Origin of the sequence: Bacillus cereus group sp. N12 (assembly GCF_016483575.1) — a bacterium.
GTDB classification, from domain to species: Bacteria; Bacillota; Bacilli; order Bacillales; family Bacillaceae_G; genus Bacillus_A; species Bacillus_A toyonensis.
In genome coordinates this window covers 1-95,246 of sequence record NZ_JAEHBO010000014.1, presented here as the reverse complement: position 1 = coordinate 95,246, position 95,246 = coordinate 1, and the positions used below count along the sequence as shown (strand labels likewise).

The window sequence follows — 95,246 nt, the reverse complement described above, 5'->3', positions numbered from 1 at the left end:
TAACTAAGTCCTGCTTCTAAAACAGATAATCTTGCAATATTACCCCCTGGTCCAACAACATTCCCTAATATAACATCGTCTATTTCCCTCTCAATTCCTTTACCTAGAAATGAAAGAAGTGGTGCTACTAATTGCTGAACTTCATAGTCTTTCAATATCCCATTCTTCTTACCAATGGGCGTTCTTTTCGCCTCTACAATAACTGCTCTATTCATGTATCTTCTCCTGATTTCTAACTATACTTTCGGCTGCAATGCGGGCTACTTTCCCGCTATTTGTATAAGGTATTTCATCTACAAAATACCATTCTTTCGGTATTTTAAAAGAGGATAATCTCTGTAAGCAAAAGCTCTTTAATTGTTGCTTCGTAGCACTTCCTTTTACGATAGCGACAGGCTTTTCACCCCAATAACTATCTTTTACACCAACAACAACAATTTCTTCAACAGCTTGATGCGTATATAACACACTTTCTATCTCTTCTGGATAAATATTAATTCCACCAAATAGAATCATATTTTTCTCTCTACCAACTATATATATAAACCCTTCCTCATCTTGATAGCCTACATCATGTACTGTCATCCAGCCCTCTTCAGTTAGCTCTGGAACTAAAACACCATCTAATATGTATCCCATAAAAAACTGATCACTTTTCACATAAACTGTTCCTATCTCACCTAGCTGTACTTCTTCTCCTGCTTCATTACATATTCGAACTTGCACATTATGACAGGGTTTCCCTACTGAATTTGGCTTTTTTTCACTCTCATCATCGACTAATGCTGTTACAAAACTTAGTTCCGATGCACCGTAAAATTCGTATTTTTTTGCATAAGGAAATATACTCTTTATTTTTTCTTTCGCTTCAGCTTCCCATTTTGCTCCTGACGAAATAATTTTCATCTTATTTTCTATTATTCTATTTTCTTTATATAAAGACTCCAGCATTGTTGGTACTGTATACATGACCGAAATATTTTCAGTCTCTAACTTATCCAACACTTGATCTGGAATAAACTTTCTCATAACGTGCACCGTTTGTCCTTCATATAATGCACTTATTGCGCCGTATAAGAAAAGAGAGTGAACGAGCGTTCCAGCTATTAAAATAGAATCCTCCTTTCTCATATGAAAGTCATGTACATTACAATCAAAACTATGAACCCACGATTGTTGTGCACGCAAAAATGCTTTTGCCTTTCCAGTCGATCCTGATGTAAACCCCATATAAAAAGGGGCATTTTGTACATTTTCTCCGAGATAATCTCTAGGAAGGTAGTTCTCTATTATTTGTTTCCATTCATCAATTGCAAATACTCTTCTTTCTTCATCTAAAATATCATTTAACTTATACCCTTCCGTCACAACCATATCCGAATTACTAATTGCTAGTCTTTCTTTTAGCTCATCCTTTTTCCATTTCACATCTAATGGTACACAAACCCACCCAGCCATAGCAGCACCCGCAAATAGTTGTAAAAACTCCATACGATTTTCTAATACAATTGCTATTGTTTTATTCTTCGATTCTGTTACGCGCAACCAGTTTGCTACTTTACAAACTGATTCAAACCACTCTTTATATGTTAAAGCTCTATCATTTTCCTTTATCGCTATTTTATTCGGTTGTAAAGAGGCATGCTTTTTATATTCTTTTATAATCCCCATTTGAGATGTCCTTTCTTTACAAAATAACAAAAAGAAACACGTAATGAACGTGTTTCTTCTCTTTATCATCCCGCATTTGTATATTTTTCATTCTTTAAAGCGGGCGTAATAATGTGTTTCAATGAACGATGTAATTTTGTCACGAGAATTGCTGCAATAATTGCTTTTATGCAATCCCCTGGTAAAAACACAGCACTCACTTTCATTGTCTCCCATACAGAAACATCCATTAAGAAAGCTTGTACAGTAATGCCAAATACGTAAACTACGAAAATACCACCAATTATATTAATACATAATACTTTTATAATAGAAACTTCACGTAAACGCTCAATTAAATATCCAATTACAAACGCTCCAACGATATAACCAAGTAAATATCCTGCACTTGGTCCAACAAATACACCTGGACCCCCACGTCCACCCGCAAGTAATGGTGCTCCAACTCCAACTATAAGTAAGAAAACGAGCTGACTTAATGCCCCAAGACGTGATCCTAACAGGCCACCTGCAAGCATAACACCAAGTGATTGTAATGTAATCGGAACTGGTGTGATAGAAAGAGCAATTGGAGGTATTAACCCTAACACTCCCATAATAGAACTAAATAAAGCGACGAAAACTAAATTTTTTGTATTCATATTTGCTTCTCCTATTTGTAAACTTAAAATCGTTTTTAGATAACATATTATAGGAGTTATATTATCTTCCTACTTTTCTTTTGTCAACCATAAATTAATGTAAGTTTACAAATGACAATTCTGTTATTTCTCTTTATGCAAATGCTCAAGTTCTTTTCGAAGTGCCTGTTTTAAAAACTTTCCAACAGATGTTTTCGGTATTTCTTCCATAAATACAATATCATCTGGTAACCACCACTTCGCAAACTGCGGTTTTAAAAACTCATATATTTCTTCTTTTGTAACCGTACTATTTTTCTTTTGAACAACGCAGGCAACTGGGCGTTCTTGCCACTGCGGATGAGGAATTGCAACGACAGCCGCTTCAAATATAGCATCATGTGCCATTAAAGCATTTTCAAGATCGACTGAAGAAATCCACTCGCCCCCGCTTTTAATAACATCCTTCGTACGATCAACAATTTTCACGCAGCCTTCCTCATCAACTGTAACGACATCGCCAGTATATAACCAACCGTCACGGAATCCTTCGGCAGTACGATCATCGTTATAATAGCTTTCAGCGATCCAAGGTGCTCGTAAACATAATTCTCCCATCTCCGTACCATCCCACTTCACTTCACCATTTGTACCGACTACTTTCATCTCTACACCAGGTACAAGATATCCTTGTTTGGAGCGGATTTCTAATTGCTCTTCATATGATAATTCTGTTTCATAACTTTTTAAACGTGCAAGCGTTACGAGTGGACTCGTTTCAGTCATACCATATGCATGTACGAAAGGAACATTATATTTTTGCTCAAATGCTTTAATAACGCTTTTCGGTGCAGCTGCACCACCGCATAATATTCTCGTTATACTAGATAAATCGTAACTATTATTTTCTAACTCTTGTAATACACCGAGCCAAATTGTCGGCACACCTGCTGCTATCGTTACTTTTTCAGCTTGAATCATTTCTAATAAAATTTTTGGCGTAAACATCGGTCCTGGAAGAACTTGTTTTGTTCCAAACCAAGTAGCAGCGAAAGGAAGCCCCCAAGCGTTCACATGGAACATCGGTACAATTGCCATCGCCGCATCACTTTCCGATAAAGCAGCTGTATCCGCTAAACCAAGTGCCATACAATGCAATACAGTACTACGATGCGTATATACAACACCTTTTGGGTTTCCTGTAGTCGCTGACGTATAACACATACCAGCAGGTGTATTTTCATCAATATCTTTTACAAATTGGAAATTTGGATCGCCTTCTTCTAATAACTTTTCATAATGATATACAGGTTCTAGCGTAGTATTTGGAAGTTCATCTTTATCAGTCATAATAATGTAGGCTTGTACAGTTGATAATTGTGATTGAATATTTTCAACGAGTGGTACGAGATCTTCATCTATAAGTAGAATGCGATCTTCTGCGTGCTGAATAATGTATGAAATATGTTGAGGAGATAAACGAATATTAATTGTGTGTAAAACGGAAGCAATACCTGGAATAGCAAAATACGCCTCCACATGTCGATGATGATTCCACGCTAACGTTCCTATACGCTCGCCTTCTTTTATTCCTAATTTTTTTAGCGCACTTGAAAGTCTTCTCGTCCTTTCCCCTAACTGCTTATACGTTAACGTTGTAACTGTATCATGTGTCCGTGAAACAATTTCTTTCTTCGAAAACAGTCTCTCTGCTCTTTCCATCATAGAACTAATTGTTAGCGGTACATTCATCATCATATTGTTTACAGCCTCCCTTTAAAGCGTTTTCATTTTCGTATATTATAACAGACTTCTACAAATAATTACGATATTTTTCTGTATTTTCTGAATTATTTCTTTGGAAATAATTCAGAACAATAAAAAACATGTTTTGAATACAATGATCCAAAACACGTTTTTCTCTTGCTTATAAACTATCTACCTTTTTTCTTACTTTCTTTTTGAGTTTAAAGATAAAACGATTACTATATTCTTTATTTTCTACTAAAATTCGATACGTCTCTAACACGCCTAACACACGAACAAAAAGATAAACTCCAATAGCAATAAGTACAACACAATAAGGGTAATACTGCACGAGCTCTCCTGACGTGATTCGTTTTTTCTCAAATAAAAATGGTATTGCTCCTGCTGCGATAAAACAAAATCCAACGATCACTACTGCTGCATACTTCTTCTTAATAGTCGCATATCTTTTTGTCAATTCTTTTAGAAAGTTTTGATCAAACAGTAATTCTTCCTTTTTTAATACATTGTATCGACTCTCTTCTAGTGTTACAGGTACCATCATTGCTCCAATTCCAAGGACCGCAATGATAATGACAAGGAATGTAGACAGTGTTGCATTTTCTTTAAATAATAAATACGGTATTGTAGATAAAATAAGCAAGCTAAATCCTAATGCGATATATTTAGAAATTTTTTGTCCATACACTACATACCCTTCCGCCATTTCCTTACTTACATAATAACCATTTTCCTTTTCATTACTTTGCTCGGCAGTTTCTTTTAATAAGTAATCAAGAGAGACTTCAAATACATTTCCAATCATTATTAACTTTTCAGTTTCAGGAAAACCTTGACCGTTTTCCCATTTACTAACTGCTTGCCTTGTCGTGTTTAGTTTCTCAGCTAACGCTTCTTGAGAAAGACCCTTTTCCTTTCTTAATTTAAAAAGCTTTTCACCAAATCCCATATGTGTGTCCCCCTTTATTTTCTTAACTAAATTGTATGTAAACATTGTCTTTATCTCTATCTTCCTGCGGTTGCACTTTGTCAACTTACGGTTGCGATCATGTTATATAGAGGTTTTCTATACGATTTAGCTAGTTTTCTTCTATAATTGTGATATTAAGAAACACAATACCTTTCAATAACCAATTATAACAATTAAAGGTAATTATTGTTATAAAAAAATAAAAACCCCCTTATTAAATTAAAGGAGTTTTCAATATAAAATATTTCATTGATTCATATATCTTTCCCTAGATATACAATATCTTTTCGTATCACGATACTTACCTTTAATGAACAAATCCTTTTGAATTGTACATTCGTATTCCATATTCAAACGTTTCATTAATTTTTCAGATGCTTCATTTTCTGAATTACATCCTGCTTCAATACTATTAAGACGTAACTCATTAAAACCATAGCTAAAAAAAGCTGACGCCGCCTCAGTAGCTAATCCTCTACCCCCATATTTTCGTGATAAGGCGTATGCAATTTCCGCTTTATGTTCAATTACATCATATTTTATAAATCCACAAGTCCCTATGAGTTTTTGTTCCTCTCTTAATACAATTCCAAGGGGGGCTACTTTTTCTTTTTCATATTGACTCACAATTTCTTCTATATATTTTTGTGTGTCATGTAACGATTGATGAGCATCCCATACAGTATACGTTGACATTTCTTTATCTGAGGCATACTCATATATATGTAAAATATCACTCATATTAATTCTCCGTAATATAAGATGTTTCGTATACAACGCTGGATATGACCACCTCTCAACAATCATAACGGCTTCTGCTTAAACTTTTCATAATTCCGTACCTTCAATGAAAGGATATTCCCGCAATCTGTACAAATATAAGCATCTACTGGTGAAGATGTGAACATCGTTTCCTTTTTCCGTATTTGTGCATAACCGATAAACTCACCTTCTCCTATGTTTTGAGAGCCGCAATTAGGGCATGTCTGCACGTCTTTCTGTTTCATGAGAGCACCACCTTTAATCTGTTTCCACTTCCCTTCGACAGTTCACTTCCATTTCCCTTCCAAAAAACCTCTTATTCTCTTACATTTCAACAGGAATCTCAGAATAAAAATCGTATATGTACTATGAACTATATTAATTGACGGAGGAATCTTATGAGTATGATTATGACATTCAATGTAGCACAAGAAATTGAAAACGCAGAAATAGATATGCTCTCTTCTAGATTAGCGCTACTACAAGCAATAAGCGGAAATCCAATGCAAATACAAATGAAAAATTTCGGGAGTGCCACTGCCTTTTCATCAAAAGTAATTACTGGTCCTGCTTTTAATACAGTAAAAGGCATTACATATACAAATACAGATGCGATAGATGAAATCATCTCTTATTATGAATCACTACAAATCCCTTGCCGTTTTGAAATTACACCAGCGCAAGGTACAGCTGAACTATTTCAATACTTATCAAAAAAAGGTTTTTATCAATCTAGCTTCCATACCGCTTTATATAGTATACCGAAAGAAGATCCATCCCTTATTCCTTCTAACATTTCAGTGCGCCAACTAAAAAAAAATGAATTTGATATTTTTGCAGACATATATGTACGCGGATTTAATATGCCTTCCTTTACAAAGGATGGTGTACGTCAAAATAACGAAATTCTTTACAATGAACCAGGCTGGTATTTTTTCATAGCAGAAGTTCAAAATATTCCTGCGGGCATTGGTGTCCTATATATAAATAAGGGAATTGCATCATTAGCTGCTTCTGCTACTTTGCCAGAATTTCAGCGTATAGGCTGTCACACTACATTAATTCAAAAAAGAATTGAGGCAGCTATTAAATCCGATTGTAATTTAATAATTGGACAAGCAAGGTTCGGTAGTAGTAGTCAAAATAATATGGAACGCGCTCATTTGAAAATCGCTTATACAAAATCAATATGGACTGCAAAAGACATGTAATTAACATTCTTTCTCTTTCCATTACAATTTTATACATTGTTTGACAATTCCTTTTCTATCCTATTAATCATTTGAATATTCAAACTAGATTTCTTACGCTATTATTAGATACATCATTCAACTTGCAATATGAAAAGAGAATTCTAATCAAACTACAAGGAGGAGAAATGTATGACAAAGCATGATCATGGTTTAAAAGAAAAAGTAGAAGGTGCCATTGATAAGGTAAAAGGTGAAGTAAAAGAAGTTGTCGGGAAAGTAACGGATAACAAAAAATTACAAGCCGAAGGAAAATGGGATAAAATAAAAGGCAATGCAAAAAGCACTGTCGGTAATGTAAAAGAAAAAGCACACGAGTATAAAGAACATAAAGAAGACAAATAAAAAAAGAGCCATTCGGCTCTTTTTTTATTTCCCTTCATTCTTCTCTAACACATACAAATCTTCTTCAATATTCGTTAATTTCTCGCTTACAAGCTTTCTTGCATCTCCAATTGCTTGATTATAGGCAAATGGACCAACTAATTTTATCATTTCTTCTATTAAACGTTCTGCTTGGAAACGTCCAATTTCATCTAAATCTTCTTCCATGAAGAATTGCTGAATTTGTGCTACAAGCTCTTCTTTTTTATCATTTGGTATTTTTATATTCATCATCATTTGTTACTCCTCTATATTTAAGATACTATTTTTCTTAACTCTACCATAGAAAAACGATTTCCAGGACAACTTTTTGTTACTCCTACTAGCTCCCTATGACCTAGTATATTTTCCTTCTTTATAGCAAACTGTTTCATAAACATTTTACATAAAGAATATAATGCATTCATTTGTGCAGTAGTTGGATCATACTTATCAAAATTACCCGTCATACATATTCCAATTGTATCTCGATTATTGTCTTTCGCATGTGCTCCAATATGTAACCCTCTTCCTTCAATTACCGTTCCGTCCTCTTCAATAAAATAATTGTAACCAATCCCGCTCCACCCTCTTACAGTTTGATGAAATTCATGTGTTTTATACACATCCCATCCATCTTCTGACGTATGGTGAATAATAAGTTTATTTACTTTCCCTAAAGGAACTAACTCATCTTGAAATATTAAATTTACACATTTAATTTCCATATGAACTTCCTCCTCTTAAAAATCGATCATAATAATTGTCTTATCATCTGGCCTTATTCTCTTTTTCCCTTCTAACTCTTCAATGATTGCTACGTATTCGTTTATACTATTCTTTCTTATATATGCAACAGTTTGTTCGAGTGACCAATCTGGATGAAATAACCCATCTGAACAAATAAAAATCCCACTCACTTCATCTATATGTAATTCACCGTGTTGTAAATAATGGATGGCTTCTTTCATTCCGTTTGCAACGGAATACCCGCCCTCCATATTTGCAAGATAACGGTTGTATTTTAACTGTTCTCGAACATCTTGAAAAACATGTTCTTCTGGCACAAATAAACCTTTTTTACGATCTTCTTCTCTCTTCTTTTTAGCTCGTTTACTAATTCCTTTAACTGTGTCTTTCGTTACTACTTGCATCGTTCCATTTTGAAGAATTGCAACGATCATACAGTCCCCTAACTGCGCATATTCAATTTTCTCACCATTTATTTGAACTGCTGCAATACATGTACACCACAAATGCTCTTTTTTTCTCGTATCAACCTTATATTCTAGCATCTTGTTCTGCAATAACTCATTTGCTCTTGCAACTGCGACTTGTAAACTAAGATTTTCCCGTAATGAAGTAAAATGTCTTGCAAATAAATGTGAAGCGATGTATGCTCCATTATGTTCCTTTTCGTCACGAAACGGAACGAGCGGTGTTGCACCATCACATACACCATAAATATTTTTGTCTTCATTACAAAAATAAGAATCCTCACACTCTTGCTTCAACGGGCTTTTTTGTTGATAAGTCGTTATCCTCATTTCTGTATCCCCTTTCAAATTACAAAACAATCAAATTGTTTCGATTAATCTAATTTTCCGAAATAAACTGTTTTTACCCAAAACTTTCAATATCATATATAATCTTGAAATAATATGAATTTTTTAGTGAAGGACGGGAAAAAGATGATCAGATTTCTCGGTGTTATTATTGGTTCTTTTATTATTGCGATTGCCTTTAATCTTTTCCTTATCCCCCACAAAATTTTAAGTAGTGGAATTGGCGGAATTGCTATTATTTTAGGGATTGTAACTCCTGTAAACACAGGTATTATTAACTTCGTATTAAACTTACCTATCCTTATTTTAGGATACATAGGTCTTGGAAAAAAAGTAATTTTTAACACAGTTATCTCTGTAATTGTATTATCTGTTGCATTATACTACGTTCCAGTAAAAATCGTAGCAACAGATCCACTTTTATCATCTATCTTCGGAGGTGTTATTGCCGGAGCTGGTATTGGTCTTGTTTTTAATTGTAATGGATCCACTGGTGGATTTGATATTATCGGTATGTTGTTATCTCGTAAACGTGACATTAAACTTGGTGGATTCCTTATTGTTTTAAATGCAGTCGTTGTAGTAATTGCAGGATTCTTCTTCACTTGGGATGTTGCACTTACAAGTTTACTTTCAATTTATGTAACTGGTAAAGTAATTGATGCTGTTCATACGAAACATCGTAAAGTTACACTTATGATTGTAACAAATGAAGCGGAAAAAATGAAAAAACAGCTTCTTTCAACTGTTGTACGTGGTATTACATTACTTGATGGAGAAGGTGCTTATTCAAGCGAGAAAAAACGTGTACTTATGACAGTCGTTTCTCGTGAAGAATTAGCAAGTATGAAACTAACAATTTCTGAAATTGATCCGCATGCGTTCGTTAATATTACAGAAACTGTAGAAGTATTAGGGCTTTTCAGAAGAGGTTAAAGACTAGGTGGGAAGCCACCTAGTCTTTATTTTGCATAAATTCAATTCTATTTCCAAATGGATCAGACACATAAAATCTAATCACATCTGGCCGGGCATGATCATCAATCACTTCAATCCCTTGTTCTATAAGCATTTGCTTAAATTCATTAATTTGAGTCACATAAAAAGCTGGATGTGCCTTTTTAGCTGGTGTAAAATTCTGTTCCACACCAATATGGATTTCTTGATTCCCACACTTAAACCAACATCCACCTCGTTTTTTTAACTCTTCTGGCTTTGGAATTTCTTCCATACCAATTTTTTTACCATAGAATGCACGTGCCTCTTCTTCACACCCTACAGGTGCAGCTACTTGTACATGATCGATTCCTTGAATATAACTTTTCATTTTCTCTCCCCCTCTTCTATTCTAATATTATAAAGAAAACACACCCCTGTAACTTACAAAAACTTTATAAAACAATATAAGCTTCCCTTATTACCACCTTATATTCCTTTTGCAAAAAATAAAGAAAACAAATTTTTTTCTGTAACTTCCATTTTTTATAGAAATACACATTACATCTATATTATAGTTATTATTAGACAAATCTTTTAGATGCTAGTTGTACGGAGGAAATATTATGAGTCGTAAAAAATATTCATCAACTCTAAGAAAACGTCATCCGAACATTTCTGGACGTTTGCGAAACCATATACAAGATCGTTCTTTAGCAGAAATGTACGCATCTCTGTTCGAACATAATCCTGATAGTATTATTTCATTGAATTTAGAGGGAATTATTCTACATATCAATCCTTCTGCAGAAAGAATACTAGGCTACACTTCTTTAGAATTAGAACGGAAAAACATTATCTCTATTTTAGAAGCTCATATTTCTGAGCAAGTATTACAATATATAAAGAATACCGAAGCAGACAATCAGCAAGAGTATATCCTATCTATTTATCATAAAGATGGCTACTTATTAGACGTCGTAACAAAACTAGTTCCTATTTTTGTCCAACATCGTCTAACAGGTGTCTATGCGATTATGAAACCTCTTGAAAAATCAGAAAGAATCGAAAAAATGTTACAAGAAAGCGAGAAAAGATTACGTACATTAATGAATGCAATGCCTGCGTTTGTTATATTTAAAGATCATGAAGGTCGCTGGCTTGAAGCAAATGACTATGCACTTTCCTGCTTTAATTTCCATCATGTACCTTATCACGGGAAAAAGGACAGTGAACTCATCCAATATAATGCAGCGTACCGAGAAGCTTTTTTACACTGTGAAGAAGTAGATGAACTAGCATGGCAGCAAAGACAAATTCTTCACGGGGAGGAATTTATTATACACAGAGATGATTTCGACCTCATCTTAAGTATATCAAAAGTCCCTCTTTATCATCCTGACGGTTCCCGTAAAGGCCTTATCGTGATGGGAAGGGACGTTACCGAGCTAAAAGAGACTGAAAAATTATTACGGAAATCAGAAAAGCTCGCCGTAGTTGGACAACTGACAGCTGGAATTGCCCATGAAATTCGAAATCCACTCACTTCTCTAAAAGGTTTTTTAACATTGCTACTTCCTGAAATAAATGAGGAGAATAAATGGTATGTAGATGTTATGCTAAGTGAAATATCACAAATGGAATCCATTACGAGTCAATTTATGGCGATGTCTAAACCTCAAGTTTTATCCGTTCAAACTTACAACATACAAACTTTAATTGAAGAGGTAGTCACATTTCTTTTACCGACTGCCATCATGCATAGCGTCCATATTATTATGGATCATTTTAACCATAAACATGACATCCAATGCGATGGTAATCAATTAAAACAAGTTTTTATTAACATATTAAAAAACGCAATAGAAGCGATGCCAAATGGCGGTAATATTTTCATTCAAATCAAATCGTTAGACAATAATTTCATCGTAATTCGTATAATTGACGAAGGCTGTGGCATTCCAGAAGATCGTATATCACGTTTAGGTGAACCATTTTATAGTTTAAAAGAAAAAGGTACCGGCCTAGGACTCATGATGTGTTACAAAATAATTGAAGAGCACCATGGTAAATTACACATTTCAAGTGAACTAAACAAAGGTACCATCGTTGATATTCAATTACCACTTTCTTCATCCCATCTTGCAATCCAGTCTTAAATAAAAAAGAAGCATCTGCTAACGATTAGCAAATGCTTCTTTTTTATTTCCTTCTATAATACTGTATTGTCATACCATTCTTTTGCTTTTTCTACTTCACCCATTGTTAATTGATGCCCTCTATTTTCCCAATGCATTGTTACATTAGCGTTTGCATTTTCTAATAACGTCTTCAATTCTTCTGACTCAGAAGGCGCACAAATTGGATCATTTGTCCCAGCTGCGATAAATACCGCTGTTTCTGCTAAATTAGGCAATTGGATTCCTCTTCTAGGCACCATTGGATGATGAAGAACAGCAGCTTTTAACGCATCTTCATAATGGAATAATAAGCTCGCTGCAATGTTAGCTCCATTTGAATAACCGATAGCTATAATGTTATTTCTATCAAATTCATATGTTTTTGCCGCTTCGTTTAAAAATTCATTTAACTCCTTCGTACGGAAAATTAAATCTTCTTCATCAAAAATACCTTCTGCTAATCTACGGAAGAAACGTGGCATCCCATTCTCTAATACATTTCCACGAACACTTAATACCGAAGCTCCCGGATCAATTATTTCTGCAAGTGGTAATAAATCTAGTTCATTACCGCCCGTACCATGAAGTAATAACAACACTGGTTTTGAAGTATCTTTTCCTTTTTGAAAAACATGTTTCATCATAATCCTTTTCCCCTTTCAATTACTTTAATCTAAATTTCTCACTTCAAATGGTAAAAGTGTTTGTTCAATCTGTTTTCTATTTGGTTCATATCGCTCCGGTAACTTTAATTCCTCACCCATCGTCTCTAACGATTCGTCATGAGCAAAACCAGGAGGATCTGTTGCAATTTCAAATAAAATTTCACCGTGTTCTCTAAAATAAATTGCATTAAAATAATTTCGATCTTGTACAGGAGTTACACCGTACCCAAAGCGAGATACATGTTCTCTCCAATCTAGTTGATCAGCATCGTCGCTCGCTCTCCAAGCAATATGATGAACTGTACCAACGCCCATCTGACCGCGTCCAATTGTTGATAATTTTAAATCAATAATATTTCCAATATCAGCAGAAGAACGGAATCGGACAAATTCACCCTCTTCTCCAATTTTCTCAAGACCCATAACGTGTTCTAACAATTCAGCTGTTTTTTGAGGTTGTGCAGATAAAAGAACAGCACCGCCAAATCCTTTAATTGCTACTTCTGGCGTAACTTCTCCAAAAGTCCAATTATTTAATTCGCCTTCTTCTCTTTCAACTAATTCTATATGCAAACCATGTGGATCATCAAATTCTAAATATTGCTCCCCAAATCGAGTCATTTTTGTATATGAAACATCAAACTTTTCTAGTCTACTTTCCCAAAACTCCATTGCACCTTTTGGTACGACATATGAAGTAATGCCTACTTGACCGTCTCCAATAATTCCTTGGCGAGCACCTGCCCATGGGAAAAACGTAATAATTGTTCCAGGTTTTCCTCCTTCATTACCAAAATAAAGATGGTATGTACCTGGATCATCAAAATTCACTGTTTGTTTCACTAAACGTAATCCTAATACACCAGCATAAAAGTCTACATTTTCTTGTGGATGCCCTACAATTGCTGTAATATGATGAATCCCCATTGTTTTCTTTTCCATTTCTGCCACTCCTTTTTTATTTCATTATAAAAATTTGTTTTACATTCAAATTCATTATTCATTTTGTCCATACTGCAAAGTAAAATCCGCTATTATAATTTTACCTCGAATTCGAGATAAACACTTTAAAATTACACAATAACATTCGATCCACTGGAATTATCTCGAATTCGAGATAATTCACAAAAATATATTTGTTCGATTTATAATCATAATAAGTCTTTATTTAGAATACGATTTATCTCGAACTCAAGATTTATTATAAGTTACTTACTTTTCATTGTCAATCAGTTCCTTATTTAAATTATTGTTCTCTTGATTAACTTTATTATCGAATAAAAAAGTCATACAAATGTATGACTTTTAACACATATATTTTATCTCCTATTTACTATAGGGAACAATTCTGACAGCGGTACAATTCCTCCTCTTTCATCCTTAAATATAATATGCTCCCTCGTTAAATGGCGCGGGCTTTTCACCCCCGCTGCTGCCGCTAATGAAAACAGACTATATCTCATACTAATAATGTAATTCATCACTCGCCATTTCTTCTCATACGGATCTAACGCTTTTTGGTAGTGCGGATTCGTCGTTGCAACCCCAGATGGACACTGTCCGGAATTACATTGAAGCGCCATAATACAGCCGCTCGCCATCATAAATCCGCGGGCTGAATTTACAGCATCCGCTCCAATTGCTAAAGCAATTGCCACCTTATCCGGTGTTATTAACTTCCCAGAAGCAAACACTTTGAATTTATCACGGACACTATAATGATTCGCTGTATCAATAAATGTAAGTAATGCTGGAATAAGCGGCAGTCCCATACTATCTGCCATCGATTTATACGTTGCCCCTGATCCGCCTTCTGAACCGTCTATTGTAATAAAATCTGGATAAATGTTTAATTCTTTCATTGTTTTTATTAAATCTTCCAAAGGCTCCTGCTGACCAATTACAATTTTCATCCCGACTGGTTTACCACCACTTTCTTGCAACTGCTGAATAAAAGAAAGTGTATCCACTGCATTATTTAAAAATGAAAATCGATTCGGCGAATTAATTGTCTCTCCTTCTCGTACATTCCTAACAGAGGCAATTTTCTCATTTACTTTTTGTCCCTCTAGATGACCACCACGTATTTTCGCACCTTGCGCAAATTTTAATTCGAATGCCTTGATATTATTTTCTTTCGCTTTCTCCATAAATTTCTCCATTGAAAAATTGGCATTCTCATCACGGTATCCAAATAATCCAGGGCCAATTTGTGCAACGATATTCGCACCTGTATGTAAATGTTCTGGAATTACGCCACCTTCTCCAGTATTAATCCACGATCCGCCTGCCATTTCCGCACCAAAACCGCTCGCTAAAATATAATTCTCTCCAATCGCACCGTAAGATGTCGCTGATGCTCCAAACATTCCATGTAATTCCCATTGGTATTTGCGATTTTCACCGACTATAATTGCATCGTCATCTTCATATAACCAAAGATTTGTTGTATCCGCTGTCAATTTCTCTCTTCTTGAAAATAACCCTTCTTTATGAATCACATATTTTTTCCCCTCACGTTCTTGCCTAAGATTCACACTTAATTCATCTGTTAAAATTGGAAACAATGTATTCGCAATATAATAGCCCGATGCATCAAAATCTCGTTTCGATCCAAAACCAAGTATTTCAGAACGATATTTCGCTAAAAACATAACACTTTGAAAATCGTAACGTGAAAAAGGTTTTCCATCCGTATCATGATCAAACCAATATTGCCGAAATTCCGGCCCTATCTTTTCAAGTAAATAGCGCATTCTCCCTAAGTATGGATGAAGTTTTAATATAGAGTGATGCGTTCTTTTTTTTATAAAAAATGTAATAATAAAAAATACGATTAAAAGCAACATCAAAAAAAGCAATATACTAATAATAACGAGTAGCGTTTCACTCATCCCGCTTCCCCCTATGAAATTCCATAATAAAAGGAGAACACTTTATATGTTCTCCTTTTATCTTTATTCACACTAATGTAGCAAGATGCTCTTTCGCGTCATATTCAACTAAACTTTCAGCATGTTTAATTCGATGAACAAAATCTGGATTAGCGATTAATGGTCTTCCGAATGCCGCTACATCAATCGTTCCTTCTTGCAACGCTTCTTCAGCCTCTTTCGGATTTAAATTACCAACCCCAACAATCGTACCATCCCAATATTTTCTTACTAATTGATGAAAATTTTTGCCATCAGCAATCACTTGCGTATAATTCATCGTTGAAGGGTGAATCATCGTTAATCCAACTTCTTTGAACATATTTACAAACGTTTCAATTGCAAGTTCTGGATTTTCCCACATATAAGTAGGATTATCACCTTTGAAAGCAGAGAAGCGCAGAAGTGTTTTATCAGCTCCAACTGCTTCTATTACAGCCTCAGTTACTTCTTTCATAAATGTTAACCTTTTCTTTAAATCGCCGCCATATTTATCTGTTCGCTTATTCGCAAATTCATAAGTAAATTGATCTATTAAATATCCGTGCGCACCGTGAATCTCTACACCATCGAATCCTGCTTCAATCGCATTTTTCGCTGCTTGTGCGTATTGACCAATAACCTCTTTTATTTCTTCTATTGTCATTGCTTCTGGTGTATCAAACGGTTTACGGAAACGCGGAACATTTCCCTCTGCAGCGATTGCTGACGGTGCTTGTGGTAATTGACCGCCAATTATTTCGTGATGGCTCATACGTCCAACATGCCATATTTGAGCAATAATAGTCCCGCCTTCTTTATGTACTGCTTCCGTAACAGGTTTCCAAGAATCTATTTGTGCTTGTGTATACATACCTGGTACCCCTGGGTTCCCTTTTGCTCTTGGGCTAATGACAATTCCTTCTGTAATAATTAACCCAATGCTATCAGCAGCACGCTTGCGATAATACTCAACTACGTCAGCACCAACTACACCCGTTTCACTGTCTGCAAAGCATCTCGTCATCGGTGCCATCGCTATGCGATTACGAAGAGACCAAGACCCAATTTGTATCGGATTAAATAACTTCGTTTCTTCAACGTTTTCAAAAGTTCCACCAGCGTTTATATTCGTTCCTTCATAAATACTTGCGGTTTTATTATTTGAACTTGTCATTTTTCTTCCCCCTAAAAAATTCTTACTATAATTGCATCATACTTACTTTTAAATAGTAGCGTCAATTTATACGACTTTGCCATGAAACATTCGAATATCAAAAAAAATAGAATACTCTAAATAAAATGAAAAAGGTTTCCTTAGTAGGAAACCTTTTTAGTTGACCATATATGGCTATCAATTCGTCTATCTCCTTAACATAAAGAATCCCTTATCAATAGAAGTGAAAATGGTTCCGTATTCTTCTAAAAATAATAACTCATATACCTAAAACAATGAAAGCCCTACCTCTCTTTCATCCTTACGGCTCCTCGTCCGTGCCAGTGTGAATCAGGATTGCAAAAATCAAGTAACTATTTTATCGAAGTATTGAATTAAACTTCGAACATTCGTAAAAGAAATTTAAAATAAAAATGGATTTGATTGTAGTAATAACAAAAGAGGTTAATGCTTTAAAAGTGGTTTGAAAGAGTTGAATGTCTTTGAAATGATTAATTGCCTATAATTATGTTCCCAAAAAATTCAAGATCTTTTTTGGGATGCAATACATTATTTGTAATGAACCTTAACAAAAGCTTTTTATTTGATTCTCTGTGATACCTTCAATTAATCCAAGTTCACTAATCAAAAATTCATGTGCGTTATCTAACATTTTCTTTTCGCTTGCATTAAGTGCTTTTTCTTTCTGTATACGCATTAAATCACGCACAACTTCAGCACCTTCTTGCATTTTACCCGTTTTTATTTTATCAGTGTTCACTTTATACCTTTGTTTCCACGTAAGTAATCTATCTGATTCCCCATGCTGAAAAATATCTATTATGTGTATTAATGCCGTGATATCCGTAACTGGTCGTATATTTGAATTCAATATTTTCCCTTCAGGAATCATTATTTCCATATTATTAGCCGACATTTTTATAACATAATATTGTTGTTTTTTTCCTGCGATTTCTTTCTCTTCTATGGCTTTAATTATACCTGCTCCCTGCATTGGATACACAATGTTATCGCCAATTTGAAACAAATAATCCACCTCCATATATGGTAACCTTCTCAAGTTTAACATATATTCATTTTTTTAGCAAAATTTTTATTTTATCATAAAATTATTTCCTGTGTCAATTCATTCAAAACAATTTAATTAATCCACATAATAACACTGCAAAACCGCAATTCCTCCAACTTTTTCATATACACCCATTTTAATTTTACAAACCTCTTACAATACAAAAACACATTACTACAATATAAGTAGTAATGTGTTTTTATAAGACATAGCTAAAAATTCACTTTTAATTTCCAACCTATATACTAACTTGCTTACGAATCGTTTCTCGCGCTAAAAGAAAACTCATAATTACTTGCGCAGCTACTCTGCTCGTCATATCCCTGAAATCAAGAGTTGGATCAATTTCTACTATATCCATCCCTTGCACGAGGGGTTCTTTGCCAAGAAATTCAATCGCATCAAGTAAAGTTGAGCTATCCATTCCTCCAGGGCCAATTGCTGGACAACCTGGCGCGAATGCTTGATCTAGTACATCCATATCAAGAGAAATGTAAATAGAAGTCACACCTTGTTTTCTTAATACTTCAATGCTTTCTGTCATAATATCTTTTATTTCTCTCTCTCGTACATCTTTCATTGTATACACTGTCACACCGTGCTCTTTTGCATATTCATGGTACGCACGTGCATTAGAAAAATTACGAATTCCAATTTGAACGAGTTGTTTTCCTGTAATGACACCATTTTCTAGTAAACTACGGAACGGTGTACCATTTGATGGACCACCATCATCTAAATTACGCAAATCATGATGAGCATCAAATTGAATAATACCGACCTTTCCTTTACTATTTGCAAATCCTGTTATACTCGGAAAACTAATCGAATGGTCCCCGCCAAGAACGATTGGTATCATGTTCGGATTTACTTTCGTTAGATGCCCAACTGTTTTCGCAATTCGGTTATGACTTTCTTTTATATCTGTCACATGCATTGTAATATCACCGCAATCATATAAGACACTTTCTTTCATATCGTGTTCTTCTGTAATTGCATACGTGCTATATGCATCTAACATCGCACGAATTGTTTTTGGAGCAAAACTTGCTCCTGAATGACTAATAGATGGTTTAGAGAGGGGTGCTCCAATTAAGGCAGCACTGAATATTTCCACGCCTTCCTCCCAATCTTTAATCATCTCACTCCATTTCGTCACTTCACGATCAATAAACTTTGCATTTTTCTTTAAATAGTGGCCGTGCTCCACGATTGTTCACCTCTTGTATATGCGATATTACCATTCTTCCATACTGTATTCACATGACTTACGCCGTAATGATACGGTACGTAAGCATAATTGTAAGCATCCCATAAAACTAAATCTGCCTTGCGACCAACTCTAATTTTCCCAGCTACATGGCCTCGATTAATGGCATAAGAAGAGTTAACGGTTACGGCATTCCAAACTTCTTCTGGTGTCATTTTCAGCTTCAGCATTGCGATGCTCATAATAAGCTGAATGTTTTCAGTTGGACAGCTACCTGGGTTAAAGTCTGTAGCTAACGCAACTGCAACACCTTCATCAATCATTTTACGACCGCGAGCAAAGCTTTCTTTATTTAAATAGAAAGTTGTTCCTGGTAATAGCGTTGCTACTGTATTAGAGTTTGCAAGCATTTCAATTCCTTTATCAGAAGCGCCAACTAAATGGTCCGCTGATGCTGCACCAATTTCAGCTGCTGCTTCCGCACCACCAAGAGGGTCGATTTCATCTGCATGAATTTTCACGTCAAAGCCAAGTTCTTTCGCTTTTAATAAAAACTCTTTTGATTCTTCTACAGAGAACACACCTGTTTCGCAGAAAATATCAACGAATTCCGCTAATTGCTTCTCTTTCATTTCTGGCAGTAGGTCTAGCATCCATTGTAAAAATTCTTTTGATCTTCCTTTATACTCTTTCGGAACTGCATGGGCACCTAAAAATGTTGAAACTAAATCGATTGGATGCTCTTTTTGTAATTGTGCAGTTGCCTCTAATTGTTTCCATTCCGTCTCATCATCTAATCCGTAACCACTCTTCGCTTCTACAGTTGTCACACCGAAAGATAGCATACGGTCTAAATGGAATTTCGCTTTTTGAACAAGTTCTTCTTTCGATGCTTGTTTCGTTGCATTTACAGTCGAAAGAATGCCTCCACCTTGTTCTAAAATTTCTAAGTACGGAACTCCTTGTAATTTTAGCGCGATTTCATTTTCACGAGATCCACCAAATACAAGATGAGTATGCGGGTCAACAAGACCAGGAGAAACCATTTTACCGCCGCAATCAATAACTTCTTTCGCTTGTATTCCTTTTGCTTCTTCCGCTGTTCCAACGAAAGTGATTACGCCATTTTCAATTCCAACCACACCGTTTTCAATAACAGGAAGCGTGTTCATCGCTTCCCGTCTTAACAAGCCATCTTCTTGATCCATTGTTAGTAATTGACCGATATTTATTAGTAAAGTGTCCAGCATGTTTTCTCCTCCTTATTTCATCATTGGAATGTTAACGCCTTTTTCTTTCGCTGTTTCAACAGCTAAGTCATATCCAGCATCTACGTGACGAACAACACCCATTCCAGGGTCAGAAGTTAATACGCGCTCAATACGTTTTGCTGCCGCTTCTGTTCCATCTGCAACGATAACCATTCCAGCGTGAAGTGAATACCCCATGCCAACGCCACCACCGTGGTGAACAGATACCCAGCTTGCACCGTTTACACTGTTAATTAATGCATTTAAAATTGGCCAATCTGCTACTGCATCACTACCGTCTTTCATCGATTCCGTTTCACGGTTTGGAGATGCTACTGATCCGCAATCTAAATGGTCACGGCCGATAACGATCGGTGCTGATAATTCACCATTCGCCACCATTTCATTAATAATGCGGCCAAACTTCGCACGCTCACCGTAACCTAACCAACAAATACGTGATGGAAGACCTTGGAACTCAACTTGCTGACGAGCCATACGAATCCAGTTACATAAATGTTCATTATCAGCGAACTCACGTAAAATTACTTCGTCTGTTTTATAAATATCTTCTGGATCACCAGAAAGTGCTACCCAGCGGAATGGTCCTTTTCCTTCACAGAATAATGGACGAATAAATGCTGGAACGAATCCCGGGAAATCAAAAGCATTTTTCAAACCTTCATCGAAAGCAACTTGGCGAATGTTATTTCCATAATCAAATGTAATTGCGCCTTTTTCTTGCATCGCAAGCATTGCTTCCACATGTTTTGTCATGCTTTCTTTTGATAATTGTACGTAACGTTCTGGATCTTCTTCACGAAGTTTCGCTGCTTCTTCTAATGTGTAACCTACTGGAATATAACCGTTTAATGGATCATGAGCAGATGTTTGATCCGTAACTAAATCTGGCGTAATATTACGCTTCACTAGTTCTGGTAAAATTTCTGCCGCATTTCCTAATAAACCAATAGAAATCGGTTCTTTCTTCTCTTTATACTCGTTCGCAACAGTTAACGCTTCTTCTAATGATTCTGTATACATATCACAGTATCTCTTTTCAATACGACGATCAATGCTGCGCTTATCAACATCAATAGCAATGACAACACCGCCGTTCATCGTTACAGCAAGAGGCTGTGCACCACCCATCCCACCTAAACCAGCAGTAAGTGTTAATGTACCTTTTAATGAACCACCGAAATGTTGACGAGCCGCTTCACCAAACGTTTCATATGTTCCTTGTAAAATCCCTTGAGTTCCAATGTAAATCCAACTACCCGCTGTCATTTGTCCGTACATCATAAGACCTTTTTTCTCTAATTCACGGAAGTGATCCCAGTTCGCCCATTTTGGTACTAAGTTTGAGTTCGCTAACAGAACGCGAGGTGCATCTTCATGTGATTTGAAGATTGCTACTGGTTTCCCTGATTGAACAAGTAACGTTTCATCGCTTTCTAACGTTTTTAATGAATCTACAATTGCCTGATAGCTTTCCCAGTTACGAGCTGCACGGCCAATTCCGCCATATACAACTAATTCTTCTGGTTTTTCAGCAACTTCAGGATCTAAATTGTTCATTAACATACGAAGTGCAGCTTCTTGAACCCACCCTTTCGTTTGTAACTCCGTACCTCTTGGCGCGCGAATTGTTTGTTTTACTTTTTCCATTTCAATCTCTCCCTTTTCTCATTTTATAGTGCTGCGTTTACATCTAATCTTTCTTTTATCAAATCATTCGTTTTTAACCAATGTGTAATATTTTCAATATCTGTTGAGAATATACGGTCATTTGTAATAGAAGGTACTTGCTGACGGCCTTGATGGTAGAAGCTCTTCGTCACTGTACTCATGTTTTCAATTCCGCGATATTCCGCTGCTTGCATCGCACAAATCATCTCAATTGAAAGAACACGTCTTACATTTTGAATAATTTGATGTGCATGGCGTGAAGCGATTGTTCCCATACTTACGTGATCTTCTTGGTTAGCTGATGACGGGATTGAATCAACACTCGCCGGATGTGCTAACGTTTTATTTTCAGAAACAAGTGACGCAGCTGCGTATTGCATAATCATTGCACCAGACTGCAATCCTGGTTCTGGACTTAAAAATGGAGGTAAATCATTTAATTGCGGATTTACTAAACGCTCAATACGACGTTCTGAAATATTTGCAAGTTCCGCCATTCCTACTTTTAAGAAGTCCATCGCAAACGCAATCGGTTGACCATGGAAATTACCACCCGAAATTACTTTTTCTCCGCCATCAAAGATAAGCGGATTATCTGTTGCTGCATTCATTTCAATTTCTAATTTTTCTTTCACATAATTTAAAACTTGCCAAGAAGCACCGTGTACTTGCGGGATACAGCGAAGTGAATACGCATCCTGTACACGTAGTTCTCCTTGTTTTGTTGTTAACTTACTATCTTGAAGGATGTCACGAATTCTGCTCGCGACTTCCACTTGCTCTTTATAACCACGTGCTTTATGAACATTTTCATCAAATGCATCAATAATGCCTTGTAATCCTTCAATTGTCATCGAAGCAATTAATTCCGCTTGATATGCAGTTGCTTCTGCTTCTATATAAGAAAGAACTCCTTGCGCTGTCATCGCCTGTGTACCATTGATTAATGCAAGCCCTTCTTTCGCTTCAAGTTCAATCGGTTCAAGACCTTCTTCTGTAAGAGCAACCATTGCATGGACTCTTTTCCCTTTATAGAACACTTCACCTTCGCCTAATAATACGAGCGCAAGATGAGATAAAGGTGCTAAGTCTCCACTCGCACCAAGTGAACCTTGTTGCGGAACGACTGGGTGAATTTTGCGATTTACAAACTCAAGAAGCATATTTACAACAAGCGGTCTAACGCCAGATACTCCTTTAAGCATCGTGTTCGCTCGTAAAATTAACATACCGCGAGATACTTCTTCCGGGAATGGATCACCTATCCCGCATGCATGTGACTGAATTAAATTATGTTGAAGTGCCTTTACATCCTCTTTTTGAATAAGCACATCACTAAACTTTCCAAATCCAGTTGTAATACCGTAAACAACTTTTCCGTCTTCTACGATTTTCTCAACTACTTCGCGGCACTCCGCCACCTTTTGCATACTAGTTGGGCAAGCTGTTACACCTTCCCCTTCAAGTAATAACTTCTTCATTTCTTCAACTGTCAATGTATGTCCTGTTAACGTAATCATTCTTTTTTCCTCCTTAAAAAGGCAAAAGGGGACCTTATCTTTTTAAGACAGACTTCTGTCCTAAAAAGTAAGGCCCCCTTCTAACTAATAGACTATGGGCAAATCATATGTGATTAATTCCTAAACCAATCGCCTCATGCTCAGATCCTTTTACAGGTGCACCAATCGTTCCATAAAGTGCAACAGCAACCCATTCGCCTTCTTTTTTTCCGTCGTATGGTGTACCGCGCACAATTGCAAAACGAAGTCCTACTGTACGAAGAACGTCTGCTAACTGAATTTGACCTCTCGTCACTCCGTACAAAGCTTCCATTATTGCATGATAAAGTGCATGTGTTTCTCTGTAAACATCCGTTTCAATAACTCGGTTGCTTTTAGCCGCTGTTTCCATTGCCGCTACGACCTTTTGCGAATTCATCGAACCCACTTTCCCTGTACAATATTTCCAACCTTTTGGAATAGATAATACAGGGCTTTCATTCTCATCCGCAAGTGCCAACAGCATGGCCATACGACCAATTCGATGTGTTCCTTGAAGAAGCATGTGACTCTCTCATTTCTTTTAATTATTTGAATATTTCTTAATTTAAGAATAAATGAAAACGGTTAAATCGTCAATAGTTTAAACTCATATTCAAACATTTTTTCACCTCCCCTAATTTTGTGTACACAAATTATTTACACAAAATTTCCAGGCATGCTATATTCTCCCTAACAAATGAAAAGAGGCGAGTTTTCAGTGGCGAAACGAAAAAATATTCATTTTCGAATTGAAGAAAATTTACTTGAAAGGTTTGAAGCAGCACTCCATTACGAAGGCTTAAAGAAGACAGATGTATTAACACATGCGATTCAGCAATTTTGTACGAAGGTGGAACCCGAAAAAATGAATGATGTAAAACGCCAATACAGCGTCAGCAACCATTTACAAACACGTATCCATACGCATAAACGTTTCGAAGAGAAACAAGTGAATTTAGATGAAATCGTCATTGAACATTTACAACTTCAAGGAAAAGAAAACATATTAGAAGTTGGGTGCGCGAGCGGAAAATTCCTTTCCCTTTTACAAACTAACGGTCATAAAGGCCCATTAACTGGATTTGATCAATCGAAAGCCATGCTTTCTGAGGCCGCTAAAAAAAGTACTAGAATTGAATGGAAACAGGGTGATGCTAGTAAACTTCCATTCGAAGATAATTGTTATGACTGGATAATCGCAAGACATATGTTATACCACGTGAAAGATGTAAAAAGAACAATTCAAGATTTTTATAAAGTCATTCGTCCTGACGGTACACTTTTAGCTACAACAAATTCTAACGTTTCATTACCTCGTATAGTTGAAATGTGTAACAACATGTTAGTCGCATTTGATTTACCGCAAACATCAGCAGCGGTTGCTCCATTTTGTTTAGAAAATGGTAAGGAGATATTACAATCTGTTTTTCCAACTGTTGTAGAAACAGTTATTCATAATGCGCTCGTTTTTCATCACGCTACTCCGATCGTAAACTATATTTCTAGCATGTTCCCATCACTGAATATACCAGACAATATGTATCTTCACGCTGAAATGAAGGAATGGATACAAAAAGAAATAGAAAATGAATTATCACTTCATAATGGTATATGGCATGATCCGAAAACGATAGCGATTTATCGATGTAAAAAAGAAAAAAATCAGCAAATAGTAGCTTTTACACATTTTCTCATAAAAGTTTCTCCATCACTACATTGCCTTTACCACAATAAAAATTTGTATTATGTTCGTCTGCTACTCCAAAATAAGAAGCAATCGCTATTCCGAATGGTACAAACGCATGCCCTTGTGCTGTAATGATACTTGAATGCTGCACAACTTCTTTATACACGAAATTTTCTACTGGAAAACAATCGAATCTTTTATAATCTATGGTCGCTGTATAAGATCCCCCTTTCAATAAGCCTGCCTTTGCCAACGCATACGGTCCAGCACAAATTGCTGCCACTAATTTTTCTTGTTCATAAAATTGATGAATGATTGAAAAAAGAGGTTTTGCATCTTTCAACTGTACTTCTTCTCCACCTGGAATAAGTATCCCCTCATACTCATCTACACGCACTTCACTTAATTCTATATGCGGCTGCACTTGCAACCCCGTTTCACTTATAACCAGTTCCTTAGTTAAACCTGCTGTAATGATTTCATATTTATTTTTCAGCAATGCCGTTGCTACCGTTATTTCAAACTCGGCAAATGTTGGGTACACAAATAAAAGTATTTTTTTCATAACCCTCTCTCCTTCAACCATTTCATAAAATATGCCTCTAATTCGTCCACTGTTAATCTATTCGTGTCCACATAAGTTACAGGAAATTGTTTATACCATTCTTTTTCAGTTTCTACTAATTTAAGTTGTTCTTCAAATGTACTTCGGTTTCTTACCCTATCATTATTTTTTCTATCATATACATTCTCTTTCGAAACGTCTAAATAAAAAATTGCATCCGAACGGCATTTTCTTAGTTCACATAAATCATCTTGCAATTCTGTTTCTATATCCCACTCTTTCCCTATTAATTTCGGATAAAAAAGTGTATAGAACTCAATATCTTCTGGCCCACGATCAAAAATCACCGTTGATTCCTGGATATTTTGAAACTCTTTTATTTTTGCTCCAATGAACATTTTTTGATTTGTTATAAAACCCTCTTTTGAATTCATATCTAAATTTAATTCTTTTCGCTTTTCTACAATTCGATATGGATTTTCATATATCACTGATAACCCATGTTGCTCTAGCCTTTTAGCTACTGTTGTTTTCCCACTTGCCATTGGTCCTTGTAGTGAAATTACATATGCCATCCCACTCATTCCCTTTCCATATAATACATTGATAATATACAGAATTTTGAAAACTATCAACAAAATATATATCATCTTGTTTCTTATTCTTATGTAACTTATAATAAAAGTTAGAGATTATGACGAACGCAAAAATAATGTAAGCTTGGAAATCCAAGCTTACATTATTTTTTGCTTTCCCTTTTCTAATAAAAAGAGTATACTAGATTAGAACGTATGTTCTTAACGATTACATACAGTAAGGAGATAGAACAATGGTATACGACACAAAAGCAATTTCTTGGAATGAATCCTTAAAACAACTTCAACGCCGCTATACAAACAAACAAGTTGACCGAAAAGAATTTGAAGATATTGAACTAATGGAATTCTTCCGCGATAACGACTACATTTCTTTACCTACACATATAAGCGGCCTATCAACAGCACGTTTTACTTCTTACTCTATTTTCACAACTGAAGATAAAGATCGTAAAGTTGGCACACTTATTATTGAGTATGTTGAAGACGATAATAATAATTTATGTGTTGAACAACTATACTTTGTTTAAATGATTACGCTTGGTCAAAATGACCAAGCGTTCTTGCTTTCTATGAATCTCAATGTTTATAATATGAATAAAAGAAAATCGAAATCATTTAAGGGGGGATATACTTGCTCGAAGGATGGTTCAGTTGGTTCATTGTATTATGGACTGTCATTTTATTAGGACTTATGTCTATCGGTGGATACTTTATGTTCAGAAAATTTTTAAAACGATTACCAAAAGAAGATGGTATGTCCATTTTAGATTGGGAAGAACACTACATAAATAAAACGAGACATTTATGGGCTGACGAACAAAAACAATTGCTAGAAGAGCTTGTAAGTCCTGTTCCAGAACTATTTCGCGACGTTGCTAAATCCAAAATCGCTGGTAAAATTGGAGAACTTGCATTACAAGAAAATGCCTCTCAAATTACACAAGACTTAATTATTAAAGGATATATTATTGCCACACCAAAGCGTGATCATAAATTTTTAGTAAAAAAGCTACAAGAAAAAGAGATTGATTATTCAAACTACAAGTCTTTACTCGCAAAATAACTTCACATTATTTTCGATAAAAAAGACAGCGCCTTTGACGCTGTCTTTTTTATTTTATACATATACAGTTTTAAGTTAGTTTCATATCTTTTTCATTATAAAAACCATCTTCTTTTTCCATTTCCTTCTGTAATTTCGTAAAGGAACGGTACATCGCAATTCTCCATGATACAATCATCGCAAACGCAAGTAAGAAGAACATGCCGCTAAGTTGTCCTAAATCAAGAGATTGACTTAAGTATGTTTTAAATACAATCCGTACTACAAGTAATCCAATTAATATAAAAACAAATGCTTTTGAACGCTTCAAGTAAATCTCTTGTCCTCTAATTTCAAATTTAGATGTTTTAATAAGAAAAATAGAGAAAATCAAACCAACACCAATTGCTTCTAACATTTCTGCTGGAGTTAATCGAAATTCAGGAAAAACATACATCAATGCTCCCGTACTCATAAAAAATGGCGGAAGTATAATTTTTTTCAATGTTGCAGGTTTCTTAGCTGCTTTTAAACGAATAAACATCGCACCGACAGCCATACAAACAGCAACGATACTTGATAAAAGAACTATGTTCATATTTTCTCATCCTTTTTTGTGGCTATATGCAAAATATACTTTCATTATATGCTTTTCCGTTAGTATTTCCAACATTTTCACAGAATAATACTAAAAACCGGTAAAACCACCAAATAAACTTGAGAAATATACGATAATTTTCGTCATCCAATTAAAGTATAAGAAGATACCCATGACAATCATAATGTATCCTCCGACTTTCATAAAGGCCATACTATTTCTTTTAATCCAAGACATTTTCGTAATAAAGAATGAAAGTACGAAAAATGGGATAGCAAATCCAAGTATGTAAGCAATCATATAAATCATTGCTGATTCTGGGTTTGTTGCTGCTAATCCAATTACGGACACTAAAATAGGTCCAGTACATGGCGTCCATCCTGCAGCAAAGGCCAATCCAATTAGAACTGATCCAAAATAGCCACTCGGACGATTTTTAAATGTAAATTTACGATCTTGCATTAAAAACTTCGGCTTAAATACCCCAACAATAATAAGACCGAACACGATGATAAATATACCACCTAGCTGTCTAATTAAATCTTTATAATCTGTAAAGATTCCTCCGATAAAACTTGTACCAAATCCAATTGCAATAAATATAATTGAAAATCCAAGTAAGAAAAACGCTGTATGTATCATACTTCTTTTGCGAAGCATTGCATTTTCTTCTTTCAATTCAGAAACCGACATACCTGTTATGTACGATAAAAATGCCGGATAAAGCGGTAAGCAACATGGGGAAATAAATGATAAGAACCCAGCGCCAAACGCTAAAAAAATACTAATATCTTGCATAATTCCACTCCTCTCCTTACATATTGTAGCAAAAACACATAAAAATACTATGAACAATTCGTGAACTCACTTTTACAACGTGGTAATAAGAAAAACCACTCTTTCTCACAGTTTCTAATAAAACGTTTTCATTTCCTTCTATTATATAGAAAAATCTCAATTGGATTAGGAAACTCCTTTAATTGTTATTAACATAACAAAGGTAACATAGTTTCTCAAATGATTAGCACGTATACGTACGTTTATATGCATATTGATTTAAAAAATTTTTTTCAAATGCTGTCTTTATACAATACAAAGCTGATTTTACAATACTTTTATAATTAACAATTTCAAGATTATGCATAAATATCATACTTTTATTATTATTCTATAAAATGTCGCACTTTTCTTTTATTTGACCCTACATTTTTAATTTTGTATACTTCCCTCTAGATATATTTTCGTTACGGAACAACTTCACATAGATGGGAGGAATTTTTCATGCTTCGTTATTCTCTTTTAGTTTTATTAGGAGCGTGTAGTTATGGAATTTTAGCTATTTTTGTTAAACTTGCATATGCAGAAGGATTTTCACTTGGAGAGGTAATTGGCAGCCAATATTTGTTCGGTTGGATTATTTTGCTGGCTATTACACTTCTATTTTCTAGACACCGCGTTCCATTAAAACAAGCATTAATTTTATTCGTTGCAGGAACATCTGCAAGTTTTACTGGAATTTTTTATTATGCTTCATTAAAAACTGTACCAGCTTCTATCGCAATTATTCTTTTGTTCCAATTCGTTTGGGTCGGTATTATTATTGAAGCTATTGTAACAAAAACATTACCTTCAAGGGAAAAAGTTATTTCGGTTATTTTCTTACTTGTAGGTACATTTTTATCAAGTGGTTTACTGGAAAAATCGGCAGGTACTTTCGATACAACAGGAATCATTTTAGGGCTATTATCTGCTATTACATTTGCAACATACATTTTTGTGAGCGGAAAAGTTGCTGTTGAAGTACCTTCATTACCACGTGGTGTCCTGTTAATGGCTGGCGCTTTAACTTTAGTTATGATCGTATTCCCGCCAACATTTATTATGAACGGTGCCATTTCTCAAGGACTTTGGAAATACGGCTTAGGATTAGGAATATTTAGTATCGTTATTCCGTCTATTGCCTTTACAATTGGTATTCCAAAAATCGGTTCTGGCTTAGCGACTATTCTTGGTGCAGCAGAGCTACCAGTTACAACAATTATGTCTGTATTCGTTTTAAAAGAAGCTGTACTATCTTCACAGTGGATAGGTGTATCACTTATTTTAATCGGTATTGCAATTCCGCAAATTGCATATGCAATGCGTGGACGTTATCAAAAACATCATACACATAAAAAAGTGGCAGCATAAAGTGAAACTTTAATTAGTGGGGATTTTGTTCATCCCCACTAATTATTAGCTCACATCACTCGGGCATTAACGAGAGAGGATTTTCATTTGAGAATCCTCTCTTTTATTGTTGTATACTTATAGTAAATACTTCGCTTAAGAAAGAGGGCATAATACGTGGCATCTATTCCAAATCAACTAACAGAAAAACTTATTTCCATTCGCCGACATTTACATGAGTATCCAGAACTATCATATGAAGAGTTTGAAACAACAAAAGCGATAAAAAATTGGTTAGAAGAAGCAAATATTGCTATTATTGATTCCAATTTAGAAACAGGAATTATCGCTGAAATTTCTGGTAATCAAAATGGTCCAATTATAGCAATTCGTGCTGATATTGATGCCCTTCCTATTCAAGAAGAAACAAACTTACCATACACTTCAAAAATTCAAGGTAAAATGCATGCTTGCGGACATGATTTTCATACAGCAGCTATTTTAGGTACAGCTTTCTTATTAAAAGAAAAGGAATCTTCCCTAAATGGAACGGTTCGCTTTATATTCCAACCAGCTGAAGAAAGTAGCAATGGTGCTTGCAAAGTTATTGAAGCTGGACATTTACATGATGTACAAGCTATTTTCGGTATGCATAATAAACCTGATTTACCAGTAGGTACAATTGGCATTAAAGATGGTCCACTAATGGCTGGAGTAGATCGATTTGAAATTGAAATTCACGGTGTCGGGACGCACGCAGCTGTACCAGATGCTGGTGTTGACCCTATCGTCGCATCCTCTCAAATTGTTATGGCACTACAAACAATTGTAAGTCGAAATATTAGCTCTTCACATAATGCCGTTGTAAGTGTTACAAACATTCATTCAGGAAATACGTGGAACGTTATTCCTGAAAAGGCAACATTAGAAGGAACAGTTCGTACATTCCAAAATGAAACACGAGAAAAGATACCAGCTTTAATGGAACGTATTATTAAAGGAGTTTCTGATGCATTAAGCGTAAAAACAGAATTCCGTTTTTATTCAGGTCCTCCTGCTGTTCATAACGATACATCTCTAACCGACTTATCTACTCAAGTTGCCGAAAAAATGAATTTAAATATTATTTCTCCTAACCCATCAATGGCCGGAGAAGACTTCTCCTTTTACCAACAAGAAATACCAGGTTCATTCGTCTTTATGGGAACGAGCGGTACACATGAGTGGCATCATCCTTCTTTTACAATTGATGAACGAGCACTCCCTATAAGTGCAAAATACTTTGCTTTGCTAGCTGAAAAAGCTCTTAAACAATTCTCATAGAAAAAAAAAGCCGTTAAGGGGTACTTAACGGCTTTTCTTATTAAGTTAAATCGCGTTTTAAAAATACTGTATAGGAAATACTTAAAAATACAAATAAATACAGCAATAACATACATGAAGCAAATGGGAAGGTTACTCCTTCAATAAAACTTCCATTCTTGGCAATACCGTATAAATCTGTGTTTGCCGGCAATAAATATTTCACCCAATTATATCTAGTTGCTGCTAGTAACGCAATATTTCCTGATAAAGCAAGAAACAGTGAAATACCGATCGCGCCCCCACTAGATCTTGTTAACACAGAAATCATAAATGCAAACGCTGCGTACACAAGAGTTGGCAACCACGATAAAATGTAATATTTACTTACTTCCACAAAAATATTTTGTTTTATAATATTTCCATCTTGAAAAATAAATTCACTCCATGCAGGCTGTTGGAATTTATAAATAACAAGTCCACTTAAAGCGGAGAAAATCATATTAAATATAAACAATAAAGCTGCAAATATAACGATTGCTAAAAATTTTGCTGTTAAAATTTTAAATCGACTCGCCGGACGGATTGTTAAAAATTTATATGTTCCCCAGCTATATTCATTCGCAAAAATTGTACTTGCATACACGAGGATAAATGGAAGCAAAATTGGAAATACGATAAAACCTGTATCTCTCATGAAAGAAAGTGGAGAACTGCTTGCTGGTGCTATATCCGTATCTAAATGCTTCATTTTAAGCTGATATTCCTTTACAAGCTCGTCCCCCGACCTTTCTGCTAAAATAGCTTCTTTTTTCATACCAAGCTTTTTCTCAATTTCTTCCGTACGTTCTGTATAATCTGCTTTCCAACCCTTTGTTTCTGGTTCTAAATACTTTACCGTAACCCATCCTAATCCAATTATTAATACTGCAATAACCGCAAAAGGAATAATCGTTCTTTTACGCTTAAATATTTTATACAGCTCGTTATACACTAAATTAAACAATATCTTTTCCCCCTGTTAATTCTAAAAATTGCTCTTCTAACGTTTTTCTTTCTTCATATACACGATAAACTTGAATATTTTTCTCAAGCAAAGTACGAATAACATTTGGGATTTCTTCATCTTTTACATTGATAAGTAGATCATTACCTTTTATTACAACATCACATTCTAACATTTCCGCTGCTTTATTTGCATCATCTACACGTATACGGATCGTCTCCATCTCTTCACTATGACTATGCTGAATATTTTGCGTCGCTACATATTCTCCGTGTTGAATAATAATAACTCTGTCACACATTAATTCAACTTCTGAAAGTAAGTGACTAGATACAAGTACTGCTTTTCCTTGTTCATGTGCAATTTTCTTTATGTACATTCTCATTTCATGTATTCCACTTGGGTCTAGTCCATTCGTTGGTTCATCTAGTACCAATACATCTGGATTATGAATAAGCGCCTGAGCAATCCCTAAACGTTGTCTCATACCGAGTGAATATGCTTTTACTTTACGGTCAATTACTTGTCCCATTCCTAACAATTTCACTACTTCATCGATACGTTCTTCTGTCACATTCCCATTCATTCGGCCGAAATATGTTAAATTTTCGTAGCCGCTCAAAAAAGGATAAAATTCCGGTGTCTCAATTACTGCACCAATTTTCGCAGCAGTTTTTTCAAATTGCTGTTTTACAGATTGACCATCAATCCATACTTCACCTTCTGTCATACGGATCATACCGACCATCATTCTCATTAAAGTCGTTTTTCCAGCACCATTTGGTCCTAGCAGGCCAACAACTTCACCTTTTTTAACTTCGAAACTAATATTTTCTACAAGTGTCTTTGAACCGATTCGCTTCGTTAACCGCTCAACTTTTACAATTGATTGTTCATTTGTCATTCTATACAACCTTTCCTTCCCATTCTTTGTCAGGTCTTTTCACTCTAACACGATTATTTTCATGTGTAAAATAGAAAAAGGCATGATTTTTCATGCCTTTTTCTCAAACTGAAACAAATTTCCGTCTTTTAAACTTCGAACAAATCGACAACATTGCATCATCGATAATACGACGACAGCCATCATAATTATACCAACAACTGCTATTGCATATATTGTAATTGGTGCACTATTTATTCCTTGTATCCCTGCTATTTTCATAAAGATAATCGTGAATAATTTCAAAAATAACATCCCATGAACTAGACCGAAAACAAACGCTGCTCCATAAATGAATAATTGCTCCTGACATAATAAACATAGTATTTCATTTCTTTTCATATTCCCTACTACATAAGATTTAAATTCCTCTCTCCTCACTTGCAGAAGAGAATTCGTCATTTTATACGTAATAAAAATACATATAAAAATCAATACAATAAACAGCGTGTAAAAACACATTTGAAACAAAAATGTTGCCCCTACTTTCCCAGCCGCTAGTTCATTAAATTGTAGCGACATCATAAAAAACAAAATTGCAGTACACATGGCAATCCACATGAATTGCTTTATCCTTTTGGCAGCAAATGTTCTTATATTTTTTCTCGCTAACCGACATAAAGACATAAATTTCTTCCCCTACCTTATAACATACGCATTCTATACTACTAGTGTATAAAAATATGACATTACAAACATCGCACTATAATCTGAATCTTTTCTAAGTCTTTAGTCCTAGAAAGGCAAATGGGAATTTATTCATATTTAAATTATAATTGTAAAAAGAGGAGGGTTTATACTATGCGTATAAACGTATTATTTATCTTATCTTTACTTTTCTTTACTAGTTGTAACCAAATAAAAAATAATGAAGTTGCTTCTGTAGAAGCTTACAAGTTAACAAAGGAACAGTCTTCTATTTTACAAATGACGCCTATTCAAGAAGGAAATAGTATGTTTTATAACGTTACACTTAATAATGATAAAGATGAAATAAATGCTACGATTGATTATTATCAAAATGGTAAAAAAGTAAAAGAGATTACTAACATCGCTTCATCACATTTTCTAGAAAAGAAAATAAAACTCTCTTTCATACCACCACATTTCCAATTTGATAAAGATGTAGAAGAAAAAGGTCAATGGTATATTAATATTGACGGTGGTTCAACGCTTGCTCCTGAAGAAGCACCTCTAGGTGTAAATAGTTCTGTAACTACTACAATTCAATCTGCAAAAAATTTAAGATATAATCAGAAAACAATTTTAGCTACTGTAATCCAAACAAGTAAAGAAACTGTAAGCGTCCCTACAATTGATGAAGAAACAGGTATTGACCTACTCTTAAAAGAAAATGAACACGTTTATCTTTTCAGTATCGAGCTAAAAAAAGAAAAATAAAACGGAAATGCACTTAAGCTGCATTTCCGTTTTATTGTTTAATAAGGTGTACTTTTATATATTCGAATTAAATCTATTTACCGTTACTACTATTACTCATCTTCTACTTCTATTCGTTTCTTCTCTCTTGCAATTTTTAAAAACTCTAACAGCTCTGGATTACTATTCATTTTTTTATAAGCTACCGACATTTCTGCAACAAAATTAGAATCATATAACTCTTTATATACAACTTCTGTTTTATATAATTTATTTGCCGATACAGGGATTACTGTAATCCCAATCCCTGCTGCTACAAGCCCCATAACTGTTTGATATTCTGTTGCTTCTTGTACAATTTGAGGACTAAAGCCAACCTCTCGACAAAGAGATAAAATTGTATCATACAACGCCGGCCATACTGGTCTCGTAATAAATACAAACGGTTCATCGCGTAAATCTTCTATATGTATTTCATCTTTCTCTGCAAGTGGATGTGCCTTTGGCAAACATAAAGTACAAGATAACCTTTGAATTGGTTCTAACTCTAATAATTGTGTTGAAATTGGCGGCCGTAAAAATCCAATATCAATACGATTATCATGAAGTGCATGCACTTGATCTGGTGTAGATAATTCATGTAATGCGACAGACACTCTCGGAAATTTCTTTCTATACTCCCTGACGATAGACGGTAAAATATCATATATCGCCGCACCTACAAAACCAATTGAGAGTGATCCAACTTCTCCCCTTTGCGCACTTTGTGCAACTTCTACTGCTTTTTCAATTTGCTCAAACGCTTTTTTTACTTCTTTTAAAAACATTTCTCCTGCTTCTGTTAATTCAACCTTTCTCTTCGTTCTTGAAAATAACAGAACTCCCATTTCTTTTTCTAATTGCTGAATTTGTTGACTAAGTGGCGGTTGTGTCATTTGTAAACGAGCAGCCGCTCGTCCAAAGTGTAACTCTTCTGCCACAACAACAAAATATTGCAAATGCCGTAATTCCATTTTAGACACCCTTTTCACTTTCAATTAATACGTCTAATATATTAATAACATATAATTTATATATTAGACAAATATTTTGAATGAACGTATAGTAGAAATTGTTAATTCTTTTTTACAATTTTTATGTAAAAAAAGAAAGAGGTGGTTACTGTATGAAATGGTGGAAGTTAAGTGGACAAATTTTATTATTATTTTGTTTCGCTTGGACAGGTGAATGGATCGCAAAACAGGCACACCTCCCAGTTCCAGGAAGTATAATCGGTATTTTTTTATTATTAATTTCATTAAAATTTAACCTAGTTAAAAAAGAGTGGATACAGGACGGAGCAGACTTTTTATTAAAAGAACTTATTTTATTTTTTATTCCTTCTGCAGTCGCTGTTATTCGTTACAAAGATACACTATCACAATATGGAATCGATCTCATTTTAATTATTATGATTAGTACACTTTGTGTTACTCTCGTAACAGGACTATTAACAGAATTGCTACTTAAGCGGAAAGGATCAACGCAATGATCGGCTTTCTTTGTTTACTATTAACACTATTGACATATTGGATATCTAAAAAAATGTATCAACGTTGGAATTGGAGCTTACTTTCTCCTCTCCTTGTCTGTCCCATTATTTTAATCGCTTTATTGCTTGGACTAGACACACCTTATGAAACATATGAATCTGGTGGTCAATGGCTAACAGAATTATTAAAACCTGCAACAGTTGCTTTTGCATGGCCAATCTATAAATACTTTGATTTATTAAAGAAATACGGAATCGCCATCTTACTTAACGTCATCGTTGGTTCATTTTTATCAGTTATTACTTCGGCACTACTAGCAAATTATTTTCAAATTGATTCGTCACTAGAACATAGTTTAGCACCGCATATTGTAACGACACCAATCGCAATGGCTATTTCAGAAATGATTGGTGGCATGTCACAATTAACAGCTGTATTTGTCGTTTTAACTGCCTTAACAGGAGCATTACTCGGCCCTTCCCTTATACGTATTTGCCGCATTAAAACCGCGCTCGCAAAAGGTATTATGTTAGGAACGAGCGCAAATGGAACTGGTACATCAAAAGCATTCGAAATCGGCCCTGTTGAAGGAACAATCGCAAGTTTATCCATGCTTTTAACAGCGGGTGCTAGTTTAGTTATCGTTCCGCTTTTCTTATCTTGGATACATTAAAAAGCAAGTATTTACATACTTGCTTTTTCATTTATATATTGACATATTAACTCGTAATCCTCCGGAAAAGCTAACGATAATTTTTCAACTTCCTGTATCCCTTTCCAGTCAATTTCATGTATTAACTCATCAGGATCTTGAATTTTCATACTACCGCCTATTTTTTTAACAAAGTAATAATGAACATACACTGGAATTCCGTATGTAATACCTTCTTTTTCGTATATTTTATTTACAACTTCCACATTGTAGCCTGTTTCCTCCCAAACTTCCCTGATACAACATTCTTCTAGTGTTTCTCCCTTTTCAAGTCCTCCACTTGGTACAGACCACCTTTTTTCTTCCCCTTCTTTGCCTTGCAGCACCATTAAAATTTCATTTCTGTCATTCATACATATAGCTGCCGTACCTATCCATCTCTCCATAAACATCCCTCCCCTACTAAAATTCGCCTTCTTTTTTATTTTTCCCTTGAAAAAAGAGGAAAAAAATAAAACGGTGACGAAAGAATACATCAACTTCATAGGCAGTCCCTTCTTAGAAATTAAAAACGGAAGGATGAAATTATGATTTCTAAATATGTTGTGGAATGTGTCTTTTGTGAAGAAAATCGAAAACCTCGCCAAGCTACCGTCACAGTTCCCGCCACTTCTCAACTACTAGCTATTCAAAAAGTGCGGGCTGAATGTAAACGCCGCTTTGGAAAAACGTTATTATTGCAAACAGAGGTTAAAGAAGAAATAGTTTTAGAACAAAAAGAAAGCTGACCATCAGTTGGCCAGCTTTCTTGTCCGATCATATTTTCACATGAAGATTAGGGGCATCCTCTTTAAGGATCGGGATTTTCCCATTATGTACGTTCCATAATGGTCATCGAACAATATATTTCTATGCAATTAAGTATTGAATAGAATAGGGCAAAACTTGTTCGCATTTTTAGAAAAGGGATAGGGATATAATTCAAGTAGTACTTCGAATACTCGAACTTTATACTCATAATATTAATGCAAATCCTTTCATATGGGAAATATGAATTACTTATATAATTCATTCGTAAAATATATTAATACCTTGCTATAGTAGTTTTATTCCATCAATAACATACATCCGGCTAAAACTGGCGTCATAATCATTGAAAATCTCAACAGCATGCGTGGTGCATAATTTGTAAACTTCGCACCGATATATGCTCCTAACATCGTCCCAATTAATACTTGCAATAACAATATATAATCTAAATATCCTTCCGAACTATATCCAATCCCGCCTCCAATTGCGATTGGTAATATAACAAGCATAGTCGTTCCTACAGATTGCTGTATCGTTAATCCTAAAAGAACCATTAGTCCAAGTTGTATAAAAGGGGCTGAACCAATCCCGAATGAACCAGCCAACATTCCAGTAACTAATCCTAAACATATACATTTCATCAAGTTGTTTTTTGAAAGTTTTTTCTGTCCACATAAGGGTGGCTTTTGCTTATTTCGAGACATAATCAATTTAATAAACATAAAAATTGCTGATAAAAATAACATCCCAGCTGTAAACCAATGAAGAAGATGTGCTGGTATAAGCGAACCAAACTTTGAACCGATATAAGAACCAAGCGCTCCAAATCCACCAACAATCCCGCCTATCATAAGTACAACATTTCCTTCACGATAATGACTTATAACTCCAGATAACGTCGTAAATGCCATAGCAGTTAAAGATGTTGCAAGTGCAACGTGAATAGGAATATGAAATACTAAAGTGAGTATCGCGATAATAAATCCAGCTCCCCCTGCTCCAACAAATCCTAATAAAATACCCATTAATAACATCGTTATAATAATTGCCACATACTCTCCCTCCAGTATCTCAATTATCTACTATACGCCCTCTTCCATACAAATAAAAAGCATCCTATCCGGATGCTTTCACTACTTTTCTATATTGAAAATATGTAATCAATCTTGATTAATTAAAATAACAGCAGGACCAGCAACGACTACTCCAGCTACTTCTATCTTTTCAAATTCCTTTACTGTAATAGATATAACACCTTCTCTTTCCATCAATTCTTTACTCAGGACTTCAGTCGGTATCGTCTTCACCGTCTTACCTCCTTTTCATTTATACAATATGATAAAGCGACACTTTAATCAGTGGGGGTTTTGGCCACCCCCACTGATTATTAGCCCTCATCAACCAGGCTTTTGCGAGATAAAAACAACCCAATACATCCATATATATGCATCACCTCCACTTTCATTCCTTATTCCATCCAAAATTCATATTCCCTTTCTATAACATATTGAAAAATAAAAAGAAGCTATAACATATAGCTTCTCTCTAAGTTTCTTTACCCTCTCTGTACCTTATATGTCAAAACTCTACCATCTCTATCAAATTGGAAAATAAGCTGTTCACTATCTATTGGAATGAAGCCACGTTCTGTCCCAAGATAGTACAAAGTGATGACCCCTTCTTCCTCATTTCTCGTTTCAGTAGGCGTTCCTAACAATTGTGTAATTTCTTCATTTGATTTCCCTATTAATTTATATTTTTGCATGAAATCATCTACCATATGTACCCGTTTCTCTTCGTCATTTAACCACCGATCTCGATTAAAATTGGAAGTGTACTCATTCATACTTAATTGTACAGCACACACTATTAATGGAATGATCCCTACTATCATTACACGTAACATTTGTTTCTTTTCTTTATTACGACTTGTAGAAGCACGTAAGATGACTCTTTGAATCATGACTAATAAAATAAATGGCATAACTACTACAAAAATACTCTTTACACTTAATGACATATGAACTATATCGATAACGAAAATAAACGCAATGTACATGACTATATACAAACAAAAATAAACATACAAAATCCCATGTAATAGAGCACCCAGAAAAATCTCCCCCTTTTTAATTCACCTGGCAAAGCATTTCTCTTATCTTTTGTAACTCTTGCGCTGTATATATTACTTCCCCTGTTAAAACTTCATTTTTGAAAAACGCTACGATTTGCTCCCTATCTTTTAATCTAGGTGTGTCCTCATTAGAAAGATCTAGTACTTCTTTACCACTCTCATTATAAAAATATACAATTGGCTTTACGTTTTCTTTTACAATATCAACTTGCAATTCTTTCAAACAATTGTATAAAATTTGAGATTGTTTCTTCGCTTTATATACTGGATTCCCTTCATTTTTCACTTGTATAGTTAACGAATCTTCACCTGTAATACATTCAAGCGTCTCTTCTTTTTTAATTTCTTGTTGATACTTACCTATTTCATCAAGCATAAATGAATATATACTAGCATTCTCTTTCGTTACACCATGAATTAATTTTCCTGTCCACTCTCTCGTCTCAAGTAAATACATACCAGTTTTATATAAGATAAGATGATGGATTCGAATATCGTTTATTCCAAGTTTATCTCTAATAAAAACATTCGGCATAATATGAAATTCATCTTCTTGTATGATTTCTTGTTCTAAAAATCCTTGCTTCATATAATGTAATGTTTCATGCGTATTTACTTCAGCGCTATTTTTAGTATACTCTCGTAAATCTGCAATTAACTTTTGAAACATATGTATTTCATTACTATGTTTATCTTGCATTTCACTACGTTCTTTACTATGTTGCATAGCTAATTGATTTTTCATCATACGCATATTTTCAAGTTCTCTAGCTGTACTAACTTGTAAATCATTATACTTTTTCTGTTCCATATTTTTTAACGTATTTTGTTGCTCTTTATGTTCTGTAACCGTGGCTGCAATTTCACTTTCATACGTTTCAATCGCTTGCTTTTTTTCAAATTCCACCTGCTGGCTCTCTGATTCCAACTGTTTATTTTTATAAAACAGTACGAATACTGCAGCTAATAATATTAAAATTACACCTATTAGCACATAATCCATATTTTTACTCCTTTATTTCAATTTTTGATTATTTTTTATAAATATCCCCATTGTATTATACTATGCTTTTAATATACAACTTGTGAAAATTACTTTTTTCATAGAGTGACACGTTAATCAGTGTTTTGTTCTATCACCCACTCATTATTAGCCCTCACCAATCGGCCTTTTACGGGCAACTCCCACCTATCTTCTTCGCATTCGCCGAGATTCTTACTGCCTGCAAATCGCGGGATAAAAGGTATCTCAGGCGAGATACCTTTTACGTTGACTTTATTATACACCATACTGAATATAACTCGAATCATAATATATCCATTCATTTCCACCTAATCCGAGCCAGCCATCTTGCTTACACCATACTCGATATGCCTCACCATGATGTAACTGTCTTATAACATTTCCACTTAATGATGGAGCATCCCGTAGATTCACATTGTCACCAGTAATAGTCGCCACATAATGTTTATACTGAATATAACTCGAATCATAGTATATCCATTCATTTCCACCCAAAGCAAGCCAACCATCTTGTTCGCTCAAAACTTCATATGATTCACCTCGATTTAGCTGGCGAATTACACTAGATTGTAAAGATGGTCCAGTCCGTAAATTTACATTATCGCCATTAATTACAGCAACACCGTAAACTGGAGTTGCATTATTAGGCGGAGAAACATTCCCTCCACCACTCGATCCATTCCCTTGCAAAGCTTCTAATGAAACTGCTGCTGATACATCACAATTTCCTACACCTGAAATTTGACCAGAATCAGTGTATTGCCACGCTGTCCACTCTGTCCATCCACCAGCATCAGCAGGCGGTGTACTAGAATATCTAGCAATCCAAAGTGGAATATCACTTAACCCGTTAATTCCAAACTCATTAATATACCAAACTCCTGTATATAACATTACATTTTTTCCAGTAGCCTGTTTCACATAATTTATGAAACTTCTTGCCCAATTAGATATAGCGGTACCAGTTAAATTACTATTACTCGGATCTGTTGGTGACTCTAAATCTAGAACTGGCATTAAGTCTGTTTGATTGCTTTGTAATATACTCACAAAATATTTCGCTTCTGAAATTGCATCATTTTGTTCTGGATGTGCAAAATGGTATGCACCGATTAATACATTCGCATTTCGTGCCGCTTGTACATTTTGAACAAAAGTAGGATCAAGATAATTTACACCTTCTGTCGCTTTTGCATATGCTGCTGGAATGCCAGATGCCTTCACTGCATTCCAATCAATACTCCCTTCCCAATGAGATACATCGATAAACGTAACATTTGAACTCGATCTGTTTTGCATATAAAATCTCCTATCAAATTTTTTCATTCCGTATACATACAATATGTACAACTTTACTAAATGGACACGACATGTATGCTATAAAAACAAAGAGTAAATATATTTTATATACAAAGTAAAAAAGACCTTGTATATTACAAGGCCTTTTGCAAGCTTCCTTTATTTTGTAGTAAATACATATTATAATACAACCCTTGCTCACTCAGTAACTCTTGATGTGTTCCCCTTTCTACTATCTCTCCATCATGCATAACGAATATTTGATCTGCATCTTGAATTGTAGATAGCCTGTGAGCAATCGCTATCGTCGTTCTACCTTTTCTCATTTGCTGCAACGCTGTTTGAATAGCCTCTTCTGTTTCTGTATCGATATTAGCTGTTGCCTCATCTAATACTAACACTTTCGGATTAGTTGCTATCGTTCTAGCAAAAGCAATTAATTGTCGTTGACCACTAGAAAATGCAGCTCCTCTTTCTACTACTTCTGTTTCATACTGCTTTGGTAATTTTTCAATAAACGTATTGGCTTGCACAAATTGCGCAGCTTCTTTTACTTCTTCATCTGTAATTTCTTCATTGTACATACGAATATTTTGCTTTACATTTCCTGCAAATAAAAATGCATCTTGCAATACGAGTCCTATTCTCTTTCTAATTTCTCGTTCTTCAAATTTCTCTAAATCTACACCGTCTATTACAATATTTCCCGACTTAATATTATAAAATCGCATTAATAAATTCATAATGGTACTTTTTCCACTACCAGTATGCCCAACAAAAGCAACCGTTTGCCCTTGTTTCACGTGAAAAGATACATTTTTTAAAACATCACGCTTTCCATCATACGAAAAAGTAACATTTTTAAATTCAATATCTCCATTAACTACTTGAGGATTCCCATCCCCTTTTTGAACCGGCGCTAAATCTTTCTCGTCTATTAAATGAAATACACGTGATGATGAAACAAGTGCCTGTTGGAAAAATGATAATTTCATCATCATCTCATTTACAGGTTGGAAGAAACGATGAATATAGTTAACAAACGCATATAAAACTCCTACTTCAACGGGACTCTTTAAAGCGTCAATTCCGAATAAACCAAGTACTAATGCAATTGCTACAATATGAACTAAATCCGTTGCTGGACGTAAAAGTAACGCGTCTAACTTTAACGTGCGTCGTCCTGCACTATAATGTTTATTATTCACTTCTTCAAATTCTTTTCTCATGCGTTTTTCTTGTCCGAATACTTGAACAATATTCATTCCTTGAATGGACTCATTTAACTTCGCATTTAATACGCTTAATTGATTACGTACTTCTAAATAAAAAGCTGCACTTTTCCGGCGATATAGCACCATAATAGCAAACATAATTGGAATTAATATAAGAGAAAATAGTGCTAATTTTACATCTAATAAAAACATCGCCACTAAAATCCCTACTAAAAACACTACATTTTTTACGAATGTTGATAGTACACTAACATAAAAATCCTTAATCGCTTCCGTATCATTTGTTATGCGAGATACGAGTGTACCTATCGGCGTACGATCAAAGAAACTTAATGACAATTTTTGAACATGTTCATACACTTCAACTCGCATATCTTGAACAATCTTAAAAGCTATATTTTGAAAGTACAATAAATCTAAATACGTAAATAATACTTTTAATAAATGTGCAATTATATACACTACAAATAGAGTAACAAGTGCTGATTGATCAAAGTTACGCGGTACTAAATGTTCATCAAGAAATTGTTTAATTAAAAAAGGACCCATCATTTCAGTTACAGTTGCACCAACTAGGAATAAAAATGCTAATGCTAATAACCTTTTATATGGTCTCATATAAGAAAGTAATCTTCTTAAATCACTCCGCTTTTTCTCAGCCATCATACGCCTCCTTTCTCTACTAACGCCTCTAGTTGCTGGCTTTCGTACATTTCTTTATACCAACCATTTTCCCTCATCAATTGTTCATGTGTTCCTCGTTGCACTACCGCTCCTTCATCAATCACAAGAATAATGTTTGCATGCTGAATTGCACTTAAACGGTGTGCAGTAATAATCGTCGTTTTTTCTGCTCTTTCCCGTTTCAATGCGGATAATATAGTTTCTTCTGTTTTTGCATCGACAGCTGATAAACAATCATCTAAAATTAAAATTTCAGCATTCGTTAATAAAGCACGTGCAATTGAAATCCGCTGTTTTTGACCTCCTGATAGTGAAACACCTCTTTCACCTACTACCGTGTCATACCCTTCTGAAAATTGAACGATATCATTATGAATACAAGCAATTTCAGCAGCACGCGCAATTTCTTTATATGTAGCATCGACCTTTCCGAATGCAATGTTCTCTCCAATACTCGCTGAAAATAAAAAATGATCTTGCGGCACGTATGAAATTGCAGAACGTACACCATGAAGTGTTACATCTCGAATGTCCCGCTCACCAACTTTTAATTCACCATTAAAATGATCATATTCTCGAATTAAACATTTTAACAACGTCGTCTTCCCTGCACCGGTACGTCCCACAATACCTAGCGTTTCACCTTTTCTTAAATTAACATAAATATCTTTTAAGTTTAATAGTTCATTTTTCTTATAAGAAAATGAATCAATAGCAAATGAAACATCACCACTTGCTATAGTATTTATAGCGTTTTCCTTATTTACTACATCTGAAGTTTGTGAAAGTATTTTCTCCACACGATCATACGAAGCGCGTCCACGTTCCATAATATTAAACAACCATCCAAAGGCTAACATTGGCCATACAAGAGTCCCTAAGTATGTTGTAAACGTTACTAGCTCTCCTACAGTTAATTCGCCCCGTACTACTAATAAAGATCCGTAACAAACTGCGATTAAAAACGAAAACCCGACAATAAGTGCAATCGTTGGATCGAATAATGAGTCAATACGCGCGACTAACATATTTTTATGTACGACATCTTCTGATTTCTTCCGAAATGCTTCCAAATCCTCTTTCTCTTGTCCAAGCGAGCGAATCACCTTCATCCCACTCATACTTTCTTGTACTTTATCATTGATTTCAGAAAACGATTGCTGCGCTTTATGAAATCTTCTATGCAATAAAGTTCCATAATAATTTGTAGAAATCGCTACAATTGGCATCGGAATTAAACTTAATAATGTCAACTTCCAACTAATTGTAAACCCCATCGCTACAAGTACACATCCTCCAACTGCTAATGAGTCAACAAGTGTTAAAACACCCGATCCAGCAGTTTGCTGAATTGCCTGAATATCATTGGTCGCATGCGCCATCAAATCGCCTGTACGACGTGATTGATAGAAAGTTGGACTCATCTTTGTAAAATGTTCATATAAATTCTTTCGTAATTGACGGGCTAATTTCAAAGAAGATCCAAAAATCATAATACGCCACAAATAACGCAATATGTACATAGTAATTCCTACAACAACTAACAGAATAACCCACTTCAACAATTTTTCAGATGTTAATGTTCCATTATTAATTTCATCTACTACAATACCTAGTACTTTCGGGGCTACAAGTTCAAGAAGCGCGACACCAAATAACATAATAATCCCAATTATGTACGCTCGTTTTTCTTGTTTAAAAAACCAAGCTAAATTAAAAAATACTTTCATATTTATCCTCCTCCCTTAAAATGAGCGATGTTTTCAGTTTAACAAAAATACAGAATTTTTAAAAGTTTTAAATACTTTAAAAATTCAATAGGAAAGGGCACTCTTATCGAGTGCCCTTTAGCGCTTATTTTGTTTGTTGCTTGCTCATCGCGCTCATCATTTGATTGATTTTCTTTTGGGAAGGTTTTTGTCCCATTTGCATCATCATCATTTTTAACATTTGTTCATTAATTGGTGGATTTTTTTCTAAGTAGTTCATCATGTATTTGCGGGCAATGAAAAATCCTAACGCCACGCCTGCTACTAGTGCTACTACGCCCACTAGAATACCTAACCAAATTGGCATATATTTTCCTCCTTCATGTTGTCTACCTTACAGTGTACTAAAACCTTTTCAATAAGACAAGATAGAATTCGACATTTTTTACACATATGTTCGTACTTGTTTTAAAGGATTCAACCATCCGTACTTTGTATTTTCATAATCCATAGCTAAAAATGTTAGTTCACACTTTCTTAACACCTCAAAAAAAGTCGTTTCCATAGAGACATTTCCAGAGGTATTCATGCGAATATAGTGTGGTTTCACTATTATTTCGCCATATTCCGCTCCCGTAAAAAGTGTATGCGTATGATGTGTTCTATCATATTTACCAAGAACACGCAAAGCTTGCTCTAATTTATGATGAATTTTCATTACTTGTAATGGCATCGTTATATACATCATTTGTTTATATAACACTTTTTTCTCCGAAAGGGACCCAGATTCTGAAAATCGAACAAATAAATCAAAAAACAAATATTCACGACCAAAATAAGCTTTCGCAATATCCTCTTGAATTAAATACAATTCATACGTTTTCATTTTCAGCCTCCCAATCTGGACAACCTTTTCTCTTCATTATATAGAAGAAAATTTGCAATGATTGTCTGACTGCGGAGAGATAAAAAACTTTTTCTGTCGAAAAAACTCATTTACATAGAAAAACCTCTCCATGCCGGAGAGATTTTTCTAAAATCATTAAAGCATTTCTTTTACTTTACGAACAACGTTCTCTACAGTAAATCCATACTCTTCCATAATCTTCTCACCAGGAGCAGAAGCACCGAATGTATCGATACCTAACACATCTCCTTCAAGACCTACGTAACGGTGCCATCCGAATGTAGCACCCATTTCGATTGCGAAACGTTTTGTTACTGCTTTTGGTAATACAGATTCTTTGTACTCAGCAGTTTGAGCTTCAAAGCGATCCATAGATGGCATGCTGACAACAGCTGCGTCAACGCCGTCTACTGCTAACGCTTTTTGTGCTTCAACAGCTAGACTTACTTCAGATCCAGATGCAAGTAAAATTACATCAGCTGTTTCTTTCTTGCTTGCAGAAACTACATATGCACCTTTTGCAACTTTTTCATACGTATCGTCTTTTGCGCCTTCTAATGTTGGAAGATCTTGACGAGTTAATACTAAAGCAGTTGGTGTTTTTGTAGATTCTAAAGCTAATCTCCAAGCCGCAACAGATTCGTTACCGTCAGCTGGACGAATAACAGATACATTTGGCATTGCACGAAGTGCTGCTAATTGCTCAACTGGCTCATGTGTTGGACCGTCTTCACCAACAGCGATACTGTCGTGTGTGAATACATACGTTACTGGCAATTGCATTAATGCTGCAAGACGAATTGCTGGACGTAAGTAGTCAGAGAATACGAAGAACGTACCACCGTAAGTTTTTAAACCACCATGTAGTGCAATACCGTTCATTGCTGCACCCATTGCGAATTCACGTACACCGTACCAAATGTTTTTACCGCTGTAATCTTCTTTTGTAAAGTCTTTTTCGTTATTCATGTATGTTTTGTTAGAACCAGCAAGGTCAGCAGATCCACCGAAGAATGATGGTACAGACTCTGCAATGGCATTAATTACAGCACCTGAAGAATTACGTGTTGCTGCTTTTGATCCTAATTCATAAGTTGGTAAGCTTTGTTCCCAACCTTCTGGAAGAAGACCGTTCATTGCTGCTTGCAGTTCGTTTGCTAATTCTGGATATGCTTGTGCATATTCACCTAACATCGTGTTCCAAGCTGCTTGCCCTGTTTCACCAACATCTTGTACTGTTTTACGGAAGTTGTCATATACTTCTTCTGCTACATGGAAGTCTTGTTCAGCAGTCCAAGCGTATGCTTCTTTCGTTAATTTTGTTTCGTCTACACCAAGTGGAGAACCGTGTGAAGCTGATTTTCCTGATTTGTTTGGAGAACCGAAACCAATTGTCGTTCTTACTTCAATTAGCGTTGGGCGTTTTTCGTCAGCTTTCGCTTCTTCAATTGCTTTCGCGATTGCTTCAATATCGTTTCCATCCTCAACACGGATTACTTGCCATCCGTATGCTTTGTAACGATCTTCTACACTTTCAGAGAATGAACGATTTAAATCGCCATCTAATGAAATATCGTTTGAATCGTAAAGCACAACAAGACGACCTAATTGTAAATGAGCAGCTAATGAAGATGCTTCAGCAGAAACGCCTTCCATTAAATCTCCATCACCACAAATAGCGTATGTATGATGATCTACTACATTATACGCATCACGGTTATATTTAGCCGCTAAATGTCTTTCAGCCATTGCCATACCTACAGCAGTTGCAATACCTTGTCCAAGTGGACCAGTAGTTGCATCTACACCTGCAGTATGACCGTACTCAGGATGTCCTGGAGTTTTACTTCCCCATTGACGGAAGTTCTTTAAGTCATCCATTGTTACATCATAACCAGATAGGTGAAGTAGGCTGTATAATAACATTGAACCATGACCTGCAGATAATACGAAACGATCGCGGTTAAACCACGTTGGGTTATTTGGATTATGTTTCATAAATTGAGTCCATAATGTATAAGCCATTGGTGCTGCACCCATTGGCATTCCTGGGTGACCAGAGTTTGCTTTTTCAATCGCATCGATGGATAATGTGCGAATCGTGTTGATAGAAAGTTGTTCGATTGAATGTGACATGCTATTCTTCCCTTCGCTTATATTAGTAAACGTTTTATACATTTATATGATAGCTTCCCACGCAAGATTATACAACATGTATCGACAAATATGTTGATGTTTTTTTGATTTTTTATAAAAAAACCAATGATTTCGGGAATGTATGGGCATTCAATATGACATACTTTTTTATTGTTTTTATTTTAAAAAGAAAGGGAATTATCTGTATATTTATTCATCATTTTCAAATTCCATAATGCAAAATATACCCTTCCCCATTTTTCACTCTGCGAAGCAAATGAATAAACGACTGTAAACCTTGGCATAATTTTTCTCGATCAAATACGTATCTTTCATATTCTCCATCCGTATCCTTATCATTTTTCCATTGAAACTGTCCTGTCAATTCGATTGTTTCTGGCGCTAAAGAAAACATACTAACTAGCGAACAAAATAACTGTTCTGCTATCACTGCCCCTTGTTGCTCAATTTTTGTAATGCCATAATAATGAATGCCAAACCCTTCAGCTCTTTTCGCTGGGTAATAGACCGGAATCCAGTGGATAAAATCTAATAGATATACGATAAGCTCATCACTTAATACAACACACTCATCTATCGTTGCCTCTTCTTTATACAAAAAACAAAGTTCAATCCAATCTACACCTATAAAATCCAACCCTTTTTTTTCATTCGAAACAAATACAAACTCGTGCTGTAAAGCCAAATTATCCCCCCCTATTTCTCACATTTATTATCCTTATTATATAAAAAAGCACCTTTTATAGGTGCTCCTAAAATAAATTAAACGATTTTCTTCCGTATCGAACTTGAAATATAATCAATGATAATTACCATTAAAATGATGCCCAATAAAATAATCCCCACACGAGACCAATTGCGTGAACTCAGCGCAAAAATTAGAGGCGTACCAATCCCACCTGCTCCAATAACACCTAAAATCGCAGCGGATCTTACATTAATTTCGAACCTGTATAACGTATACGATAGAAAATCTGGTAACACTTGTGGTAATACTGCATACCAAAGTATTTGAAACCGATTTGCACCTGTTGCTATTAACGCCTCGGTCGGTCCCTTATCTATATTTTCAATTCCTTCCGAATATAGTTTTCCTAACATTCCGATAGAGTGTAATCCCAAAGCTAGAACTCCGGCAAAAGAGCCTGGCCCAACAGCTTTTATAAATAAAAGAGCCATAACTAATTCAGGAAATGTACGAACGAAACTAAGTACAAATTTCCCAGCACCTGAAGTTAATTTTCCACTACTCATATTTGTTGCTGCCCAAAAAGCAAATGGAACAGATAAAAAGGCAGAAATAAATGTACCTAATATCGCAATTGCCAACGTATCAATCAAACCATGTAATAAATCTTCACCATCAGGCAAAGATACATACGACCAATCTGGGTTCAACACGCCTGTCATAATTGCTTTTGTAATTTCTCCCGCTGTATTCTTTATTCCCTCGAGTGGGACACCTGAAAAGGCCCATACATATATAACTGTTAGTGCTATAAAAATAATCCAGCGATTTACACTCGGTTTCTTCGGTTTTGGTACGATTATCGTCGTTTTACTCATTATAATTTCTCCCGCAACAATGTACTTATGTAATCAATTAACAATACAACAACAAGGGTATAAATAATAATGGAAGCAGTTTGTTGATATTGTAAAAATCCAAGTGTACGATCATAATATAAACCAATGCCACCTGCTCCTACTAAACCTAGAACGGCTGCGGCACGTACATTCACCTCAAATGTATAAAGTACGTAGGAAACAAAGTGCGCTTTCACTTGCGGAATGACCCCATAAACAATCCATTGCACCTTATTCGCTCCTACAGCTGTCATCGCTTCTAATGGACCTGGATCAATTGATTCAATTGACTCATACAATAATTTCGCTACGAGCCCAACCGAGAAACAAGTAAGAGCCAAAATACCTGGAAGTGGTCCTATTCCAAAAATCGCTACAAAAATAGCCGCTAATAATAAATCTGGTATCGTTCGTATAAAATTTAAAATCAATCGAGCTGGACCGTACAAAAATACACTAGTAAATACATTACTTGCTGCAAATAGTGCAAGTGGAATGGCTAAAATCGCTCCTAAAGTCGTTCCAATAATCGCCATGCGTATTGTATCTAACATTGCTGTTGTAATAACTTGAAAATAACTCCAATCTGGTGGCACCATTTCCTTCAATAAATCCATCATATTTGGAAAACCAACTACTAGTTTTGAAAATGATGCGTCGACCTGTACACTACTACCCCACAACAGTAAAATAACTAGAATAACCGTTAACATATGTTTCAATTTACTCGGCGGCTTCGGTATCGATTTCGAATATATCGTCACGTCATTCATTTAGCTGCCACCTCTAATAGTGAGCTTTTCTGAGCTACGTCCCCATAAATTTCAGCAAATTTTTCATCCGTTGCCTCATCTACTACACCATCAAAAACAATTTCACCTGCATGTAATCCAATAATGCGTGTAGCATATTGCCTCGCTAAATCAATAGAATGTAAGTTTACAATTGTCGTAATTCCAAAATCTTCATTAATTTTTTTCAAATCATCCATTACTTGCTTTGTTGTCAGTGGGTCTAACGAAGCAACAGGCTCATCTGCCAATATAATTTTCGCTTCTTGTGCCAATGCTCTAGCAATCGATACACGTTGCTGTTGTCCTCCTGATAATTCATCTGCTCGTGCATATGCTTTTTCTAAAATATTTACCCTGTTCAAAGCCTGAAATGCAAGTTCCAAATCTTCCTTCGGAAACAAGCCTAACGTTGTACGTAATGTCGAATGATATCCAACACGCCCGGCTAATACATTCTTCAGTACCGTGGATCGCTTTACAAGGTTAAAGCTTTGAAAAATCATACCAATATCTCGGCGCATGCGTCGTAACTCTTTGCCTTTTGCAGCAGTAATAGACTCACCTTCAATAATAATTTCTCCTTCTGTAATCTCATGAAGGCGATTTACTGATCTGAGGAGTGTAGATTTTCCAGCCCCAGATAGCCCGACCATTACAACAAATTCACCTTTTTGAATTTTTAAATTTATGTTTTTCAATCCTTTCGTACCATTTGGATACACTTTGGAGACATTTTGAAACTCTATCACACATCTTACCTACCTTCTATGTATTATCAATAACTGAAAAACGGCAAACTAACTGAAATCACACACTTTCCAGTTAGTCGCCATTTCCATATGTATTATTGTGTTTTCACTTTCTTTCCATAGTCACGAACGATATCAAATTTACTATCATCAGATTTCACATATCCTTCGTGTGAGTATACCTCTTTAATGATTTTGTGCCCTTCTTCATTCTTTCCTATTTCAATGAAAGCATCTTGTAATTTCTTGCTCCACTCCGCATCTAAATCAGAACGTACAGAAATCGTATCGTTTGGAATTTTCTCCGTAAATTTTACTATTTTCGTTTGATCGAATATATTCGGATAATCTTTTTTTACAATATTACGAGCATCTTGGAATACAACAGCTGCATCAATATCACCATTTAAAAGAGCAATAAGTGACTGATCATGACCTTTTAATGTAACAGGTTTCACATCCTTTAGCGGATCGACTCCCTCTTTTAACAATACAGCAGCAGGCCATACATACCCTGCTGATGATGTTACATCTTGATAACCAATTTTTTTACCCTTTAATTCTTTTACACTGTTAATATTAGAATCTTTCTTAACAACAAACTCTGATTTATAAAAATCTACTAAGTCCTTTGTGGGAGCTCCAGTTTCATCATCTACCCCAAAACGTTGCGCCTGTAATATTACGTTTGCAGCCTTTTTCTCATGCGCTAACACATACGCTGTTGGAGGTAAAAATCCTACATCTACTTGTTTTGATGCCATAGCTTCTACAATTGTATTGTAATTCGTTGAAATACTAACTTTTACCGGAATGTTTAATTTATCACTTAATAGTTTTTCCAATGGTTTTGCTTTTGCCTCTAACGTATCTGCATTTTGAGAAGGAACAAATTGAACATTTAACGTCTTTGGTACATAACCTTTTTTCGTATCCTCATTTTTACTTGCACTTGATTCCTTCGTTCCACAGCCACTTAATAACCCCGCTGCTAGTACAACTGTTGTGCTCATTGCAAAAACTTTTTTCAACATGTGAATGCCTCCATTTTTCGTTGTTATAAAATAACCTTCCGTAAACATGAAGAAATATATCACATATTTTTACAAACAATTACCTATTTACAGAATCTTTACACATTCTATACATTCTCATTAAAATTCTTTTCATATATTTGATATGATTAATTGAAAGATAACAATAGAAAAGGTGAATGGTATTGAATCAAAATCAAATTGTAACTTTAAATATTTTATTAACAAGCGATGTACATGGTACTGTGTATCCAATTCACTACCAAGATAACTCCAAAGCAGAAATTGGTTTAGCTAAAATTTCTACTCTTATAAAAAAAGAACGTTCCAAAAATACAAACGTTCTTTTAGTTGATAACGGTGATTTCATACAAGGAACACCATTAACTTATTATTACGCTACATACGAAAAAAATAAGAAAAATCCAATGTCCTTATTGGCCAACTATTTAAATTATGATGCTGCAATTATCGGCAATCATGAATTTAATTATGGAATGGATATATTAAATCATGCTGTAGAAACTGCAAACTTCCCGTACTTATCAGCAAACATTTTAGATAAAAACATAAAAGAACCTTATTTCGGGAAACCTTATATAATAAAACATATTGAATCAAATATAAAAATTGCTATTTTAGGGACAACAACACATTACATCCCGAATTGGGAACAGGCCCATCATATTAAAGATTTACTATTTGAAGATGCATTAGAAACAATAAAAAAGTGGGTTCCTTACATCCGTAAACATGAGCAGCCCGATTTACTAGTCGTAGCCTATCACGGGGGATTTGAACGCGATTTTCAAACAGGAGTACCGACTGAAGTTTTAACAGGTGAAAACCAAGGATACGCAATGTATGATGAAATTGATGGTATAGATATTTTACTAACAGGCCACCAACACCGAGAAATTGCTCAAACTTTAGATAATGGTGTAACAATTTTACAGACCGGATGCAATGGACACTCCGTTGGAAAGGTAAAAGTAATATTCGAAAAAACAGAACAAAAATGGGTAAAGAAAAATAGTTACGCACAATTATTGCCTGTGCAAGGAATCGAGGCCGACAAAGATGTTCTTTCCTTGGTCGCCGATTATGAAGAGAAAACACAAAAATGGCTTGATCAGCCTATTGGCATCATTCATGGAGACATGCGAATTTCAGATGCTATGCAAACTCGTTTGCAAGACCATCCTTTTATTGAATTCATAAATAAAATCCAGATGGATATAGCTAACGTTTCTATTTCTTGTACAAGTTTGTTTCATAATACATCTCCAGGATTCCCGAAACATGTCACAATGCGGGATATCGTTTCCAATTATATTTACCCAAACACATTAAAAGTTATTCGAGTGACTGGAGCTGATATAAAAGATGCTCTCGAACTTTCTGCTTCTTATTTCACATTAAATACAGTTGGAAATATAATTGTTAATCCTGCATTCATAGAACCAAAACCTGCGCATTATAATTACGATATGTGGGAAGGGATTTCGTATGTATTAAACATTTCAAAACCAATTGGTGAAAGAGTAGAGTCTTTACAGTATAAAGGCGCTACACTCGATATAAATGAAGAATATGACGTTGTTATGAATAATTATCGAGCAAACGGCGGAGGGAACTTCTTCATGTTTCAAAATAAACCAGTAATAAAAGATATTCCAACAGATATGTCTGAACTTATTGCTAACTATATATTGAAGCATAAAAGAATAGAAGCAACGAGAAATAACAACTGGAAAGTTATTAAATAACAAATAAAAAAAGATGGGCTTCGCCCATCTTTTAATTTAATTTTGCATTATCTTTCTTTTTTAAAGCTTTTAATTTCGCTGGTGTAACATCTGTACCTTCTTCGTTAACGACTTTAATTCCTTTAAGTTCGTTTAACATATTTTGACGAAATCCTTTTAAATATTGTTCTCGTAGCGATTGACGCTCACGTTGTTCTTCTTCAGTTAAACCTTCAGCTTTTGCTTTTTTCGCTAAGAAGTTAATGCGTTCAACGAGTTCGTGATTAAGCATCTCGAATCCCCCTTCTAATCAAAACTGATTATTATCATACAATAGTTACTCTTCTTTATCAAGCAATTGCTTTGTATACTCTACGTATCTACGATGTACAGTCGCTTTTGAAACATTATGACCAAATCCACGAAGCGTTGCCGCAATTTCTTCGAAAGTGAGTTCACTCTTGCGCAAACGTACAATTTCCTCAATTGGCACTTCTTTTTTCTCTCGCCCTACGCTTAAATGACGATTTTTTAAATTATTTTCTGGCCGATAGCCTTTTTCTACCGCGCGTTGCATACCACGTTTAATTTTCAAGTTATGAATCTTTCTTTGATATTCTTCAACAATACCAATTATATCTAATACCATCGAATCAGAATCCGACAATTGTAATTCACCATTATGCGTATGTGTATATACTTTTATTCCCTCTTTATGTAAACAATGCATTAATGCAATCTTCGCATTCCCTCTACCAAGACGTGTTTCATCTTGTATTAGAAGTACATCAACTTGTTCATCTCGAATTGTATCTAATACTTCTAATATGCCATCACGTTCAATTGTATAGCCACTAGCCTGTTCCTCAATCACTTTTGTCACATTCATTTCATAGCGCTCAGCTAAATGCAATAATTCATCCTTTTGACGCAATAACGATGTTTCTTGTGCTTCTTTTGTTGTACTCACACGTGCATAAACAATTGCATTCATTTTGAACCCTTCTTTCTCGCTATATTTTCTCTCTAGTGTATCATAAATCTCCCTTTTGTTCGAACTTATGTTTGTAGAATGTTTTTTCGCATGTTATACTTATTAATAAGAAAAACGAAAGAAAACGAGGTGTTAGAAAACATGGAAAAGTTAACGAAACGCCAGCAAGACATTCTCGACTTTATTAAGCTAAAAGTACAAGAAAAAGGATATCCACCTTCCGTACGTGAAATCGGTCAAGCAGTCGGCCTCGCTTCTAGTTCTACAGTGCACGGACATTTATCACGACTAGAAGAAAAGGGCTATATCCGACGCGATCCAACAAAACCACGAGCAATCGAAATTTTAGGCGATGACCGAATGGATACAGAAACACAATCTGTTATTCAAGTTCCAATCGTCGGAAAAGTTACTGCCGGTTTACCGATTACAGCAGTCGAAAGTGTAGAAGAGCACTTCCCACTTCCAGCTAGTATCGTTTCTGGATCAGATCAAGTATTTATGTTACGTATTTCTGGGGATAGCATGATTGAAGCTGGTATCTTTGATGGAGATTTAGTTGTTGTCCGCCAACAACAATCTGCATACAACGGTGAAATTGTCGTTGCCTTAACAGAGGATAACGAAGCAACTGTTAAACGTTTCTATAAAGAAAAAGACCACTTCCGTCTACAGCCGGAAAACTCGTCATTAGAACCTATCATTTTAAAACAAGTGTCAGTTATTGGAAAAGTAATTGGCGTATATCGTGATTTACATTAAAAATAATAAAAGAAGATAATTCCCTTATTTATATAGGGAATTATCTTCTTTTATATATTGGTAGATTTTAATTCATTCCAAAAAACTCGAATGAATGAATCTATCTTCTCATCTATTATTAACGTGTTTCTATAGTAACATCTCCAGCAGCCGTTTTGCCGCTAATCTTTTTACTCCCATTACCAATTGTTACGTTTTTATTTTCCTCATTAAAAATTGTCACATCTCCAGCAGGAGTTTGCCCAGTTATTACTGCATCTTTTGGTTTTTCCGATAAAGTAATAGTTATATCTCCAGCAGTTGAGCTTGCCTCTACATCATACTTAGGATCATGATCCATAATATATACATCCCCACTAGTCGTTTTTGCTGTTACTTTCCCCATAACCTTTTTAAAGTTCACCTCACCAGCTTTTGTAGATCCCTCTACGTTCTTAGCTGTTACATACTTCAAATCCACTTCTCCTGCCAGCGTTCCAACATTTACGCGGTCACTTTTCACATCACTTATTTCTATTTGTCCAGCTGCTGAATGTACTTTGATCTCTTGGTAAGAACGTTCTGGTACAAATATAGTCAATGTAGACGTTTGAAATCCGAAATTGTAAAAGGAAAAATCAAACGAAACATCTTTTTTTCTTTCCCCAATAACTTTTAATGTGTCACCATCTTCAGTAATACGAATTTCTTGTTTACTTACATCTCCTGTTTGCTTTACATAAAAAGAGGCATCCGGAGATTTTTGGACGACAATATCCCCAGCACCTAACTTAACTTCTATATTTTTTAATGTTTCGTTTTTAATTACGTCTTCTTTATCGCCTTTTTCTGCAGTTTGCACTGCTTTTTCATATGTTTGTGAAATCCCTATTACTCCAATAATGATACAAGCGATAGCTACTAACAATATTTTTTTCATCATCTACTCCCCTTTTATCATTTTGAAGTTCCATATCACATAACGTACGCACAATCTTTTAAACCACTTCGTACTATAATACGCTATCATACATAACAACAAACCTACTCCAACAAATGTTATACTAACGAAAAGATCCAACCATATAAAAGGGCCCATAAATACTTTTACGATAACGAAAAATGGTGTCACTACACTAGCAATCCCACCGACCCAAAAAGAAAATATAAAACCGATAATTGCAACTAAAGGGCCTAACACGATAATAAAATTAAATAAACTAAGTCCAATCGCCGCCATGACAGCTCTTGTAACATTTGAAGTCGATGGATCTTTTTTCATTTCATCGAAGCGATACATCGCAAGTAATTCTTTTGCAATTACTTTAGGAGAACCAAGTCCTTTTATTATTTCTAATTCAGTTTTCCCTTCTTCTATCCCAAACTGAAAGTGCTCTTCATAATCAAATAAAATATCTTTCCTCTCTTCTTCCGGTAACTTTCTAAGCTGATTCGATAATTCTCTAAGGAATTGTTCTTTATTCATCCCAATTCACCCCTTCAATAATTTCTTGTACCCCTTTCGCAAAATCACTCCACTCTGTTACTAACAAATGAAGTTGCGTCTCCCCTTGCTCTGTTAGCTGATAATATTTACGAGGCGGTCCTTCCGTGGACTCTTTTAAATACGTTTGAAAATATCCCTCTTTCGTTAAACGACGTAATAATGGATATACTGAACCTTCCGATATTAAAAATTTATTTGAAATTTGCTGTACAAGTTCATAACCGTAACTATCTTTACGTTTCACAAGTGCCAAAACACATAGCTCTAACACACCTTTTTTAAACTGAACGTTCAAATGTAATCCTCCTTTCTTAGTTTAGTACTGTTCAATACACGGTACTAGATATATCCATAATATACCACTTGGTACTATTTATTGCAAGGTACTTGTTTATATGTATTCACTGACTTTAAAAACGCGCAAATAAAATCCCGAATAAGATTCTGTTGTAGTTCACCATTATTCGAGATTTTATTCGATTCGAACTGCATTCATACAAAGCTTCATTCAATTTTTCTCCTCTAAGAACCAACTTCCATTTGTGACCCTAGTAAATTTCGAAATACACCTTTTCTTTCTTTAGCTAGTTGATTAAATTCACCTTTTTGAACAATTTCACCTTTTCCTAAAACAATAACTTGATCTGCGTTGCGTATAGTAGATAAGCGATGTGCAATAACAACAATAGTCATTGTTCCTTTCAATCTTTCTATTGCTGATTGGATTTTTACTTCATTTTCAGTATCTAACGCACTCGTAGCCTCATCTAATACTAAAATCGACGGTTTTCTTAAAATAGCTCGAGCCAATACAAGTCGCTGACGTTCACCACCTGAAAGCCTCACCCCACGATCTCCAATCAGTGTATCAAGTCCATTTGGAAGCATTCGTACAAATTCAGTTGCTGCCGCAAATTCTAATGCAGCCCAAATTTGTTCTTCATTTACATTCGAGTCAATCATCATTAAATTCTCTCTTATACTAGCATTAAATAAAAACGGATCTTGTGGTACATAGCTAATAGCCCGTCTTAATGATAATAAATTATCAGTTGTAAGAGGGATACCATCTATTAACACTTGACCTTTTTCTGGTTGGATTAACCCCATTAACACATCAATTAATGTACTTTTCCCAGCACCAGAATGTCCTACAATTGCCGTCATACTATTTATTGGAATTTGTACATTAATGTTTTGAAGTGCATATAAAGCTTCTTGCTTATTATAACGAAAAGAAACATCCTTACACTCAATACCTTGTTTTATGCAAATCGGCTTTATATGTTTTTGCATGTATATATCCTGCATTTCAACCGCTTCATTACACTCCTGTTGCAATTCCCATAATGACTTAAAGGCAGGAATGCTTGCAGCCAGTTGTTCTAAATTTGACTGAATCGTCATGAACCTTGGCCATAATCTTGAAAAAATGAGAATGATTAATAGTAACTGGGCCGTTTGCGCTTGAAACATATTTACTGACAAAAATATAAAAAATGCAATTAATATAGCCATTGAAATTTTATAAAACAATTGAGAGTTTGACCTTATTCTCATATACTCCATTTGTTCGCTACTCATCTTTTTTGTTATAGATTGAAACCAATCCAAACGTGATCCTTCCAAAGTATTGCTCTTTATATCTTTAATTCCATTGAAATGATCTGTTATACCAGAAAGATAGTCTTTTGCCAATTCTGAGGTCTTACCGCCTAGTATCCGTGCTTTTTTTATAAAAACACGAGAAGCTACCAAGAACAATAAGCCAAAGCCCAAAACAAATACAGTGACTTGGGGAGATAATAAAAACGCAAGCCCTACCTGTATGAATGTAAATAGAATAGTAGCTAGCAATTGTAAAATTAAATTAATCCCATAACTAACACGAGCTAATTCTGTAGTTAATATATTAATTAGATTTGTTTTCCTTTTTTCTAAAAAAAATCTCCACTTTGCTTTTAAAATCATACTATATGTTTCTACTCTTAACTTTCGTACAAAAACTTGTTGCGTTCTCGCATCTCTTAACGTTATATTTCTTTGCAGTATATTTTGACTTAACACTATTAATACATATATACCTAAAATAGAAATTAAACTTGTTGTTTTAGGGAAATTCTGCAAAATTCTATATACAGGTGCAATAAAAGAAGTCTCCTCACCTGTATTAATTATTCCAGTCATACTTATCATAGGAAGTAATAAAATAATACCTATCCCTTCAAGTAAACTTATTAACACCATACCAAATAAATTCACATACAGTATTTTTCCTGCTGAAGAATATAATTTCTTCATAAAATATATAATATAATTCATCGATGTTCCCCCAATAACAAAGCAAACTTCTTCGTTTTTCTCCAAATACATAGAAACGGACGTAAAGGAAAATATAAAAAATGAAGAAATTTAGGTAACGGCAATGTTTTCGCATCAATTGGATAAGGATATAGTTGGCTCATAATAAATAAAGTTTTTTGCTGATTAGACATTAACGAAAATAAATGTCGACTATGATAAGCAAGTACTTCTTCAGGAACCGGATCGGTATGCAAGTTTATCATTTGCTTGAAATAAAACAAGGCTTCTTGCGCTAACTGTTTTGAATGTTTTTTAGCTACTAATTCCATCATTCTTTCATCCATCCGTACACCTAGCAATTGAGATGACAAAATTAATGCTTGTCCTCCTAAATGTAGCATTTGATATGTTTTCATTAGTTTATGAATCTCACTCCAATTAAGATCTTGATTGACAATTTTTTTTATATCTACTAACCAGCGTAATCTGGACCAACCATGTCTAGCACCATGAGATACAAGAAATAAAAATAAATCTTCCTTCCCTAGCATATATACGGAATTACTCGTAAGGGTGCTTTTTCTCTTTCGCTTCCAAAGCTCTTCAAACCCAGGTTCCTTACTAGGTCCGGGATTTAACCGCCAATGAATCTCAAGCTTAATCTGTTTTGTCGGATGAAAAAATGTTATATGATGATGCCTCCATTTCCAATCATTTAATATCGTTTGAATATAATCGTCTTTTACATATCCCTGCTCTAAAAGTAGCATTTCTACTTTTTCTAAATTTTGAATTGGAATAAGAACGTCCAAATCACAGGATGTTCGTAAAGAAATATCTCCATATAAATCCTGAGATAGTACAGGCCCTTTTAGAAAAATCATACGAATCTCATTTTCATTACATATTTTATTTATTCGTTCCATTTCAGCACTTAAATAAAGCATTTGAAATGTATTTTTTTTATATTTTCTATTCAAGGATTGTACAATATGTGAAGGAATTATTTCCTCATCTACCTGTTTAAGTTTTTGATATATCACCGGATAAACGCGATGATGCACAACCTGTTCAAGAAATAATTCCCAATCAATATCCGAAAACCATTCATTGCTGTAAGTTTGCATTGTTTCATCATCTTTTAACTTCAAAATTGCAAAAAGAAGTTTCAATTCCTTAGACATGAACTCTACATTAAGACCAAAATCTTTCTCCATTTTACTCTCCTTTAATAGTGTTCTCACTTAGCCTCTTTGCAAATGATCCAACGACAGTGAATTTCTCCATTCCTTCCGATCCAGTAACATAAAAAGAACCGCTACGTAACCATGCATGTGCAATTAGTGCCCCACTATTATCCTTAGCAGTTCCTAAATAAAGAGTACTCTCAATGTCACGTTTTTCAAGCATTTTCATCCCAGCTATCGCTTTAACGAGACATTGACTTTCCCAAAAAGTATAACGACTCATAATAGAAATTGCTTCGGACACCTCCTTTAGTGTATCCTCGTGTTGCTGAATTTGAGCAACTGATGTTTCGTTCATGTAATCCCCTAAAGAAGGTGCAACTTTGGAAAAGGTAATACTTTTTAGTACACGCGCCCATCCTAAAAAAATAAAAGTCTCTAAAAATAAAAGCTTTGTTTCCATGTTCAGCAATAAAAATACCCTTAACCTTTTCACAATATTCATTAATCCCTTCCTAACAGTTCTATTGAAATTATAAATCTATCTATTAGGCTGATCTTTTATTTGAATTAACCCTTCTTGAAATAAACACTCTAAAAAGGTAAGAACTTGCTCTTCACAATCTTTTCGTTCAATATCATAGTTGGATACTAGCATAGTAACAAGCTGATTAATTATTATTGGCTTTTCAATAAGCTCCCATATTTCTCCGCCTATTTCACCTAAGTTATAGTAATTTCCTTTCTGGACATTTAACATAACTTTTTCCCCATCCATATCGCTTACTATATTACCTTTACTTTGGACAACGTTATGTTTTAATGATATTTTTCTCGAGTGGACAACCATCAACCATACTCCCTTTCTGTATAGTATTTAAAATAACTTCCACAAGCTCATGAGCTGTAAATCTTGAAGTCGGGCGACTTACTTGAAACATTTCCATTCCACTTGCAATATGAGTTGAAGTTTCAAAATGCCATTCCATCAATCCTAATTTAGAAATCAAAGAACTCCTAAAAGTATGACGGTATAATTTATACAAGCGTGCGAGCCCTTCTATACGGGTCATCTCAATATCTTCTCCCTGTGTTTTTACTAATTCAATAACACCAGCAAGAGGTAATGGTTCTGGAAAAAATTGAGAATTAACAGGAACAGCATACTTCGTTTCTCTTTCAAATAAAGCGCTAAATTGCGCTACTTCCATTCCTAACTCATTTATGCTCTCTTGCCATAATTTTTGTTGTGCGTAAGAAGGATGAACTATTGCAGTATTTTTATTCAAAAGAGACACGGCAACTACATCATCACTTAAAAGCTGATATCCTTTATTCAAAAAAGCCGAGGCTAACGTTGATTTTCCAGCCCCTGAATCACCAATTAATGCATACGCTTTTCCATCTATGGCAATTACACTCCCATGCAATGGGAGTGTTTTACGTTGCATTAAAAGCGCCCCCATACAAGTGCCCAGAATATATAGGCGAATTTTATCTTCTTCTGCGTCTGCCATAGGTGAAAAGGTGATTTTCTCGCCGGCTTGTACAGAAAATATTGCAGTTTGAGGAACATGAAACATAACTACATCATCCTCCACTACAATTGTTTTTTGCTTTTCTACGCTATATTTACTCCACTGTTCTGACAAATCCGTTATTTCAACTTGAACATCTGCCATCTCTTTTTTTTCATTCAGCTGAGACAATTCGGGTAATGGAATTTCACTTACTATTTTTAACCCGAAGGCTTGATATAACACATTCCCCACAGAATCAAACATCCTATCCCCCACATTGTCAATTTTTTGAAAGCTCTTATATAATAAAGCTATATAAGAGCTTTATTTTTCCAGTGACTTAACTGTACTTCACTGGGTCATCTGGGTCAGGTTGAACAGCATCTGGATATTTATGCCCAGGCCCAGCCATAGTCATATTAATATTAAGTACTTCTAATACAGGTTGTTTCCATTCCTTTTTCATACGTATCACCTCCTTTCATATTGCTTTTTTTATAAATCGATAAAAGATTAAGCTGCGCATTAAAACTCTAAAATCTAAATCAAATGCATATTCTGGTCGAGGTTCTTTACAAATTTTTGAGATAGCTTTCTTAATTACCTCTACATTTAGAAATTCAGAGATAACTGGATCTACACTAAGTTCTTCAACTTCCTCAATAAATTCATTCCAAAAAGGAGCCATACGGTAAACACCATCTGCACCTTGAATACCGCGAACCCGTTGATTCAATCGTACTTTATCAGGAAGGAAGCTCTTTGTGGCTCTCCGGATCAGGGCTCTATCTAAACCATTTTGAACATACTGTTCTTCTGGGACTGATAAACAAAATTGAATCAATCGTAAGTCATTTGTGGGATCACGATCCCATAAGGCATAACGTAATGATAATTTCGTTTCATACGTGCCATTTATGCTCCAATAATATGGTTTTTCAAACTGTTCTCTTTTCATGTCATATGCATTAGAAATAGAGGTGCCTGTTATATCGATTTCTTGTTCTCTAAGTCTGTCAAAAACATTCATTTCCCTTGCAAATTCCGGATTAATTATTACGGAATTTGCATCTTGTTTTCCTGAAAAAAGTAACTGATGCAAAAATGGAAATGCCTTTCGTCTTACCACTTCAAAAACACGTGATTTTTTTACTCCTATATTTCTACTATATAAATATAGTTCACGATAAAAACGAATCCAATGTAGCTTTTTCAATAACATTGCCTGGTAATCTAAAATAGGTCCCCATGATACTGTCCAATTACCTCTTTGACCACTAAGAAGTACTCCTATTCCCTGCTGAGCTGCTTTTTCATAAACTCCACTCAACCAAAAAGTATTCTCAAAAAATTTATATGGCATCTCCATTGTTTCCAGCCAATCATCAATTTCCGATAGTGGGCTTCTCTCTGGCAATTCTAAATAATAATCCTGTATATTCCCTACATGCTCTACAGTCGATTGAATAAATGGTCTTTCGTCAGCTATCCTACCTCTGTGTGTCCAATCTTCAAATCCTTCTACTGGAACATAACTATACGTATGTAATTTTTTATTTTCAGTCCGTAAATCCCTTGCAGCAAAACTAACGACAGAACCTGAGTCTAACCCTCCACTCAAATGGGCTCCGACTTGGTGGTGTGTTCGCAAACGTGCCTTCACTGCACTTTTATACACCTCTCGAAACGCCTCTTCATACTCTTCATTTGATTTTAAATTAAGCATTTTCCCAACAGTTGGTGTATAGTATCGTGAAAACTTCACTTCGCCTTCCTTTACCAAAATAGTGTGTGATGGAGGCACTTGTTCTATATATTTGTAAACTGTTAACTGTGGATCTACCGATTCGAAATTTACAGGTATAGCTAAAAATTCAGCAAGCCACTGCTCATTCAATTTTTTCTCAATATACGGTAGAGTAAATAACGGATTTATAATGGTACAAAAAGCAAATTTTTCCTCACCACGATAAAAATAAAGAGTCCGACTTCCTGAAAAATCTCTGGCACCAAAAAGAATTTGTTTTTTCTCATCCCAAATCATAAAAGCAAAATCGCCTACCAAATATTTCGGAGCCGATTCCCCCCATTTCTGATAAGAGAGTAAAATCAACTCACTATCTGTCATGTTTTTTCTATCCGAATAATCCACTTGTAATTTTTCAAATAACTCATCACGATTATCAATAATAGCATCTGCTGTAATTGCCAATTGCTTTTCATAATTATAAAAGGGTAATTGTTCACCAACTGACTCTGGTGTAATCCATTGTGCATGACATCCTAGAAAAGCATTTTCTTTGTGCCATATTTGAATATCGTCAGCAGGGTACTTTTGTAATTCACTCATTAATCGTGTGCCATGTTCAATTGATATAGGTTCATTATTAAAGTGAATAATGCCAGTTATAGCGCTCATTTCTTCCTCCTAATATATGAAAAGTTACTACAATTACTATTTACATATTAAATTCGTTAAACATACCCCTTTATCATTCTTTTTAAAGAACGAAATTATTTATTTTTATTACTTTCTCAATTACATGCTTTAATTTACTTTCAGACTTATATATTATAGACATTTCCAAATCTATACTCCTCCCTTTTTTTATGTAAATTGAAACTGAACACTAGAAAGGATTCATTATAAAGAACAATTAGTGGTACGTATACAAATCTAATTCAAATTCCATTTTCACTTACTTTTCTTTTAATTCTTCCATTCTACAACTTTTAAAATGCTTTGAATTACCCTTTGTTGATCTTCTGCTAACATATTAGATCCTGAAGGCAAACAAATTCCACTTTGAAATAGGTACTGCGACACATCTTCATTTTTGCTATGCGGATAATACTTCTTCTCTTTAAAGAGCGACTGCATATGAAGTGGCTTCCACATAGGACGCGCTTCAATGTTCTCTTCTGCTAAAATTCTCAACAATTTCCCAATAGAAATCCCAGATTCCTTTTCATCAATTGTCAATGTAGTAAGCCAACGATTTGGGCGAGTATGTTCTAATTCAGGCATAAAATAAAACCCTGGCATGTGAGATAGCGCTTCGTAATACCGTTTATATACAAATCTTCTAGCTCTCACCCTATCTTCTAACACTTCTAATTGTCCTCTACCAATACCAGCTAAAATATTACTTAGTCGATAATTATACCCTATCTCACTATGCTCATAATGTGGAGCTGGATCCTTTGCTTGTGTCGCTAAAAATCTCGCTCTTTCCAATGCTTCTACATCATTAGAAACTAGCATTCCACCACCTGAAGTTGTAATAATTTTATTTCCATTAAATGAATAAACACCAAATTTTCCGAATGTACCGCTTGCTTTTCCTTTATATGTAGATCCAAGAGATTCTGCTGCATCCTCAACTATAGGAACATTATATTGATGACAAAGTGAGAGAATTTCATCTAGTTTAGCACTCTGACCATATAAATGAACAAGAATGATAGCCTTAGGCAAATTCCCCATTTTATTAGCTTCATATAATGCATGTGCCAATGCACTCGGTGACATATTCCAGGTTTCCGGTTCTGAGTCAATAAATACCGGTTCCGCTCCCAAATAAACAATCGGATTTGCACTCGCTACAAAAGTAAAACTGGAACAAAATACTGTATCTCCCTTTTGAATACCTAATAACTGCAAAGCTAAATGAATAGCAGCAGTACCTGAACTAACTGCAGTACCTCCCCTAACTCCTACAAAAGATGCAAGTTCTCGTTCAAACCCATCGACATTTGGCCCAAGAGGAGCAACCCAGTTTGTATCAAATGCATTTTGGATATATTTTTGTTCATTCCCACTCATGTGCGGAGAGGAAAGGTAAATTCGCTTTTTATGCTGAACTGTGTGCATGTAAACACATCCTTTATACATATTTAAATACTATGTATCTAAAAACATATGCTTTAATACAGATATATCAGATAATCTCCTTAAATTATCAATTGTATAATGTGCTTTATAAGCTTGCTCAACTATAAGATTATGGTAAATTCCATCTTCTCTACTAATATGGATCGTTAACCATTTCAATTTCTTGGCCGTTATAAAATCCTTACTTAAATTATCTCCTATATAGACACATTGCTCATGAGGCACCTGTAATTCCTTACTTATTTTTTCATAAGGAATTTTGCTTGGTTTCCAACATTCTTTTCCTAGCTTATCAGTGAGAATTATTGAATGAACCCTCTCTTTTAACTTTAATGCATTTATTTTTCTTTCTTGAGCAACTAAATATCCATCTGAAATAAGTCCTATTTTAACGGTATTAACCAAATTATTTAGTACCCAATCCGCTTCATCCAACAATTGGATATCTGGTTTATGGAACCTATACTGTTCTATCAAATTACTAATCAATTTTTCATCATAATCAATGTCTAACTTTTTAAGTGTTTTATTAAACACAAACTTTCTTTCACCTGAATTGAATAATCGAATTGCGATATTATAAAAACCAATTTTTCCATAGTTATCTTTAATCCAATCATCCACTGCTTTAAAGCCACTTACGACATAATCTTTCTCTTTATATAAAGTATCATCCATATCAAAAACAATTGCTTGAATCACCATATTAAATACTCTCCATAAAAACCGCTTCATCATATCTAAGCATTGTTAAATTTTCTCTCCAATTAAAGTCTCTATCTGTAAAAACATCTCCCTGACACATTTTAATTGTCCAAAGTGGAAAATTCGCTCCAGCTTCTATGGATAATGGAATTCCTCCACCAAAACGAGGATTTATTTCAATAAATGTAATTTGTCCATCCTTCTTTTTAAAACATTGTAAAGTAATACATCCAATAGGATTAGGAAGAGCTTTTATTACAGTTTCTGCTGCTTGGATAATGTCAAAATCTTTCTTGGTTATACCTTTACTTACCTCACCTGCTCGTGTCTCTATACGCAATCTAGGAACGATCGTTTTTATATTCCCATAGAAATCTACCATGACATCTATAGTGTATTCCTCTCCTGAAACGTACTCTTGTATCATAGCGTTAGGTATATACTCCTTAAAAAATTCCAATTCCTTTTCATTCATTATTTTTGTTACACCTTTACTAGAACTGCCATCATAAGGTTTAATCAATAGTGGAAATTGATATTCCTTTCTTCCAATCTCTTCATCACTATACACTCTAGGCGTTGGTATATTATTAGATACAAAAAAGTTATATGTGTATTTTTTGTTATTAGCAATTTTATTTAATTCCATACTAGAAACTAGTACTTTTACACCAATACCTTCAAAAACCTCCGAATTATTAGCCATAAGGATTAATTCTGTATCAATTAACGGAATTATTAGATTTATCATTTCAGATCTACATATTTTTAACAATTCATTTATATACCCTTCTTCATTTACACGCGGAACAATAAAATGCTTATCGCTAAAGTAAATGGTAGGAGCAGTTTCTTTTAAGTCTGCAGTAAAGATTTTCCCTTTGATTCCTACTTGTTCAAATACCTCCTTAAATTTTTTAATTAAAGTGACCCTCCTACCAGAGCTAGTAAACAAAATATTCATTTTATTCCCCCCCATGCTCGATTCCCCCCTTAAAAACTGGCATAGTCACATGCTTATTATTTGTTATCCCTTCCGATTTTAAAACCTTACTAAAAGTTAGATATAAAATTTTCAAATCTAAAAGAAAACTTTGATTCTCAACATACCATACATCTAATTTAAATTTCTCATCCCATGAGATACTATTTCTTCCATTAATTTGAGCCCATCCAGTGATTCCGGGTTTAACATTATGCCTTTTAGCTTGCTCTTGCGAATATAAAGGCATATATTCCATTAATAATGGTCGAGGGCCCACCAAACTTAATTGACCTTTTAGCACATTTATTAATTGTGGTAATTCGTCCAAACTATATTTCCTCAGGAATTTTCCAACTTTAGTTAATCTAGCGTAATCTGGTAAGAGCTCCCCGCTATTATCTCGCTCATTGGTCATCGTACGAAATTTATAAAGATAAAAGGGTTTTCCATGTAACCCTGGACGTTGTTGTCTAAATAAAATAGGTGATCCTATCTGGGTTTTAACTATAATTGCTACTAAAAGAATAATGAAAAAAAAGCAAATTAATAATAATAAAGAAATAAAGATATCCAACAGTCTCTTCATTACCAATCATTCCCCCATCTTAAATTATTACAAATGCTTTTCCAAAGTGAAATAATATATAAAGTATTCATTACGGGTTGAAATCAAGTATTTTCAAGTTGTAAGTAAAGAATTGTATTCAATTTTTCTTTACTTATCACCTGCAAACATTTTCTTTAGTACACAACTTTAAAACTTAATAAGTAGAAGAAAGCAATACACATAGGTGCAAAATATATTTTCCAAATGCTTATCCAAGAGACTATTACACACTGTAAAAATCTCAAAAAATATATTCACAAAAACAATTTTATAAACAACGCTTAATAGTATAAAAAAACATTTATTATTAAAACATTCTCCTACTCACTATTTTTTAGTATGCAGTTAACGTAATAACAAAAAGCTATTATGTTTATAAAAAACATAATAGCTTTTCTCTTTTCTATAGTAGTAACTAAAAGTCAATAAGCATATTATCTATTAGGAATTAGACTATTTCGAATGATTACATTGGACAAAACCCTTCCATGTACCATTATATAATACTTTATAGACATATTTATTAAGAGCCACTCTACTTCATTTCTCATAATTTTTTGAAACTATTCAAATTTAATTATCACCATGCATTAATTTGAATCGATTACACCATTAACAATATTTCCTTGTAAAAATTCCCTCCCCGTAATTGTAATTTTCGCATTATTTAACACGTTATTTTGAATTACTACTTGAGGTGTACTACTCGTTGTTCTATTATCTATCCCAACTTGCATCGAATTTGTAGAATTTATAATATTATTTTGAATTATCACTTGCTTACCAGTAAACGCTGCATCCAAAACAATAATAGCTCTCTGAAGAGTATCATTTGTAATTTTTATAGTATTTCCCCTTAACACTATTTCATCAGATACATTTTGAATATTCAAGACCGTACCATTTGGTTTTTCTATATGACAATCCATCATCTTGAATGCTTTGAGGTTATTCACTGTAAATAACGTGTTATTTCTATCTATACTAAAGAACTTGCAACCTTTTAATTCTAAAGTACTTCCTGTACTTGCTATCCCCAAAAAGGTTACATCCTTAAAAAAGCAATTTGTATACGTCCCTGCAACTAGGGTTGGGGGTTTAACATTATTAAATATAATATTTTCAAATATCCATCCTGATTTAACTGTTCCTACTGGTACATAATTTAAATACAAAACGTCTTGTCCTTCAAATATACAATTTGAGATAGTTTGCGGTTCATTTTTCAGCTCTAATGTCCACTGATACAATGATGACAAGGAATTAAGTTTATCTGTATCGTTTATAAAACGACAGGAATCAACTTTAACCGCATATGGAAAGGGAGTATCAATAATCATTTTACTATTAGAAAAAACATTATCCGATATATTAATAGATCGATTTACATATACACCTTGAACATTTACTTGCGCTCCGTATACATAATTATTGGAAAAAATAACATCTCCTAACAAAGAGACCTTGGTTAATCGGATATTATTCCCTGTTACGATTACCCTATCTGCACCACCATTAATAGACAACCCAACATAAGCATTTGTAATGGTATTCATAATAGAATTATTCGATATATAGATAAATTTCCCATTTACAACAATAATATTATAATTTTTATTATCATGAAAATTATTTCTTTCAATATATATATATTGATTTAAATCATATCCATCTTCAATATCTAGTCCACTTTGTGGATTGGTACCTGCGATGTGATGAATATCATTATCTCGAATATATACATTCTTTGCCCCACATACACTAATCCCTTGTCTACGGCAATCATGTAAATTACATTTTTCTATATAAGTATATTGCGAAAAAGAAGGTACCCGAACATTTATTAAACAATTTGCAGGAGCAGGAACATTCCCTTGATGCAAAACAAATTTAGCATAACTTGCTCCATTAGGGACTTCTACTTCATCAAAGAATTGTACATTGGTTTTTGAAGATAAAAATATATTGTTTGAAGTGTAAAAAATGACATCATAATAATCGCATTTTATTTCAGAACCCAATGCTCCAAATCCATTTCCATATAATCCAAAGTAACCATACTTTACAATAGCCACTTGGGTCATATCAATTTGCAAATTGGAACGTATCTTTGTTGTACTACTTACCAATGAACCATCTGTTGTATTAATTGCTCCCTGTTCAAATGAACTTGCTAATGCTGTAGGAAAAGGTGAAATCTGCCCAAAAGTACTGTTCAGTGTAATGGCATCTCCTGTACAATCTAAAATATCTAGATTATCTAAAGATACAAACCGTGTATTGTTCCCCCCATCAGCAGGCGGAGTAAAACTCCCCAATTCAATGCCGTACCCTGCCTCATGTGTTCCCCCACTAGAGTAATCATGTGTATATCTATCTCCTTGGATAATACCATTTGTTATCCTAGAATATACTTGATTTCTACGAAAACTTATAATTGCATATCCAGTCAAATTATTTGTTTCCATTTTTAATGTCGAACCGTTTAGATTCAAAGTTAAATGACTTGGTGGTTCGATGGGTGTTTGTTTATCAATCAAATATATTCCTCTAGGTAACACAACTTCCGTATAACCTTGTTGAGCCGCCCATACTAGAGCATTATTAATACCTTGGGAAGTATTGATAGCATCAGTCCCATCATTCTTAACATCCCATCTATCTAATTCTAATACATATATACTTGTAGGATTTGTAGCTTCAAATGATTTTGGAATCCATTTTAATTGCGTACTATCATAAGTTAAAATGTCATTATGAAAAGGAGGCTTGGACACCAAATCTAAATCATTCAAATTCCCAAGATTATCCCTTCTTCTCCACATCAATTCACACCTCTTTTTTGCTTTTCTACATCTTATGTTTCATAAGGTAAATTGATTGGATATAAGAGAAGTAATATCACTTTTTATTGTTTTTAGAGATCCATTATTTAGAAAGCCTTTCTCCTTCCTAAAAAGGTCTATTCTTACTAGCTGTTTTTATTTCAATACTCTTTTATTTATACTATTTAAACTTACAATATTATTAAAAAGACACTATACTCTTTATATATCCCCCCCTATTATTACCTACTATTATTTTCAGAACAACCTAAAATCTCTTCCGTAAATAAAGCATTTTTTACTGTGATATGGAAAAAATAAAAATGCTGATTTATGGATAATTATTATTCGAAAATTTCCGAGTTAATATTTTCGACTTTATTTTTTTTATTAATATCCGGGTTAAATTAAGGAAATATCGATACTCTTCCACCTCTTTAAATACCATCCAAAAGATCAGATTTGGAATAATCAGGCACAAAACACTACGTATTGCCATGTCCATAAATATATTTATGTGAAAAATATAACCAATAAAATCCGTTGCTATAATAGAAAATAATACAAGCACTACAAACAAAATATATCTAATAAAATATACTTTTACAGATTTTTTGAAAATCATTTTAAATATAATATAAGGGTCATACCAAAAGTAAGTACATAATCTACTAATAACAGTCCCTAAAAGCACTCCTGCTATTCCTATTTGTTTCGCAAGAATTATAGAAACTACAATATTTATAATTGCCGCTATAATAGGTCTGTACTTCCCTTTTTTAAATAAACCTGTGGTTTCTCTAAACATTGTAGTTGTATTTTGCATTCCTGAAGTGAAAAAATTAAGTAATATGAAAAATAATACATACTTATTAAACACATATTCCTCACCTAACCAGATTGTTATAAAAGGATTTATCAAATTCCAAAGGCAAACTGTACAAAATCCATATATCCAAAAATTAAAAAAGTTAATTACACGAAAAATAAAATATTTTTTTTCTGCATTTTCTTTCACATTCAAATTTCCAACACTAGCAGTGATAGAATAAAACAAATATCCTAATAAGGTATTTAATGTATTTAAGATCAACAAATAATTTGAATAAACCCCAACCCAAATAACCCCAATAAATTTCGATATAACTATATTATCTGTTGCATTAATTACTACACCACTAATTTTATATAGCAACAAGGAATACAAATTCTCAAAAAACTCACGTCTGTCTGTCTTAGATAATTTCGCATTATTTTTTTCTTTTAAAAATGGATATAATTTATTTGCCTTATTTGCAATATATACATTCTCAATTACTTTTAATGTTAATTGAGCTACCAGTACTACAATGTAATCACTAATAATTATTAATAAAACAATTTGTAATGCATTAGATATAATCATGAACAAAGTGTGTATTTTAGAAATAATATAGTTACTTTGATCAGCAATAATAATAGATTGCTTATATACAAAATAATATGATGACACTGAACTTATTAAAAATAAAAGATAGATAATGTTAATGTCTTTAATCGTAGTATCTGCATTCACTAAATGATCAAGAAATGGCAATAGAGATAACCCTATTAATAAAACTACTACTCCTATTAATCTGTATGCTTTTTGATATAAATTCATTAATGCCTGTATTTTATAAATATCCTTCTCAGCTAATGGCCTATATAAACTATATATTATAGCTGTATCAAATCCTAAATTAGCTAGGGAAAACATCAATAGTATACTTGTAAAAAGCCCATCCACACCTAAATATTCTATACCGAGTGTAAAAATAAAAACAGTTCGAACAACAAATCCCATACCAATACTAATTATTTGTCCAGACAAACCGAATAAAATATTTTTTAAGGAGTTTTGTATTCTCATCGTAATACCTTCTATATTTTAATTGTTTTGCGTACCCACTCTACTAAATTTGGCACTAATCTTCCTCTTTAAAATCGGGAAAAACTTTGTTATCCTGTATTTTAATAACGCTTTTCTTCGTTGCGCCTTGAAATCATAATCTAGAAACCAATTTAGTAAATTTTTATCTGTAATACAATCACAATTTTGTTTCATTCGCACTTGGATTAAATTCCAATACATTTCAATGAATGTATTAGTAAAAAACTTCACCTCATTATTTAAAGAAGTTTTAACGTACTGATAAAGATTACTTGGAATATTAAAACCATATTCACGAGGGTCTCTCCCTTCAGCAATAATTCCCATAATTGTTCTTAAACATTTTTCACATTTACAACAATTTTCTTCATTTTTAAAACATACCCTGATATTAACAGGTTCTTTACTAGCTGAATAATGGTCCACAACAACTTTAATCTTTTCTTGCCTAGTAAGTTCGTATCCATCATGAAAGACTGTTCCAGATGCAAATTTTATTTCATTATCCACAGTTGGATCAGATGCACAAGTAACTTGATATAATGGGGAATTAGAACTTGCAATATATATACATTTTATCTTAAGTTTAAAAGCTATTGGAATAGCTGCAGATATTATTGCTAGACCATGATGCAATCCATGCCACCATGTATCGTTTAACTTTTCTCTAAAATCATGGTCAATGTTCCCTGCAATTATAAATGTCCCATAGTTAGATTGTATAAAAATATTTTCTAGTCCATTATCCTTTACAAAATTTACGGCATTTTCTTTATCTGCCTCCCATACTTTACTACCCTCTATTTCATTTTCATGCCATCCATATTCAGTAACTAGCAAGGGGTGTTTATCTTTTATTCTTATAAATGTAGTAAGTGCATCCAATCCACCACTAAATAAAGATGCCGCTTCAAGTTCCGGAATATAAACATTATCAATAATTTCTCCTACAACCATGGATCCTTTAAATTTCACACCAGGAAACATGTTTTGATATGCATTTTTTATATTATTTAAACAAATATAAAAAGATTTATCTAATTCATTTATTACTATTGTTGAATTAGTAATCCATACAAGAGGAACTACATTCGCAACAAACGGAATAGCCAAAATACTTAAAGGGGTATCAGATACATCATAGTTATATTCAAGAAACATATGATTACTTGTCTTAAAATACTTTTGTAAATCCCCCTTAATACTAAAATAATAATCCACTCTATTATTTCTTACGACAATTTTATCGAGAATTATACTATTCATTTGAGCCTCCTAATAAATCGCCATTTTTATCACAATACATTTGTTAATTAGAGAACTGTTTTAACCATTGATTTACTACATCAAAATTCACTTGAACATCCGTGATAAACTCTGCATTTATCATTTTTTCGAGATTATTTAAATCTTCTCTATCAATCAGATTTAAATTATACGTTTCCCCCATCCCCTTAGCTCTTTCATCTATAGAGATAATTATTGCACGTTTTTTATGACGCATAGCAAATATACCGCCATGTAAACGCGTTCCAATATAATCAACGGCTGTATTTAGGATTTTTTCATATGCCTCTATAGTAGGAGATATAATTTTTATACCTTGTATACCCTCTAAAGATTTTAAATATTCAAAATCATCAGCATCTTGTATCCAAAAGTAGACATTTTCATAACTTTTGTTAAGTATATCTATCAGTAATTGATCTTTTTCACGATCTTTAGAATGATGAGTTAATGTAAAAACAACCGATTCCGATTTTCCACTCGGAATTCCCCTACAAAAATCAGGCGTAAAAGACCACAAAGTTGCACAACCAGTATTTAGAGCTTTAAACCCCATTTCTTCTAAAAATTTTTTTGTTCTTTCATCTCTAACGCTATGTATATATTCATGTGATAAAACTTTTCTATATAACATTTTTGTATAGGGATTTATTTTATTCCCTTTGCCTGCACCCACTCCAACCAGAATACTCCCCTTTAAAGGACCATAATTAAATATATTTATATTCCACTGCGGAAAATGAGTAAACATATCCATCGCTAGCAAATTCGAACCACCTACAAACTTATATTTCGCATCACTATAAATCTTTACCCTATTTGATTTTCTCGCTACTTGGTACCAATGAAAAGGTGAAACATGAGTAGGTAATGTTAAAACATATGCATTTTTAGTTATATCAGAAAGATGATGCTTTACACACTTCATTATTATATCGTCACCCTTGTTAAGAGAACCTACTGATGTATCTAATACTAAAACATTATCCATAAAAATAATTCCCCCAAGTATCTTTTATAAATAGTAAAAGATTTTTTAGTTTTATAGCTTAATCTATTCTAATTCAATTAACCTATATATCTTTTCCACTTCTATTTCATTACCATATTTTTTTTGGCTTACATTATTAACAATTTCATTTCTGAATTCAACATCATCAATCATTTTTTTTATTCCTTCGACAATTCCCTTTATACCCATTGGACAAATATATCCATCTACTCCGTTCTCCAACTGACTTTTGGCAGTTGAAAAATTAGTTATTAATACTGGTTTCTTAAGAATTTGCGCTTCCCGAACTGTTACTGCCTTCCCTTCGTACCTAGAAGGTTGTACATAAATATCACATGCTTTTATGTACGGGTACGGATTAATCTTCTTACCTAGTAAAACAAATTTATCTTGAAGTCCTAGCTTATCTATCAACAATTTAAGTTCCGCTTCTTGCGGCCCATATCCAACTATGTACCACTCGATATCATACCCTTGATCTAATAACTGTCTAAGCGCATATATAGCGTCATCAATTCCTTTAGCATGCGAAAGTCTAGCAACAGTAATTAACTTGATTCGCTTGCTATTTATTGATATTTCCTGAGTAATATCTCCTTCATTGGATTGTTCACAAACAAATTCAGAATCTATTATGTTTTCTATCACTTGTACCTCTTTATTAATATAAGGTAGACTATTCAGGAATGTCTCTCTACAACTTTCAGAAACCGCCACGATATCATCTATTTCCCCCCACATTTTACATTCCATTTCTTTGTTAAGTTGTATGTTCGAATAATCAGTATGAATCCACCCAATTTTTCTTTTCGCTCGAACTTTATCTCCTATAAAATAATGCGGCCATAAAAAACTTATCGCAACATCGTACTCTTCTCTCAATTTTGGAAGAAATGGAAGAGATATTCTCCATCCATATTGAATGACAAAGTATCCAGGTTCTTTACTATTTACAAACCTTCCATGCATAACACCCATGACTTTTCCTATCACCCTAGTAATTCCAATTGAGAAATGCCCTTCTTGTAATATCTGTTTAATTGATTTTCTAAAAGTAGTATATTGTTGCAATTCTTCTAATAAATTCGGCTCTTTGGGTAGTAAAGAGAAAAATCCTCCTTCATGTTTAAATAACATTAAATCTATATCATACTTACTGTAATCAATTGTATTTAATAAACCAATCAAACTTCTTTCTACTCCACCAATTTCCATATCAAAAGATGTAATTAATATTCTTTTCTTTTTCATAATAGGATACCTCACAAAATCTATTATTGATTTCTCTTCTTCATTTTATATTAGTATTTTGCTGTTACGCTTACCAATTTTCCTTATACATCAGACATATAAAATGAAAACAAATTAGATTACCCTACTTCTTCCTTGCACACAATTCCATATAACGATAGCCACTCGTAAATGTTATCGTTAATATCAAAGCCTAATTTCGATATATTGTTAATTATGAATTCCCTGTCTGGTCTTTCTTTTAACAAGGCTTTATAAATTTCTTTACACCATATTTCAATTTCTTCATCTAAGTCAACAAATGACATTATCCCTAACCCCATATCAGTATTATTAGGTAGTGTATCTGCTACAACACATGGTACACCTGCAGATTGCGCTTCTAAAGTTACAATACCAAACCCCTCAAACAAAGAAGGAAAAATAAAAACATCAAAGCTCTTCATGAGTCGTGGAATATCCTTCCTAACGCCCAAAAATCTAATGTTTTCAAAAATCCCTAATTGCTTTGCTTTTAATTCAATAGAAATCCTTAATGGACCATCTCCTACTAGAATAGCAACAAAATTTGAATCTCTTTTTAAAATTTGCTTTAAAACTTTTAGGATAAAAACATGATTCTTTGACTCCGAAAAACTTCCTATATGTCCTATTAATTTTGCTGTATTCGGTATATTAAGTTCCCTTCTTACGCTGACACTACTTTCAGCATCTATATCAGTAAATTGATTAATATCTATACCGTTTTTAATCAGTTCTATCCTCTGACTTTGAAGCATCCTTTCACCAAATAAAAAACGTGCTGCTTCAACGCTACACGCACAATAATTAGTTCCAGCATATTTAATAATAGATTGCAAAACCTTTAGGATAACTCTTGCTTTTATTCCAGAGTCTTGTGGCCAATTATTACTATGGGAATGACAAATCCTCTTTTTTACACCAGCTATTTTTGCCGCTACAGCAACGAAACCACCTTGATAATCCGTATGTGCATGTACAACTTCATATTGATTATCCGACATAATTTTCACAAGTTCTTTAACATAGGCAAAAGGTCCTATTTGTCCTAAACTAGGTACCTTATATATTCTCCCACCTAAGGCCATTATTTCATCTTCGTAATCATTTTTCTCATTTCGATGGGATACAAAATCAAACTGAAGCTGCTTTCTATCTATTTTCCTATATATATTCATTAATAATGTTTCAGCTCCCCCACGATTCAGAGCGCTGACAATGTGTAAAACCTTCTTTTTATTTATAGGTTCAGGCTTAGAATCTATCCCCATTCAACAATCCTCTCCTAGCATTTTGCACTTTATTATCAAAGTAAATTACTCTTATAAATAATTCCCAAAGTAATTACATGTTCATATACAAAATAAATAAAATAGCACACTAGAACTGCATAATAAATCAACTTTTGATCTTTATCTGTAAATGACTTCACAACCCAAGAAATTAATATTAACTGATACAATCCAAAATATATGGAGAATCTAGCAAATATCCAATTCTGTGTTGAAATAATCATAAAAACAAGACCTAATATAGACATATTTACAATATAATCACTTTCAGGGAATAACGCCCTCATTTTATCTTTCCCAAGGTAAGCCAGTATAATTGGCACTATATTCACAGCAACCCTAAGTATATTGGCACCACCTTCATGAAATTCCTTATATTGACCATATTGAGTATTTCCAATAGCCGAAAATAAAATTTCCGAAAACTGATTAAAACCTATTACTACACATACCGCTAAAAAAAGGAGCAAATATGTCGTTCCTGACCAGGCTTTTTTTCTTACAAAAAAGTATATTGGCATTAAAACTAATGCACTTGCATGAAATGTTGATGCACATAATACAATAACTGTATATTTTTTCCATTTTCCTTCAGAAATATATTTTGTAGCAGCAAAAATAATTGCAGCGGCTAAATATTGCCTAATCCCATTCATTGATGTTAAATACATACCCGACGTAATATAAACATATAAACTCAATTCAATTAGTCTTGAATATTTATATAGTGTTGCTACAATGAGTACATTTGTTATCAATGCTGTAGTAAAAACCATTACTTGAGGATTATCCGTATATTTTTTCAAAACCATTTGAAAAATATTAAAGCCCATGTCTTTATTAGTTTGAACATATTCCCAATTAAACTCCGTTATTTTATATGCATGCATATAAAAATAAGTATCCCCAATATTATTTCGAAGCCCTGCCACCAACACAAGAGATAAAGCCGCCATTATAATCAACAGCCTATTGGGCTTTATCAATGTAAGACTATTAGTCACTGGTATAGCAAAATACCTTGCAAAAAATGCGAGCATGAATACTATAGCAAGATTCATCCAAAGTATGGTCATTATTCTGTCCTCTCATTTAATTACTACATAAGTCTCTACATGTTTACTTTCATTTTTGTTTTCATTGTAATGTAACTATAAAGGATAGCCCCAAATGGTAGTGCGCAAAGTGTCAGTCCTTTACATGGCGATTCTTGTATAAACCTTCTATTTCTCGATATGAAACTACTAGATACATAATGTATAGCTTGCCTATACTTAAATAGTCGATTAGTAAATGGTAATTTCATAAGTTCCTTGCGATAAAAAGCAAAACCTTTTGGGTTTCTACGATATTGGTTTAGCATATTCATTGATGATCCATCAGCCATGTATTCCACATAACAAAGTGCTTCGTTCATTAGTAACATCTCATACTGTTGATCTAACATGTAATATTTGTATGATAACCCTACATATTTTTCATTTTTAAAAATTGGGTATGGATATTTCTTAGTCAATTCTGTGCGATAGACCAATTTTTTATCACCTGTGACACCATGTTTGTTGTAAAGATCAAAAAGCGTGGAGTGTTTAAGGTTCTCTGGTAACTTTGAACCAATTATTTGTCCATTTGTATACAAATCCAATCCAATTATCCCGCTAACTTCTTCATTTCCATAGCTACTCCAAAAAGAAAGGATTTTTTCTACCGCTTCATCGGGCATATAATCATCAGAATCAATACAAACATTTAACTCCGTATCAATCATTTCATATGCTGTATTATGAGCACCATGCATCCCTTGATTTTGTTGCCAATGATACTTAATTTTGATATATTTTTCAGCAATCCAGCTATCGACCAATTCTTTTGTGTTATCACTAGATCCATCATCTATTATTAACCATACAAAATCCTTACATGTTTGACGTTTTAAACTCTCATAACAACTTGCAAGACAATACGCTCTATTATAAGTAGGGGTGAAAATCGTTAAATTCTTCAAATTACTCACCTCGAAAGTACAGAATAATAATCTTGAGTCAATTTAGCCGTATGTTTTATATCATATCCTTTTGCGAATACTACTTGAGCTAGTGTTTTCCTCGAAAAATTACTAGTTTCTATATTTTTCATTTTTTCTATCCAAGCAAATTTATCTGTTAGAGGAACATGTTCAACTAAATTCATTCCCAAGTCCACTTCTTTCGTAATAGCATCCGATATAATACAAGGCAAACCAACTCCTTGCGCCTCTATGAGAGTGAGTGGCAATCCCTCATGTATGGATGGAAAAACAAATACATCAAATGCTTGAAGTATCCTTTCTATATCGTCTCGTATCCCAAGAAACCGTATATGCTTCTCCATATTCAATTCCCTTACTTTATTTTCAATTCCCACTCGAAGCGGCCCTTCGCCAGCTAATAAAAGAATTGAATCCGGCTTAAACCGAGTTAACTGCGTGAATAATTCTATAAGATAAGCATGATTTTTTTGATGAGCAAATCTTCCAACATGACCTATAACAAGAGCGTCTTTCTCAATTTGTAATTCTTCTCTTACTTGTTTTCGCATGTCTGGACAGAACAAAAATTTATCACAATCAATTCCATTTTTTAAAATTCTTGCTACATCGGCTTTATCTGTAAATAGCCATCTGGCAGCAGCATTTGAACATGCTAACAAATGTGTTGCACACATGGCTATTGATTTTCCCGCATACCATTTATAGATTTTTGCAGCAGTACTACCCTCACTACTAGTATTATGACTGTGCGCAATCCTAACTGGCACCCTTGCTTTTTTAGCTGAACGAAGTACAAATCCACTCATTTTATCCATATGTGAATGAACGATTTTATATTGCGTATGGGTACTAAAGAAGTTATCTAGCGTCTTTATATAGCCCCTATGACCAACATCTGTAACATATGGAATTCTATGAATTTTCCCGCCTAACCTTACTATTTCTTCATCAAACACTCCTTCCTTACAAGTTAAAAAATCAAATTGTACTTTTGAGCGGTCTATATTACGATACAAATTCATAATTAAAGTTTCGGCTCCGCCTCTATTCATATTTACGACTACATGTAGTACTCTCAATGGAGTGCCCAATTTAAATCCTCCATTTCATCCATATACGTTGTATAAATTTCTTTTTTCTCTTTTAATACTTCATTAACTGAATATTTACTTGTAATAATAGTACGCCCACACCGTCCAAACTGAGCTTGTAATTTAATACTTTTAGAAATAGAATTTATTCTTTCAGACATCGTCTTTATATCATCACGATCTATAATCCAACCATTTTTATTATGAATAATTAACTCCCTATGTCCCCGATTGTCCGTGGCGATAACTGGAAGTCCACAAGCCATAGCTTCCATAACATTAACTGGTAAACCTTCCCGGTAACTCGATGCAACAGCTAGGTCACACATCTGCAGCAAAGGAGCTATATCATTTCTATAACCAAGAAAATGCACCATACTACTCACGCCTAGTTGAGCCGCTATATTTTTGCATTCCTTCATTAACGGCCCTTCACCAGCAAGTAGTAGCTTCGCATGCGGAATTTCATTTTTCAACTGTGCCAATGATTGAATTAAGAAGCTTTGGTTTTTGTTCTTATTAAATTCAGCTGCATAAAACATTAAAAAATCTTCAGAATTGTAACCATTTTTATGTCTTAATTGCTCCTTTTCACTTTCATTAACAGGAATATATCGTTCTATATCTACTCCTACACCATGAACGAGTTTAATACTTCCCGCCTGAAATCGATGCTTTACTGCTAAACTGTAATCTTCTTGATTAATTGTGATAAGACAATCCGTAGTAGTAGCTAAAATTCTTTCGGTTGGATAGTATAAAAGCCAATTTATGAATGATGATCCTTTACAAAAATGAAATCCATGCGCTGTATATATAACCTTTGTGCCTTCTCTCCGCACTTTTCTAGCAGCTAGACGAGCAATTGCTCCTCCCATAGGCGTATGACAATGAATGATATTATATTTATTTTGATGAATAATTGATGTAAGTTTTTTATATGCATGAAAGTTTTGTACGCTAATCGGTGATCTTTGAAGAGGAATATTATATTTTTGAGTTACGTACGGAAGATGTATATTCCCATTCGCTGCAACATGCACTTCCCATCCTTGGTCTGCAAACCATTTCAAATACGGTAAATGAAAAGCTTTAAAATGATAATCCACAGTTGCACAAAACAGAACTTTTTTAGACACCATCCCACGCACCCGTCTTATAAGAATTTTTTGCTATTAACCTGATACTGGTATTAATAGTTTTAAAGTTTTACGCTGATTCACTAAATTTAACAATTGCTTTCTTAATTCCATCTCATCTAACTCTGTATATTCCAAAATTAACTTTTCTATTTCTTCTATACGAACATTCATTTCTTGCCCTACATAAATTCTCGGGTGAACTTGCTTCTCATTCATTTCATCTTCTTTTAGTAATTCTTCAAAAAGCTTCTCTCCTGGGCGTATACCGGTAAATTCTATTCCTATTTCATCCAAAGAGTTTCCTGATAATCGAATGAGATTTTTAGCAAGATCAACTATTTTTACTGGCTCTCCCATATCCAGCACAAAAATTTCTCCTCCTTTAGCTAACGCCCCAGCTTGCACTACGAGTCTTGATGCCTCCGGAATTGTCATAAAATAACGAACCATATCAGGATGAGTAACTGTAATTGGTCCACCATTTTGAATTTGTTTCTTAAATAAAGGTATGACGCTCCCGCGGCTACCTAATACATTTCCAAAACGTACTGTAACAAACTTTGTATGACTTATTTTATCTTTGTGCTGAATGACCATCTCAGCTAATTTCTTTGTTGCACCCATAACACTCGTCGGGTTCACCGCTTTATCGGAAGAAATCATAACAAACGTTCCTACTCCATGCGTTCTTGCTGCCTCTGCTATATTCATAGTTCCAATCAAATTATTTTTAACAGCCTCTTCAGGATTGTTCTCCATTAATGGTACATGTTTATGTGCGGCTGCATGATATACAACATTTGGAAGATGTTTATTCATTATTAAATGCATCTTCTTTTCATCTTGTATATCCGCGATTTCTGGAATGAACACGCCTCTCATATCGTTATATTTTTCATTTAATTCCATTTCTATGGAATAAATACTGTTTTCTCCATGCCCTAATAAAATCAATTTTTTCGGCTTAAATTTCGCAACTTGTCTACAAATTTCCGAACCAATCGATCCACCTGCACCAGTAACTAAAATGACTTTTTCAGTTATATAATCTGAAATAATTTCCACATCTAACTCTACAGGATCTCGCCCTAATAAATCTTCTACTTGAACATCTCTAAATTCATTTACTGAAACCTTACCTGTTACTAAGTCTTCTAACATGGGAAGGATTTGAGTTTTTACTTTTGTTTTTAAACAATCTTTTAAAATAACATTTCTCTCTTTCTTGTTTAACGAAGGAATTGCTAAAATAATTATCTCAATATTCAGTTTTTTAATAACATAATCAATTTGATCCATGCCACCTATTACTGGAATCCCCCAAATATCAAGATTATGTTTTTTGACATTATCATCAATAAACGCGACTGGCATTAATTCAGCAGTATTATTCTTCAACAACTGTCTTGCAACCATCGTCCCAGCTGATCCAGCACCAACAATTAACGTTCTTTTTTTATCACCCTTCTTTACATAATAAATATCTCTGTACATTCTCCAAATAAAGCGGGAACCACCAATTAATAAAATATGAATCATCCAAGTTACAACTAACAATCGAAAATACATTTTTTGCATAATGATTTGCTGCACAACCGCTGTAGTAAGTATTGAAAATGTAACGACCTTGCATATAATTAGCAACTCTCCTATACTTGCATATTCCAAAGCTTTTTTATACAATTTATAAACAAAAGCAAATAAATGATGACTAACTAATAGAGTGATAGAGCTAATAACTGATGATAAAGTGATAACACTAAAGCTAGCATTTACAAAAAAATAACTAAAAAAAACTGCACTTAATACAATCAGTGAATCCATTAAAAGCAATAACGATATCCTCCGGCGATACGTCATATAACTTCCTCCTTTAATCAATTCCTTACTGAACTCTTTCAAAGTTAAAGTTTCTAACTATATTCTCTTTATTAAAAGTACATAGCTAGAAACTTTAATAAAATATGGGCATCTAACCCTCCCTCACATTACACTTTTGATGACTCGCATCTAAGGTTGCTTTCACAACCCACAGCATAATCGAGTGCCTCCATTGATAGCGGTCAGGAGACATCACCACATCACAGTTCTATTGTTCTTTCTTTATAACGAACATTTTTATGTACGAAGGTTAAATCTATTATTCTAATCCCCTTTATACTTTCCCATTCAAAATTACCCCCAATATTCTACTTTTCGTGAAACTTAGTGCTCTTTTCGTTTCAAGCGCATCTTCGCTCACAGTACGATTATATCGGATCACCAATAGTACTCCTTCACATTTATCAACTAATACACTCGTATCTGTTACTTCTAATACAGGGGAAGAATCAAATAATATGATGTCATACTGTTCCATTGCCTTTTGAATTAACATATCCATCTCATCTGAACTAAGTACTTCAGATGGATTGAATGGTACTGGACCACTAGTTAATACATCAAGACGTTCCATCTCTGTTTTTTTTACAGCGCCTTCTAAATTTGTTTTTCCGTTCAATATATCAGTTAATCCAACTGTATTTTCTACTCCAAACATTTCCTGAATTGTGGGTGTTCGTAAATTTGCATCTATTATCAATACTTTTTCACCTTTTTGTGCTATTGAGACTGCTAAATTAACTGTAATCGTTGATTTTCCTTCACCATACCTTGGAGAAGTAATAACTATAGTTCTGCTTTTATGAATAGACGAAGATAATTGAAGGTTTGTTCGAAGCGAACGATACTGCTCCGAAATTTTCGATCTTGGAGCTGTATAAGCAATTATACTTTCTCCTTTAACTTTATTTGTTTTTCGTCTATTTTTGTAGGCCACTCCGTTCCATCCCCCAGTACCACTGTATTTTTTTCACTGAATTTGTCTTCTGTATTTTTCCTATTCATTTTAGCAATCCCACCCAAAACAGGGACATCTAACAATTGCTCAATTCGTCGTTCCGATTTGATTCTATCATCAAATGAATCCAATAAAAAAATAAAACCAATACTGAGCACCATACCTACAGAGAACGCAATTAGTATCGTCTTAAAGTGATTTATATTTATAGGCATCGAATGTTTTTGAACTGGGTCTTCAGGTAATATACTTACATTATTAAAATTTAGTATATTTGCTACTTCTTTCTTATAAACAGCCGCTGTCGTATTTGCAATTTTATGTGCAAGTACAGGATCAATATCCACTACATTTATTCTCATAATCTGAGAGCCTTGTACACTTTCTATACTTATTTGTCCACTTAATGCACCTGCAGATCTGTTAATATTTAATTCAGCCGCTACTTTTTCTAATATTACAGGCTCATTTACCATCGCTTTCAATGTATTCATCGTTTCAGCATTAGCTTGAACAATAACCCTTGCTGAGGAGGCATACAAAGGTGTTTTCATATACATACTATACATCGCTCCTCCTACCATTGTGAGAGTCGTAAACAACAGTAGTATCCACACCCTTTTCCATATAACGGTAAATAGATTTTTCAAATTTATTTCCTTATTCATTACTTCTCCCCCTCATTTAATACCAATGAGATTCCAGTTGAAATTCCCATAAAAACAGAAATAAAAGTAATATGTTTTATTTTTCAAATATACAAACATTTCTAATTAATGCCATTTTAGTTCTTTATACAGAACGAGTCAACATAAATTATTCTTGTTAAATGACTTCTTAATTACACCTCATAAATTACGACAATATTCACTGTAATTCATTGTAGATAAATGACGAAAAAGCCCTGATACCGTAGTATCAGGGCTTTTTTTCTTAGTATAGAGATGTATTTCAATTACGTTCTCATTGGTGAACTTGCTTGCGGAATAAATAGTTTAACATGATGCTTTATTTCATATCACCATGTCCCAAAATTTTTTGTTTAACATCTGATAAATCCTTCGCCAACGAACTAAACGCTTTTGCTTGTTCTTCAATGACTTGTTGGTTTTTTTCAATAACTTTTTGATATTGTTCTTCGCGCTGTTCATTCTTTTTTTGTGTAGTAATAAGCATCCACACAAATAACGCTGCGAATGCTCCTTGTTGAATCATTGAATTTAAGATCTGCTCTTCTATTATTCTCACTCCTTTTCTAATCTAAATAATTACTCATTCGAGTGACTCTAATCTTTTATCATCTTTTAACACCAATATGCCCTTATAGCTATCTCTGTCTTATAATTCTTGCTAAAGCTATCTTTTATGTCATAACTTTATAAAATACAAAAACAGTTACTACTGGAATTTTTATCGAATATCTACAATGTCAAAGTGTTCCTCAGGTGTCCAACGATTCCCACCAATATCAATCCAGCCTTCTTTACGGAAGAATACTGTAAGGGGTTCTTTTGAAGTAATACGTCCTTTGTATGAGCCGTTAATTCCATCATAAAAGTTTACTCCATATCCTTCTGGGTATTTTGATATTGCTTTGAAAGGTCTCCAATAATAATGCTCCGCTTTTACCCAACGGCTTCTACCTAAATCTAACCACACATCATTATCTTCTCCCCAGTACGCATTCCAGTACAATACTTCTGCTGCTGTTGTAAAGTTCCCCTGATAGTTGCCATGTGGTCTATCATGATAGTTAATACCATAACCTTCCCAGTATATTGACTTTGCGAACCCAATCCCTTCTGGTTGCGGTGTACCAACAACGCCACCTTTACCTGTAAACCATTCAAGAGATTTTTCTCCGTTTAAGTAATTTAAATCTACATTACCAGATACGCCCGCAAGACTACCACTTTCCGTATACTGCCATAAATCACAGTTATAGGCTGGTTTATTTCCATAACGTGGAATCCAAAGGAAATCCGCATTCACAGTATTTAGTCCATAGCTTGTATACATGTGATGTGATACATATAGACCTACTTTCCAGCCAGCTGCACGGCATGTATCAATAAATGCCTGTGAAGCTTTCGCTAAGTTAACTGCTCCACAACTTGCTAATGTATCATCCTCCACATCTAATACTAAAAATTTCGCTTCTTTGTCAGCGCGCGCCATAAAATCGTTCGCTTCTACAATAGCATCCTGAACACTTACATAACATCCATAAGCATAGTGTGCAAATGGGACACCATAGTCTTTACAACCTTGTACATACTCTTTATAACGTGTATCAATTGTCCTTGATCCATATTGTACACGTATAATAGCAAGTTCAAGCTCTTTACTAGCTGCCGCCCAATTTATTGAACCATTGTGATGAGATAAATCTGCAATTTTCTTCATTTCTATTCCTCTTCTTTCTTATATCAAAATTTACGAATAAAAAAACAACTCTTAATAGAGTTGTTTTTTTATCGAATATCTACAATGTCAAAGTGTTCCTCAGGTGCCCAACTATTCCCACCAATATCAATCCAGCCTTCTTTACGGAAGAATACTGTAAGAGGTTCTTTTGAAGTAATACGTCCTTTGTATGAGCCGTTAATTCCATCATAAAAGTTTACTCCATATCCTTCTGGATATTTTGATATTGCTTTGAAAGGTCTCCAATAATAATGCTCCGCTTTTACCCAACGGCTTCTACCTAAATCTAACCACACATCATTATCTTCTCCCCAGTACGCACCCCAGTATAATACTTCTGCTGCTGTTGTAAAGTTTCCCTGATAGTTGCCATGTGGTCTATCATGATAGTTAATACCATAACCTTCCCAGTATATTGACTTTGCGAACCCAATTCCTTCTGGTTGCGGTGTACCAACAGCGCCACCTTTCCCCAAGTAGTCTAATGGATTCACAGCATTACTCTTATTAATATTCCAGCCGCCTTTATGCATTTCAAAATGTAAGTGCTGACCATAAGCCTGTCCCGTTTCTCCCATAACCCCAATTGTTTGTCCTTGTGTAACAGAATCGCCTTCTTTAACTGTACGAGAACCACCTCGCATGTGAGCGTATACAGTTTCCCATGTAACTCCATTAATATTATGAACAATCATAATACATTCACCGTAACTAGATGAAAAATACGAACGACTAACTTTCCCACTAGCCGCTGCATAAATCGGATGATAGCCTGCTTCAGCAAGATCTACCCCATGATGATCTGGTCTGTCACCTCTAAAACCACTTGTTACTCTCGTTGTATTTGTTGGATAAATAAATGTTGCCATATGAATCTTCCTTTCTATTTTATATTGTCTATATTTATTATTTTTAGATATATTGTAGGTTTTCCAACCTTAAAACGAACAAAACAGAGAATTTCTCCATTGTTATCTACCATCAAAATATTATTCTTTTAACCATAAGTTAAATATTATTAAGATTACCAAAGACTCTTGAAAAACTATTATTTTATATGACTAATTCTTCTTTCCTACATTACAGTTTAAGTATAAAAAACAACTCTTAGTAGAGTTGTTTTTTTATCGAATATCTACAATATCAAAGTGTTCCTCAGGTGCCCAACTATTCCCACCAATATCAATCCAGCCTTCTTTACGGAAGAATACTGTAAGAGGTTCTTTTGAAGTAATACGTCCTTTGTATGAGCCGTTAATTCCATCATAAAAGTTTACTCCATATCCTTCTGGATATTTTGATATTGCTTTGAAAGGTCTCCAATAATAATGCTCCGCTTTTACCCAACGGCTTCTACCTAAATCTAACCACACATCATTATCTTCTCCCCAGTACGCACCCCAGTATAATACTTCTGCTGCTGTTGTAAAGTTTCCCTGATAGTTGCCATGTGGTCTATCATGATAGTTAATACCATAGCCTTCCCAGTATATTGACTTCGCGAACCCAATTCCTTCTGGTTGTGGAACACCGCCTGCATTAAAATCTACATATTGTTTAACAATTTCAGCGTAGAAAAAATTACCGCCATTTTTATATCGATAACCACCATTGTACGCAACTGCGATAGGATGACTATATTTAACCATAGCACCAGTTGTATTTCCAAGTGATGGCGCAACAACCGTCTTAGAATACAGATCTGCCACCGGTAATGAATGTTGTTTATTGTTAGAAGCTAACCAGCGAAGATAAGCTCGTCCAAAATTATATGATTGAACAATGGCACTTAAATCTGTAATACCATTTTTCTTTGCATCATCAAAAGCTCCTTTTAAATGCTTTACTCCGTAATACACTGAATCTTTAGGATTCTTGATTGTATTCATTGCCCATCCTTGTGATTCACTTGACTGCATAATATCCGGTGTTGTTTCAGAGTTCCCTCCACTTTCCACCATAATAATTCCAAGTACGTAAGGAACTAATTCCGAAACACCTTGTGCAGCACATTCACTTTCTACCATTGATTGCCAACGTAACACTTGTTGTGGCAGATTCTTTGTTTTAACTGAAGCAGCTAATATACTCATTACTAAACATCTCCTTATTTTCCTATTATTTTTGTCTAAAAAACTACTACCTCACTACATATGGTTATCAGCCAAATACCCATTAATCTATAAAATTACTTCATGTTGCTCACCTTCTTTCACAACAAAAAGAGCAACCATAAAAATAGTTGCTCTTTCGTCGAAATCTTATATTACTACTATAAATCACTTTTTCAATACTTTCTGTACACCGCATGTACCCTACAAAAAGGTAACATTAAAATCCATCTAAAAACTTGACAATTTTTCTTATTTCAGCGTGTTTGCGTCGAATATAGCCTGTACTATAATGCAATTCAAACGCTATTTGTTCTAAGGTCATTCCATCAACATATTTCATTTTAAGTATTTGATGATCCAGTCCTGCAAACTTATTCATCAAAAGCTTTAAATCATATTCTTCATTCATCTTATGAGCTAATTCATATTCAATTGCTTCAATCCGGTCTTCTACCTTAGCCCCTTCCGACTCAGCGGTTAATCGTACATTTTGCAAGTCCCCACTAGTCCAGCGCTTTAATTCCGCTTTTGATTTGTCTAAGTTGTATTCTAAATAAGCGATTTCTTCTTCTAACTTCTTATAATCTTTGAGCCATTCAAACATCTGACGATTCACCTACTTCCTTTTTGTAAATTTAAATACTACTAATTTAATAAAACTTATATCCTTATTGGCTTTTTCAATCTTTGTTATTTGTAGAACATCTTTCATTTAATAAACACAACCATTTCCTACTATTTATAAATTCATTTTCTCTTTAGAATTCCAATACTGTAATTAACTCCTGAATAGATAATGAAAAACACCCTTCGAACAATCCTTGTAAGACATTAATAATCAAACAGAAATCACAAATTGTTAATACTTGCTCCAAACATTCACGAATATCTTCAAAGATGTTTAATGTACATCAAACATCTTTGAAGAATATAATCATTCAATCTTAGCATTAAGATAATACATTTTTAAACACCAAAGTCGTCGACCATTTTATCTTTTCTTAAGACTTATATTTATTTAATACCTCTTTTAATCTCTCACGCTCTTCCTCAGTGTACTGCGCGGGTTTTCTTTCCACTTCTTGATTCGTGTGTTCGTCATCTTTATATAACCAATCTGGGACAAGCTCTTTTCTAGTCGAATAATTTCTACCTGATTCATTAAATTTCTTATTCTTACTCATTTTGAAACGTCTATCTAGCGCGGTCACATCAGCAAATGTTTTAACTTTTTGCTCCTTCCAATTACTCAATATAGCTTTAACGTAGTTCCATCTTGGTGCATTCTCATCAATAGCTTTATTAGTTGCATACTGAATTAACTCACTACTAAACAAATCACAAAAATCGCCTAACTCCGTAAATGCAATTTCACTTAACGGAATGCCTCTCTCTTTTAAAAAATTATAATTTTTTTTTAACTCTCTACCGAATAATATATGAGATTCTAATTTATCCTTATCATCATGATTAGTATTTTGTATTTTAGTATTTAGTTTATTAATATTTAGTAGTGTCGGATTTTCCTCATATGGCTTTCCTACATCTTGCTTTTCCACTTGTGGAATTCTCTTTTGTGGTGTTTCATAAATTTCCGTATCCCATCTTTTAATTTGTTTTGTATTTTCATCACGAACGGGATAACGCTTTACATAGCCTAATTCTTTTAGTTCTTTAAAACCTGTACGTAGTGAATCTTCTCCATCCTTTGCATGTTGAGCTAATTCACTAATATGAAAAGTCCAATCATCTGGTAGTGTAAGTGTATAAGCCAAAATTCCTTTTGCCTTCCATGACAACCTTTTATCTTTTAAACCAGTATTATTTATGACGGAATAATTACTATCTTTTTTCACTCGAATAATCCCCATACTAGTCACCTCATAAATTCTCAAAATCGATATTCAATGTTATACTTATTCAGAGATATTTTTTTATAGAATCCGCTGCAACGGATTCTTTTTTTATGTACTCATTTAAATCCATCATGCTATCCATATTTTTTCTCCTAAATCTTTCTTATTCCTCAAATTCAACATCAACTTGAATTTCGATATTCATAGAAATTTCTTGTGTTATACGAATAACATTTGGACTTATTCCTTTTTGGATAAGCTTTTTAATCTGCTGTTTTGCAGCATCTTTTGTTTTAAATTCACTGACAGTTGGTAGACCTACTAAATTGCCAGTAATCACTAAAATTTTCCGTTGCATGTTTCTTCCTCCTATTGAAATTCTGCCATATTTATTTGTGAGTTTTTAACTTTAATTTCTTCATTTAAAACTGTTGGAATTGAATATTCTTCATTAATTATTTGTATAGCTCTATCCAAATGATTACGTTTAATAGCTTTATAACTATTCACACCAAACTCTCGATGTAATTGACTATAAATATCGCTATACAGCTTTTTTCTAAGACTGTTATCCTGATAAGAATTCGAATTTTTACCCCCCCAATAACAAAACACCTAACCTTTTTACAGCCTTTGTTATTTCGTCACATTCAATGGCGTATAGCGGAGCGTTTTCTCGTAACCCCTTCACTTCAGTCTTAATCTCTTGTATTTCTTGCGTATGTCCTTCTAAAGCTGCAAACGTTAACTTTAGGACTCCCATAGCATCCTTTGGTATTTTGTTCTGACTTTGTATATACCTCCTCATCCGTTTGAACTCTTCAATACATTTTATTTTCGTTTGCACAGCTTCTCTAGAGTTATACCCCATAGCAAGTAATACGAAAGCTTCTTCAGTTAAATTGTATTTAGACATGCGCTCACCCTGTGAATTGATATAAGTGGACTCGTAAAAATTTCCTTGCGCAAATTCTGCACCCGCATATACAATATTTTTACGAATATCCTCCAAAACGTAGTAATGATCTTTCCCGAACGTTTTCGCAATTACCAAACTATCTGTTACTACCTCACCATTAACTTCAAATACTAGTTCACTATGTACTAATACTTCGGTTAAGTGATCCATTCTGATCTCCTCCTCATCTTTAATTTTCAATTACCTTCCTTACATTTACATACCCTTGCATAAAGTGTTATTATTTACCAGTTTTCTTGGACATTAACCAATCCTCAACATTCAAATTATGTGATTTAATATAAAATATTTCCTTAACTCTCCAATAAAGCTTTGCTTAATAATTTCGTTATTGAGTTAAAAATTCAATATTTTATGTTCCAAAAAAGTAGGGTTTCTTTTCACACTACAATTCGGCTTGTTTTCTTCAAATTCAAAAAGATATTCTAAATTATGATCAGGAAAAAAGGTTTCCTTAATTTCAAGAGCCTCATCATAATAAAAACGAAATTTACCATTAATTTTGTCGCACACTGTTGCGTAGCGAAGATTCAGATGCGAAGAGATTTGGGTAATTACAATCCCTTTTCTCGCCATCTCTGCACGCAGATTCGGATACATTAGCTCACCTCCTTAATTTTTATACGAAATTGCGTTTATTTCCACTTTAATATATACGCATTTCCGTACAAAGTCAATGATATAATAGGGGAATACACTCAATATCGTACAAAACACTATTTACTTATAAATTCAGCTAAGTTATGATAGTAACAAACATACTCAATATCGTATACATTTTATAAGAAGGATGGTGAAGTTTATGGAAAAAGCAAAGATTGTAACACGCTTAATAAAAGAAGCTGGATATAGCAAAAGAGCTTTCGCAGAAAAAATCGGGCTCCCTCCCACAACACTGCAATCAATGTTATCAAGAGGAATCGGTAAAGCATCTGTTGATAATGTAATAAAAGTTTGTAAGGGATTAGGGATCACTACTGATGATTTAGAGGTGCTCACAACTAAAGGGGATAATACAGTTAAAGAAGAAGTTTCTATTTATGAAACCATTCAAAACGACCAATCAAACATTATCCATATCCCAATCATTGGTTCTGTCGCAGCCGGTACACCTATATTCGCCGAAGAAAATATCGAGGGTTATTTACCAATGCTAAGTACATTTTTAAATAAGCGTAAAAAGTATTTTTATCTTACTGTAAAAGGCACTAGCATGAATCTCGAATTCCCTGATGGTTCTTATGTTCTGGTAGAAGAAACTCCTTATGTTGAGAATGGGCAAATTGCTGTTGTAAAAGTCAATGGTTATGATGCAACTGTGAAAAAAATCTCAAAATCTGGAAGCATCATTACTTTAATACCATTGAGTAATGACCCTATCCATGAACCACAGACTTACGACCTTTCAGCTGAAGATGTAAAAATCATTGGTCGCGTTGTACAAGCAGTAAAAAATTATTAAATTTTTAGCGCTAGCAATTTATTGAAAAAAGAACCGATTCTAATAAAGGTTTATTGAAATTACCATCCCTATTATTAAGATACTCTTATGCTGAAGAGTTTTAGTGGCTGTTTTGTGGTTTCTTTTCATTTTGCGCCACTTGAAGTTAACTTTATAAAAAAGAAAAAAGCCCTGATACCGTAGTATTGATATTATCCCCTTTAGGTAGACAGTGTGAAAAAGACCATGTATACACATGGTACACTATTACTTGGAGGGGATTTTTCATGGCCAAAAAAGGTACAACATTTAATACATACTCAAATGAGATAAAGTT

The 95,246-nt window shown here is 34.2% G+C and carries 98 protein-coding genes and 2 pseudogenes; 16 read left to right on the top strand and 84 right to left on the bottom strand.

The genetic code is table 11. The features are described 5' to 3' along the window. The 7 genes from JDS92_RS10365 to JDS92_RS10335 form a co-directional block, all read right to left on the bottom strand. Positions 1-215 (bottom strand): thiolase family protein (locus JDS92_RS10365; RefSeq protein WP_472926309.1); only part of this gene is annotated, 215 nt, incomplete at its 3' end. Then, positions 208-1,671, bottom strand: a complete 1,464-nt coding sequence (locus JDS92_RS10360) for an acyl-CoA synthetase (RefSeq protein WP_097958424.1) — start codon at positions 1,669-1,671, stop codon at positions 208-210. The genes JDS92_RS10360 and JDS92_RS10365, both read right to left, overlap by 8 nt. A gap of 65 nt (positions 1,672-1,736) precedes the next feature. Further along, the gene (locus tag JDS92_RS10355) at positions 1,737-2,312 is read right to left on the bottom strand and encodes a biotin transporter BioY (RefSeq protein ID WP_097958426.1); all 576 of its coding nucleotides are present in this window, start codon (positions 2,310-2,312) and stop codon (positions 1,737-1,739) included. 123 nt (positions 2,313-2,435) lie between these two features. Continuing rightward, entirely contained in the window at positions 2,436-4,049 is a 1,614-nt protein-coding gene (locus JDS92_RS10350) for a long-chain fatty acid--CoA ligase (RefSeq protein WP_199631906.1), read from the bottom strand. A 169-nt stretch (positions 4,050-4,218) separates the two neighbouring features. Next, a complete protein-coding gene (locus JDS92_RS10345) occupies positions 4,219-5,007 on the bottom strand; it encodes a helix-turn-helix domain-containing protein (protein WP_000505607.1) in 789 nt (262 codons plus the stop codon). Between the two features lie 267 nt (positions 5,008-5,274). Beyond that, positions 5,275-5,835, bottom strand: a complete 561-nt coding sequence (locus tag JDS92_RS10340) for a GNAT family N-acetyltransferase (protein ID WP_142313861.1) — start codon at positions 5,833-5,835, stop codon at positions 5,275-5,277. Beyond that, positions 5,832-6,035: a hypothetical protein gene (locus tag JDS92_RS10335; RefSeq protein WP_000810202.1), complete on the bottom strand. Its 204-nt coding sequence runs from the start codon at positions 6,033-6,035 to the stop codon at positions 5,832-5,834. The genes JDS92_RS10340 and JDS92_RS10335 overlap by 4 nt, the downstream gene beginning before the upstream one ends. A gap of 153 nt (positions 6,036-6,188) precedes the next feature. Between JDS92_RS10335 and JDS92_RS10330 the strand changes: the two genes are divergently transcribed. Then, positions 6,189-7,001, top strand: coding sequence for a hypothetical protein (locus tag JDS92_RS10330; RefSeq protein ID WP_000061814.1), 813 nt, complete (start codon positions 6,189-6,191; stop codon positions 6,999-7,001). A 171-nt stretch (positions 7,002-7,172) separates the two neighbouring features. After that, a complete protein-coding gene (locus JDS92_RS10325; protein ID WP_000160404.1) occupies positions 7,173-7,385 on the top strand; it encodes a CsbD family protein in 213 nt (70 codons plus the stop codon). Between the two features lie 24 nt (positions 7,386-7,409). On the opposite strand, the gene JDS92_RS10320 is transcribed toward JDS92_RS10325, so the two are convergent. The 3 genes from JDS92_RS10320 to JDS92_RS10310 are packed head-to-tail and all read right to left on the bottom strand — an operon-like array spanning position 7,410 to position 8,950. Next, the gene (locus JDS92_RS10320; RefSeq protein ID WP_002039315.1) at positions 7,410-7,661 is read right to left on the bottom strand and encodes a DUF2164 domain-containing protein; all 252 of its coding nucleotides are present in this window, start codon (positions 7,659-7,661) and stop codon (positions 7,410-7,412) included. Positions 7,662-7,678: 17 nt separating this feature from the next. Next, complete coding sequence (locus tag JDS92_RS10315) at positions 7,679-8,131, bottom strand: peptidoglycan recognition protein family protein (RefSeq protein ID WP_000402959.1); 453 nt, start codon at positions 8,129-8,131, stop codon at positions 7,679-7,681. Between the two features lie 15 nt (positions 8,132-8,146). Then, a complete protein-coding gene (locus JDS92_RS10310; RefSeq protein WP_001223366.1) occupies positions 8,147-8,950 on the bottom strand; it encodes a protein phosphatase 2C domain-containing protein in 804 nt (267 codons plus the stop codon). Positions 8,951-9,094: 144 nt separating this feature from the next. On the opposite strand from JDS92_RS10310, the gene JDS92_RS10305 reads away from it, so the two are divergent. Further along, positions 9,095-9,904, top strand: a complete 810-nt coding sequence (locus tag JDS92_RS10305) for a YitT family protein (RefSeq protein WP_000617799.1) — start codon at positions 9,095-9,097, stop codon at positions 9,902-9,904. Between the two features lie 19 nt (positions 9,905-9,923). On the opposite strand, the gene JDS92_RS10300 is transcribed toward JDS92_RS10305, so the two are convergent. Next, positions 9,924-10,295 carry a VOC family protein gene (locus JDS92_RS10300; RefSeq protein ID WP_000844356.1) on the bottom strand — a complete coding sequence of 124 codons (372 nt, stop codon included), beginning with the start codon at positions 10,293-10,295 and terminating at the stop codon, positions 9,924-9,926. 235 nt (positions 10,296-10,530) lie between these two features. Here JDS92_RS10300 and JDS92_RS10295 point away from each other — a divergent pair, with 235 nt between their 5' ends. Further along, a complete protein-coding gene (locus JDS92_RS10295) occupies positions 10,531-12,063 on the top strand; it encodes a BA3702 family sensor histidine kinase (protein ID WP_016108908.1) in 1,533 nt (510 codons plus the stop codon). A 53-nt stretch (positions 12,064-12,116) separates the two neighbouring features. Here the strand turns inward: JDS92_RS10295 and JDS92_RS10290 are convergent, their stop codons facing one another. The 10 genes from JDS92_RS10290 to hutP form a co-directional block, all read right to left on the bottom strand. After that, a complete protein-coding gene (locus tag JDS92_RS10290) occupies positions 12,117-12,728 on the bottom strand; it encodes an alpha/beta hydrolase (RefSeq protein ID WP_000975464.1) in 612 nt (203 codons plus the stop codon). A gap of 24 nt (positions 12,729-12,752) precedes the next feature. Further along, entirely contained in the window at positions 12,753-13,691 is a 939-nt protein-coding gene (locus JDS92_RS10285; RefSeq protein ID WP_000412734.1) for a ring-cleaving dioxygenase, read from the bottom strand. A gap of 377 nt (positions 13,692-14,068) precedes the next feature. Next, positions 14,069-15,643: an FMN-binding glutamate synthase family protein gene (locus JDS92_RS10280; RefSeq protein WP_199631905.1), complete on the bottom strand. Its 1,575-nt coding sequence runs from the start codon at positions 15,641-15,643 to the stop codon at positions 14,069-14,071. A gap of 67 nt (positions 15,644-15,710) precedes the next feature. Then, positions 15,711-16,838 carry an alkene reductase gene (locus JDS92_RS10275; protein ID WP_000204424.1) on the bottom strand — a complete coding sequence of 376 codons (1,128 nt, stop codon included), beginning with the start codon at positions 16,836-16,838 and terminating at the stop codon, positions 15,711-15,713. Positions 16,839-17,403: 565 nt separating this feature from the next. Continuing rightward, positions 17,404-17,865, bottom strand: a complete 462-nt coding sequence (locus JDS92_RS10270; protein WP_000486323.1) for a CarD family transcriptional regulator — start codon at positions 17,863-17,865, stop codon at positions 17,404-17,406. 280 nt (positions 17,866-18,145) lie between these two features. Further along, entirely contained in the window at positions 18,146-19,117 is a 972-nt protein-coding gene (gene hutG, locus JDS92_RS10265) for a formimidoylglutamase (protein ID WP_000399860.1), read from the bottom strand. After that, positions 19,096-20,367, bottom strand: a complete 1,272-nt coding sequence (gene hutI / locus JDS92_RS10260; RefSeq protein WP_199631904.1) for an imidazolonepropionase — start codon at positions 20,365-20,367, stop codon at positions 19,096-19,098. The genes hutG and hutI overlap by 22 nt, the downstream gene beginning before the upstream one ends. Positions 20,368-20,379: 12 nt before the next feature. Then, entirely contained in the window at positions 20,380-22,038 is a 1,659-nt protein-coding gene (gene hutU, locus JDS92_RS10255) for a urocanate hydratase (RefSeq protein ID WP_000416716.1), read from the bottom strand. Between the two features lie 23 nt (positions 22,039-22,061). Then, entirely contained in the window at positions 22,062-23,579 is a 1,518-nt protein-coding gene (hutH, locus tag JDS92_RS10250) for a histidine ammonia-lyase (protein ID WP_016108912.1), read from the bottom strand. Positions 23,580-23,682: 103 nt separating this feature from the next. Then, positions 23,683-24,123, bottom strand: a complete 441-nt coding sequence (hutP, locus tag JDS92_RS10245) for a hut operon transcriptional regulator HutP (protein WP_000926519.1) — start codon at positions 24,121-24,123, stop codon at positions 23,683-23,685. Positions 24,124-24,318: 195 nt separating this feature from the next. Between hutP and JDS92_RS10240 the strand changes: the two are divergent. Continuing rightward, positions 24,319-25,263, top strand: a pseudogene (locus tag JDS92_RS10240) (class I SAM-dependent methyltransferase); the annotation flags it as partial. 28 nt (positions 25,264-25,291) lie between these two features. On the opposite strand, the gene JDS92_RS10235 reads toward JDS92_RS10240, so the two are convergent. Both JDS92_RS10235 and JDS92_RS10230 read right to left on the bottom strand, forming a co-directional pair. Beyond that, on the bottom strand, positions 25,292-25,852 hold the full coding sequence (locus JDS92_RS10235; protein WP_079996517.1) for a DJ-1/PfpI family protein: 561 nt from the start codon (positions 25,850-25,852) through the stop codon (positions 25,292-25,294). Next, on the bottom strand, positions 25,849-26,436 hold the full coding sequence (locus tag JDS92_RS10230; RefSeq protein ID WP_140158429.1) for an AAA family ATPase: 588 nt from the start codon (positions 26,434-26,436) through the stop codon (positions 25,849-25,851). Before JDS92_RS10230 ends, JDS92_RS10235 begins: the two co-directional genes overlap by 4 nt. Before the next feature lie 245 nt (positions 26,437-26,681). Between JDS92_RS10230 and JDS92_RS10225 the strand changes: the two genes are divergently transcribed. Next, a complete protein-coding gene (locus JDS92_RS10225) occupies positions 26,682-26,978 on the top strand; it encodes a hypothetical protein (protein ID WP_000262403.1) in 297 nt (98 codons plus the stop codon). Positions 26,979-27,082: 104 nt separating this feature from the next. Then, a complete protein-coding gene (locus JDS92_RS10220; RefSeq protein ID WP_000889376.1) occupies positions 27,083-27,514 on the top strand; it encodes a DUF2621 domain-containing protein in 432 nt (143 codons plus the stop codon). 70 nt (positions 27,515-27,584) lie between these two features. Here JDS92_RS10220 and JDS92_RS10215 read toward each other — a convergent pair whose 3' ends face one another. The 3 genes from JDS92_RS10215 to JDS92_RS31385 all read right to left on the bottom strand — a co-directional run bounded on the left by JDS92_RS10215 (position 27,585) and on the right by JDS92_RS31385 (position 29,055). Next, on the bottom strand, positions 27,585-28,091 hold the full coding sequence (locus tag JDS92_RS10215) for a CcdC family protein (protein ID WP_001028440.1): 507 nt from the start codon (positions 28,089-28,091) through the stop codon (positions 27,585-27,587). Positions 28,092-28,181: 90 nt separating this feature from the next. Continuing rightward, a complete protein-coding gene (ccdA, locus tag JDS92_RS10210; protein ID WP_001152675.1) occupies positions 28,182-28,889 on the bottom strand; it encodes a cytochrome c-type biogenesis protein CcdA in 708 nt (235 codons plus the stop codon). Positions 28,890-28,905: 16 nt separating this feature from the next. Continuing rightward, the gene (locus JDS92_RS31385; RefSeq protein ID WP_073990665.1) at positions 28,906-29,055 is read right to left on the bottom strand and encodes a peptidase T; all 150 of its coding nucleotides are present in this window, start codon (positions 29,053-29,055) and stop codon (positions 28,906-28,908) included. A gap of 317 nt (positions 29,056-29,372) precedes the next feature. Here JDS92_RS31385 and JDS92_RS10205 point away from each other — a divergent pair, with 317 nt between their 5' ends. Together JDS92_RS10205 and JDS92_RS10200 are read left to right on the top strand one after the other, a co-directional pair. Then, the gene (locus JDS92_RS10205; protein WP_000947021.1) at positions 29,373-30,281 is read left to right on the top strand and encodes an EamA family transporter; all 909 of its coding nucleotides are present in this window, start codon (positions 29,373-29,375) and stop codon (positions 30,279-30,281) included. 156 nt (positions 30,282-30,437) lie between these two features. Next, the gene (locus JDS92_RS10200) at positions 30,438-31,583 is read left to right on the top strand and encodes a M20 peptidase aminoacylase family protein (RefSeq protein WP_097958442.1); all 1,146 of its coding nucleotides are present in this window, start codon (positions 30,438-30,440) and stop codon (positions 31,581-31,583) included. A 40-nt stretch (positions 31,584-31,623) separates the two neighbouring features. Here JDS92_RS10200 and JDS92_RS10195 read toward each other — a convergent pair whose 3' ends face one another. From JDS92_RS10195 to JDS92_RS10185, 3 genes are all read right to left on the bottom strand, one after another. Further along, the gene (locus tag JDS92_RS10195) at positions 31,624-32,568 is read right to left on the bottom strand and encodes an ABC transporter permease (protein WP_199631902.1); all 945 of its coding nucleotides are present in this window, start codon (positions 32,566-32,568) and stop codon (positions 31,624-31,626) included. After that, positions 32,561-33,472 (bottom strand): ABC transporter ATP-binding protein, encoded by a 912-nt coding sequence (locus tag JDS92_RS10190; protein ID WP_000180632.1) that lies wholly within the window; start codon positions 33,470-33,472, stop codon positions 32,561-32,563. Before JDS92_RS10190 ends, JDS92_RS10195 begins: the two co-directional genes overlap by 8 nt. A 90-nt stretch (positions 33,473-33,562) precedes the next feature. Then, positions 33,563-34,138, bottom strand: coding sequence for an FtsX-like permease family protein (locus JDS92_RS10185; protein WP_097958444.1), 576 nt, complete (start codon positions 34,136-34,138; stop codon positions 33,563-33,565). A 174-nt stretch (positions 34,139-34,312) separates the two neighbouring features. Here JDS92_RS10185 and JDS92_RS10180 point away from each other — a divergent pair, with 174 nt between their 5' ends. Beyond that, complete coding sequence (locus tag JDS92_RS10180) at positions 34,313-34,912, top strand: hypothetical protein (RefSeq protein WP_001222410.1); 600 nt, start codon at positions 34,313-34,315, stop codon at positions 34,910-34,912. A gap of 92 nt (positions 34,913-35,004) precedes the next feature. On the opposite strand, the gene alsR is transcribed toward JDS92_RS10180, so the two are convergent. Further along, positions 35,005-35,904, bottom strand: coding sequence for an acetoin biosynthesis transcriptional regulator AlsR (gene alsR, locus JDS92_RS10175; RefSeq protein ID WP_000423218.1), 900 nt, complete (start codon positions 35,902-35,904; stop codon positions 35,005-35,007). 152 nt (positions 35,905-36,056) lie between these two features. Between alsR and JDS92_RS10170 the strand changes: the two genes are divergently transcribed. Together JDS92_RS10170 and JDS92_RS10165 are read left to right on the top strand one after the other, a co-directional pair. Continuing rightward, on the top strand, positions 36,057-36,422 hold the full coding sequence (locus JDS92_RS10170) for a CidA/LrgA family holin-like protein (RefSeq protein WP_000872363.1): 366 nt from the start codon (positions 36,057-36,059) through the stop codon (positions 36,420-36,422). Beyond that, positions 36,419-37,096 carry an LrgB family protein gene (locus tag JDS92_RS10165; protein WP_098821720.1) on the top strand — a complete coding sequence of 226 codons (678 nt, stop codon included), beginning with the start codon at positions 36,419-36,421 and terminating at the stop codon, positions 37,094-37,096. Before JDS92_RS10170 ends, JDS92_RS10165 begins: the two co-directional genes overlap by 4 nt. Positions 37,097-37,107: 11 nt before the next feature. Here the strand turns inward: JDS92_RS10165 and JDS92_RS10160 are convergent, their stop codons facing one another. After that, complete coding sequence (locus JDS92_RS10160; protein WP_000442987.1) at positions 37,108-37,521, bottom strand: NUDIX hydrolase; 414 nt, start codon at positions 37,519-37,521, stop codon at positions 37,108-37,110. A 141-nt stretch (positions 37,522-37,662) separates the two neighbouring features. Between JDS92_RS10160 and JDS92_RS10155 the strand changes: the two genes are divergently transcribed. Next, complete coding sequence (locus JDS92_RS10155) at positions 37,663-37,863, top strand: DUF3903 domain-containing protein (RefSeq protein ID WP_000624210.1); 201 nt, start codon at positions 37,663-37,665, stop codon at positions 37,861-37,863. A gap of 318 nt (positions 37,864-38,181) precedes the next feature. On the opposite strand, the gene JDS92_RS10150 is transcribed toward JDS92_RS10155, so the two are convergent. The 15 genes from JDS92_RS10150 to JDS92_RS10080 all read right to left on the bottom strand — a co-directional run bounded on the left by JDS92_RS10150 (position 38,182) and on the right by JDS92_RS10080 (position 53,198). After that, positions 38,182-38,937, bottom strand: coding sequence for a sulfite exporter TauE/SafE family protein (locus tag JDS92_RS10150; protein WP_000974640.1), 756 nt, complete (start codon positions 38,935-38,937; stop codon positions 38,182-38,184). Between the two features lie 108 nt (positions 38,938-39,045). Beyond that, a complete protein-coding gene (locus JDS92_RS10145) occupies positions 39,046-39,192 on the bottom strand; it encodes a BC1881 family protein (RefSeq protein WP_000849372.1) in 147 nt (48 codons plus the stop codon). Positions 39,193-39,440: 248 nt separating this feature from the next. Further along, entirely contained in the window at positions 39,441-39,944 is a 504-nt protein-coding gene (locus JDS92_RS10140) for a hypothetical protein (RefSeq protein WP_002109353.1), read from the bottom strand. A gap of 70 nt (positions 39,945-40,014) precedes the next feature. Next, positions 40,015-41,022 carry a nuclease-related domain-containing protein gene (locus JDS92_RS10135; RefSeq protein WP_000386795.1) on the bottom strand — a complete coding sequence of 336 codons (1,008 nt, stop codon included), beginning with the start codon at positions 41,020-41,022 and terminating at the stop codon, positions 40,015-40,017. A 276-nt stretch (positions 41,023-41,298) separates the two neighbouring features. Next, on the bottom strand, positions 41,299-42,342 hold the full coding sequence (locus JDS92_RS10130) for a GH25 family lysozyme (protein WP_001181410.1): 1,044 nt from the start codon (positions 42,340-42,342) through the stop codon (positions 41,299-41,301). A gap of 134 nt (positions 42,343-42,476) precedes the next feature. Beyond that, entirely contained in the window at positions 42,477-44,240 is a 1,764-nt protein-coding gene (locus tag JDS92_RS10125) for an ABC transporter ATP-binding protein (protein ID WP_199631901.1), read from the bottom strand. Continuing rightward, complete coding sequence (locus tag JDS92_RS10120; RefSeq protein WP_199631900.1) at positions 44,240-45,991, bottom strand: ABC transporter transmembrane domain-containing protein; 1,752 nt, start codon at positions 45,989-45,991, stop codon at positions 44,240-44,242. The genes JDS92_RS10125 and JDS92_RS10120 overlap by 1 nt, the downstream gene beginning before the upstream one ends. 124 nt (positions 45,992-46,115) lie before the next feature. Beyond that, complete coding sequence (locus JDS92_RS10115; protein ID WP_001123316.1) at positions 46,116-46,337, bottom strand: YneF family protein; 222 nt, start codon at positions 46,335-46,337, stop codon at positions 46,116-46,118. 78 nt (positions 46,338-46,415) lie between these two features. Further along, positions 46,416-46,856: a sporulation inhibitor of replication protein SirA gene (gene sirA / locus JDS92_RS10110; RefSeq protein ID WP_199631899.1), complete on the bottom strand. Its 441-nt coding sequence runs from the start codon at positions 46,854-46,856 to the stop codon at positions 46,416-46,418. A gap of 156 nt (positions 46,857-47,012) precedes the next feature. Then, a complete protein-coding gene (gene tkt, locus JDS92_RS10105) occupies positions 47,013-49,013 on the bottom strand; it encodes a transketolase (protein WP_199631898.1) in 2,001 nt (666 codons plus the stop codon). A gap of 223 nt (positions 49,014-49,236) precedes the next feature. After that, entirely contained in the window at positions 49,237-49,719 is a 483-nt protein-coding gene (locus tag JDS92_RS10100; RefSeq protein ID WP_087968877.1) for a coproporphyrinogen III oxidase, read from the bottom strand. A gap of 77 nt (positions 49,720-49,796) precedes the next feature. Continuing rightward, positions 49,797-50,600 carry a phosphonate ABC transporter, permease protein PhnE gene (phnE, locus tag JDS92_RS10095; RefSeq protein ID WP_087968878.1) on the bottom strand — a complete coding sequence of 268 codons (804 nt, stop codon included), beginning with the start codon at positions 50,598-50,600 and terminating at the stop codon, positions 49,797-49,799. Beyond that, positions 50,600-51,394: a phosphonate ABC transporter, permease protein PhnE gene (gene phnE, locus JDS92_RS10090; protein ID WP_001000771.1), complete on the bottom strand. Its 795-nt coding sequence runs from the start codon at positions 51,392-51,394 to the stop codon at positions 50,600-50,602. Before phnE (JDS92_RS10090) ends, phnE (JDS92_RS10095) begins: the two co-directional genes overlap by 1 nt. Next, positions 51,391-52,164, bottom strand: a complete 774-nt coding sequence (gene phnC, locus JDS92_RS10085; protein WP_000569223.1) for a phosphonate ABC transporter ATP-binding protein — start codon at positions 52,162-52,164, stop codon at positions 51,391-51,393. Before phnC ends, phnE (JDS92_RS10090) begins: the two co-directional genes overlap by 4 nt. Before the next feature lie 95 nt (positions 52,165-52,259). Continuing rightward, positions 52,260-53,198, bottom strand: coding sequence for a phosphate/phosphite/phosphonate ABC transporter substrate-binding protein (locus JDS92_RS10080; RefSeq protein ID WP_070173637.1), 939 nt, complete (start codon positions 53,196-53,198; stop codon positions 52,260-52,262). Between the two features lie 185 nt (positions 53,199-53,383). Between JDS92_RS10080 and JDS92_RS10075 the strand changes: the two genes are divergently transcribed. Further along, the gene (locus JDS92_RS10075; RefSeq protein WP_199631897.1) at positions 53,384-54,967 is read left to right on the top strand and encodes a bifunctional metallophosphatase/5'-nucleotidase; all 1,584 of its coding nucleotides are present in this window, start codon (positions 53,384-53,386) and stop codon (positions 54,965-54,967) included. Positions 54,968-54,998: 31 nt separating this feature from the next. On the opposite strand, the gene JDS92_RS10070 is transcribed toward JDS92_RS10075, so the two are convergent. Together JDS92_RS10070 and JDS92_RS10065 are read right to left on the bottom strand one after the other, a co-directional pair. Continuing rightward, complete coding sequence (locus JDS92_RS10070) at positions 54,999-55,238, bottom strand: DUF896 domain-containing protein (RefSeq protein WP_199631896.1); 240 nt, start codon at positions 55,236-55,238, stop codon at positions 54,999-55,001. Positions 55,239-55,283: 45 nt separating this feature from the next. Continuing rightward, positions 55,284-55,940 carry a YneB family resolvase-like protein gene (locus tag JDS92_RS10065; protein ID WP_000991793.1) on the bottom strand — a complete coding sequence of 219 codons (657 nt, stop codon included), beginning with the start codon at positions 55,938-55,940 and terminating at the stop codon, positions 55,284-55,286. A gap of 141 nt (positions 55,941-56,081) precedes the next feature. Between JDS92_RS10065 and lexA the strand changes: the two genes are divergently transcribed. Further along, positions 56,082-56,702 carry a transcriptional repressor LexA gene (gene lexA / locus JDS92_RS10060; protein WP_000413736.1) on the top strand — a complete coding sequence of 207 codons (621 nt, stop codon included), beginning with the start codon at positions 56,082-56,084 and terminating at the stop codon, positions 56,700-56,702. A 118-nt stretch (positions 56,703-56,820) separates the two neighbouring features. On the opposite strand, the gene JDS92_RS10055 is transcribed toward lexA, so the two are convergent. The 36 genes and pseudogenes from JDS92_RS10055 to JDS92_RS09880 all read right to left on the bottom strand — a co-directional run bounded on the left by JDS92_RS10055 (position 56,821) and on the right by JDS92_RS09880 (position 94,068). Further along, the gene (locus JDS92_RS10055) at positions 56,821-57,624 is read right to left on the bottom strand and encodes a DUF4097 family beta strand repeat-containing protein (RefSeq protein WP_070173639.1); all 804 of its coding nucleotides are present in this window, start codon (positions 57,622-57,624) and stop codon (positions 56,821-56,823) included. Then, complete coding sequence (locus JDS92_RS10050) at positions 57,625-58,167, bottom strand: DUF1700 domain-containing protein (RefSeq protein WP_199631895.1); 543 nt, start codon at positions 58,165-58,167, stop codon at positions 57,625-57,627. It lies immediately after the preceding gene. Beyond that, positions 58,160-58,483: a PadR family transcriptional regulator gene (locus JDS92_RS10045; RefSeq protein WP_001102631.1), complete on the bottom strand. Its 324-nt coding sequence runs from the start codon at positions 58,481-58,483 to the stop codon at positions 58,160-58,162. Before JDS92_RS10045 ends, JDS92_RS10050 begins: the two co-directional genes overlap by 8 nt. Before the next feature lie 227 nt (positions 58,484-58,710). Then, positions 58,711-60,510: an ABC transporter ATP-binding protein gene (locus tag JDS92_RS10040; RefSeq protein ID WP_199631894.1), complete on the bottom strand. Its 1,800-nt coding sequence runs from the start codon at positions 60,508-60,510 to the stop codon at positions 58,711-58,713. Further along, positions 60,507-61,709 (bottom strand): nucleotidyltransferase domain-containing protein, encoded by a 1,203-nt coding sequence (locus JDS92_RS10035; RefSeq protein WP_000409751.1) that lies wholly within the window; start codon positions 61,707-61,709, stop codon positions 60,507-60,509. Before JDS92_RS10035 ends, JDS92_RS10040 begins: the two co-directional genes overlap by 4 nt. Before the next feature lies 1 nt (position 61,710). After that, positions 61,711-62,184, bottom strand: a complete 474-nt coding sequence (locus JDS92_RS10030) for a lasso peptide biosynthesis B2 protein (RefSeq protein ID WP_097958470.1) — start codon at positions 62,182-62,184, stop codon at positions 61,711-61,713. A gap of 36 nt (positions 62,185-62,220) precedes the next feature. After that, positions 62,221-62,529 (bottom strand): lasso peptide biosynthesis PqqD family chaperone, encoded by a 309-nt coding sequence (locus tag JDS92_RS10025; protein WP_097958472.1) that lies wholly within the window; start codon positions 62,527-62,529, stop codon positions 62,221-62,223. Next, on the bottom strand, positions 62,492-63,463 hold the full coding sequence (locus JDS92_RS10020; RefSeq protein ID WP_097958473.1) for an aldolase: 972 nt from the start codon (positions 63,461-63,463) through the stop codon (positions 62,492-62,494). Before JDS92_RS10020 ends, JDS92_RS10025 begins: the two co-directional genes overlap by 38 nt. A 76-nt stretch (positions 63,464-63,539) precedes the next feature. After that, positions 63,540-63,665: a paeninodin family lasso peptide gene (locus JDS92_RS10015; RefSeq protein WP_000712621.1), complete on the bottom strand. Its 126-nt coding sequence runs from the start codon at positions 63,663-63,665 to the stop codon at positions 63,540-63,542. Positions 63,666-63,680: 15 nt separating this feature from the next. After that, positions 63,681-65,618 (bottom strand): lasso peptide isopeptide bond-forming cyclase, encoded by a 1,938-nt coding sequence (locus JDS92_RS10010; RefSeq protein ID WP_199631893.1) that lies wholly within the window; start codon positions 65,616-65,618, stop codon positions 63,681-63,683. Positions 65,619-65,909: 291 nt separating this feature from the next. Continuing rightward, positions 65,910-67,073 (bottom strand): aminotransferase class I/II-fold pyridoxal phosphate-dependent enzyme, encoded by a 1,164-nt coding sequence (locus JDS92_RS10005; protein WP_097958477.1) that lies wholly within the window; start codon positions 67,071-67,073, stop codon positions 65,910-65,912. Positions 67,074-67,103: 30 nt separating this feature from the next. Then, positions 67,104-67,799 carry an HAD family hydrolase gene (locus tag JDS92_RS10000; RefSeq protein WP_016108923.1) on the bottom strand — a complete coding sequence of 232 codons (696 nt, stop codon included), beginning with the start codon at positions 67,797-67,799 and terminating at the stop codon, positions 67,104-67,106. A 1-nt stretch (position 67,800) separates the two neighbouring features. Beyond that, positions 67,801-68,778, bottom strand: coding sequence for an ATP-grasp domain-containing protein (locus JDS92_RS09995; protein ID WP_000509382.1), 978 nt, complete (start codon positions 68,776-68,778; stop codon positions 67,801-67,803). Then, positions 68,765-69,370: a sugar transferase gene (locus JDS92_RS09990; RefSeq protein WP_000825901.1), complete on the bottom strand. Its 606-nt coding sequence runs from the start codon at positions 69,368-69,370 to the stop codon at positions 68,765-68,767. The genes JDS92_RS09995 and JDS92_RS09990 overlap by 14 nt, the downstream gene beginning before the upstream one ends. A gap of 611 nt (positions 69,371-69,981) precedes the next feature. Continuing rightward, positions 69,982-72,216: a right-handed parallel beta-helix repeat-containing protein gene (locus JDS92_RS09985; protein ID WP_199631907.1), complete on the bottom strand. Its 2,235-nt coding sequence runs from the start codon at positions 72,214-72,216 to the stop codon at positions 69,982-69,984. Positions 72,217-72,547: 331 nt separating this feature from the next. Continuing rightward, on the bottom strand, positions 72,548-74,107 hold the full coding sequence (locus JDS92_RS09980; protein WP_097953732.1) for a lipopolysaccharide biosynthesis protein: 1,560 nt from the start codon (positions 74,105-74,107) through the stop codon (positions 72,548-72,550). Positions 74,108-74,125: 18 nt separating this feature from the next. After that, positions 74,126-75,394: a peptidase gene (locus JDS92_RS09975; RefSeq protein WP_098821728.1), complete on the bottom strand. Its 1,269-nt coding sequence runs from the start codon at positions 75,392-75,394 to the stop codon at positions 74,126-74,128. Between the two features lie 43 nt (positions 75,395-75,437). Beyond that, a complete protein-coding gene (locus JDS92_RS09970; protein WP_000370972.1) occupies positions 75,438-76,406 on the bottom strand; it encodes a polysaccharide pyruvyl transferase family protein in 969 nt (322 codons plus the stop codon). A gap of 63 nt (positions 76,407-76,469) precedes the next feature. After that, positions 76,470-77,678 (bottom strand): glycosyltransferase, encoded by a 1,209-nt coding sequence (locus tag JDS92_RS09965; protein WP_097958479.1) that lies wholly within the window; start codon positions 77,676-77,678, stop codon positions 76,470-76,472. Positions 77,679-77,797: 119 nt separating this feature from the next. Then, positions 77,798-78,970 (bottom strand): glycosyltransferase family 1 protein, encoded by a 1,173-nt coding sequence (locus JDS92_RS09960; protein WP_199631892.1) that lies wholly within the window; start codon positions 78,968-78,970, stop codon positions 77,798-77,800. A gap of 35 nt (positions 78,971-79,005) precedes the next feature. Further along, on the bottom strand, positions 79,006-80,067 hold the full coding sequence (locus JDS92_RS09955; RefSeq protein WP_000154275.1) for an EpsG family protein: 1,062 nt from the start codon (positions 80,065-80,067) through the stop codon (positions 79,006-79,008). Between the two features lie 35 nt (positions 80,068-80,102). Further along, entirely contained in the window at positions 80,103-80,996 is an 894-nt protein-coding gene (locus tag JDS92_RS09950) for a glycosyltransferase family 2 protein (protein ID WP_098821729.1), read from the bottom strand. A 5-nt stretch (positions 80,997-81,001) separates the two neighbouring features. Further along, positions 81,002-82,111, bottom strand: coding sequence for a glycosyltransferase family 1 protein (locus tag JDS92_RS09945; RefSeq protein ID WP_199631891.1), 1,110 nt, complete (start codon positions 82,109-82,111; stop codon positions 81,002-81,004). Continuing rightward, positions 82,096-83,253 carry a glycosyltransferase family 4 protein gene (locus JDS92_RS09940; RefSeq protein ID WP_098821731.1) on the bottom strand — a complete coding sequence of 386 codons (1,158 nt, stop codon included), beginning with the start codon at positions 83,251-83,253 and terminating at the stop codon, positions 82,096-82,098. Before JDS92_RS09940 ends, JDS92_RS09945 begins: the two co-directional genes overlap by 16 nt. 33 nt (positions 83,254-83,286) lie before the next feature. Then, positions 83,287-85,113, bottom strand: a complete 1,827-nt coding sequence (locus JDS92_RS09935) for a polysaccharide biosynthesis protein (protein ID WP_199631890.1) — start codon at positions 85,111-85,113, stop codon at positions 83,287-83,289. Between the two features lie 295 nt (positions 85,114-85,408). Beyond that, positions 85,409-86,071 (bottom strand): CpsD/CapB family tyrosine-protein kinase, encoded by a 663-nt coding sequence (locus JDS92_RS09930; protein WP_085450474.1) that lies wholly within the window; start codon positions 86,069-86,071, stop codon positions 85,409-85,411. After that, positions 86,020-86,760, bottom strand: a complete 741-nt coding sequence (locus JDS92_RS09925; RefSeq protein ID WP_199631889.1) for a YveK family protein — start codon at positions 86,758-86,760, stop codon at positions 86,020-86,022. Before JDS92_RS09925 ends, JDS92_RS09930 begins: the two co-directional genes overlap by 52 nt. 340 nt (positions 86,761-87,100) lie before the next feature. Continuing rightward, a complete protein-coding gene (locus JDS92_RS09920) occupies positions 87,101-87,331 on the bottom strand; it encodes a BhlA/UviB family holin-like peptide (RefSeq protein ID WP_073990767.1) in 231 nt (76 codons plus the stop codon). 171 nt (positions 87,332-87,502) lie between these two features. Continuing rightward, entirely contained in the window at positions 87,503-88,498 is a 996-nt protein-coding gene (locus tag JDS92_RS09915; RefSeq protein WP_097953740.1) for a GH25 family lysozyme, read from the bottom strand. 68 nt (positions 88,499-88,566) lie between these two features. Then, positions 88,567-89,388 (bottom strand): M23 family metallopeptidase, encoded by an 822-nt coding sequence (locus tag JDS92_RS09910; RefSeq protein ID WP_199631888.1) that lies wholly within the window; start codon positions 89,386-89,388, stop codon positions 88,567-88,569. 255 nt (positions 89,389-89,643) lie between these two features. After that, positions 89,644-90,612, bottom strand: coding sequence for a lysozyme family protein (locus JDS92_RS09905; protein WP_000025073.1), 969 nt, complete (start codon positions 90,610-90,612; stop codon positions 89,644-89,646). 238 nt (positions 90,613-90,850) lie between these two features. Beyond that, positions 90,851-91,237, bottom strand: a complete 387-nt coding sequence (locus JDS92_RS09900; RefSeq protein ID WP_048527510.1) for a phage protein — start codon at positions 91,235-91,237, stop codon at positions 90,851-90,853. 397 nt (positions 91,238-91,634) lie between these two features. Beyond that, a complete protein-coding gene (locus JDS92_RS09895; protein WP_097959923.1) occupies positions 91,635-92,504 on the bottom strand; it encodes a DnaD domain protein in 870 nt (289 codons plus the stop codon). Positions 92,505-92,652: 148 nt separating this feature from the next. Beyond that, positions 92,653-92,847 (bottom strand): hypothetical protein, encoded by a 195-nt coding sequence (locus JDS92_RS09890; protein WP_001189063.1) that lies wholly within the window; start codon positions 92,845-92,847, stop codon positions 92,653-92,655. Between the two features lie 11 nt (positions 92,848-92,858). After that, positions 92,859-93,618, bottom strand: a pseudogene (locus JDS92_RS09885) (ORF6C domain-containing protein). Positions 93,619-93,804: 186 nt separating this feature from the next. Continuing rightward, positions 93,805-94,068, bottom strand: coding sequence for a helix-turn-helix domain-containing protein (locus JDS92_RS09880; protein WP_000283429.1), 264 nt, complete (start codon positions 94,066-94,068; stop codon positions 93,805-93,807). 202 nt (positions 94,069-94,270) lie between these two features. On the opposite strand from JDS92_RS09880, the gene JDS92_RS09875 reads away from it, so the two are divergent. After that, positions 94,271-94,930, top strand: a complete 660-nt coding sequence (locus JDS92_RS09875) for a LexA family protein (protein ID WP_000409433.1) — start codon at positions 94,271-94,273, stop codon at positions 94,928-94,930. Positions 94,931-95,246 lie beyond the last annotated feature (316 nt).

Excerpts from the sequence above, each read along its gene's own strand:
- hutH (WP_016108912.1), bottom strand. The coding sequence starts at position 23,579 with ATGATTACGTTAACAGGACATACATTGACAGTTGAAGAAATGAAGAAG.
- JDS92_RS10025 (WP_097958472.1), bottom strand. The coding sequence starts at position 62,529 with ATGGTTGTCCACTCGAGAAAAATATCATTAAAACATAACGTTGTCCAA.
- JDS92_RS10355 (WP_097958426.1), bottom strand. The coding sequence starts at position 2,312 with ATGAATACAAAAAATTTAGTTTTCGTCGCTTTATTTAGTTCTATTATG.
- JDS92_RS10020 (WP_097958473.1), bottom strand. The coding sequence starts at position 63,463 with ATGTTTGATTCTGTGGGGAATGTGTTATATCAAGCCTTCGGGTTAAAA.
- JDS92_RS09960 (WP_199631892.1), bottom strand. The coding sequence starts at position 78,970 with ATGGGGATAGATTCTAAGCCTGAACCTATAAATAAAAAGAAGGTTTTA.
- JDS92_RS10130 (WP_001181410.1), bottom strand. The coding sequence starts at position 42,342 with ATGCAAAACAGATCGAGTTCAAATGTTACGTTTATCGATGTATCTCAT.
- phnE (WP_087968878.1), bottom strand. The coding sequence starts at position 50,600 with ATGAGTAAAACGACGATAATCGTACCAAAACCGAAGAAACCGAGTGTA.
- JDS92_RS10165 (WP_098821720.1), top strand. The coding sequence starts at position 36,419 with ATGATCGGCTTTCTTTGTTTACTATTAACACTATTGACATATTGGATA.
- JDS92_RS10005 (WP_097958477.1), bottom strand. The coding sequence starts at position 67,073 with ATGCACACAGTTCAGCATAAAAAGCGAATTTACCTTTCCTCTCCGCAC.
- JDS92_RS09925 (WP_199631889.1), bottom strand. The coding sequence starts at position 86,760 with ATGAATAAGGAAATAAATTTGAAAAATCTATTTACCGTTATATGGAAA.
- JDS92_RS10125 (WP_199631901.1), bottom strand. The coding sequence starts at position 44,240 with ATGGCTGAGAAAAAGCGGAGTGATTTAAGAAGATTACTTTCTTATATG.
- JDS92_RS10230 (WP_140158429.1), bottom strand. The coding sequence starts at position 26,436 with ATGAGTGGGATGGCATATGTAATTTCACTACAAGGACCAATGGCAAGT.
- JDS92_RS10070 (WP_199631896.1), bottom strand. The coding sequence starts at position 55,238 with ATGCTTAATCACGAACTCGTTGAACGCATTAACTTCTTAGCGAAAAAA.
- JDS92_RS09955 (WP_000154275.1), bottom strand. The coding sequence starts at position 80,067 with ATGACCATACTTTGGATGAATCTTGCTATAGTATTCATGCTCGCATTT.
- JDS92_RS10330 (WP_000061814.1), top strand. The coding sequence starts at position 6,189 with ATGAGTATGATTATGACATTCAATGTAGCACAAGAAATTGAAAACGCA.
- JDS92_RS10035 (WP_000409751.1), bottom strand. The coding sequence starts at position 61,709 with ATGGAGAAAGATTTTGGTCTTAATGTAGAGTTCATGTCTAAGGAATTG.
- JDS92_RS09965 (WP_097958479.1), bottom strand. The coding sequence starts at position 77,678 with ATGAAAAAGAAAAGAATATTAATTACATCTTTTGATATGGAAATTGGT.
- JDS92_RS09890 (WP_001189063.1), bottom strand. The coding sequence starts at position 92,847 with ATGCAACGGAAAATTTTAGTGATTACTGGCAATTTAGTAGGTCTACCA.
- JDS92_RS10305 (WP_000617799.1), top strand. The coding sequence starts at position 9,095 with ATGATCAGATTTCTCGGTGTTATTATTGGTTCTTTTATTATTGCGATT.
- JDS92_RS09935 (WP_199631890.1), bottom strand. The coding sequence starts at position 85,113 with ATGACGTATCGCCGGAGGATATCGTTATTGCTTTTAATGGATTCACTG.
- JDS92_RS10205 (WP_000947021.1), top strand. The coding sequence starts at position 29,373 with ATGCTTCGTTATTCTCTTTTAGTTTTATTAGGAGCGTGTAGTTATGGA.
- JDS92_RS10040 (WP_199631894.1), bottom strand. The coding sequence starts at position 60,510 with ATGAATTATATTATATATTTTATGAAGAAATTATATTCTTCAGCAGGA.
- JDS92_RS10050 (WP_199631895.1), bottom strand. The coding sequence starts at position 58,167 with ATGAATAAAGAACAATTCCTTAGAGAATTATCGAATCAGCTTAGAAAG.
- JDS92_RS10055 (WP_070173639.1), bottom strand. The coding sequence starts at position 57,624 with ATGATGAAAAAAATATTGTTAGTAGCTATCGCTTGTATCATTATTGGA.
- JDS92_RS10315 (WP_000402959.1), bottom strand. The coding sequence starts at position 8,131 with ATGGAAATTAAATGTGTAAATTTAATATTTCAAGATGAGTTAGTTCCT.
- JDS92_RS10285 (WP_000412734.1), bottom strand. The coding sequence starts at position 13,691 with ATGGAAAAGAAAACAATGGGGATTCATCATATTACAGCAATTGTAGGG.
- JDS92_RS10300 (WP_000844356.1), bottom strand. The coding sequence starts at position 10,295 with ATGAAAAGTTATATTCAAGGAATCGATCATGTACAAGTAGCTGCACCT.
- JDS92_RS10030 (WP_097958470.1), bottom strand. The coding sequence starts at position 62,184 with ATGAATATTGTGAAAAGGTTAAGGGTATTTTTATTGCTGAACATGGAA.
- JDS92_RS10345 (WP_000505607.1), bottom strand. The coding sequence starts at position 5,007 with ATGGGATTTGGTGAAAAGCTTTTTAAATTAAGAAAGGAAAAGGGTCTT.
- tkt (WP_199631898.1), bottom strand. The coding sequence starts at position 49,013 with ATGTCACATTCAATCGAACAACTTTCTATCAACACGATTCGCACATTA.
- JDS92_RS09910 (WP_199631888.1), bottom strand. The coding sequence starts at position 89,388 with ATGGCAACATTTATTTATCCAACAAATACAACGAGAGTAACAAGTGGT.
- JDS92_RS09880 (WP_000283429.1), bottom strand. The coding sequence starts at position 94,068 with ATGTATCCGAATCTGCGTGCAGAGATGGCGAGAAAAGGGATTGTAATT.
- JDS92_RS09980 (WP_097953732.1), bottom strand. The coding sequence starts at position 74,107 with ATGAGAATACAAAACTCCTTAAAAAATATTTTATTCGGTTTGTCTGGA.
- JDS92_RS10215 (WP_001028440.1), bottom strand. The coding sequence starts at position 28,091 with ATGAACATAGTTCTTTTATCAAGTATCGTTGCTGTTTGTATGGCTGTC.
- JDS92_RS10295 (WP_016108908.1), top strand. The coding sequence starts at position 10,531 with ATGAGTCGTAAAAAATATTCATCAACTCTAAGAAAACGTCATCCGAAC.
- hutP (WP_000926519.1), bottom strand. The coding sequence starts at position 24,123 with ATGCTTCTTCAAGGAACACATCGAATTGGTCGTATGGCCATGCTGTTG.
- JDS92_RS10235 (WP_079996517.1), bottom strand. The coding sequence starts at position 25,852 with ATGAAAAAAATACTTTTATTTGTGTACCCAACATTTGCCGAGTTTGAA.
- hutI (WP_199631904.1), bottom strand. The coding sequence starts at position 20,367 with ATGCTGGACACTTTACTAATAAATATCGGTCAATTACTAACAATGGAT.
- JDS92_RS10320 (WP_002039315.1), bottom strand. The coding sequence starts at position 7,661 with ATGATGATGAATATAAAAATACCAAATGATAAAAAAGAAGAGCTTGTA.
- JDS92_RS09995 (WP_000509382.1), bottom strand. The coding sequence starts at position 68,778 with ATGGGGGGGAATAAAATGAATATTTTGTTTACTAGCTCTGGTAGGAGG.
- JDS92_RS09970 (WP_000370972.1), bottom strand. The coding sequence starts at position 76,406 with ATGGATAATGTTTTAGTATTAGATACATCAGTAGGTTCTCTTAACAAG.
- JDS92_RS09875 (WP_000409433.1), top strand. The coding sequence starts at position 94,271 with ATGGAAAAAGCAAAGATTGTAACACGCTTAATAAAAGAAGCTGGATAT.
- JDS92_RS09915 (WP_097953740.1), bottom strand. The coding sequence starts at position 88,498 with ATGAAGAAAATTGCAGATTTATCTCATCACAATGGTTCAATAAATTGG.
- JDS92_RS10180 (WP_001222410.1), top strand. The coding sequence starts at position 34,313 with ATGCGTATAAACGTATTATTTATCTTATCTTTACTTTTCTTTACTAGT.
- JDS92_RS09895 (WP_097959923.1), bottom strand. The coding sequence starts at position 92,504 with ATGGGGATTATTCGAGTGAAAAAAGATAGTAATTATTCCGTCATAAAT.
- JDS92_RS10010 (WP_199631893.1), bottom strand. The coding sequence starts at position 65,618 with ATGAGCGCTATAACTGGCATTATTCACTTTAATAATGAACCTATATCA.
- JDS92_RS10015 (WP_000712621.1), bottom strand. The coding sequence starts at position 63,665 with ATGAAAAAGGAATGGAAACAACCTGTATTAGAAGTACTTAATATTAAT.
- JDS92_RS10065 (WP_000991793.1), bottom strand. The coding sequence starts at position 55,940 with ATGAATGCAATTGTTTATGCACGTGTGAGTACAACAAAAGAAGCACAA.
- JDS92_RS10280 (WP_199631905.1), bottom strand. The coding sequence starts at position 15,643 with ATGAGTGAAACGCTACTCGTTATTATTAGTATATTGCTTTTTTTGATG.
- JDS92_RS10080 (WP_070173637.1), bottom strand. The coding sequence starts at position 53,198 with ATGTTGAAAAAAGTTTTTGCAATGAGCACAACAGTTGTACTAGCAGCG.
- JDS92_RS10340 (WP_142313861.1), bottom strand. The coding sequence starts at position 5,835 with ATGATTGTTGAGAGGTGGTCATATCCAGCGTTGTATACGAAACATCTT.
- JDS92_RS10000 (WP_016108923.1), bottom strand. The coding sequence starts at position 67,799 with ATGGTGATTCAAGCAATTGTTTTTGATATGGATGATACTTTATATAAA.
- JDS92_RS10170 (WP_000872363.1), top strand. The coding sequence starts at position 36,057 with ATGAAATGGTGGAAGTTAAGTGGACAAATTTTATTATTATTTTGTTTC.
- hutU (WP_000416716.1), bottom strand. The coding sequence starts at position 22,038 with ATGGAAAAAGTAAAACAAACAATTCGCGCGCCAAGAGGTACGGAGTTA.
- ccdA (WP_001152675.1), bottom strand. The coding sequence starts at position 28,889 with ATGCAAGATATTAGTATTTTTTTAGCGTTTGGCGCTGGGTTCTTATCA.
- JDS92_RS10160 (WP_000442987.1), bottom strand. The coding sequence starts at position 37,521 with ATGGAGAGATGGATAGGTACGGCAGCTATATGTATGAATGACAGAAAT.
- JDS92_RS09990 (WP_000825901.1), bottom strand. The coding sequence starts at position 69,370 with ATGAAGAGACTGTTGGATATCTTTATTTCTTTATTATTATTAATTTGC.
- JDS92_RS10325 (WP_000160404.1), top strand. The coding sequence starts at position 7,173 with ATGACAAAGCATGATCATGGTTTAAAAGAAAAAGTAGAAGGTGCCATT.
- JDS92_RS10310 (WP_001223366.1), bottom strand. The coding sequence starts at position 8,950 with ATGAGGATAACGACTTATCAACAAAAAAGCCCGTTGAAGCAAGAGTGT.
- JDS92_RS09905 (WP_000025073.1), bottom strand. The coding sequence starts at position 90,612 with ATGAGTATATTAGCTGCTTCAGTTAAAACAAAGAATCTGCCACAACAA.
- JDS92_RS10115 (WP_001123316.1), bottom strand. The coding sequence starts at position 46,337 with ATGCCAATTTGGTTAGGTATTCTAGTGGGCGTAGTAGCACTAGTAGCA.
- JDS92_RS10335 (WP_000810202.1), bottom strand. The coding sequence starts at position 6,035 with ATGAAACAGAAAGACGTGCAGACATGCCCTAATTGCGGCTCTCAAAAC.
- JDS92_RS10155 (WP_000624210.1), top strand. The coding sequence starts at position 37,663 with ATGATTTCTAAATATGTTGTGGAATGTGTCTTTTGTGAAGAAAATCGA.
- alsR (WP_000423218.1), bottom strand. The coding sequence starts at position 35,904 with ATGGAATTACGGCATTTGCAATATTTTGTTGTTGTGGCAGAAGAGTTA.
- JDS92_RS10185 (WP_097958444.1), bottom strand. The coding sequence starts at position 34,138 with ATGTCTTTATGTCGGTTAGCGAGAAAAAATATAAGAACATTTGCTGCC.
- JDS92_RS09975 (WP_098821728.1), bottom strand. The coding sequence starts at position 75,394 with ATGAATAGTATAATTCTCGATAAAATTGTCGTAAGAAATAATAGAGTG.
- JDS92_RS10360 (WP_097958424.1), bottom strand. The coding sequence starts at position 1,671 with ATGGGGATTATAAAAGAATATAAAAAGCATGCCTCTTTACAACCGAAT.
- JDS92_RS09985 (WP_199631907.1), bottom strand. The coding sequence starts at position 72,216 with ATGTGGAGAAGAAGGGATAATCTTGGGAATTTGAATGATTTAGATTTG.
- JDS92_RS09900 (WP_048527510.1), bottom strand. The coding sequence starts at position 91,237 with ATGTTTGAATGGCTCAAAGATTATAAGAAGTTAGAAGAAGAAATCGCT.
- lexA (WP_000413736.1), top strand. The coding sequence starts at position 56,082 with ATGGAAAAGTTAACGAAACGCCAGCAAGACATTCTCGACTTTATTAAG.
- JDS92_RS10350 (WP_199631906.1), bottom strand. The coding sequence starts at position 4,049 with ATGATGATGAATGTACCGCTAACAATTAGTTCTATGATGGAAAGAGCA.
- JDS92_RS10190 (WP_000180632.1), bottom strand. The coding sequence starts at position 33,472 with ATGACAAATGAACAATCAATTGTAAAAGTTGAGCGGTTAACGAAGCGA.
- JDS92_RS10225 (WP_000262403.1), top strand. The coding sequence starts at position 26,682 with ATGGTATACGACACAAAAGCAATTTCTTGGAATGAATCCTTAAAACAA.
- sirA (WP_199631899.1), bottom strand. The coding sequence starts at position 46,856 with ATGAAAACGTATGAATTGTATTTAATTCAAGAGGATATTGCGAAAGCT.
- JDS92_RS10290 (WP_000975464.1), bottom strand. The coding sequence starts at position 12,728 with ATGATGAAACATGTTTTTCAAAAAGGAAAAGATACTTCAAAACCAGTG.
- JDS92_RS09940 (WP_098821731.1), bottom strand. The coding sequence starts at position 83,253 with ATGGTGTCTAAAAAAGTTCTGTTTTGTGCAACTGTGGATTATCATTTT.
- JDS92_RS10135 (WP_000386795.1), bottom strand. The coding sequence starts at position 41,022 with ATGGATTATGTGCTAATAGGTGTAATTTTAATATTATTAGCTGCAGTA.
- phnE (WP_001000771.1), bottom strand. The coding sequence starts at position 51,394 with ATGAATGACGTGACGATATATTCGAAATCGATACCGAAGCCGCCGAGT.
- JDS92_RS10140 (WP_002109353.1), bottom strand. The coding sequence starts at position 39,944 with ATGTACATTGCGTTTATTTTCGTTATCGATATAGTTCATATGTCATTA.
- JDS92_RS10120 (WP_199631900.1), bottom strand. The coding sequence starts at position 45,991 with ATGAAAGTATTTTTTAATTTAGCTTGGTTTTTTAAACAAGAAAAACGA.
- JDS92_RS10275 (WP_000204424.1), bottom strand. The coding sequence starts at position 16,838 with ATGACAAGTTCAAATAATAAAACCGCAAGTATTTATGAAGGAACGAAT.